This is a genomic window from Bacillus sp. V3B (assembly GCF_024494465.1).
Taxonomy (GTDB): domain Bacteria; phylum Bacillota; class Bacilli; order Bacillales; family Cytobacillaceae; genus Bacillus_BD.
This window is the reverse complement of record NZ_JAETXM010000001.1, coordinates 1-115,343: the sequence shown is the minus strand read 5'-3', so window position 1 is coordinate 115,343 and position 115,343 is coordinate 1. Positions and strand designations below refer to the sequence as shown.

Below are 115,343 nucleotides of genomic sequence, written 5' to 3'. Positions count from 1 at the left end.
TTTCGTATAAAATTGCCCCAAATAAGTCAAAATTTCTTCCTCGGGCTCATTATAGATTGGGAACATAGATACGTCACGTTCAATTAGCTTTCCTTGGCGAATAAAGAAGACTTGAACACACATCCATCCTTTATCAAAGGCATAACCAAATACATCACGGTCTGTAAAATCTGTTGTCGTCATTTTTTGCTTTTCCATTGTTGCTTCGATATGAGCAATTCGATCTCGATATTCTTTTGCTCGTTCAAAGTCAAGTTCTTCTGCTGCAGCTGACATTTTGAGCGTTAATTCTTTTTTTATTTCTTTATATCCACCATTTAAAAAACGAGTGATTCCATCAATAATGGTCCGATACTCCTCGTCTTTCACTTCCAATATACAAGGTGCCAAGCACTGTTCAAGATGGTAATAGAGACAAACTCGGTCAGGAAGTGTTGAACATTTACGTAAAGGATAGATGCGATCAAGTAGCTTTTTCGTTTCATTCGCTGAATGTACATTTGGATATGGACCGAAATACTTCCCTTTATCTTTTTTCACTTTACGTGTTGTAATAAGTCGTGGATGTCTTTCATGAGTAAGTTTGATAAAAGGATAGCTTTTATCATCTTTTAACATGACATTATATTTTGGATCATATTTTTTAATTAGATTTAACTCAAGAACCAATGCTTCTATATCTGAAGAAGTCACAATATATTCGAAGTCCTCAATTTCATTCACAAGTCTGAACGTTTTTCCATCATGCGAGCCCGTGAAATAGGACTTCACTCTATTTTTAAGGATTTTAGCTTTTCCAACATAAATAATTGTTCCTTGTCGATCTTTCATTAAATAACAACCAGGCTGTTCAGGTAAAAGGGTCAGTTTATTCTTGATCGTATCATTCATGTGACCACTCCTTTAAGATTCATCCTACTATTTTAGGTGTTGAAAGAACAATTCGGCAAGTAGAGAAGAAAATCAATTTAAAACAAAAATCCCCCTAGCTTAATGCCAAGGGGATTTTCTGTACGATTTCATTCTATCACTTAAAATTGTTTTTCTAAACGTTCAGCAAGTGCTTCTTTTGGTTGGAAGCCGATCACTTTATCTACTTCTTTACCGTCTTTTAATACGATTAGAGTTGGAATACTCATCACACCGTATTTAGATGCTGTTTCTTGGTTTTCATCTACATCTAATTTGACGATTTTTACTTTATCACCAATTTCAGAATCAAGATCTTCTAGTACGGGTGCAATCATTTTACAAGGTCCGCACCATGGTGCCCAGAAATCAACAAGCACTAAGCCAGATTCTGTTTCATTTGCAAATGTTTGATCTGTTGCATGTGTAATAGCCATTTTGTTACCTCCTAATAATTCTCACATTATAACGACAGTATACCATCGTTTCATTCAGCATGCTAATAATTTGCTTCAATGGTAATTTACCCAAAATAAAAAGAAAATATGAACCCTGCATCACACATAGTTCATACTTTCTTTTTCAAAAGCATTGGACTGAGACTAAGTATTCATTAAAAGTTTTTTAAATTCCTCTGTTAGCATGGGAACGACTTCAAAAAGATCACCGACAATTCCATAATCAGCTACATTAAAAATACTCGCCTCTGGATCTTTATTAATGGCTACAATCACTTTAGAATTTGACATTCCCGCAAGATGTTGAATCGCTCCGGAAATTCCACAAGCAATATACAAATCTGGTGTGACTACTTTCCCCGTTTGTCCAATTTGCAAAGAATAATCACAATACTCTGCATCACATGCACCCCGCGAGGCCCCAACAGCACCACCTAATACATCTGCTAATTCTGTTAGGGGTTTAAACCCTTCTTCACTTTTCACCCCACGTCCACCGGCGATAATCACTTTGGCTTCTGAAAGATCTACCCCAACACTGGCTTTCCGAACTACAGATTTAATGATCGAACGTAAATCTTTAATATTTACTTGCAGTGAGGAAACATCACCTGTCCGAGACTCATCCTTCTCAAGAGGAGAAATATTATTTGGACGAATCGTAGCAAAAGTCAAACCATCGGTGAGGATTACTTTCTCAAATGCTTTTCCTGAATAAATTGGACGGGTAAATACAATGTTTCCTGCCGCTTGTTCAATAGCTGTAACATCTGAAATTAAACCAGCGTTTAGTTTTGTACAAACTTTTGGTGCTAGATCTTTTCCAAGTGCAGTATGACCGATAATCATTCCATCAGGATTCACATTTTGAATAACCGCTAAAATGGCTTGAGCATAACCATCAGATGTATATTGGGCTAATTTTGAATGTTCCACACTGACAATACGATCCGCACCATACTGAATGAATTCATTTCCTAAAGCACTTACAGATTCACCAATTAAGACGCCAATTATTTCTCCACCTTCTGCTACGACTTTGGCAGCAGCAATGGCTTCGAAAGAGACATTACGTAAAGAACCCTCACGAACTTCACCAAGAACTACTATTTTTTTAGCCACGGATAGATCTCTCCCTACACTTTTTATTTACCTCATATTTCATTAGCTTTGTTAAACAATAGTATTGCTGCTCTATAAGTCTTTGGTATCCGCGGGCATAAGCCGCATATACCAAGCAACAATCATCATTAACACAACCATTTCATTAAATAACTTTCGCTTCTGTATGAAGAAGTTTCACTAGCTCTTTTACTTGTATATCAAGTTCACCTTCTAATATTCGACCTGCTTCCTTTTTAGGAGGAAGATATCTTTCAATTGTTTTTGTTTTAGCTTCAACCTCATTTTCATCAAGATCAAGATCTCCTAGTCCAAGCTCCTCAAAGGGTTTTCTCTTTGCCTTCATGATTCCTGGCAATGATGGATAACGCGGCTCGTTTAAACCTTGTTGTGCCGTCACTAATAATGGAAGACTTGTTTCAATTACCTCTGAGTCCCCCTCTACATCACGGACAACCGTTACTTTATTTCCATCAAGTTCAAGTTTTGTAATCGTTGTGACATAATTAATGCCAAGTAATTCAGCCACTCGAGGTCCCACCTGACCTGACCCTCCATCAATGGCCACATTACCCGCCAAAATTAAAGAGACATTCTTATCCTTTAAGTATTGAGCTATTATTTTTGCTGTTGTCAATTGGTCACTATTTTCAACCTCATCTTCCGTGTTGATCAATACCGCTTTATCTGCACCTATCGCTAATGCTGTGCGGAGTTGAGTTTCTGTCTCTTCATTGCCAACAGAAATAACCGTCACTTCCCCACCTTGTGTATCTCTCACTTGTATCGCTTCTTCTATCGCATATTCATCGTAAGGATTGATAATAAATTCCGCACCATCTTCATTAATCACTCCACCAGAAAGGCTAATTTTTTCTTCCGTATCAAACGTTCTTTTCATTAGAACATAGATATTCATCTCTTTGTCTCCTTTTATTTATCAATAAATTCCCCTAAAAAGTACATCCACTTTATGTTCCTTTAAATGTTGGTTCTCTTTTCTCAATAAACGCAGAAATTCCTTCTTTTCCATCCTCTGAAGAAAAAACTTCGCCAAAAAGCTCGGCTTCCTTCTCAACTCCATCATAAAACGTTTTTGTTTTTGCATAGTTTAATAGTTTAATGGTTGCTTTCAGAGAAACGGGACTTTTCTTAGCTATCATTTTAGCCATTGTAGTAGCTTTTTCGAACAGTTCATGTTCTGGATAGGCATGGTTGGCTAATCCATATTGAACCGCTTCAAGACCAGAAAGTGGCTGACTTGTAAAGAGCATTTCTGCTGCACGAGCGAAGCCCACATATCTTGGCAACCTCTGTGTTCCAGCAAATCCCGGGATTAAACCGAGTTGTAGTTCGGGTAATCCAAGCTTTGCATTTTCTGCTACAAGTCGAAAATGACAAGCCATCGCTAACTCTAATCCACCACCAAGTGCAGCTCCATGAATAGCAGCAATAATCGGTTTTGGAAAGGTTTCCATTCTTTCGAACAAGTTTTGACCATATCTTCCATACTGTACAAATTCAGCACCTGATTCTATGTTCATAAATTCTTTAATATCGGCACCTGCAGAAAAAAAGCGACCTTCACCGTGAATGAGTATAACTCTAATTTTATCGTTTTCAGTAATTTTATCGAATACAATGGACAACTGTTCTAATAACCCTAAAGATAAGGCATTTGCTGGTGGTTTTTCAATCGTGATTGTAGCCACTCCACCTTGATAAGACCACTTTAAACAATCCATTATACACCACCTTAAATCAGATATTTTTAATGGACTAGTTTACCTTAAGCAGTTTACTAATCACGTGATATTCCCATTTAAAGTAAATGAAAACATGATTGAATATTAAATAATTCTTTCTATATATTTACAATATTCTTTTCATTACTACTGTATGTATAAAATAATATGACCCATCTTTCTTTAATCGCTTGGACAAGCATATGTATTCAAAAAATAAGAGCCGATAAGAAATCCGGCTTCCATCATTATTCATCCTTTTTCTCTGGTTCTTCTCGTTTCTTTTTCTCTTCATCAATCAATACTCGACGTAATACTTTTCCAATAGCCGTCTTAGGCAATTCTTCACGGAATTCATAAATCCTTGGAACTTTATAAGGTGCTAAATGTTTTCTTGAAAACTCATTGAGTTCCTGACCTGTTATTTGAGAACCTTTTTTTAATACAATGTACACTTTAACCGTCTCTCCTCGATAAGGATCTGGAATACCTGCTGCGATTACTTCTTGAACGTCTGGATGTTCATATAACACTTCTTCTATCTCACGAGGGTAAATATTGAATCCTCCGGCAATAATCATATCTTTTTTCCTATCCACTACATAGAAATAGCCTTTTTCATCCATATAACCGATATCCCCTGTTAAAAGCCAACCATCTTTCAACGTATGTTCCGTTTCTTCTGGTTTATTCCAATAGCCTTTCATAATCTGTGGACCTTTCACCACAATTTCACCCATTTCACCTGGCGGAAGCTCATCTCCTGTTTCTAGTGAAAGAATCTTTGCATCCGTATCTGGCCATGGGACACCAACACTTCCCATTGGACGAGGGCGATCCCATAAGAAATGCGCATGGGTAACCGGTGACGACTCGGTTAACCCATATCCTTCAACAAGTTTTCCACCAGTCTTCTCTTCAAATTCTTGCTGTACTTCTACTGGTAATGGTGCTGATCCACTCAAACAGGAATCAATAGAAGAAAGGTCATATTTGCTTAAATTCGGATTATTAAGAAGACCAATATAAATCGTAGGAGCACCAGGAAATAAAGTTGGATGCTGTTTATGGATGGTCTTTAATGTCGTTTCAGCATCAAATTTCGGCAATAACACCATTTTATACGCTTGCATCATGGAGAAAACCATTACCGTTGTCATTCCATATACATGAAAAAAAGGAACTACGCCAAGCATAATTTCTTCTCCACGTTTGCATTTATACAGCCATGCGGAACACATCGTAACATTTGAAACAAGATTTTTATGCGTTAACATGACTCCTTTAGGAAAGCCAGTTGTTCCGCCTGTATATTGAAGCAGGGCGATATCTTCTTCAAAGTGAACGTCATATTCAATGAAGGAACTTTTTGCTTGTTTTAAAATTTTTGTAAATAAATGAGAGCATCCTTCATGTTTCACATTTACGACAAGATTGTATTGTTTTTTCTGGATAAAGGGATAGATCATATTTTTGGGGAAGGGTAAAAAATCTTTGATAGCGGTTACAATAATATGCTGTATATTTGTATTTACTTTTACTTTTGTGACTCTCGGAAATAAGATATCGAGTGTAATCATCACTTTCGCATCCGAATCCTTCATTTGATACTGTAATTCACGTTCAGTGTAGAGTGGGTTCGTTTGCACGACCACCCCGCCTGCTAACAATACACCATAGAAGCTAATAACGGCCTGCGGCGTATTTGGAAGCATAATCGCTACACGGTCACCTTTTTCAATTCCAAGGTTCTGCAAATAGCCTGCTAGCTTTTGTGCTGCTTCATAAATAGATTGAAATGTAACTTCTTTCCCCAAAAAGTGAATCGCCTTTTTCTTAGGGAATTCAGTAGCTGACTTCTTTAAATAATATTGAATTGGTTCTTCTATATAGTTTAAAGTTGCGGGAATTTCTTCAGGATACTGCTGAAGCCATGGTTTTTGACCAGACATGTACTTCCCCCCTTATGCATGGCAAACTCTTTAAGAGTATTCTGCCACATTCTAATATATTGAGTGCCTTATGAAAATTAGAACTGCGGACATAAAAAAGTGCAAGACCCCTACTCGTCTCCGAGGGACTCCTGGAGCTAGATCACTACCTCAGTTCAGAAAAGTTATAAATTCTTATAACATCACAAAAAAGAGGCTTCCTCAAAAGAAGCCTCTTACTACTATCTAAACCAAAAACACCATATAAATAATCCCAATCAGCAAAAAAACACCACAACAAACTAAAAGTATTTTTGCTAGTTTTTCCACTTTTCGCTCTCCCCTTATACGATTCCAGCTCCAATGACAAAAGATAACCCGATTGAAATGACCATTGAAATAAATCCAACTGCTCGATTACCCTTTGCAAGCTCTTCATCAATCTTAAAAGTTGGTGTTAAAAATTCAAAAATAAAATAACTAATAAGCAATAGTATGAATCCAAATACTCCCCAGCCCATCATGGTAAGTAAAGAGTCACTATGTTCAATGGAATAACGAAAAATATTGACAATTCCAAAGATCTTCCCCCCAGTTGCCATCGCAACCGCTACATTACCGTTTTTAATTTCATACCAATTGTTATATTTTGTTACAAGTTCAAATATAGACAAAAAAACAATTAAACAAAGAATAACCACGCTATAATTTGCGGCTGTTTGAACATATTCGTTCTCCCAAAACTGATTCATTAACGACTCACCGCCTGTTATTTAAACTCGACACTCGTGACATAGCTAACCCGACTACATTCATCACACTAGTCTATGACACTTTATTTAAATTCAACAATCGTAACCCCGTTACCGCCTTCACCATGATCCCCGAAACGAATATTTTTTACAGCACGATGATTACGTAAATATTCTTGAACACCTTGTCGTAACGCCCCTGTCCCTTTACCATGTATAACCGATACACGCGGATAGGAAGCTAATAATGCATCATCAATATACTTTTCAACCCTTGATAAAGCATTATCATACCTTTCACCACGCAAATCTAATTCAAGACTAACATGAAAGTCTTTTCCTTTGACAGTAGCCATCGGTTTTGTTTCAACGATCTTGGGTGCCTTAATAAATTCAAGATCCTTTTCTTTCACCTTCATTTTCAAAATCCCAATCTGGACTTGCCATGTATCAGCCGATACTTTCTCAATGAGGCTTCCTTTTTGATCAAAGCTTAACACCTTTACTTCATCACCTGGTGCGAAAACATGCTTTTTCGTTTGTCTTAATGCTGGATTTTTCGACTTCTTCTCTTTTGGAGCAGCTTCACTTAATTTTTTCTGAGCATCAATTAATTCATGTTCCTTTACTTCCGCCTGTTTTTCATGGCGCATTTTTCTTAGATCATGAATGACCCTATCGGCTTCACGTTTTGCTTTCTCGATAATATCACGTGCTTCTTCTGCCGCTTTTTCATGGAGGGTATCTTTCTCCTCATAGTATTCAATCATTTGTTTTTGCAGATCTTTTTGGAGCATTTCTGCATTTTTCAAAAGCTCATTGGCTTCCTGTAATTCTTTCTCAGCTTGACGCTTACTCTCTTCAAGCGAAGCGATCATATTCTCAACTTGTTGGCTATCGGCACTAACATAGGATCGTGCCATGTCAATAACACGGTCACTTAAACCAAGCCGTTTTGAGATTTCAAATGCGTTACTTCTTCCTGGGACCCCAATTAATAATCGATAGGTTGGACTTAATGTTTCAATATCAAATTCAACGCTTGCATTCACGACTCCTTCTCTATTATAACCATAGGCTTTCAATTCAGGGTAGTGGGTCGTCGCAATGACTCTTGCTCCCCGCTTGTACACCTCATCTAAAATAGAAATAGCGAGGGCCGCACCTTCTTGAGGATCTGTACCTGCACCAAGTTCATCAAATAAGACGAGACTTTCAAAATCAACCGTTTGTAAAATTTCTACAATATTAACCATATGAGAAGAAAACGTACTTAAACTTTGTTCAATCGATTGCTCATCACCAATATCAGCATAAACGGCACCAAAAACAGCCATTTTAGATCCATCCAAAGCAGGAATCTGCAAACCAGCCTGTGCCATTAATGTACAAAGACCTACTGTTTTTAATGTAACTGTTTTTCCACCTGTATTAGGACCTGTTATAAGAATCGTCGAGTAATCCTTTCCAAGGATGATATCATTTGCAACCACTTCATCAATTGGAATTAAGGGATGTCTCGCCTTAACTAATGAAATTCGTCCATCACGATTCATGATTGGCTTTGTTGCTTTAATTTTTCGGCTATAGCGTGCTTTGGCAAACATAAAATCGATATTAGCCAGAACCTCTGTAATGATTTCAAGCTCAAAGCTATATTCTCCAGTTTGAGCAGAGAGCATAATCAAGATCCGTTCAATTTCTTGCTGTTCTTTTACTCGGATCGTTTGTAATTCGTTGTTTAGCTGAACAATGGTTTGTGGTTCAATAAACAATGTCTGCCCAGAAGCACTCTGATCGTGAATAATTCCACCATAATGTCCTCGGTACTCCTGCTTTACCGGAATGACAAACCGATCGTTTCGAATCGTAACGATCGCATCCGAAAGCATTTTCTGGGCATTGGAGGAGCGGATCATACTTTCAAGCCGTTCTCTTACTCGCGCTTCTTTTGTACGCTGCTGATTCCGAAGAGAACGTAAGGTTTCACTAGCACTATCAAGCACTTCACCATTATCATCAATCGCATTTTTAATATTTTGCTCTAATTCAACAAGGACGATGATTTGATCAGTCTGTGCAAGTAAGCAGGGGATAGTCGGATCCTCCTCGGCGAAATCTTCAATAAATCGCTTGATTTTCCGGCTTGCATGAATAGTACTTGCTACTTGTATCAATTCTTGGGAGCTAAGCATTCCCCCAATGACAGATCGTTTCACATGTGGGCGAATATCAAAGATTCCCCCTAATGGGATATTTCCTTTCAGCCGTAATACTTTTGCCGCTTCATCTGTTTCTTCCTGTCTTTGCACGACTTCATCATAATCACTAGAAGGCAACAAGCTCTCTGCCTCCGCTCTCCCTAACGACGATGATACATGCTCAAGAAGATGCTCTTTCACTTTATTAAATTCGAGTATCTTTAAAACCTTTTCCTGCATGGAGATGTTCCCTCCCTTTTTGCTATTCTTTATTTTTTGGCTGTAAAAATCTCTCATCGTGACCATTTTTACTCTTTCTATCGATATATTCTTCCACTTCTTTCCCATCTTCTCTCACTTCAGGTGGAAGAAGCGGCAAATTAAAATGAGCATAAAATTCAGCTTCAGATGTAAATGTGATTACCTCACCCGTTTCAATGTTTTCGACACCATATTCGCTAATCTTTTCTCCTCGAGCTTTTGCAAGCTGCCGCATTCGTACATTATGTTCTTTTGATCCAGTAAAATGGTGTAGAGTAGTGGCAAATTCTTTCGGCTTCACAAGGCGAAAATCAACAGACACCTCATATTCAAGGTCGAGTACAATAGATACCTTTGTATCACCTGCTGCAATCACATCTTTTATATTAGGTATTTTTAACAATTGCTCTTTGACCATTAAAGGATTCTCAGTAGCAATAATAAAATCCAAATCTTTAATCGTTTCTCGCATTCTCCGAAGACTACCTGCCCGGGAAAATTGAATAGCATACTCCAGCTTTGCTAAGATAGCTTCTATATTCTCAGCGATCGGTAGCATAAAGGCTAGTGGTAGTCGATCAGGTCTTTCTCCAGCATTTAACAGTGCCGCAAGTATTTTCTCTTCTGTTTTTTTCCCAAATCCAGATAAGTTTTGAACCTGGTGACTCTCGCAAGCTGCTTTTAATTCAGCAGCATTTTCAATCCCTAGCTCACTATATAGCTTGGCAATTTTTTTGCCCCCTAATCCTGGTAGCTGTAAAAGCGGAACAAGTCCTTTTGGTACCTTCTCTTGTAGCTCCTTCAAAACGGTAGACTGCCCTTGGGTTCTGTATTCTTCTATGACTGCGGCAGTTCCTTTTCCAATTCCAGGAAAAATAGTGAAATCTGTTATGTCTTCCATCGTTGACTCGCTTAATTCTAAGGCTTGTGCTGCTTTTCTAAATGCCGAAACTTTAAATGTATTTTCACCTTTTAATTCCATATAGATCGCAATCGTTTCTAATAACCAGACAATATCCTTTTTAGTAAAAGTCACCTTTTTCACCTACCAGCAGTATTACTTTTTTACTATTATTCCCTTAAAAAGAAAACTTCTCTTCGAAAGAGAAGTTATTTTACCATCGATCCATTATCCACAAATCTTGAGCCAATTGTGAAAGGATTGGCGTTTGTTTTACAATAAGTTCTACTAGTATTGAACTTGTCAAAGATGTTTGTATCGATTCAATTGGCAAGAGAGCCGCTATAAATAATATAATAAACATGATAAGATAAACTTCAATAAATCCTAGCAGACCACCCGCCCATATATTTAACTGTTTCAATATTGGGATTTGGGCAATGAAATCAAGCATGCTGCCGATAATTTGCAGCAGTATTCTTACAGCAAAAAAAATCAAGACAAATGCAATAGCCCGATAATAGGCATCTTCTAAATTCACATTATCAAACAATAATGTGATGGTTGAATTTGAACTTAGGTTTGGGTATGGCACCCATAGAGTGAGAGTAGGAGCAAGCTTGTCATAATACAAATAAGCCACAATAAAGGCGATCAAAAAACCAGTAAGATGAACAAGTTGAAGGATAAACCCTCTCTTTAAACCTATTAAAAATCCAAAAGCTAATATAATAAGTACAACAAGATCTAACATGACTGTTTCAGTCCTTTACACTTTTTAATTCATTCTCAAGATGTTGGAGCCTATCTTTTATTTTTAGATAGTCATTAACAGCATTTATTGCTGTTAAGACAGCCAGCTTATTCATACCAAGTGATGGATTCTTGGAGTTTATCTCATGCATTTTTTCATCGACCAGCGAAGCAACCTGGTTAATATGGCTGACACTTTCTGTGCCTACTATGACATATTCGCTTCCGTATATATCAACAGTTATGCGGTTTTTTTCTGGTTGTGACAAACTTCATGCCTCCATTCAAAAGAATCCTACCTAATATCATAACACGAACAGAAAACGGTGAAAAGAATGAAATATAAGGGTGGCCTGCTAAAGATATGATAGGCTTAAGACGTCGAAGCCTTATTGCTCAAAGTTAGATCATTAGAAATAGAGTAGACCAGGCCTAAAGTTACATACCGTATCAATAAAAAGGAAGTGAAGCACTTGAGTAATGTAGTACTACAAAAAACGAACAATGAAATAATGAAAATGATGGAATTTTACAAATCAAGTTTGACAGGAAAAACACCACCAGGTAGCTTATTTTCTGCAAAGACTTCTTCATGTACGATAACCGCTTATAAGTCTGGTAAAGTGCTCTTTCAAGGTAGCGGATCTGAAAATGAAGCAAAAAAATGGGGAAGTTCGTCTTCCTCTACTCAAGGATCTAACAAACCTTCTACTAAACCCAAAACGAAGAAACCAACAAACCTTCCAGAAAATATTAGTCTTCTATCGATCATCGGTTCAGATGAGGTAGGAACAGGAGATTTCTTCGGACCGATTACCGTTTGCGCCGCATATGTACGTAAAGAAGATAGGGCCTTATTGAAGGAGCTTGGTGTTCAAGATTCCAAAAATCTAAATGATGAAAAAATATCTGAAATCGCTAAACAAATCATCAAAGTTGTACCATACAGTCTACTTATCCTACCTAACGTAAAATATAATAAAATGCAACAATCTGGTATGTCACAAGGGAAACTGAAAGCACTCCTTCACAATCAAGCGATTGAAAATGTACTAAATAAAATTTCTCCTGAGAAGCCAGAACTCATCCTAATCGATCAATTTGCCAAAGAGGACGTGTATTACAATTATTTAAAAGGGCAAAAAAACATCCAAAGGGAGAATGTTTACTTTAGTACAAAAGCAGAAGGCATTCATTTAGCCGTTGCTGCCGCCTCCATTATTGCAAGATATGCCTTTGTTGAACATTTTGAAAAATTAAGCACTGCCGCTGGTTTTAAGATTCCAAAAGGTGCTGGTTCTCAAGTCGATATGGCCTGTGCCCGGTTGATAAAAGAGAAAGGCCAGGAAGTTCTCCCTTCCTTTGTCAAACTGCACTTTGCGAATACGGAAAAAGCGATGAACTTGCTACGAAGGAAATAAGAAGGTCTAATAGTCTAAATACGTAAAATATAAAAAAGAACCCTTCATTGGTTAAAATGAAGGGTCCTTTTCCTATCTAGCCGCGTAAAACCGCTCCTGTTTGTTCTTTCACTGCATTCAATACTTTATCATGTGCTTTTGTTATGTCTTCATCTGTTAACGTACGTTCTGGATCAAAATATTTTAATGAATAGGCAAGTGATTTTTTGCCTTCTTCCATTCTTTCTCCTTCATACAAGTCAAAAAGATGAACTTCTTTTAATAGGGAACCGCCAGCCTCTTGGATAATATGTTCAAGTTCTCCTGCTGTTTTATCCTGGTCGACAACAAGCGCAATGTCACGTGTAATCGAAGGGAAACGCGGAATTGTTTGATAAGCAATTGGCTCTACATCAACCTCAGCAAGGGCTTTAAATGACAATTCAAAAACGTATGTTTCTTTAATATCCATGTCTTTTTGTACGGTTGGATGTACTTGACCAATAAAACCAATGACGACGCCATTCAAAAGCACTTCCGCTGTGCGTCCTGGATGCATATCTTTAATGGTTGCTTTACGGTATTCAATTTGTTTTGTGACGCCAAGCGTATCGAACAAGGCTTCTAATACACCTTTTGCTACAAAGAAATCAACCGGCTTTTTCTCACCTTGCCAAAGATTCGCTTCCCATAAACCTGTGATAGCTCCTGCCACATGTTCTCTTTCTTCTGGAAGTCCTGCATCCTCTTTCTTTAAAAATACAGACCCGATTTCATATAAAGCGACAGAATCAGTTTGACGTGCATTGTTATATTTAACAACTTCTAATAGTTGAGGCACAATGCTTAATCGAAGTTGACTGCGCTCTTCACTCATTGGCATAGCAAGGCGAATCGATTCACGTTCTTCTAAAGCAAATTGTGCTGCTTTTTCAGCACTTGTTAATGAATACGTTGTTGCTTGATAAAGTCCTGCACCTTCAAATGTGCGGCGTGCCAGACGACGTTTTTGTTGATAATCGGTTAATCTACCAGGAGTGGAAGAACCAACTGGAAGCGTAGATGGAATATTGTCATAGCCATGCAAACGGGCCACTTCTTCCACTAAATCAGCTTCAATCGTGATATCACCACGACGAGTTGGCGCTGTCACAATAAATGTTTCGCCATCCACTTGAATATCAAATTTCAAACGAGTAAAAATACCTACTACTTCATCAGTGCTGATGTTTGTTCCAAGCGCATTATTTATTTTATTTAGTGTAATTGAAACGACAGCTGGTTCCATTTTAAGATTATTGTATTCAACACTTCCTCCTAAAATGGTCCCGCCTGCATACTTAGCCATCAACTCAGCAGCACGCTCTCCTGCTTCGCGAACTCGTGCTGGATCTACACCTTTTTCAAAACGAGCACTTGCTTCACTTCGTAACCCATGATCTTTTGACGCTTTACGAATCACGGTTCCAGCAAAATAAGCTGCTTCAATAATGACAGTCGTCGTATCGTCTTTCACTTCAGAATTAGCTCCACCCATAACTCCAGCAATTGCCACTGGTTCTGTACCATTTGTGATTACAAGATGGTCAGATGTTAACGTGCGTTCCGTTTCATCAAGAGTTGTAATTTTTTCAGCATCTTTCGCTCGGCGGATGACAAGCTCTTTTGAACCAAGACGATCGTAATCGAAAGCGTGAAGCGGTTGGCCATATTCAAGTAAAATATAGTTTGTGATATCCACTATATTATTATGTGGACGTACTCCAGCGTTCATTAGACGAGTTTGCATCCATAAAGGAGACGGTTCAACTTTAACATTTTTTACCACTTTTGCGATATATAACGGATTGTCTTCTGTAGCATCTACTCTGACATCAATGGTATCAGATGCTTTTTCGACAGCCTCTTCTTTTTCAATCGTTGGCCATTTTACATCACGTCCAAGAATCGCTGCTACTTCATAAGCTACACCTAACATGCTTAAAGCATCTGAACGGTTTGGTGTTAGGCTTAGTTCCAGAATTTCATCATCTAACCCAAGAGCAACTAGAGCGTCTTCACCGACAGTTGCCTCCTGAGGAAAATTAAAAATTCCAACAGAATATTCTTTTGCCACCAATTTAGATTCAATTCCTAGTTCTTGCAGTGAGCAAATCATTCCGTTTGATACTTCTCCACGAAGTTTTGCTTTCTTAATTTTGAAGTTCCCTGGCAGAACTGCACCAACCGTTGCAACCGCCACCTTTTGACCTTTCCCTACATTCGAAGCTCCACAAATAATTTGCACAGGTTCTTCCGCACCGATATCAACTAAACATTTATTCAATTTATCAGCATCCGGGTGTTTTTCGCATTCTAATACATGACCGATCACAACACCTTTTAAGCCTTCACTTTTCTTTTCTACCCCTTCTACTTCAATCCCGCTTTTCGTAATTTTATCTGCAAGTTCAGCCGCACTGATACCAGAAAGATCTACATAATCTTGTAACCATTTATATGAAACAAACATCTTTATCCTCCTTTTTTAGCTATAAAGTTATTTTATCTTTTTCATTTATTACGCTTCATGTCGATGGAATTGCTTTAAGAAACGAAGATCATTTGTATAATAATGGCGAATGTCATCTACTCCATATTTCAGCATCGCGATTCGCTCAACACCCATCCCAAAGGCAAAACCAGAATATTTCTTCGAGTCAAATCCAGCCATTTCAAGCACGTTCGGATGGACCATACCGGCACCTAATACTTCAATCCAACCTGTCTGTTTACATACATTGCACCCATGTCCGTGACAAATTTTACAAGAGATATCTACTTCTACAGAAGGCTCAGTGAATGGGAAAAAGCTAGGGCGAAGACGGATTTCACGATCTTGACCGAATACCTTTTTCGTAAATACTTCCAGTGTTCCTTTTAAATCGCTCATTGAAATATTTTCATCAACGATTAAACCTTCAATTTGCATAAATTGATGTGAATGTGTTGCATCATCATTATCGCGGCGGTACACTTTACCAGGACAAATAATTTTAACTGGGCCTTGTCCTTTATACTTTTCCATTGTTCTCGCTTGCACGGGAGAAGTATGTGTACGCATTAAGATTTCGTCTGTAATATAGAAAGAATCTTGCATGTCACGTGCTGGATGGCTCTTCGGCAAGTTCAATGCTTCGAAATTATAATAATCGCTTTCCACTTCTGGACCTTCTGCGACTGTATACCCCATCCCGATAAATACATCTTCAATTTCTTCCACAATACGTGTTAATGGATGATGATTCCCTTTATTAACCGGCCTAGCAGGCAATGTAATATCAATTGTCTCTGCAGCTAATTGCGCATTGACAGCTTCTTCTTCTAGCACAACTTGTTTTTTCTCAATTTGAGAAGTAATGGTTTCACGAACAACATTAACAAGTGCACCCATTTTCGGGCGTTCCTCAGCAGATAACTTACCCATGCCGCGTAACACTTCCGTGATTGGTCCTTTTTTTCCTAAATAGGCTACTCGAATATCATTTAGTTCTTTTAAATCAACAGCTGCTTCAACCTTTTGCAACGCTTCTTTTTGTAATTCTTCTAAACGCTCCTGCATCATGAATTCCTCCTTTGTTTTTTAAGCACAAAAAAAACCTAATCCCATAAAGGGACGAGGTTTATGTATCGCGGTACCACCCTTATTAGTATAGATCAAAAAAGCCCACACTCACTTCATTAAAAAGCTAACGGCTCTTCACCGGAACATTTTTCGGATCGATTCGATCTTCCCAATGTCGACTCGAGAGGTGAATTCCCTTAAGCAGTGCCATTAAAATGCTTTCAGTCGCGGCATTTCTCCCTGAAAAATGGATGTCTTAAGCTACTAGTTCTCTGTCATCATCTTTATTTATTAAATTCTGTATTATTATAGTACATTTTAAAACTTGTTTCAAACTCATTTTCTCAAATAATACAGTAAAATCCCCGCAGCAATCGCGACATTCAAGGATTCGCTTTTTCCATATATCGGGATGTAAAGGTTTTTTGTTGTTACTTCTAGTAGATCTTTGGAAACCCCTTGACCTTCGTTGCCCACAAGTAGAGCAAAAGTCTCTGACTTTTCTACTTGTTCGAACGGCACACCACCTTCTAAAGCTGTACCATAAACCGGAATATCAAGCTTCTTAATAAACTCTGTCAGATTCGCCTTCATTAACGGTAAATGAAACAAACTCCCTTGGGTGGCACGAACGACTTTGGGATTATAGGGATCTGCACAACCTTCTCCTAAAATAATAGCATTGATACCTGCTGCATCAGCTGTACGAATCATCGTTCCGAGGTTTCCTGGGTCCTGAACCCGATCCAACAGTAACAGTTTTTCTAATTTGATATCATCCATACTAACTGTTTTTTGTTCACAAACTGCTGCAATACCTTGTGGTGTCTCTGTATCACAAATTGCCTTCATAACATCCTCTTTCACATAGACAACTTCTGTACCTTCTAAGTGCATATGAGGATGTTTTTCCATGTCTTGATTGACGATAATTTCCAGAACGATTTGTTCTTTTAATGCTTCTTCTACAAGATGGAAGCCTTCTATTAAGTAGGTTCCAGACTGATCACGTTCTTTTTTTGTCAAAAGCTTCTTCCATGCTTTTACCTTTGGATTTTTGACAGATTCAATATACTTCAACCTTCAAACGCTCCTTTATTTTAAAAAGTATAACTTTTTTATATAGATAACGCTCTAACATAAGGCGCCATTAGCTCCATTCATAATCTAATAAGTGGATGATTTGCACTTTTTTCACACTGATGCTATTATAACGCAATTTCCATACATAATGCATCCTGAAGTGGGAAGTCTATAATTGTTCAGATTATGTTTAGGAGGAGGAATTGTGATGAATTTAAATTTACGAAATGCGATTATTGATAACGTTACTGGCAATACACAGGACCAGTTGAAAGATACAATTGTTGATGCGATTCAAAATGGTGAAGAAAAAATGCTTCCTGGGCTAGGTGTTTTATTTGAAGTGATTTGGAAAAATTGCTCTGACCAAGATAAACAAGAGATGTTGCAAGTGTTAGAAAACGGCTTAAAATAATAGCCGTAAGGAGAACACTCTATCACAACAAAAAAGCACTCGGTACTTGAGTGCTTTTTCTATTATCTATTTAGGGTATTCTTTATTCGTATGTGATTTTATCAACGGTTTCACGATCAAGTCGTTTTATGACTTCGACCACTAACTTTACAGCATTTTCAAAGTCATCACGATGAAGCATTGCCGCATGGGAGTGAATGTATCGTGTCGCAATTCCAATTGAAAGAGCAGGAACTCCTTTTGCCGTTACGTGAATGGAACCAGCATCCGTTCCCCCACCTGGCATTGAGGCAAATTGATAAGGAATGTTTAATTCATCTGCTGTGTCTGTGACTAAATCACGTAAACCTTTATGGGACACCATGGATGCATCGTATAAAACAATTTGCGGACCATCTCCCATCTTACTTTGTGCTTCTTTCTCTGAAATTCCTGGTGTGTCACCAGCAATACCGACATCTACTGCGAATCCAATATCTGGTTGAATCTTGAAGGTTGATGTTTTTGAACCGCGGAGGCCCACTTCTTCTTGGACAGCACCAATTCCGTATACTACGTTTGGATGACCGACACCTTTCAGTTCCTTCAAAACATTGATCGCGATTGCACAACCAATTCGATTGTCCCATGCTTTTGCCAGTAACATTTTTTCATTATTCATCACAGTAAATTCAAAATAGGGTGCAACCATATCGCCTGGTCGAACGCCCCACTCTTCTGCTTCTTCCTTACTTGATGCCCCAATATCAATAAACATATCTTTGATTTCATATGGTTTTTTACGAGCCTCTGGAGATAAGATATGAGGCGGTTTAGAACCGATAATTCCTGTTATATCTCCTTTACGAGTTGTAATGGTTACACGTTGTGCCAGCATTACCTGGTTCCACCATCCACCAACCGTTTGGAATTTCAAAAATCCCCTTTTATCGATTTGTGTAATCATGAAACCAACCTCATCTAAGTGGCCCGTTACGATGATTTTTGGTCCCGTTTCATCACCTGTTTTTTTCGCAATTAAACTGCCAAGGTTATCAGATATAACCTCATCCGCGTAAGGAGCTATGTATTTTTTCATGACTTCACGTGGCTCCCTTTCATTTCCTGGGATCCCTTTCGCATCTGTTAACTCTTTTAACATCGTCAATGTTTCATCTAAATTAGCCATTCGTTCAACTCCTTTATGTAGTCTCTTATCTATTATACAGAAGGGAATTATGATTATACAAACAACATGACATTTTATCTTAAGGCTGTGTCAATAGTGATTGTTAATAAATGGCCCTTGGTATACGCGAGCCTGCGTATACCAAAGATTTATAGAGCAGTAACACGATACTCTAACAAAGCCTTTCTTAAAAAATAGACTGGAGTGAAACTTTTTCCGATTTAAATCGTATAATAAGGAAAACTACAAAGAGGGGAGGGTTTCTAATGATGTGGCTTATACGCTTTTTTCTATTCGTCCTCATTCTTTTTCTCATCTACCGCATAATCAAATTTATTTTAAACCCAAAGCGAAAGCTAGAACTCGCCCATGAACAAAAACGCTATTATTATTTAGATGATCAAAATAATGTAAGAAAAAACTTTCTTCTTACGTATAAAGGGGTTCTTTTTGAAGGTGAAAAATATTTAGGTACAACGGATGATGCTTTTGATGTGGTATCCATTTTTATTTGGCCGCATAGTGTGAATGCCTTGAAAGGATTCGTACGAGAAGACTTCCAGTTTATTGAGCATAAAATAAGCGAAAATTATCCACATGCAAAATTAGATTGGAAAAGTCCCGTAAAGGAATTTATGCAAAAACATTCTAATCCCAAAACCCCTTATCAATAAGAGAGGCTTGCATTTTGCTGCAAGCCTCTTTGTTTATTTCATATGAAGGGGTATATATACTGTCCCTCGGGGGAAAGCATTCATGCTTGACCTGCTTTGAAAAATTCCCGCCATTTAATAGTCGCCGCTTTCTCCCTAAAAAAATAGGCTAACATCATTAATAAAAGTAAGATAAAGATCATAAAGATTGGGGTGAACCGACTAATAAATTCTCCAAATACGGAGTAAACAAAAGCAAGTGGGAAATTAGATAGGAGACTATTTTTCAAGTAGGGTCTAAACTCGCGATTTTTTTCAATCAAACAGAAATTTAATAAGTGAAAATGAATTAAGGGAATTAATCGTAAAATGGCTGATTGTGCAACGGTTACATTCCGGTATTCACCAAACCATTTATTCTTCAACTTTGATAGCTTCTCATGGGTTTTCGGCATCTTTCCGATCAGTAGATAAAAACAAAGGGAGCTTAGCATTAATCCAATTAGCGAATAAATCGTTCCGAGTAAGGAACCGAAGAGAATTCCACCTGTCACACAAACAAGTGTTACTGGAATAAAGAAAAACTGTCGAAGTATATGAAAAAGAATAAAGGAAATTGGAGCTAATATCCCACCCGCACCAACGATAACCAATAACAACGACATTCCTTCATCCACTTTTCCACCCTCTCTCTGCTCATTTTCTTGTTGTCTTTAAAGCTTATCAACAAACACGTAAGGTTATGACAAATTAATTATATATATAGATACAGATAGAGCATAAACTCGATGACAGCTAATAAGGGAAAACCTATCTTAAAAGATAGATGCTTTGTTTTGTGTCGATAAGTATTCATGCTAATAGTCGAGCCAATGGCGCCACCCAATAGAGCAACTAACCAAAGTGTTCGCTCACTAATTCGATATTGATGTTTTATTGCCCTTTGTTTATCCACTTTCATAATAAAAAAACCGATTATGTTCATCATAATAAAGATAAATAGGATTACATTAGACATACGTCAACCTCCTAAATACAAAAGCCATTCTCCAATAAGAGAATGGCTTTAATGAAAATAAATTATTTAGCTATGTTTGCTTTTGCAACAGATGCTAATTCAGCGAAAGCTTTTTCATCGCTTACAGCTAATTCAGCAAGCATTTTGCGGTTTACTTCGATACCAGCAAGCTTTAATCCATGCATTAAACGGCTGTATGAAAGTCCGTTAATACGTGCAGCTGCGTTAATACGAGCAATCCAAAGCTTACGGAAGTCACGTTTCTTCTGACGACGATCCCGGTAAGCATATTGTAATGACTTCATTACTTGTTGGTTAGCAACTTTATATAATGTATGTTTTGAACCGAAATAACCTTTAGCTAATTTAAGTACCTTTTTACGACGTTTGCGCGTAACTGTACCGCCTTTTACACGTGGCATATGGTTTCCCTCCTGTTATAAGTATTACTTAATGTTGTCTAATAAATGACGAATACGTTTGAAATCACCTTTAGAAACTAAAGAACCTTTACGAAGCTTACGCTTTTGCTTTGTAGACTTATTCGCGAATAAGTGGCTTGTATATGCGTGAGAACGTTTTAATTTACCAGATCCAGTTTTTTTGAAACGCTTTGCAGCGCCACGGTGTGTTTTCATTTTTGGCATTTGGTATTCCTCCTCTTACTTGTCGTTTTTAGGTGCCAAGACCATAAACATGCTTCTACCATCCATTTTAGGATAGGATTCTACAGTCGCTACTTCTTTACATGCTTCTGCAAAACGGACTAAAACACGTTGGCCGATTTCTTTATGTGTGATCGCACGACCTTTAAAACGGATCGACGCTTTCACTTTATCGCCTTTTTCAAGGAATTTAATCCCATTACGAAGTTTAGTATTGAAATCATGCTCATCAATTGATGGGCTTAAACGAACTTCTTTGATATTGATAATCTTTTGATTTTTACGTGCTTCTTTTTCTTTTTTCTGCTGCTCGAACTTAAACTTTCCATAGTCCATAACACGAGCTACAGGCGGCTTGGCATTTGGAGCAACCAATACAAGATCAAGATTAACACGTGTAGCAATTTCAAGTGCTTCGATTTTTGATTTAATTCCTAATTGTTCACCATTTTGATCAATTAGACGAACTTCGCGGGCACGAATCCCATCGTTTAACAACATATCTTTGCTAATAGCAAAACACCTCCAAGGTTTTATCTGAATACAATGTTTAGGTCAAGAATCACCTGATCTTGTCCACAGAAACCAAACAAAAAAGTGTGGGTGTTAACACCCACACTTTACGAAACGTTAATAACTTAACTTAAAAAGATTTCGTAAACCTGTTAACAGCCTAGTGCGTCAATCAGGTGAGAAGCGGGTGCTTCTTCTTATCCTTAAAACTCGTATTCAATTTCAACTGCTTTACTATATCACAAATGATATTGGTATGTCAAAGATATAAATTACTTTCCTCGCAACGATTAATAGCTTAACAAAGATATTCAATTCGTGCAATAGTTTTTTTTACCCTATTATTACCATTCTTTTCGTATACAATTAATAAAATGTAAAAAAGATCGATCAATCACCAATTATTCTCTATATGTTTACTTTTTTACTTCTTCTTGAAGGCCGCTAAGGAAGTTCACAAATGGAACCGTTTCTGATTTTTTTTCACCATATTTACGTACATTTACTGCTTCATCGGTTACTTCTTGATCACCAACAACTAGCATATACGGGACCTTTTGCATTTGTGCTTCACGAATTTTATAACCCATTTTTTCATTACGATCATCCAATTCAACTCGGAATCCTTCAGCTTTCAGTTGTTCTTTCACTTTTTTCGCATAATCAAAATGAATATCAGGAGATACAGGGATCACTTGAACTTGGACAGGCGCCAACCAAGTTGGGAATGCTCCTTTATATTCTTCAATCAAGAAGGCAACAAAACGTTCCATTGTTGACACAACACCGCGGTGGATAACGACAGGTCGATGCTGTTTACCATCTTCTCCTACATAAGTAAGATCAAAACGCTCAGGAAGCAAGAAGTCTAGTTGAACAGTAGAAAGAGTCTCCTCTTTGCCTAAGGCTGTTTTTACTTGAACATCAAGCTTTGGTCCATAAAAGGCCGCTTCGCCGTCTGCTTCAAAGTACTCAACATCCATTTCATCCATAACTTCTTTCAGCATACTTTGTGCTTTGTTCCACATCTCGTCATCATCAAAATATTTTTCTGTATTTTCAGGATCACGATAGGACAAACGGAATGAGTAGTCTTTAAAATCAAAGTCTTTATATACATCTAAAATTAATTCAACAACACGCTTAAATTCATCTTTAATTTGATCTGGACGAACAAAAAGATGAGCATCATTTAATGTCATTCCACGGACACGTTGTAAGCCTGATAGAGCCCCTGACATTTCATAGCGATGCATCGTTCCAAGTTCAGCAATACGAATGGGTAACTCACGGTAGCTGTGAATGGCATTTCTATAGACCATCATATGATGTGGACAGTTCATTGGACGAAGAACGAGTTGTTCATTATCCATATCCATGACAGGGAACATATCTTCTTGATAGTGATCCCAGTGACCAGACGTTTTATAAAGATCAACACTTCCCATGATTGGTGTATACACATGATCATAGCCTAAGCGTAGTTCTTTATCGACAATATACCGTTCCACAATGCGACGAATGGTCGCTCCTTTAGGAAGCCACAATGGTAAGCCTTGTCCTACTTTTTGTGAAGTGGTAAACAGACTTAACTCCTTCCCGATTTTACGATGATCACGCTCTTTTGCTTCTTCCAATAAGCGTAAATGTTCTGCTAAATCTTCTTTCTTAAAGAATGCTGTTCCATAAATACGTTGTAACATTTTATTATCACTATTTCCACGCCAGTAGGCACCCGCAATGCTTAAGAGCTTAATTTCTCTTAGCTTACCTGTTGATGGTACGTGTACACCACGACATAGATCAAAGAAATCACCTTGTTCATAAATCGTTACTGTTTCATCTTCTGGAATGGCTTCAATCAGTTCAAGCTTATATTCATCATCAATTTCTTTAAAGATCTGAACTGCTTCAGAACGGCTAACCTCTTTGCGAACAACAGGAATATTTTCGTTCATGATTTTTTTCATTTCTTTTTCAATCAATGGTAAATCTTCAGGTGTTAAAGACTCAGACATATCAATATCATAATAGAATCCACCCTCTATAACAGGGCCAACACCTAACTTTACATCTTTATAAAGACGTTTAATAGCTTGTGCCATTAGATGAGCACTGCTGTGGCGTAATATTTCTAATGCCTCTGGTTTATCTTGTGTAATAATTTCAATTCCACCATCTGCTTCAATTGGGCGTTTTAAGTCATACATTTCACCGTTTAATTTTCCAGCTAAAGCCTTTTTCTTCAGACCTGAACTAATAGAACCGGCAATATCTTCTGTTGTCGTCCCCTTTGGAAACTCCTTCACAGCTCCATCTGGAAACGAAATTTTTACAACTTCTGACATGGTTATTCCTCCTAATATAATCCTATAGTGCAAAATAAAAAGCCCATCCCTAAAAAAGGGACGAGCTGTTAGACACGTGGTTCCACCCTACTTTTCATTTTTAACTCTAGTAAAAATGACTTCGTAGCAAGATAACGGTTGTGTTCCGTCTTCCGATACTAGAACGAATTTTCTTCGTTTTTTCCCGGTTGAAGTTTAGAGGTGGTAAGTAATCAATCCGTGTTAGGAAGGTTTCAGCCATGCCTTCCCTCTCTATAAACCGTAAAAGAGTACCCTTGTCCTCATCATTACATTTCATGTTAAATTCTTATGTACGTATTATAGTAATTAATGAATTAGAAATCAAGGTCTTTTATGCTTTTTCGTCAACGGAAGATAAGGACAAATTTTTATAGTCAATAAAAGAGTGGATGGATCTACTAATTAACCTTTCTTCGAAAATATTTCGAATGGTTCGGATAATTGGCTGCTCAGGGTCATCTGAATAGATATAAATCTGTTTAGGTGCAATGGAAAGCAAAGGAGCAATTGTTACAGAATCAATATAAACCGGGTGATTGATCAATAGTTTCCGATCAACCATTTTCGCAAGCTCTCCCCGTTTAATTTCCATAAAGTTTTCATCGAAAAACGTAACCACATCAGAAAACAACAAATGAAGTTGATTCATTTTTGGTTCCCTATCTAGTAAAAAATCCCTTAAAGTTTGAATAAACATTTGATATTCCTGCTCCATTTTATATTCATCCAAGGATAGTTCCACGTATTTCTTTAATTCATTCATAAAAGAACGAAGCCGAAATGTCACAAAGGAATCAAAGGAAAAAGTCGTTTTCTCTTGAAACCAATCGTTAACCCTTATGGCTAGATGTTCTTTTATGTCCATTTTTGGTAAGAATACGGTTAATTCTTCAAGCTTCCCATCTAATACAGAATGAACAATCTCAATGATTTGCTCTTGCTCATCTTCATCACGATAATGATAATGATGTGAAAGAATATGCCTTAGCCAATCATTCAGTTTGATGGTCATAATAAATTGGAAAAGAGCTTTTTTCACCCCTTTAACCCATTCATTCTCCTTTATAGAGGTAGAACCATCCTTATTGCTGCATTGAACTATATGAGAATCTTCATAATGAAGAATATTTTTGTTCAGTGACTCATAATTTAGTGATTGTTGTTGTAAAAATAAGTACATTCTCTTTGCATCTTCTTTCTGCTGGAAATGGATTTCAATCAACCAAATCCCCCCTTACCTATCTCTGCTTTATATATATGGAGGTCTCGGCCAAATTAGAATCAGGTCCTAAAAAAAAAGCATAGAATGTATAACTCTCTTAACAATTATTTTTAAAAATGGCTGTGTTAAATAATAGTATTGATGATCAAATAGACTTTGGTGTACGCGCCCATTACATTATTCATTCTGAATAAAACACATGGTTGCATACACCAAAGACCTTTTATCAAAAATACCCTTTAACACAACCTTAAAAATAAAAATCAACTGCAGATATACAGTTGATTAATTCCTTCTATTTTTTCCTGACACTCGGACAGGTTCAGATAAATATTTAATTCGCTCCATAATACGACGAGCTTTTAATTTTTCTTCTTCACCACGTTGACTATAGGTAAGGTGGTGCTCAAGACCCTCGAAATCATAATTCGAAGTAAAAAATGTTGGTAAATTATCAAGCATCCTGAATTGTAAGATAGGACCAAGAATCTCATCTCTCACCCAGCTCGACATCGTTTCAGCACCAATGTCGTCGAGCATTAATATAGGTTGTTTTTTGATTGCTTCTAATTTTTCATTCAAAGTCGAATCTCCAATTGAACTTTTTAACTCCCTGAACAATTCAGGGACATATACAATCATCGAAGGAATCTTTTTTTCTGCTAATTCGTTTGCAACTGCACCGAGAAGATACGATTTCCCAACGCCAAATTGACCATAGAAATAGAGACCTTTATTCACAGCATCTTCTTTATAATTCAATACAAAAGAAAGTGCTTTTTGAATTGCATCCGTTCTTTCTTCATCCTTTTCCATCTCATAAAAGGAGGCCCGTAAAATATCTTTTGGCACATAAAGACTCTGAATGAGCTTTTCGTTTTTCTTTTTCTCATCTTCCATTACTTTTCGTGGACATTTATCATAATGAATTTCAATCGATCCTCTTGAGATCAATAATTCTGGGTTATACCCTTGCATCAAGTTAATGCAACCACCTAGACTCGGACATTTATCACACTTCTTACTCTGGTTAGCATATTCATGCAGTTTCATTAAATTTTTCTCAATCATATCTGACGTCAATTCATCCTTATGTTCAAGAAGAAATGAATGCACTTCCTCATTCTTTAAAATTTCTTGTCTCATTTCCTCATACTTTTTCTGGAAATTTTCGTTGCCCGCTAAACGTTTTAATGTATCATTTATCCTTTCCATGTCCTACACCTCCTATGAACGTAATTTTTTTAACATCGCTTCAATTTCCTGTTTTTTGAGATCTTGCTTATCACCTTGCTTACTTGATGTAATTTTCTTGCTTGGTGTAGTTTTTTCATTTTTCTCTTTATCATCAAACCAATCTGGCAACACTTCTGTTCGAACCGGTTTCTTTTTATAATTTGACTGCTTCGTTGTCTTTTTCCCTTCAGCCCATTCAGCATATTGGCGATGTTCCATTTTAGCCAATTCCATTGCTTCTTTGACTGTTCGAATATTTTTCCTTGCCCAATGACTAGCAATTTTCTCTACGTAATTCTGAGTAAGTTTCATGTCCGTCTTTCGCATCACATTATCGATTAATACATTGACTACACCTGGATTCAGTTTTTGTTGAAATAGGACATCTTCAATAATTTTCACATCCGCCTTCGAAGGTTCTGAACCACCACCCATATCTCTTAAGTATCGTAACGGGGAAGTGGTTTCAAAATAATGAATTAGTTTATCTTCTTGTGTCTCAGGCTCTTGATTGACTGTTTGATAGATAGCTGGCTGTGTTTTTTCAATAAGAGATGGTAATTTATCATAATGTTCCAATTGATACCAGTCACGAGCTGCTTTTCTTAGTTCCTCTATATCAATTTTACCATCCTGATTTACTGCACGAAGAACAATCTTTTTCATCTGAATTGGATCATCAATTCCATATAAAAATGCTAGGCTACTCACGACTTCCTTTACTTGATTCGTAAAGGCATCTTTACTAATTAAACTTTCATGTAAACCAGCTAAAAGCAACTCAAAGTTAAAGTCACTCACTCCAGCTTTTATACCCTTAGGCTCGAGACGACCAATAAAACGTTCATTCTCTGATTCTGAAATATCTTGTTTTGTTTCTTCATCATAGGAAAACATGCTTGGATGAGCTGTAGAAAAGACATCTTGAAAAGCCTTCGTCACTTGTTTAAATTCTGAATCCTGCACAGCTTTCTCACTAAAGAAGCGCTTTACTCTCGCAAACTGTGTTTTTCCAATTTTACGATACAGATAAATATTGAGCATCCCGTCTGATAAGAATTGCTCAGGCGTGAGAGGAGGCTGCAGTTCGTATACAAATGACCGGTGCTCCTCACTTTCCTTGACAAATGTTTTTAATAGTCCCATTCCCTCAAGTTTTAAACGGGCTTCATATATTTCTTTTAAATTCATATCCATAAAATTCATTAAACTATGATGTGAATGAGTTTCTGACCAAAGACGATTTTCTTCCATCTCTGCCCACAAAGTCATATACAAACTTAAACATCTGCTACCAATAAGTGGTTGATATAAAAAAACGAGGATTTTTCGATCATAATCATGTAAAAGGCCATTGGCAGCAACGATATATTGATCAACAGGTACAAGCTTTTGCCAATGTGAAGTCATGATAATCAACCTTTCTATTCTAAAAGTACAAGCGTCTTGTTCAGCCTCGGGCATAGCACAAGACGAGCCTTACGGAAAGGTGTTCTTTACCTTTCTGGGAGGATTGATCGAAATGTATAGGCAACTGCCCAGGGACGACACTAGACAAGCTTTTGACCTCGAGGGGGTAGGCGCTGGAACTAGATAAATATCTAAATTTCAAAAATAGAGCGATACTCAATTATGTACTGACTCGTTGAAAAAAGAGCTAAAGAAAACTCCTCAGCTCATCAAGAAAAGCGAAAGCGCCTTGCTCAGCCTCGGGCATAGCACACCTTACGGAAAGGTGTGTTCTTTACCTTTCTGGAAGGATTGATCGAAATGTATAGGCGACTACCCAGGGACGACAAGCATGAGACGAGCCGGCAGGAAGATTGTTCTTTAACCTTCTTGACGGATCGACTTATGACTCGAGTCCCTAGGAGCCGACACTAGACAAGCTTTTGACCTCGAGGGGGTAGGCGCTGTAGCTAGATCACTATCTTAATAAAAAAAGGCATACTTTCTTATAATTCAAGATTACTCTTTTTTTATTAATTCTTTTAATTCTTCAATAAACACATTAATGTCTTTAAACTGGCGATAGACTGAAGCAAAACGAACATAGGCCACTTCGTCCACTTTTGCAAGTCTATCCATCACCAGTTCACCAATGTCTTCACTGTTTATTTCTGAACCCCCTTGATTGCGTAACTCCTTTTCAATATCTGAAGTGATATCTTCTAATTGTTTTAGAGCAACGGGGCGTTTTTCACATGCTTTAATTAAGCCACGCAACATTTTCTCACGACTGAACTCTTCTCTCGTTCCTTCTTTTTTCACAACAACAAGCGGGCTCTCTTCTACTTTCTCAAAGGTCGTAAAACGATAAGCGCATTTTTCGCATTCTCTTCTGCGCCGAATGGATCGTCCGTCATCAATAGGACGAGAATCGACAACACGAGAATTATTATCTTGGCATGAAGGACATTTCATACAATCAGCTCCGACTTTAATTTCCTATTTACTATCTTATTAAAAAGAACACTCTAGTACAAGTCATTAATGAAATGATTTTTCCAAATAAGCTTTTTTATATCAGAAAAGCGCAAGGTGCCTGCCTATCGGCAACAAGCACGAGGCGAGCCTCATGGAAAGGTGTTTTTTACCTTTCTGAGAGGCTGGACTTGTGACCTCGAGCCGATGTTACCTGGAGCTAGACCACTATCTTAGTTCAGAGAAGTTATAAATTTTTATATAATAAAAAGAGATGTAGCATCTCCACATCTCCAAATTTTAAACGTTTGCGATTATAAAATTTTTGCTCTTGATTGATTAACTCGAACAGGACCCATACCACGTGGAATTTCTATATTTTCTCTTGTTTCAGCATTTAATGCTTCTGCAATATAGTCAGCAGCAATATTAGGATCTAGATCACCACATGTATAGACATCAATACTCGCATATCCGTGCTCTGGAAAGCTGTGGATAGTTAAATGTGATTCTGAAATAATAACAACACCGCTAACGCCTTGTGGTGCAAATTTATGAAAAGCAACCTCGCGAATCTCCGCACCTGATTTAAGAGCAGCACCAACAAAGATTTGCTCAATTTGTACTACATCATTTAGTTTTTCAAAATCACAACCCCATAATTCAGAGATTACGTGACGACCCATTGTTTCCATATTCAAATTTCCCCCTTTAAACTTTATTATTCTCTAACTGATATAACTACCACGGGGGAAAGTTAGTCCAGAGAGGTCCTAACCCTTTAAGTAGCTACATAACGATCAGTCTTAGAAGAAGTTCACGATGACTAGTATACTTTGTTTATATTTCTTTTGCAATAAGTCTCTTACATATTTCATTTACAAAATTAGACTTTTATTTAGAAGTACACCCAGTAACAACGTTACTGACTATTATATTTATTACACACAAAAAAGGATTACCCAAAAAAGGTAATCCCTTTGTGATTATCTGGTAAACTATTAACTAGCCGGCATTTACAATAGATGATTGAAATAATTCTTGTGCAACGTATTTCGTTAAATCAACTACGCGACAAGAGTAACCCCATTCGTTATCATACCACGCTAGAACTTTTACTTTATTCGAACCAATCACCATGGTGGACAAACCGTCAATAATAGCTGAATGCTCATTTGTATTAAAATCAATGGAAACTAAAGGCTCATCCGTGATATCTAAAATCCCTTTTAATTCATTTTTAGCTGCTTCATTAAAAACATGATTGATGTCATCAATTGTTACTTTCTGCTTTAGATCAACGACTAAATCAACTAATGAAACATTTGGTGTTGGTACTCGTAGAGACATGCCATGGAGCTTTCCTTTTAACTGTGGCAGTACAAGCGATAAAGCTTTAGCCGCTCCAGTTGAAGTAGGAATAATAGACTGACCACATGCCCGAGCTCTTCTTAAATCTTTGTGAGGATTATCAATATTCTTTTGATCATTCGTATAGGCATGTACTGTTGTCATTAATCCATTTTCAATACCAAACTTCTCATCAAGTACTTTAGCAACAGGTGCTAAACAATTTGTTGTACATGAAGCATTAGAAATGACATCATGCTCCGAAATATTTAAAACCTCTTGATTAACGCCCATTACAATGGTAACGTCTTCATTCTTTCCAGGAGCAGTTAGTATCACCTTTTTCGCTCCTGCATTTAGATGCAATGCAGCTTTTTCACGAGAATTAAACTTTCCAGTTGCTTCGATGACAATATCTATTTCTAATTCTTTCCACGGTAGCTCTTCCGGATTACGGCTACTTAATAATTGAACACGTTTGCCATTTACAACGATCGCATCCTGATCGGCTTTTACCTCACCAGCAAATATCCCATGATTTGTGTCATACTTTATTAAATGAGCAAGTGTCTCTGCTGGATAGCTTGCATTAATGGCTATAATTTCAAGATTTTCCTCTAGGATTGCTTTTCTAAATACCATTCTTCCGATTCTTCCAAATCCATTAATTGCTATTTTCGCCTTCATACTCAGGCCCCTTCCACAATAATGTTATACTCATATACAACCTCATATACAATTAGTATAACACATTAGTGTTCATTTGTGATGGTCTAAAGTACAATTTCTAAAACATTTTATAACTTTCATATAGTTCAAGTCGGATTTTCATTAAAAAACAAAGAAAAAGCATCCTAAATACAAAAAGAGGCTTTTACGCCCCTTTACTGTATCCCCATTGCTTGAGAATGTTATTTAATTGTAATTCTGTTTGTTGAATAGATCCATTATTATCTATTACTGCATCCGCTAACTTTTTCTTTTCTATTAACGGCATTTGCGAATGAATTCTTGCAAATGCTTCTTCTTTCGTATAGTTATTTCTTTTCATCAACCGCCGTAATTGAACTTCCTCGTCCACATAAACGAGTAGGGTTCGATCCACTGTACTTCTTAAATTACTTTCAAACAAAAGGGGAATATCCATGACGATCATCGATTCTCCTTTACTTTGTAGTGCTACTTGTTTTTCAACCATTCTTTTTCGAACTGCGGGATGAACAATTCCATTTAAGACCGTTCTTTCCTCTTCATTATTAAATATTATCTCTCCCAACCGAGTACGATTAATGGAGCTATTTTCATAAAGAATGGATTTCCCAAAATGGTTTACGATTTGATCATATGCCTCTTCACCTTGCTCGACAGCAAGTCTTGCTTCAATATCAGCATCAATGACGGGAATTCCTAAATTTTTCAGCATCTCTGAAACTGTGCTTTTCCCGCTTGCGATACCACCTGTTAATCCTATAGTCATTTCCATATCTAAATCCCTTTCGTTAAATGAACTAAATTTTCCATATTCCAATAATAATGAGGACGATTCCTGGGATAAACGAAAACCTTTGCAGCCATGCTTTTTGTGATAAAGAAGTCCCCAACTTAATTCCTAAAAACACCAGTCCTGAACTTAATACAGCCACTGCAATAGCTAAATATATCGGTGAAAATCCGAGCATCACAGCCCCTACACCTGCTCCAAAAGCATCTAGAGAAAGTGCCAGACCCAGCATGAAGGCCTCAACCCCTGTAATAGTCCCCGATTTATCAAAATCAGCAACCATTGGCTTTTTCAGAATATTAATCACAATTCCAAGTGATTTAATTTCAAAATTGATAATGACTTTTTCGTGGGGCAGTTGACCTTTTTCTTTTTCTGGATGAAAAAATTGGTAAATGACCCAAGCTCCTAGAGCAATTAAAATGACCCCACCAATTTTTTCAGCGAATGCTGGTGACATAAATTGTTCTAGTAAATGCCCTAAAAGCATAGCAACCATCAAGGTTGCAGCTGAGCAGCAGGCAATAATGGCGATCGACTTAAAAGGAATTCGCATTTTCCTTAGTCCATATGTGAATCCCACACTAAAGCTATCCAAGCTTACAGCCAAAGCTAACAATACAAGCGAAAGTATGTTTACCATTGGATTGATTAGGCTCCTTCCCTCATAAACCACTAGAATAGTTTATGAAAGGAGCCCTTCCACTGTTAACCAATTATTTTTTTATTATCCGGCGTATGGTCTTCCCTGTTATTGTTTTTGACAACTTGGACAAAAGACTGTCCCACGCCCACCCACTACAATTTTCACTAATGAAGTTCCACAAACTTTACAATCTTCTCCTTTTCGGCCATATACATTATGCTCAAGCTGAAACATTCCCATTTGTCCTTGTGAATTAACGTAAGACCGAACCGTACTGCCTCCTTTTTTAACGGCCTCTGATAGAGTATCAACAATTTGCTCGTAGAGGGTTCGCACCTCTGGTTGTGTAAGCGACTCAGCCATTCGTTCTGGATGAATCCGAGCTTTAAATAACGCTTCATCTACATAAATATTTCCGATCCCAACAACAACGGTTTGATCAAGCAATACTGATTTTATGTTACGTCTCTTATTTGCTAGTTTGGCAGAAAACTGACCAATATCAAATGTATCATCTAGTGGCTCTGGACCGAGTAAGGATAAAGGAGGTGTGGAAAATTCATCCCCTTTTTTAAAAAGATGCATCGTTCCAAATTTACGAACATCACGGTAACGAAGTTCGGTACCATCCGTAAAATGGAAAATAACATGCGTGTGCTTATCGACCGGTTCATTGGATCCAGAAAGAGCATATTTCCCTTCCATCCTTAAGTGGGATACGAGTGCATAGATTTCCGTATAAAAAAGGAGAAATTTCCCTCTTCGCTTAATATCGAGGATTGTCTGTCCCACTAGAGCATCTGAAAATTGCTCGACTTCCAATGGCTTTTTTATTATTTTAGTCCAATAAATGGAAACTGATTGAATTTGTTTATGGAGAACGAGCTCCTTCAATGTTCGTCTAATTGTCTCTACTTCTGGAAGCTCTGGCATAAGCCCCCTCCTTTATTAAATAAATGTCCACTACCAATGGACAAAGATAAGTCTTTTGTCTTTTCATGGTGCCTGACACCGCTACTTTGCATCAAACCAAGTTGGACCGTACGAATAATCAACTTTTAGCGGTACTTTTAATTCAATGGCATTTTCCATAACATCTGGAACAATAACCTGTAGCGCCTCAATTTCCTCTGGCGGTGCTTCAAAAATCAATTCATCATGCACTTGTAACAAAAGACGAGTTTTCAATCCTTCTACTGTAAGTCGGTCTGCCATATCGATCATGGCTTTCTTTATAATATCAGCGGCACTTCCTTGTATGGGTGTATTCATCGCTGTTCGTTCTGCAAAACTACGTAAATTGAAATTACGACTTGTAATCTCAGGAAGATATCTACGACGGTGCATTAATGTTGATACGTATCCCTTTTGCTTTGCATCTGCAACGATATCATCCATATATTCCTTTACCCCGGGATAGCTTTCCAAATAACGATTAATAAAATGGCCGGCTTCCTTCCTTGTAATCCTAAGGCTTTGGCTTAGTCCATAATCACTAATTCCATACACAATACCAAAATTGACTGCTTTCGCATGGCGACGCATATTAGAGGTTACTTCTTCTTTCTTCACATGAAAGACTTCCATCGCCGTTTTTGTATGAATATCCATCCCCTCTTTAAAAGCCTCAATCAACTTTTCATCCCCAGCAATATGTGCAAGTACACGTAATTCAATTTGCGAATAATCGGCTGCAAAAATGAGCCAACCTTCTTCAGATGGAATAAATGCTTGACGAATTTTTCTTCCTTCCTCTAAACGGATCGGGATATTTTGCAAGTTTGGATCTGTTGAACTTAAACGCCCCGTTTGAGTCAGAGTCTGATTAAAGATGGTATGAACTTTATCTGACTCTGGATGAATCACCTTTAGTAAACCTTCAATATAGGTTGATTGTAATTTCCCTAGTTGACGAAAGTGAAGAATTTGTCTAATAATTTCATGGTCATTTTCTAATTTTTCCAATACATCCGCTGAAGTGGAATAACCTGTTTTTGTTTTTTTGATCGCTGGTAACCCGAGTTTTTCAAACAATATGACCCCAAGCTGTTTTGGGGAATTAATATTAAACGTTTCACCGGCTAACGTATAAATATTATCTTCAAAATCATTCAATCTAGTCTTAAGTTCTTCTCCCATTGCCCGTAAACGTTCTCGGTCCACTTTTACTCCTTGGGATTCCATATCAGCTAAAATAAAGGAAAGTGGCATTTCAAGATCATAATATAATTCAAGCTGTTGATTATCTTTTAACTCAGCTTCCAGCTTTTCTTCTATATCATGGAGGACTAACGCTTTTCGGAGGAGATGATCAGCAAGTTCTTTTTCCTCTGGTATCCTTCGTTTTGCTCCCTTTCCGTAAAAAACCTCATCTGAATGAATAGCAAAAAACCCATATCTTTTTGCTACTGAAGCCACATCCTCAATGGTTTCTGATGGATTCGCTATATAGGAAGCAATTAATACATCAAACGTAATTCCTTTTAAATGGATTCCATGATGACGAAGAGCCACTTCAGACCGCTTTGCATCATAAACTGACTTCTTCTTCTCAGCATCTTCTGCCCATGCTTTGAAAATAGGAGATTCAATTGCTTTGCTAGTAGAAATAAAGTAGTGACCTTTTTCATTCACAAGTGAAAAGCCTACAACTTCAGCATAATGGTAATTATCCTCAAGAACTTCCACATAAAAAGCATTTTGTTCAGAAAATAACTCTTCCGTTACTTCTTCCACGAGTTCAAATTTAATATCTTCTAACTCATTCGATTCTCTGTTTGCAGGATCCTCTTCGATCTTATTCAACAATGAATGAAAACCAAGATCCTTAAATAATTGATTAAGCGTTTCCTGTTCAAACCCTTCATAATAGATATCATCTAATTGAACTTCCACGGGAGCATCCCTCATGATTGTTGCAAGCTCTTTACTTAAGATTGCCTGCTCTTTATACGTTGTAAGCTTTTCTTTTAATTTATTGCCACTGACTTTATCAATTGATGCTAAAAGCTCCTCTAGCGTATGAAATTCCTTCAGAAGCTTAATAGCCGTTTTCTCTCCTACACTAGGGACACCAGGGATATTATCTGATTTGTCTCCCATTAACCCCTTCATATCAATAATTTGTTCAGGTGCTAGACCATATTTTTCTTCGATATGAACAGGAGTGTACTCTTCAATATCTGTGATACCCTTTCTAGTAATTCCAACTGTTGTTTGTAACGAGCTTAACTGTGTTAAGTCTTTATCACCTGAAATGACCTTTACCTCATATCCCTCTTTTTCAGCTTGTAAGGACATGGTACCAATGATATCGTCAGCCTCATAGTTTTCTAACTCATATCTTGAGATTCGATAAGCATCCAGCAACTCACGAATCAATGGGAATTGCTCTGACAGTTCAGGTGGTGTCTTCTGTCTACCTCCTTTATATTCACTAAAGCTTTTATGACGAAAAGTTGTTTTTCCGGCATCAAAGGCCACGAGTATATGAGTTGGTTTCTCTTCCTCAAGAATTTTCATCAACATCATCGTAAATCCATAAATTGCATTCGTATGTATCCCTTTATCGTTATGCAAGAGCGGTAAAGCAAAAAAAGCCCGATAAGCAACGCTATTTCCATCAATTAACAATAATTTTTTTGACAAATTTAACACCCCTATTTCATTAGAAGACTCTATTAATGAGTATTGCTACATCGATAGAATGATTTAACAAAGCCCATTAAAAAAGCGAAAAAAACCGTTATTTTCCTGTCCTTAGTTTATCATGATTAAACAAGGAATGGAAAATAACGGCGTTACGATCGTATTAGATTACTGTGTATTGCCCATTAAGAAACGAGCATACGGAGAATCCGACGGTAATATGAGTACCGTTTCACCATCTATCGTCTTTTTATAAGATTCTAATGTACGGAATATAGAATAAAACTCCGGATCTTTCGAATAGGACTGATTATAGACTTTCGCTGCCTCTGCTTCTCCCTCACCTCGAATGGTCTCTCCATCCGCCTGTGCTGTTGATAACATTTCCTGTACCGTTTTGTCCGTTTGGGCTGTGATCTTATTCTTTTCCGCATCCCCCATGGACAAATATTCTTGTGCTTTTGATTCCCGTTCTGAAATCATCCGTGTATAAACGGATTGCTCATTTTCTTCTGGTAGATCTGTTCTTTTCATGCGAACATCCGTCACAGTAATTCCATACTTATCATTTGCTAGATATTCATTCACTTGATTGGTGATTCTATCATTTAATGAACCCCTTGATGACTTTTCATCGTTAATGATTTCGTCATAATTCAATTGTCCAAGCTCAGCACGAACGACCGAGTAAATAAACTCTTCCATTCTACTTTCTGCATTTTCAATCGTTCTTGCATTGCTAATCATTTGCTTTGGATTAACAACTTTCCAAATCGCATAATTATCGATAATGATTCTTTTCTTATCTCTTGTATTAATTTCAGCTTCTTTTACATCATAGATCATTTGATACTTCGGTAGAGATGTCACACTTTGAATAAATGGAATTTTATAGCTTAATCCTGGTTCATCTACGATACGAACTACTTCTCCAAACTGCCTAATAACCTTATATTCCCCTTCTTTTACAATAAAAAGGTTCGCAAAGATAAACAAAATAAGAGCAAGTAATAAGACAAGAAAGATTCCTATTTTCGTATAGCCTCTCCATTTGAAACTATTTCCACCCTTGTCTTTCATGTTCACGACTTTTGAATCATCCATTGTCTTCACTTCCTTTCTTTGTATCGTCCACTTTTGTTTCAAGCGGGCGAATCGGGAAGTATTTCATTGTATTTCCATCATCGTTCATAATATACACTTCAGCATTAGGAAGAACTTGTTCAATGGTTTCAATGATCAGACGTTCTCTTGTAATGGCTGAGTTTGTACGATACTCTTCATACAGTTTATCAAACACAGCTACCTCACCACGTGCTTTTTCAATACGCTCTGCCCGATCTCCCTCTGCATTAAGAATAATCGCTGCTTTTTCACCCTCAGCTTCATTCATTCGTTGATTTTCATATTTTCTTGCTTCATTAATCTTAGTATTCATTGTCTCACGAGCATCTGTTACATTTGTAAAAGCCTTTCGTACTTCATCATTCGGAAGTTCTACATCTTGCAATTTAACTGCTAAAATGGAAATTCCAATATCATACTCTTTTATTAAGGTAGATAATAAGTCCCTTACATTTGCTTCAATATCCGCTTTTCCTGATGTTAAAGCATCATCAATCTTTGAACTTCCAATAATACTCCGTAGTGAAGAGGCTGTTGCATCATATAATATTTCCTTTGGTTCAAGTGAGTTGTACAAGTACTTTGTTGGCTCAGTAATTTTCCATTGTACAACAAGATCAGCTAAAACAATGTTCTCATCACCTGTAATCATTTTGGTTTCTGCAGGGAATTCCTTTACTTCACCTTTTTCCTCTTGAAAACCAAACTGTAAGCTAAATGTTTCTTTCGATAGCTTTTCCACACTTTGAATTGGCCATGGCAATTTAAAATGTAGACCCGGTTCAGTTGTCCCTTCCTGGGCCTTACCAAATGTGAGAATTACAGCCTGTTCTGATTCATCTACCGTATACCAGCTTGTGAATGCAATTAAGCCCAATACGATAATAAGGAAAACAGCGGCCACTATCATATAAACTCTTTTTAGACTTATCATGCCCTCATCCTTTCCTCTACTAATCTATAACTCCTAATACGATTATACCTTAAAAAGGTTTCACTATCTCGAACTAAATAAAAGAGACGATAGCAAAGTTAGCTACCGTCTCTTTTATTTGGCTCCTTTGGATGAAGGGGTATTTCATTAATCATCTTAACAACATAGTGTTAAGATAACATAAACGTGATGTTAACATCATGTAAATATTTAGCATCCGCCTATTAATTGCGAGGAAATTTTTTATGTAGTTCTATGCTGAATGTTGTACCTTCTCCTACTTTACTTTCAACGATTACCTTTCCTTTATGAGCTTCCATTAAATGCTTAACAATTGCAAGCCCTAGTCCTGTTCCACCTGAATTTCGATCTCTCGCTTTATTTACTCGATAGAACCGTTCAAATATTCGTGGGATTTCTTCTTTTTCGATTCCCATTCCTGTATCCTTTATATGAATAACTACATTTTTTGAATTTTCTTCCATTCGAATACAGATATCTCCGCCCTGAGGTGTATACGAGACCGCATTGGAAATAATATTAATAAAAACTTGCTTGATTCGATATATATCCGCTTCTACAATTAATTCATTCGAATGATTTTCAAACTGAATATTAATTTCTTTTTCCTTAGCCTTCCCTTCTAAAATTCTGATCGCATCTTCAATAGCAACAACGATATCGATCGATTGTATCGATAAACTGAACCCTTCATTCTCTATTTTAGATAGTTCAAGAAGGTCATAAATTAAAGATTGAAGACGATCGCTTTCTTTTAAAATGATATGTAAAAAAGCTTCAAGCGTTTCTCTATTTTCCATGGCTCCTTCTAAAAGAGTTTCAGAAAAACCTTTTATCGAAGTAACAGGAGTCTTTAACTCATGAGACACATTTGCAACAAAGTCTTTTCTCATTTGCTCCAATTTCTTTATCTCCGTTATATCATGAAAAACAAGTAAAATCCCTTTCCAAACATCATTTGTTCCAATAATCGGTACTCCGTATACTTCAAAATGACGTCTTTCTATTTTAAAGGGTAAAACAATTTGTTTTTTTACTTTTTGTTCAGTCATAAAAATATCTTCAATGATTTTATTAATTTCTTGATGTTGAATAACCTCATAATAAAGCTTATAAAGATACTCCGATGTTTTCACCTGAAAGATTTCCTTGTATGTACGATTAATTAAATTAATATATCCACGGCTATCAATGAGGATTAGACCGCTTCCCATATTTTCAATAAGCGTACTAAGCCGATCCTTTTGCATTTCATGTGCCTTCATCATATCTTGGAGATTACGAGCTAAAATGTTTAAAGAGGAATTCAACATCCCTATTTCCCCGATTTGATCCTCATACGTTCGAGCTTGATAATTTCCTTTTGCTAATTCGAATGCAACATTTGTCGCTCTTTCAATCGGTTTTGTGTAACGATTCATTATTTTACGACCAAGAATTAAGATAACAATAAAAGCAAAACTAAAACTAACAGCTAAAAGCCACCAGATCTGTGAATATGCTTTTTTTAATTCTGTCATTTTTGTACTTAAGAGAACAAACCCTTCTTTCTTTCCCTCAATTAAAATTGGTTCCCAATAATAATGTAAATCATTAATGAGTTTGTATTCATTTATAGATTTTATTTTATTTTCAGATATACTTTTAATAACATCTTCATAATCTTCGTTACTTATTTGGCCCATCTCTCCACTATCGTAATGAACAATTCCCTCACTATTTATAATTGAAATTCTTGCATTTAATTGCTGACTGAAGTGCATCATTCTGTCCTGACGAATCGCCTGAATTCCCCCAACATCTTCTACATAAGCAGCAACAAGAATACTCTCTTTTTCAAGACGCTCGTTAAAATTATTTAAATAATAATTTTTGAATAGCTGACCTAAAATAATACCAAGTCCAATTAAAACAATGACGAGGAGTGTAATAAGCGTAAAAAGAAGTCTCGACCGAAACTTTATCATTCTCCTTTTGGCTCCTCAAGCTTGTACCCTAATCCTCTAATGGTTTTAATATAAACTGGTTTTTTTGTATTTCGCTCAATTTTTTCACGCAAATGACTAATATGGACATCTACTATTCGAGTGTCACCAGCAAAGTCATAATTCCAGACAGCACTTAATAGTTGATCACGAGTTAATACTCGACCTTTATTCTTCGCTAAATATAGTAATAATTCAAATTCCTTAGGCGTCAATTCTAATAATGTTTCCTCAAAGTAAGCTTCATATTGTTCTGGATAAATAGTTAAATTACTTATAATTAAGTTCTCTGTACCACTTTCCTGACTTTGTTCGGATGAATCCTTCTGAATTTGTGTTCTCCGTAATATAGCCTTCACACGTGCAACTACTTCTCGAGGGCTGAACGGTTTTGTCATATAGTCATCTGCGCCCAATTCAAGACCCAGTACTTTATCAAATTCATCGTCCTTTGCCGTTAACATTAAGATTGGTATGAAATTTTTCTGCTGACGAAGTTGCTTACAAACCTCCAAGCCATCCATTTTTGGAAGCATTAAATCAAGCACAATTAAATCTGGATTCTCCAGCAACGCCATATTCTTTGCTTCTTCCCCATCCATTCCGGTAATTACTTCATAACCTGCCTGTTGCAAATTATACTGAAGTAATGTCAGAATTGACTTTTCATCATCGACGACAAGCACCTTTTTCTCCATAATAGCCTCCATTTATATAGAATACGATTAAAAAACCCCTTTTCCAATGTACCCTTAATAATAATATACACATAAAAAAGAGCTATGTACATTACATAGCTCTTTTCAAATTTGCTTATTAGGCTAAGACAGCCATTACATTTTTCACAGATTCAGCTGAACGATCAAGCGCTGCTTTTTCTGCATCTGTTAATTGAAGTTGAATAACTTTCTCAATTCCATCGCCACCAATAATGGTTGGAACACCTAAATAAATTCCGTTATATCCAAACTCACCTTCAAGATAGGCAATAGCTGGAAGAACACGACGTTGGTCCTTAAGGATCGCTTCAGTCATTTCAGTAATGGATGCTGCAGGTGCATAATAAGCACTTCCATTACCAAGTAAACTAACGATCTCTCCACCACCTTTACGTGTACGTTCAACAATCTCATCGAGACGGTCTTGAGGGATCAATGTTTCTAATGGGATTCCACCAGCATAGGAGTATCGAACAAGCGGAACCATATCATCCCCATGTCCTCCTAACACAAATCCCGTCACATCTTTAACGGATAGGTTTAATTCTTGAGCAACAAACGTACGGAAACGAGCTGAATCAAGTACCCCTGATTGACCAATTACACGATTTTTGGGAAAGCCAGACTCTTGGAATACTGTATATGTCATAGCATCCACTGGATTTGTCAACACAATAATATAACTATTAGGAGAATATTTTACAACTTCTTTTGTAACAGCCTTCATGACTTTTTGGTTTGTTTGAACCAAATCATCTCTACTCATCCCTGGTTTACGTGCAATACCTGCAGTTATAATCACAACATCAGAATCTTTGGTATCTTCATAGTTTGATGTACCAATAATAGTAGAATCAAAGCCTTGAACAGGACTTGCTTCTAGCATGTCTAAAGCCTTACCTTTAGTTGGATTTTCCATTTGCGGAATATCAACTAGCACTACATCCCCTAATTCTTTTTGTGCAACAAATAGTGCAGTAGTTGCTCCTGTAAACCCACTACCAATAATAGATATTTTTTTGCGTGTCAAAGCCATGTCTCATCTCTCCCCTTTAATTTATTATAAATAGCCATATGCGTAGACATAATTAGCTATGATAACAAACATCCCCATGCTCGTATTTCATCTATATTAATTATCAAGCTCCATTGCTTAGCCCCTCAAGGTGAAGGCATAGAGTACCTTTTTCGAGAGACCCGTTATGTGCTTGTCAGGGGTGATCAAGGCGCTTGCACGTTTATTTTATCTAGCTTAAGCAGCCTCCCCCCTCAAGATCATAAGCCAATCCAACAAGGAGGTTAAAGAACAACCTTCTTGCCTGCTCGTCTCATGCTTGTCGGAGGTAAGCATTATACTTTACAAGAACAAGTTTGCCTTGTTCCAAAGGCGCTTCCGCTTTTAAGATTACTTCATGTTCTTAATTAGTTCATCCCCGAATTCAGAACATTTCACTTCTGTTGCTCCATCCATTAAGCGGGCAAAGTCATACGTAACCACTTTAGATGCAATGGTTTCTTCGACTGACTTTACAATCATTTTAGCTGCTTCATTCCAACCAATATGTTCAAGCAGTAACACTCCTGAAAGAATAACAGATGATGGATTCACCTTATCCAAACCTGCATATTTCGGAGCCGTACCGTGTGTAGCCTCAAAAATCGCATGTCCAGATACATAGTTAATGTTGGCACCTGGAGCAATTCCGATACCACCCACCTGTGCAGCAAGTGCATCAGAAACAAAGTCTCCATTCAAATTCATTGTTGCTACAACATCGAACTCACTAGGACGTGTTAGAATTTGCTGTAAGAAAATATCTGCAATAGAATCTTTCACAATGATTTTCCCTGCTGCTTCTGCTTCTTCTTGTGCTTTGTTTGCAGCATCTACGCCTTTTTCTTCTTTAATTCGATCATATTGAGCCCATGTAAATACTTTATCGCCGTATTCTTTTTCAGCTACTTCATAGCCCCAATTTTTAAATGCTCCTTCAGTAAACTTCATAATATTGCCTTTATGTACAAGCGTTACTGATTTTCTACCCTCTTTAAGAGCATATTCAATAGCAGCACGAACTAAACGACTTGATCCCTCTTGTGATACTGGCTTAATTCCAATTCCAGATGTTTCAGGGAAACGAATCTTGTCTACTCCAAATTCACTTTGTAAGTAACTAATTAATTTCTTTACTTCGTCAGAACCCTCTGCATACTCAATTCCAGCATAGATATCCTCTGTATTCTCACGGAAAATAGCCATGTCAGTATCTTGTGGACGTTTAACTGGTGAAGGAACACCTTCAAACCAACGTACAGGACGTAAGCACACATAAAGATCTAATTCTTGGCGAAGCGCCACATTTAATGAACGAATCCCTCCACCAACAGGAGTTGTTAATGGACCTTTAATAGCAAGTAAATATTCATTAATTACTTCCAATGTTTCTTTAGGAAGCCACTCGCCAGTTGCATTATATGCTTTTTCCCCGGCAAGAACCTCTGTCCAGACGATCTTGCGCTCACCATTATAAGCTTTCTCAACAGCAGCATCTAATACTCTTGATGCAGATGCCCAAATATCAGGACCGATTCCGTCCCCTTCGATAAATGGTACGATTGGATTGTTTGGTACATTTAAAACTCCGTTTGTGACTGTGATTTTTTGACCTTGCATAATGAGAATCTCCTTCCATTTTTAAACATGGAGCATTAATTAAATTGGTAGAGACTGATGTTCAGGTATAGGATTTGATGACTCAGCCTCTATCATAGCCCCTTACTATTAATATTAACCCATTTTACATAAAAGAAAAAATGAACTTTTCCTTTATGTACTTTTTTTTTATTTACTGCGTTCTTTTATTGGTACATAAACTTGCATTCCAGGCCCAGTATACTCTGCACGAGGACGAATTAAACGATTATTTTCATATTGTTCAAGAATATGTGCTAGCCAACCTGAAACACGACTAACCGCAAAAATTGGTGTAAATAAATCATGATCAATCCCTAAGCTATGATACATAGAGGCTGAATAAAAATCTACATTTGGTGGTAAATCCTTTTCACCCGTCACAATCTTTTCAATTTGAGTAGACATTTCATACCATTGAGGTTGCCCAGTAAGATTGCTTAATTTCTCAGACATTACTTTCAAATGTTTCGCACGTGGATCACCTTTTCTATATACCCGATGTCCAAACCCCATGATTTTTTCTTTATTCTCCATTTTTTCACGGACATATGCCTCAACATTTTCTGGAGACCCAATTTCTGTGAGCATTTTCATTACCGCTTCATTCGCCCCGCCATGTAAAGGACCTTTTAAGGCACCAATCGCAGCTGTAACTCCAGAATAAACATCGGATAATGTTGCTACACAAACACGAGCTGTAAAGGTAGATGCATTTAACTCATGATCCGCATGTAGAATAAGTGCTTTATTCATAGCCTCTTCTGCAATAGCTGCAGGTTCTTCTCCTGACATCATATATAAGAAATTAGCTGCAAAACTTAAGTCTTTTCTTGGTGATACAGGGTCTAAGCCTTTGCGAATACGAGAAAAAGCTGCGACAACCGCTGGCATTTTTGCTTGCAAACGAATGGCTTTTTGCTCATTAGCTTCAAAATCCATTAAGTCTGCTTCTTCATCGTATAGAGCTAATTGCGAAACAGCTGTACGAAGAGCAGCCATTGGATGCACCTTTTCAATTGGGTACATTTTGAAATGCTCAAGAATTCCTTGTGGAAGCTCGGCATTTTCAGCAAGTTGTTTTTTTAATTCATTTAATTGTGACGTAGTAGGTAGTTTTCTATGCCATAAAAGATAGATCACTTCTTCAAAACTAGCATTCACTGTTAAATCATCAATATTGTACCCCGCATACGTAAGTGTATCATCAATGATTGAACTAACTGAGGAAGACGTTGCAACTACCCCTTCAAGACCACGTGTAACTGTCATATAAAACCCTCTCCTTTTAAATAAATTCCCCTTGCAAGTTAAAATTTCCCCAAACCTTATCTATAAAAATATATTCAAAAAAATATGAATTATCAGAAAGAATTTTCTGAATTTTTCGTGTAGGAGGAAATAATTACCTCCTACTTAAGAAAAACGGATACTTGTAAGCTGTCAGTCTAAAACTAAATAGATTAAATTTTCAGATTGAGCGAGTGTTCAATTTTAAACCAAAAAAGAAAATGCTTACAATATTGATTAAGAATAACTCGAGTAGAAAACTAAAATAAATAATACTATAAATCTTATTATAAACAATTATCTGACTTTTGTGAACGAAAAGAACTTTAAATTTCCGGAAAAATTATTTTTTGGAAATTTTTTCAAAATATTTCAAGTATTTTCATGACTAAATAGGCTATTCCTGCACCTATTAAAGGACCTACGGCTACTCCTTTAAAAAGTGAAACAGCAAGGATTGTTCCTAAAACAAGGGCAGTTGTAATATGTGGATCTTTTGCCAATAATGTTACTCCACCTTTGGCTAACAGAGCAACAGCGATTCCGGATATAAGTGCAATCCAAGCATAGGGGGATTTAAAAGCTGCGGATAAATCTTTAAATCCAATTTCACCACTTGCAATTGGGGCCAATACGGCAATTGTAATAATCGTTACACCCCAATTAATTCCTTTGGACTGTAGATAAGAAAATGACTTTGCATCAAAACCGATAAGTTTCATGATGATCAAAACAAAAACAGCAATGATCAGTGATTGGTTCTTGGCAATCAATGCAATCGCCAATAAAAGTATTAAAAAGAAGGTGGCTTGCGATATCAAGGGGGGATTCTCCCTTCAATTGATTCTATATTATTTTATCATAACTTTTAAGCTCTAAAAAGCCATATGCTATTTCTTAACTCTTAAAATTAATTTATACCTATTTTCAGAATTAATTTTATTTTTATATTTACAGCCATCCTTTAATCCTTTATGTTCGTACTAAGGAGTCAACTTAGTATCTCGCTCTTCTAGCCTATTCTATGCAAAAACCATAAAATTTTTAGAAAAAAGGTGAATGATCATGAACAGTGTTTATATAAATCGAACCTTCCGTTTCCTAGTTGTGATCGGCGGTATCCTCCTATCGTTAATCGGATTGTTTTACATCTCGAAAGTTACCTATCCATTCTTAATCGGACTAGCCATTGCCTTTTTAATGAATCCACTTGTGAACTTTTTTCAAAAGAAAGGAAGGATGCCACGAACACTCGCTGTTATCCTTGCTTTAGTCCTTGGTTTTGCTTTTTTTGCCGGGGTAATCACTTTACTTGTAGCAGAAATTGTCTCAGGAGCTGATTATTTAGCAAAGGTTGTGCCCGAACAATTAGATACATTGATCCAATATATCGAACATTTAATTGCCTCGCAAATTATCCCATTATATAATCAACTTACTAGTCTTTTTAACAGTTTAGGGAGTGACCAGCAAGATACGATTCTGAGTAATATTCAAAATGCAGGAAATACGATTGGTACGACATTAGGTAATTTCATTCAACATTTTTTTGGGTTTATTCCAACGATCATTTCTTGGTTCCCTAATGTAGCAAGCGTTCTAATTTTCTCATTACTCGCCACTTTTTTCATTAGCAAGGACTGGGCTCGTTTAACTTCAATGGGTAGTCGTTTCCTTCCAAATCGAGCTAAAATAAGTAGCCAAACAGTCCTTATTGATTTAAAAAAGGCATTGTTCGGCTTCATCAAAGCCCAGTTAACGCTTATTTCTATTACAACGGTTATTATACTAATTGGTTTACTTATTTTACGTGTGGATTATGCGATCACCATCGCTCTAGTAACCGGATTGGTCGACATACTTCCATACCTTGGAACAGGTTTGATCTTTGTTCCTTGGATTATTTACGAAGTAATCACAGGGGATATCAATATAGCGATCGGGCTTGGCGTGCTTTATATTATCGTGATTGTTCAGCGTCAAATTATGGAACCGAAAGTTCTTTCATCTAGTATCGGATTAGATCCTCTTGCCACTTTAATTGCTTTATTTGTTGGATTTAAATTAATCGGTTTTTTAGGATTAATTATCGGTCCTGTTACACTCGTTATCCTCACAACACTGCATAAAGCAAATGTATTTCGTGATATATGGACCTTTATAAAAGGAAAAGAAATCCACTAATCAGTGAATGAAAAAGGTCAGTCCTTCGATAACAGGACTGACCTTTTCTCAATAAGTGTAAGACCTTGAATAGCTAGACACTAAAGCCTAATTATTATCTAATAATAGTAATCGTATTTTTATTTATCCAATTTTGAAACAACTTGATAATCATTGGTTTAAGTAAAACTCTTGTTGGAGAGAGTAGTAAAATTAATCCAACAATATCCGTAATAAATCCCGGTGATAGTAGCAATAATCCTCCAAAAAGAATACAAACACCATCAAGGATTTCATCCCCGGGCAATCTTCCAAATTGGAGCTGTTCCTGAACTTTTCGAATCGTATTCAGACCTTGACTTTTTGCTAAATACGACCCAAGTATTCCTGTTAAAATAAGGAGCAAAATGGTTGGCCAAATACCAATTGTTTTTCCAGATAGAAGAAGAACGCCTATTTCTCCAGCCGGAATCAAAATGAACAATAAAAGAAGAATTCGCATCCTATCACTCCGTCTATTTAGTGTACGAAAGAAAAAAGGAAGGAGTTCTAACCCTTCCTTCCCTCCATTACATTATAGCACACTTGCATGTCCATTATAAATAACGCCTCTTTGAGCATCTACGGTAATTTCTTGACCTTCTTTTAATAGGGTAGTGGCATCCTTGACCCCTACTAGTACCGGAATTCCAACATTTAACCCTACAACTGCTGCGTGACTTGTTAAGCCACCTTCTTCTGTAATAAGGGCACTACATTTTTCAATCGCTGGTACCATTTCTTTATCGGAACCAACTGTAACGAGAATTGAACCTTCCTTTACTTTCTCAAGAGCTTCCTTTGCATTTTCTGCAATCACAACTTTACCATACGCTGATTTGCGACCAATCCCTTGTGCTTTTGCCAAAATATCACCAACAACATGGATTTTCATCAAGTTTGTCGTTCCAGCTTCCCCTATAGGCACACCAGCTGTAATGACAACTAAATCGCCGTGTGAAACAAATCCGCTATTCAAGCTTTCGTCAACTGCATTTTCGAGCATATCATCAGTTGAAATCGATTTCTGTCCCAATTGAGAATAAACGCCCCATACTAACGCAAGTCTTCTCAACACATGATCATTTGCTGTTACAGCAACAATTGGTGCTTTAGGACGATATTTAGAAATCATGCGAGCAGTATGACCACTTTCAGTTGCTGTAATAATCGCATTGACAGATAAATTCAAAGCTGTGTGAGCAACAGATTGTCCAATCGCATCTGTAATCGTATGTTCACTATCTTTACTGTGAGTCGATAATAATTTTTTATGATCTAATGCTGATTCTGCACGAGAAGCAATGTTATTCATTGTTTGTACAGCTTCTACCGGATAGATACCTGCAGCAGTTTCACCTGAAAGCATAATCGCATCTGTTCCATCAAAAATGGCATTCGCCACATCACTTGCTTCAGCACGTGTAGGACGTGGATTTCTTTGCATCGAATCAAGCATTTGCGTAGCGGTAATAACCGGTTTTCCGAAAGCATTACATTTCCTGATTAAGTTCTTTTGTACTAAAGGAACTTCCTCAGCAGGAATCTCAACGCCAAGATCACCACGAGCAACCATTAAACCATCAGATACTTCAAGAATTTCATCGATGTTGTCGACACCTTCTTGATTTTCAATCTTAGGAATAATATGGATATCTGTCGCATTATTTTCTTCGAGTAATTTCCTAATTTCGAGAACATCAGAGGCTCTACGAACGAAAGAGGCAGCAATGAAATCAACATTTTGTCCAATACCGAATACAATATCATCAGCATCTTTTTGTGTAATTCCAGGTAATTTGACCGATACACCAGGTACGTTTACACCTTTTTTATTTTTCAACGTTCCACTATTTAATACTTTTACATGAATTTCACCATTCGACTTATCTAACTTCTCAACTTCAAGTCCAATTAAACCATCATCAAGCAAGATTTTAGAACCGATTTCTACATCATCAATTAATCCTTCATACGTAACAGAGAACTTCTCTGTAGTCCCTTCTACTTCAGCCATAGAAATAATACTTGAACTACCTGCCGTTAATTCAACCACTCCATTCACCATATTATGAGTTCGAATTTCCGGTCCTTTTGTATCAAGGAGAATCGCAATATTTTTTCCTGTTTTTTTAGCAGCTTCCCGTATGTTTTGAATTCTTTCACCATGTTCTTCAAAATTCCCATGTGAAAAATTCAAACGAGCTACATTCATACCAGCCTCAATTAACTGTGTAAGCTTTTCAATACTTTCACTTGCCGGTCCTATTGTACAAACAATTTTTGTTTTTCTCATCTTATGTAAACCTCCTAGGTTAATGGAATCTCTTTTAAATAGAGAGTTCTTTTGATAATTTTAAAAGGTTAAAATCAATTGTATGAGCTTTAGCTAATACGTCAACAATGTCACGGTCAACCACTTGATTGTTTTCAATACCAACAGCTCTTCCACCTTGTCCTGCCATTATCAACTCGACCGCACGCGCACCAAGACGACTTGCTAATACGCGGTCAAACGCTGTAGGTGAACCACCCCGTTGCATATGTCCTAACACAGAGACACGAGTATCGAAATCGGTTAATTCTTTAATCCGCTTACCTAATTCAACACCACTTGCAACTCCTTCAGCCACGACGATAATACTATGTTTCTTCCCTCGTTCTTGTCCTCTTTTTAATCGATTACAGATTTCTTCCATATTATAATTTTCTTCAGGAATGAGTATGGTTTCTGCTCCACCAGCAAGCCCGGCCCATAGAGCAATATCTCCTGCATTACGTCCCATTACTTCAATCACAAACGTCCGCTCATGAGATGTCGCAGTGTCTCTTATTTTATCAATTGCATCAATTACTGTATTTAAAGCTGTATCAAAACCAATGGTAAATTGTGTTCCAGCAATATCATTATCAATTGTTCCAGGTACACCAACACAAGGAAATCCATGCTCTGTAAGAGCCTTTGCCCCTCGATAGGATCCATCTCCACCAATAACAACTAAGCCATCGATGCCTGCTTTCTTTAATTGCTCAACACCCTTTAGTTGGCCTTCTTTCGTCTTAAATTCATCGCATCTTGCTGAAAAAAGAACCGTACCACCACGATGAATAATATCACCAACAGAACCTAGCTCAAGCTTTTCAATATTCCCACTAATTAAACCTGCATATCCACCGATTATTCCATACACTTCAACATTATGATAAATAGCTTTTCGAACAACCGCTCTGACAGCAGCATTCATCCCAGGTGCATCTCCACCGCTTGTTAAAACACCAATTTTTTTCATACTTTTCCTCCTACACACTTTTAACGAGAAGTTATGTAAAAAATAGGAACTTATATTGTTACTACAATGATTTAAAAACTCGGGAATATTTCTAAAATATCATGAAGAATCCTTTATAACAACTGAATCTATATATTCTTACCAAAAGCCAGAATTATTTAATGAATGAAAGCGATTTCTTGTCAAAAAAAATTCACAATTATACATTTAGCTTTTAAAAATAAAAAACGCACTCATTTAAGTACGTTTTTAATTTACCCCTATATAGTCTTTTAAAAACAAAATTTCGCCAATTTGTTTATATTTATTGTATCGGTGAACAACTAACTGTTCTTTATTCATTTTAGTAAGCTCGTTCAATGACTCCAGTAGAACTTTCTCTATTTCCTTTGCCTGCTCGTTGACGTCTTTATGAGCGCCTCCCTTTACCTCTGGAATCATCTGATCGATAATTCCTAATTCCGTTAAATCAGGAGCGGTAATTTTCATTGATTCTGCAGCCTGCTTGGCTAGACTTGCATCTTTCCATAAAATTGACGCAGCACCTTCAGGAGAGATAACCGAATACGTTGAGTTTTCCAGCATATGCATATGGTTCCCAACTCCTAACGCAAGCGCTCCACCACTACCACCTTCACCAATCACAACACAAATAATCGGAACGGTAAAGCCTCCCATTTCAAATAAATTGCGAGCAATTGCCTCACTTTGTCCACGTTCTTCAGCAGCCTTTCCAGGAAAGGCACCCTTTGTATCAATAAAGCAAATGATCGGACGATTAAATTTTTCAGCCTGTTTCATTAATCGAAGTGCCTTACGATAACCTTCTGGATGAGGCATCCCGAAATTACGTCGAATATTTTCCTTCGTATCTTTCCCTCGTTGATGCCCAATAACCGTAACAGGTACACCTTGGAATTTCGCTATTCCCCCAACAATTGCTTCATCATCCCCAAATGAACGATCCCCGTGACATTCAAAGAAATCTGTAAATAATAAAGAAATATAATCCAAAGTAGTAGGTCTATTCGGGTGGCGAGCAATTTGAACTCGATCCCACGGTTTAATATTTTCGTATACTTCTTTTTCTAGTTTAATCAGTCGTGATTCTAACTTTTCAATTTCAGTTGTTAAATCCACGTCCGTACTTTTCGTAAATTCCCTTAAATCTTTAATTTTCTGTCTTAATTCCAAAATCGGTTTTTCGAATTCCCATTCTCCTACCATTCTTACACCTCCCTTGGCTGATGAATATCTAGAATATTTATCAATTGGTCTTTTAATTGTAGTCGAGGAATGACCGCATCTAATTGACCATGTTTTAACTGAAACTCCGCTGTTTGAAAATCTTCTGGTAACTCTTCACGAATCGTCTGCTCAATGACTCTCTTACCAGCAAAACCAATCAATGCTCCAGGCTCGGCAATATTATAATCTCCAAGCGACGCAAAACTCGCTGAAACTCCACCTGTTGTTGGGTGTGTCATAACAGAAATAAACAATCCACCATTATCACTGAATCGCTTTAAGGCCACGCTTGTTTTCGCCATTTGCATTAAACTCAAGACGCCTTCTTGCATTCTAGCTCCACCTGAAGCCGTAAAAATAATAAAAGGAACAGATAACTCATCTGCTTTCTCAGTAGCTTGTGTAATTTTTTCCCCCACCACTGAGCCCATACTCCCCATTCGAAAAGTTGAATCCATAACAGCAATAACCACTTTCATATTATTTACCGTTCCGATACCGGTCAAGACAGCTTCATTTAAATTTGTTTTTTTTCTATCCTTTTCCAATTTTTCTAAATAATCCGGAAATTGCAATGGATTCTTTGAGACCATCTCACTATTTAATTCTTCAAAAGAACCTTCGTCTAAAAGCGACTCAATTCGTTCATGTGAATTCATTGGATGATGATATCCACAATGCAGGCAGACCTTTAAATTTTTCATTAATTCTTTTGAATACATGATTTTTTTACACTTTGGACATTTCGTCATAATCCCTTCCGGAACATCCTGCCTCGCATTTTCTGAAGGGATGGTTGCGTATTTTTTCTTAGATTTAGTAAAAATCTCTTTGAGCAAGGTGAAACCTCCCTTATTTATTACATTCATATATGTATATGAACTCAAGTGGTTAGATCACTAAAAATTAGTTAACCTATTTCATAGGAACCTTATCCTACTTACTATATATCATCACAATCATAAACCTTGTTATAATCTGTCATCATTCGTTCGACAATCCCCTTAATGCCTCGCGAACAGAAGAGCGTCCTACGGAAAGACGCTCTGTTAGTTCACGTTCAGAGGGTAATTTATCACCCGGTTTAAGATGATCTTCTGAAATCATATTTCTTAATTCTTTCACGATCCCAATATAAACCTTTGGAGCTACTTGCGATGATTTCACGCTATTGTTATCACTCACTTTTTCCAATAACGGCAAGATTTCGTGTTTTTTCTTTTATTTCTTCAGGATCCATATTGATTCGTGCCACTCCCGTTTCCATAGCTGCTTTTGCAACAGCAGCGGCTACTTCAGGGGCAACCCGCGGATCAAATGGAGCTGGAATAACATAATCAGCATGAAGTTCTGCTTCAGCAATAAGGCTAGCAATTGCCTTAACAGCTGCAACTTTCATCTTTTCATTAATATGAGTTGCTCTAACATCTAAAGCGCCTCGAAAAATCCCCGGAAAAGCAAGAACATTGTTAACCTGATTAGGATAATCAGATCTACCCGTACCCACTACAGCCGCACCTGCACCCTTTGCTACATCAGGTGAGATTTCAGGATTAGGATTCGCCATCGCAAAGATAATCGCATCCCTGCTCATTTTTTTCACCATATCACTTGAAAGAGCTCCTTCAGCTGATACGCCAATAAAAACATCTGCATCTACGATTACTTCTTCCAAGCTACCGGATTGATTATCTCTATTTGTAAACTTAGCTACCTCATTTTTAACTTCATTCATCCCAAGCGGACGTCCTTCATAAATAGCGCCCTTCGTATCGCACATAATAATATCACGAACACCAAAGCTGTGTAGAAGTTTAATAATCGCTATTCCAGCCGCACCTGCACCGTTAGCAACCACTTTTATTTCAGACATCTTTTTATTAACGATTTTTAAAGCATTTAATAAACCTGCTACTGTTACAATCGCTGTACCATGTTGATCATCATGGAATACAGGAATATTTGTCTCTTTCTTTAATCTCTCTTCAATTTCAAAACAACGTGGAGCAGCAATATCTTCAAGATTTACACCCCCGAAAGTCGGCTCTAATAATTTAACCGTTTCAATAATTTTTTCAACATTTGTTGTATTTAAGCAAATAGGAAATGCATCAACACCAGCAAAGCTTTTAAATAAAACAGCTTTTCCTTCCATAACCGGGAGTGCCGCTTGTGGCCCAATATTACCAAGACCTAATACTGCTGTTCCGTCTGTTACAACAGCCACCATATTTCCTTTCATTGTATACTCATATACGGTTTCAGGCTTGTCATAAATTTCTTTACAAGGTTCTGCCACTCCTGGAGAGTATGCTAAACTTAGATCTTTTGCATTTAAAACCTGTACTTTTGATTTTGATTCAAGTTTACCTTTGTTTTCACGGTGCATATGCAATGCTTCTTCTCTTAACGTCAACTCTTCCACTCCTCAGTTTGATTCAAATCCACAAATTATTTATGCCCTTCTTGATGAGATTAACTTTCTCATTTGTAAAAGTAATCTCAAGGTAAAATCGCAATAGATTAAGTGTTTTTACTGGCCTGACCGTTTTACTTCTAAACAATATAACATATCATTATCACTTGTAAAGAAATAAAGTGGCAGTTATTTTAAAAATACATGTCCATTTCCAACCACCTTTTTCAACTCATCTATACATTGTTTATTAGGGTCAACACGTAGTTCCTCTAAACGTATACTTTTTTGTGTATGTTCGTAATAAATGATCACCTGATTGGTTCCTGGATACCTTTCCAATATCCCCTTTACAGTCTGTAATTTTTCTACTGTTTCTTGCTCTGCTGTAATTTTTATAAAAAGTGTTGACTTTGTCGTATTGTTTTTTCCAATTGCTTCTTCCATGTGGTGAACTGATTTAATTATGAACTGTATTTTCCCTTGTCTTTCTTCTATTTTCCCTTCTATAACAAGGACGTTCCCTTGCTGTAAAATAGAAGAGTTTTTTTTATATACATTAGGAAATACAACAGCCTCCATTTCTCCACCTTGATCACTGATCGTTAAGAAAGCCATTTGTTCACCTTTCTTTGTCCGAATCTTTTTTACTTCACCAATGTAGACCACAGCTTTTCCAAAGGACTTTTGAATCGTGAGATCATACAATGATTGAATATGTAGTGACGAAAAAAACTTTTCGTATACGCTCACAGGATGATTGGATAAATAGAAACCGAGTACTTCTTTTTCTAGACGAAGCTTATCTTCCTCTTCCATTGGATCAGCAGTCGAATATTTTGGTCTGATAGTAAATTCGACACCAGAAAATAAATCTCCTTGTTGCCCATCATTTGGTTTTACTAGCTGTGCATGATCAAGTGCTACATCCATACTAGCTAACAAAACGGCTCGATCTTCACCAAATTCATCAAAGCTTCCAGAATAAATAAGCGCTTCTAATGTTTTACGATTCACATTTTTGGGTGAAACTCGAATACAAAAGTCAAATAAATCGACAAAGCTTTTTTCTTTTCTAGCACGAAAAATCTCTTTTAATGCAGTTACTCCAACTCCCTTAATCGCACCAAGGCTATAGCGTACTCCATCCTTCTCTGGAAGAAAAGAATAGCCACTTTTACTAATGGAAGGTGGGAGGATTGAAATATTCATCAACTTTAGTTCTCTTATATATTGATCGATCTTCCCATCATTCCCCGTAACGGATGTGAGGATAGCAGCCATAAAATGGATCGGATAATGCGCCTTTAAGTAGGCTAGTTGATAAGCTATAAAACTGTATGCAACCGCATGGCTTCGATTAAATCCATAATTTGCAAACCGAACGATTAAATCATAAATGTCATCCGCTGTTTTTCTCTCATAGCCCTTCTGTTCGGCTCCTGCAATAAAGTGCTCCCTTTCGCGATCAAGCACTTCTTTTTGCTTTTTACTCACGGCTCGTCTTAATAAATCTGCTTCACCAAGAGTAAAACCAGCCATTGCGGAAGCAATTTGGATGATTTGTTCTTGGTAAACGATTACTCCATACGTATTCTCAAGAATCGAACGTAAATGCGGATGCGGATAGACTACTTTTTCATACCCATGTTTACGATCAATGAAATGAGGTATATTTTCCATTGGTCCTGGACGGTAAAGAGCGTTTACCGCTACAATATCCTCAAAGCAAGTCGGTTGAAGCCTTCTTAATACACTGCGCATCCCTTCTGATTCCAATTGGAAAACACCTGTTGTTTGCCCAAGACTAATCAATTGATAAGTGGCTTCATCATCCATAGGAATCATTTTTATATTTAATTTTTGACTAGTTTTGCGAGATATAGACTTCAAAATCGACTCAATTAGTGAAAGGTTTCTTAAACCTAGAAAGTCAATTTTAAGCAACCCTAACTCTTCTAGATGTTCCATTGAATATTGGGTTAAATAAATTTGATCATGACCTTGTTGAATGGGAATGACATCCACTAGTGGTTGTTCACTAATCACGACTCCCGCAGCATGGGTGGAAGTATGCCTCGGTAAACCTTCTAGTTTCAAAGCCGTCTCAAACAAACGTCGCTTTTGATCTGATTCTTTTACAAATACTTGTAAAGACCGAGATTCGCTATATGCCTCCTGAAGCGTTATACCAGGCTTTGTTGGAATAGTCCTTGACAATCTGTCTAATTCGATTGTGTTTAAACCAAACACTCTACCGACATCACGAAGAGCGGCTTTTGCAGCTAATGTCCCAAATGTAATAATTTGCGCAACATGAAGCTGACCATATTTATTTACAACATATTGAATCACTTCTTCTCGCCTATGATCGGGAAAATCAATATCAATATCTGGCATGGTGATCCGTTCAGGATTCAAAAAACGCTCAAAGATAAGCTGATGCTTGATCGGATCTACATCCGTAATATAGAGGGTATATGCAACTAATGAACCAGCTGCCGACCCCCTTCCCGGCCCCGTTAAGATCCCTGCTTCTCTGGCAAACCTCATAAAATCCCAAACAATAAGAAAGTAATCACTAAATTGCATTTTCTTAATAATACTTAGTTCATATTGAAGTCGATTTTTCATTGTTTCATCGTGTGTGGGATATCTTTCATAGAAACCTTGCCAGCATTTTTCCTCTAGTAAGATTTCCGCTGTCTTCCCTTCTTCTGTTGGAAATTTAGGTAGCTTTGTTTTATGAAGTTCAATCGTGACGTTACAAGCTTCTGCAATCTTCAACGTATTTTCAAGTGCATCAGGGATATGAGGAAAAAGTTCCGTCATTTCTTCTGGTGTTTTCAAATAGTATTCGTCACTTTCAAGTCGTTCTCGCTCTTCACTTTGTAATTTATCACCATTTTTTATCGCAAGAAAACATTCATGTGCAAACGCGTCTTCTTTATGCAAATAAAATACTTGGTTCGATGCAACAAGCTTAATATGATGGTTATTTGCTAACCCAAAAAGTTTGTTATTTAATGCTTCTTGAGATGAAATATGATGATTTTGTAGACTAATATAAAACGAACCTCCAAATAATTGCTGATAAAGACGTATGACCTTATTAGCCTTTTCCATTTCTTCATTCATTAATGCTTGTTCAATTTCCCCTTCAAACCCTGGCGTTAAAGCAAATAACCCTTCCGAATAATGTTTCAACCATTTGATTGGAATTCCTGTCATTGACTTTGTTTGGACACTACTTGTAATCTTCAACAAATTCTGAAAGCCCTTTTGATTCTTTGCCAAGAAAACGAGCGGAAATGACCTCTCTTCTTCTTCACTGAGTACATCAACCGTTACCCCAATAATTGGCTTTATTGAATGTTTTATACATTCTTTATAAAAATCAACTGCCCCATACATCACGTTACGGTCAGTTATAGCCAGTGCTTTATATCCTTTTTCCTTCGCAGCTATCACTAACTTTTCTACCGATGCTGTACTAGTCAATAAACTATATGCACTATATACATGAAGGTGAATAAAAGACACGAACATTCACTTCCTTACATGTCTTATTAAAAAGACTGTTTTATTTAAAATCAAGCATTGCTAGTATAGAGAAACCATTCTCTAATATTATTATAGAATTCTCATCAAAAAAAGGAAAATACGTTCTCTTTTTTACTTTCCTGTATAAACATAATTATACAACCTTGTCCATATGTTTATAGAGAGGATATTATTTATATAAGGATGGGATCATATGCAGGATCAACCCTTTTTCGCTCTCTTTCTACAAAGTTATTTTATCGCTCTTGGTGTTCTAATTGGAGGCTCCATTATTGGAGGATTCGCTGCTTTTTTAACTGGAAAACCTCCTTTAACCGAAATCTTTCGACTGTCTAATATGATTCGCATATGGGCCATTGTTACGGCTATTGGCGGAACATTTGATGCTGTCTATACTTTTGAGAGGGGTTTATTACAAGGTGAAACAAAGGATTTATTTAAACAGTTCCTGCTCATTCTTTCTGCATTAGGGGGAGCACAAACAGGTTCAATGTTTATTCATTGGCTGACACAGGAGCATACTACCTTATGAGAATCCCCCCTTACTATCGAAAACCAACATGGCAACAATTTTTTGCTGGAATGGTTATCGGCGGTGTGATCAGCTGGTTTATTTTCTTGTTTATTTTCGGCGTATGGCAGGAAGAGTACAGTAAAGAAATAAAAACACAGAAAGCTAAAATTTCCGATTTAAAAAAGGAAAAGACCATTTGGCAGGAAGAATTTAAAAAATTAAATAAAGAAAGCCAAGCTAAACTAACCATTCAGAGTATTTATGTAAAAGTTACCTACAAAGACAAATATGATCTTGATCGGCTCAGTGTGTTTGAAATCGAAGAGAAAGTGAAAGAAGACATCGGGATGATGCGAGCTAAAGATATGGATACCGTCTATAAAAGTCGCGAGTTGATCAAAAAAATGATTGAAAATCAAACCATAAAGGTAAATGATAAACGCTATAAATTAGAAGTAAAAGAAATGACAATTTATACGACTCTCTCAATCGAACTTGAAGTCATGATTGCTGATTAAAAAAAGCGGGAGCTAGAAAATGAAAAGTGCCCGGTATTAAGACCGGGCATACTCTTCACATGCTATTTCAACTTCTCGAATAACGGCCTCAGCATCACTCCATGAATAAATAGATGCTCCTGCTGCCTTTGGGTGACCGCCGCCTTTAAAATTACGGGCAATCTCATTAATAACTGGACCTTTCGAACGAAACCTTACTCTAATTTGATCCTCTTCTTCAATAAAGAAAACCCATGCCATGATTCCTTGGATGTGTCCAAGTATACCAACCAATAAAGATGCTTCTGAAGGAACCGCTTTAAACTGTTCAAGCAAATCTTTTGTCAACTTTATACTAGCCACTCCGTTTGCTCCAGTTGTATAGTTTTGAAGGATATACCCACTTAACTTAACAATATTCGGATTTAGATTGTACATGCCTTCGTATATCTCCGTACGGGAAAAATTATAGTGGATCAATTCCCCTGCATAGGCAAATGTTTTTTCACTTGTACTCGGAAATAAAAAGCGTCCTGTATCCCCGACAATACCAGCATAAATAAGTCTTGCCGCTTCATCTGATAGTTTCAGTCCTTTATCCTTTCCAAATTGATAAAATTCAAAGATCATCTCACTTGCCGAACTTGCATCTGTATTCACCCATAACAAATCACCGTATGGATCTACATTTGGATGGTGATCTATTTTAATTAATTTTTCACCCAGTTTATATCTTTGGTCATCAATACGCTCTTCGTTAGCCGTATCACAAACAATGACAAGAGCACCCTTGTATGTATCATCAGGTATTTCATCAAGACGACGCAAGTAATTAAGAGGTTCGAATTCTTTACCGACTGTATAAATTGATTTTTCAGGAAATGATGCTTTTAAAATTTCCGCAAGGCCTCCTTGTGACCCATAAGCATCTGGATCTGGACGTACATGGCGATGAATAATAATTGTTTCGTATTGTTTGATTGCTTGGAGTATTTTTTCTTTCATAAGTTTCTCCTTTTTATGGATGGAATATTTAATTAATAGCACAAAATATAGGAAATAAAAAGAAATTAAATTCATTTTTTTAGCTATTTTCCATAAAAGTCTGTAAAATTGAATAATAGTAGTTTAGCAAATGGAGGATAGAATCACATGCCTATTTTAGTTGTACTGATTATTTTTTCTTTAGCATTTTATATTTTTTACAAAGCAAAGTATTTTCGAACAAATCTACCAGCAGAAAAGAAATGGATTGCAGCAAAATCCAGCATGGCACTTGGATCATTTATTGCATTATTCGGCCTCAATCAGCTTTTCTTATTTCAATCAACGGTGACATATATTGTAGCTACTATTTTTATTATTTTAGGTTTAATTAATATTTTAGGTGGAATAAAGGCATATAAATATTTTCGTCCGCTTGCCGCAAAAGAAGTTCAGGAACTAAAGTAAGCATACTGATAAAGCGACGGTGCTGTCACCGTCGCTTTTCTAATGTCTATCGATAAGCTGGCACATCATCATTGCTTTTCCAACGAGGGTTCCACCGTTAAAAACTTCAATATCCACTTTTCCAAACTTTCGTCCAACTTCTAGTACTTTAGGATACATATCAAGCATACTGTCTAGTTGAACGGGCTTTAAAAAGTAAATCGTCATATTTTCCACGACAAGATCCCCTTTTTTATGACCTCTTAATACTCGATTAGCTGCTTCGGATACAATGGTAGTAAATACTCCATATGATATCGTTCCATGATGATTTGTCATTTGTGGGGTTACTTCGAATCGATACACATCCTCGCCCTTTGTTTTCCCCTTCACCAAACTAATTTGATTTGTAACGGTATCATCAATGGTTTCCCCGACTTGGGGTTGACGTTGAATCATCTGTAACGCTTTTAAAACATCTTGACGAGTAATAATCCCTACAAGGCGACTTGAATCATTCACAACGGGTAACACTTCAATACTTTCCCACACCATCATATGAGCAGATGAAGCAACACTCGTTTTCACTCCAACGGTCATTGGGTTTTTCGTCATTATTTTTTCAACCAAACTCCTATTGTCATGTCCAATCGTATCCTTTGAAGTAATCATTCCTTGTACCTTCAAATGTTGATCAACAACAGGAAACCGGCTATGCCCCGTCACCTGATTCAAATCATACCAATCAGAGATTGTATCTGTTGTTTTTAAATAGACCGTTTTTTCCAATGGAGTTAATATATCCTCAGCAAGAAGGATTTCCTTTTTAATTAATTGATCATCAATTGCACGATTAATCATCGTAGCCACTGTAAATGTATCATAACTACTTGAAATAACTGGCATATCTAATTCATCCGCTAATTTTTTCACATCTTCATTTGTATCAAAACCACCTGTAATTAAAACGGCAGCTCCCGCCATCAAAGCTAACTCATGAGCATCTACTCGGTTTCCAACGATCAGAAGGCTTCCTGCATCTGTGTATCGCATCATCGCATCTAATTGCATCGCGCCAATCACAAATTTATTTAAGGTTTTGTGCAATCCTGTTCTTCCGCCTAGCACCTGGCCATCAACAATATTAACTACTTCGGCAAAAGTTAACTTTTCAATATTTTCTTTTTTCTTTCGCTCAATTCGAATCGTACCGACCCGTTCGATCGTACTCACATAGCCTTTATTTTCAGCTTCCTTGATTGCCCTGTATGCAGTCCCTTCACTTACCTCTAAAGCCTTGGCAATCTGCCTCACAGAAATTTTTTCACCGATTGGCAATTCATCAATATAATGTAGTATTTGTTCATGTTTCGTAGCCAAGACAACCACCCTTTACATAAAATCCTTATTTATATTCTTATTATAAGGGTCTTGGCGTTCTGTTTCAATTTGTTATTGTATTCCGTTTTAATTATAATACCGCGATTTGATCCCTTTTTTCCTTTTATATCCGACAGGCTGTTTCTTTTTTTTATGACTTGGTGTATATAACAGTCCTGTTAAATTTCCAGCTATCACCATTAAGGCAAATGAAAGCCATACAATGGAAAAGTACCCTTCTGTCTCCATACTTGAAATGGATAAACGAGGAACAGCATAATAAAGTAGTATTCCACTGGCTAACAAACAAATGATATATCGATTTCTATTCAAGTTATCCACCCCTTCTCTACTACTATTAATCTATGCGTACAAGCTGAAAAAAAGTCGAAAAAATTAAAAATCAACTATTTCAACTAATAAGAAGGCTTTGTTGTATACAACCGTGCGTTTGATTCCACTGAATCACTTAATAGACGTGTAAACCAAAGGCCATTAGAGCACCAACACTATTGTTTAACAAAGCCAACAAGAAAAAGCGAAAACAGCTAATTGTGAATAAATTAGCTGTTTTCGCTTTTTAGAGTTCCATTCCTTCGCCAGGGTTTAGAATTTTCCCATTATGATTTTCGAGCATTTGAAGAAACACCAGTGGATCCTGTTTAATAACAGGGAACGTATTATAATGAATTGGTACAATTGTTTTTGCGCCAAGAAGTTTAGCAGCATAAGCGGCATCTCCAGGTCCCATTGTATAATTATCCCCGATTGGAAGAAATGCTAGATCAATCGGATGTCGTTCACCAATCAATTTCATATCAGAGAATAATGCTGTATCACCTGCGTGATAAATGGTTTTCCCTTCTGCCGTAAATAATATTCCGGCAGGCATACCACAGTACACAATTTGATTTTCACCCGTTTGAAGACCCGTTCCATGAAAGGCAGGCGTTAACTTCACTTTTCCAAATTCAAATTGATAAGCACCACCAATATGCATTCCATGGACTCGCACTCCCTGCCAGCTTAAATAATTAGAAAGTTCATCATTAGCAATGACTAAAGAATCATTTTCTTTTGCTAGTTGAACCGTATCACCTACATGATCATTGTGACCATGTGTTAAAATGATGACATCAGGCTTAATACCTTCAACAGTTAAATCCGTCAGTCCATTTCCAGTAATAAATGGATCAATGATAATGGTCTTGCCACCTGTCTCTATTTTCACGACTGAATGTCCGTGATATGTAACCTTCATAATACCACTCCTTTTTTCATGATTTTAGATTGTTAAATTCAAACCGTATTGAGCCAAAAGAATCGGACCATTGAACCGAGTTGAAGCCTCTTCTTCTAACTGTTCTAATTTTCCATAATGCGGAAGATGAGTTAGGACAAGTTGTTTTACATTCGCAGCATTTGCCAGCCCTCCTGCATCATAGCTTGTCATATGACCTGCATTCGTTCCATCCTGATTCCCATAGAGATTACACTCACATAATAACAAATCTGCTTCATTCGAGAAAGAAATAAATGACTCTTTAAAAGATGTATCTGCCGTATAAACAATCGATTTTCCCTCAACATCAAACCTCATCGCAAAGCAAGGAACTGGGTGCTTTGTTTCGAGAAAACGGATAGAAAACGGACCCATTTTCAATGTTTCATCAGGCTGGTAAGCTATTCCCTTCGTAATTTCTTTATAGGTTAATTTAGAGAATTCCTGTTTATTTAATGAATGACCATAAATAGGCAAACATTCCATTTTTTTGCCCAAAAACCCACCGATAAGTCTCGCATGCTGCAGTACACCAATATCAGCAATATGATCGGAGTGATAATGCGAAACCATAATACCATCAAGCATTTCTGGTTGTATAATGTTTTGAAGTTTGGATAAAACGCCACTGCCACAATCGAGCAATAAACGAAAACCTTCATGTTCTAGTAAATAGCCAGAACTCGCTTCATTTGCTTTTGGATATCCTCCCCAAGGACCAATAACTGTTAATTTCAACATAACACCTCCATAATTAATGAGTGTTTTTTTATTAAATCACGCTAATTACATTATAAACAATAATCGAATTATTTTTACATCACTTAAATTGTATTAAAACAGTTGTTGACAAAAACATAACTGTTGCATTACAATAAATTTAATAAATTAATTCATTCATAATTTTGGAGGGGACATCATGGTTAAAAGTATTGTTGAATTTTTTAGAAATTTACCTACAAAAAAATGTACAGATTGCGGAAATGCCATTGAAGAACAGGCTGACTGCTACGGTAACAAATGTAACCGTTGTCTTGGTATGCACGACCTTTAAGATGACTCATTAATGATTTAACTTCTTAATTTTCCAAATCTATTAAATTACCAAAAAACATAAACTACTTTTACAATTCTGGAGGAGACATCGTGATTAAAAATATTGTTGAATTTTTTAGAAATTTACCTACAAAAAAATGTACAGATTGCGGAAACGCTATTGAAGAACAAGCTGATTGCTACGGTAACAAATGCGATCAGTGTCTCGGCATGAATGATCTTTAAGCTGACTAATTAATTATGCAACTTCCTATTTACTAAACCTATTAAATAGTTTAATAATGTATCTATTTAACTCATTGTACCAGCCAATGTACTATTGGCTGTTTTTTTGTTTGCGTTTACATAAAAAAGGAACAGCCATGTTAGCCGTTCCTTTTGAAAACAATCTATTATCATACAACGTTCATTCATATATTTATCGCTTTTCGGTGCTTGACACTTTTAAGAAATCGAGAACTTTGGATGCAGCATCTTCTCCCTGGGTGATACAGTCTGGTATCCCAAGACCGTTGAAAGAGTGTCCTATCATAAATATTCCTGGTAGTTCTTCCGCCAGTCCTTTTGTCGCCCGTTCTAACCTTTCCTTATGACCTACTGTATATTGTGGCATTGCATGAACCCACCGAGAAATGACTGCAAGTTCAGGGTCCAGCGTAACCTTTATCGTTTTGGCTAAATCAGCCAAAACAATATTCACAATTTGATCATCAGATAAATCTACAATTGCCTCTCCACCAGATCGCCCAACATAGCAGCGAAGTAATACCTTTCCATCGGGAGCGGCGTGTGGCCATTTTTTATGAACCCACGAACAGGAGGTAATCGTATAATCGCTATTTCTCGAAATGAGAAATCCAGTGCCATCTATATCTTTTTCTATCGCTTCTTTTGGAAAACCTAACGCAACGGTTGCAACAGATGTAGAAGGTACATTCTTAAAATCTTGAAAAAACTCATATTCCGGAAAAATACTACAAATTGTCTGATGGGAAACAGCTGTGACAATACTATCTGCAGTCATAACCTCTCCACCGTTCAATTCGATATTGTATCCTTCATCCACTCTTTTAATCTTTTCAACTCTAAATCCCTTTTTTATCGATCCCGGCTCAAGCTTTGCTTCTATTGCATCAGCAAATGATTGTAATCCGGTTTTAAAACCTAAAAATCCACCTTTTTTTGCACTTTGTGATTCTTTAGGACGTGGGGGAGTTGATTTTTTCATTCCTAAAATCAGGCTTCGATATTTTTTCTCTACTTGATAGAAATGGGGAAATAAAGTCATTAAACTCATCTTATCAATATCACCTGCATAAATTCCAGAAAGAAGGGGTTCAATTAAGTTTTCTACCACTTCATCCCCCAATCTTCGGCGAAAAAATGATCCAAGAGACTGATCACTTTCTTCTTTTGAGCGAGTTAAAATTAAATCAGCTGCAGCTCGTAATTTACCAGGTATCGAAAATAATTTTGTTGTCAAAAATGGAGCTATTTCAGTTGGAATTCCCATAATAGCTCCACCTGGGACCGAATGAAGTTGATCCTTCACTAGGATAAACGTTTTTCCAGGAGTATTATTGACAAGCTCATCAGCCATACCAACTTCATTTGCTAATCGAGCTACACTGTCTTTTCGTTCTAAAAAGGAATCTGGGCCTCGTTCAATTACATACCCATCTTTCTTAAATGTTTGCATTTGACCACCGAGGCGATATGATGCTTCAATTAACTTAACAGTATAAGGTAATTGGTTTTCACGCACCTCTTTTTGCAAATAATAAGCTGCAGTTAAACCAGTAATTCCTCCCCCAATTATAGCTATCTGTTTTTTTGTATCTGACATCTTCCATCGCCTTCTTTTTTATAAAGTATCACATGATGTTCGCCAATTTTTTCAATACAATAGTTGTGAGTGCCTCGATAAACTGAGGCTGGACATTTGGCATTTCCGGACGATAATAAGCCGCTCCAATCCGATCGCATACAACCTTACATTCATAATCGTTGTCATATAAAACTTCTAAGTGATCTGATACGAACCCTGCCGGAACATATACGAACGCCCTATAGCCCATTTCTTCATACAATTGGCTCGTTAAATCTTGTACATCTGGTCCAAGCCATGGATCTGGCGTATTCCCAGCACTTTGCCAGCCAACCGCATAATGGGCTACACCTGCATTTTCTGCTATTAATTGAGCTGTTTCGTGCAATTGATCTGGATATGGATCACCCATTCTTGTAATTTTTTCAGGTAAGCTGTGCGCAGAAACAATCAGAGCAGCGCTCGCTCTCTCCTCATCTGACATTTGTTGAAGTGTTTCTTTTACTTTATCTGCCCAATACTGAATAAATTTAGGTTCATCATACCAACTTTCAATACTAAAAATTTTAGGACCACCCAGTTTCTCGGCTTCTTCCTTAGCTCTTCCATTATAGGATTGAATGCTAAAGGTTGAAAAATGTGGAGCTAGAACAATGCTAATCGCTTCCTCCATTCCATCCTCATGCATTTGCCCAATGGCATCCTCAATAAACGGCTCTATATGCTTTAATCCCACGTACATTTTAAATTCAATTTTTTCTTGACTTTTATTTAAATGCTCTTCAATTTTTTTAGCTTGTTCAAGCGTAATTTTCGCTAGTGGAGAAATCCCTCCGATTGCCTCATAACGACAACGCAAATCTTCCAACATTTCTGGAGAAGGCTTACGACCTCTTCGAATATGCGTATAATAACGCTCTATATCTTCTTCTTTATAGGGTGTCCCATAAGCCATGACTAGTAAGCCCATTTTCTTCTTCATCAAGCAATCCATCCCTTCGCTGTAGGCACCAGCACCATTTTATCTTTTCAATATCCCTGCTGAATAAGCGATTAACGAGAACGTTTTTCAGCAGAATATTCATGAACAAAGGCTGTTAGTTTTTTCAATGTTTCCGGATTAACTTGTGGAAATACTCCATGACCAAGATTAAAAATATATCCTGGCTTTTCCATTCCTTGATCAAGGATGGCTTTTGCCTTTTCTTCAATCATATCCCAAGGAGCAAGTAACAAAGCGGGGTCTAAATTACCTTGAATGGATTTCGCTATACCTAAGCTCCGTGCTTCACGAATTGGTAGGCGCCAATCTAGTCCAAGTACATCAACAGGTAAGTCATTCCATTCAAGTACTAAATGACTTGCACCGACACCGTACAGAATAAGCGGGACATTTTCTTCTTTTAATGAAGAAAAAATTCGATTCATAGTAGGTTTTATATAATAGCGATAATCTTCAACGTTCAAAGCACCTACCCACGAGTCAAAAATTTGAACCGCCTTTGCGCCAGCTTTAATTTGTGATTTTATATATGTAATCGTCACTTCTGCAAGCTTGTCCATGAGCGCAAACCATGCTTTAGGCTCAGCAAACATAAATGCTTTTGTTTTTGTATAGTTTTTTGAAGGACCTCCTTCGATCATATAGCTAGCGAGGGTAAAGGGTGCACCTGAAAATCCAATCAACGGAACGGATAATTGCTCCTCCGTAAGAAGTTTGATGGTATCTAAAACATAGGGCACATCCTTTTCAGGGTGAATTTCTCCTAATTTCTCTACATCTGCTAATGAAGTGATCGGATTAGAAATGACTGGACCAATTCCACTTTTAATTTCTACATCTACACCAATTGCAGGAAGCGGTGTCATAATGTCCTTATAAAGAATAGCAGCATCGACCCCATACTGCTCAACAGGCAACCTCGTAACATACGCGCATAGCTCAGGTTGATGTGTAATTTCAAATAAAGAATATTTTTGTTTTATTTCTCTATATTCTGGTTGAGAACGTCCCGCTTGTCTCATAAACCAGACAGGTACATGTTCTGTTTGTTCTCCCCTTGCAGCTTTTAAAAAAGTATCATTTATTTGTTTCTTCATTAATGACAATCCCCTTTCAACACACACATATTCATTAGTTTAATATATATAGTTTAAAATACGAAATATCTTAAGCACATTTTTATGACAATTTCCATCATACCCTTTTCACCTATAGCTGTATAGTTTACCTTGGTAATTGTCATTAATTTGACGATTTTACAAAGAATTTTAACAAGCTGATGAGTAGGACATTTCTAAAAACTAGAGGTATAATGGATAAAAATGGTAGAGGTGATTATAATGAAGATGTTTTTTACTAACGGCACACGCGAATATTTAAAAAAAATCGTAGAAGAGCATGAGGATGAAACGTTAGTCTTGATGCAAAATGAACATGCATCCCTTTTAATCCATGAAACAGTGGGGGATTCTCTTTTTAAAGAACCGAGAAAATATGAAGTGGTTGATGCTTCAGGTCAACTGACTGATGTTGGTTTTGCTGTCTTTAACCATATTCCTGTTACAGATGAAGGGCGCCCATTATTCGAATATCGCTTTAAAAATCGAGATGACCTCATCGAGAAACAACCTGGTTTTATCGCTATCCGCGTCTTGCGCCCGCTTTCTTCTGATACTTACATTATTTTCACTCTTTGGGAAAATGAATCATCCTTTAAAAATTGGCAAACTTCAAACTCATTTGAACAAGTTTATTCAAATAAAGACGTAAAAAAAGGAGCTAAAAAACAGCCAAAGATTTTTCCGCGCCCTTCCTTTGTTACAAAGTATTCTATTGTTATCGAGGAAGACTAAAGACGGTGTCAGGCACCACTTATGGACAGTTGTCTTTTTACAGTGCCTGACATACTTCATCCTATTTTATCTACGAACGGTGCCTGACACCTAAACGAGGGAAGCGATCATATAGCCATTCATAGAGATAAATCCATAAAATTGTCCAAATCAAACCAAATGAATAACCGCTAAGAACATCTGTTGAAAAATGAACCTGAAGGACAATCCGGCTTAAGCCAATGAGAAACACTAAAATAAAGGCAATAAACCCAATTCCCCACTTTATCTTAGCTAAACTAACTTGATACATCAAAAAATAAGCTGTAAGCATATAGAGCGTCAGTCCTACCATCGCATGACCGCTCGGAAAACTTAATGTTTCGGCGGCCTCCACATGGTCAAATAAGGGCCGTTCCCTGCCTACAAGTTCTTTTATCCATTTACTCACTTCATTGCTAAGAGCAACAGCCAAAACAAATACACCCATACCTATATAATCGCGCTTTTTGAACCACAACCAAAAAAGCATCAACAAAGCAACAATTCCAATTCCAATTTTATCACCAAGTTCTGTTACGATCTTGAAGAATGGATAGCTCGAATCTCGAAAAATACTTGTTGCCCAATCAGCCAATATTTCATCTAAAAATAAAGACTTTTTACTTCTTACCCCGATCACAAAGTAGATAGATGCTAGTAGTGCTATTCCAAAAACAATATATATACTCTTTACCTTCTTCATTTCTCCGCTCCTTTCTTAAAGATACAATAAAAATGAACAAAAAGATTATACTATAAAGTAATTAGAAATAGTTGAACCGTTAAAATATTCGTTACTTTTTCAAAATAAATGGTTTGGACAAAAAATATCCCCTATGCTCAATAGAGCTTAGGGGATATTAGTCAAATGCCGTATACGATAACTATTCTTTGCTGCTTCACCAAGTTGATCAAGAAGATTATAATTGGCATAGGCGCCGACAACTGCTCCAATCCCTGGCACCAACTGAAGCATTTTCACAAAGTCAATGTGGTCGCGATATTCTTGTTGAAACTCTTGCCAATCGAGTTCCATGAGATCAGCTTTGCGTTCTTCCCAATTCTCGATAATATCCATCGTCTCTCTTCTTTTCTCGGAACTTGAAAAAGCGAGCTGGAACACTTGAAGCATAAAAATACGTTCTTCATACTCTTTCGTATCAAATCCATAAATATTTGCTGCTTCAAATAGAAATTTCATTTTGATGGATAAAAGAAGCGGAAAATCAGCCATCCCTAACAAAATACCTCCTGCCCCTGTACCTGCTCCTTCAATGACAGCTGTTTTACGATAAGTAGATAGTTTCTCATCAAATAGCTTATCTCGTTCTTCAAGCGAAAGATCGACTACTTGATTTTTTTTTGTCGTTATTTGTGAACCTGTTAACGTTACCTTCACAAAATTTTTAATCGCATCTGTGATCATCTCATGAGCTTTAGTTGGAATTTTTTCATTTATTTTTAATTGAACTTGTTTTGAGAAACGCTGAATCATCTTTGAACGCTTCAACATTTTTCGTCTCCATGTCAATACTTCCTCATAAGCCTTTTCTTCGTACTCACCCATTCACAACCACTCCTTTTTAAGCTATACGAAAAAGGGGAAAGATTAGTTTCACGCATAAGCATGACTACCTTCCTTTAGTTGCTAATTTTTCTTTTACTATAAAAGGAGCTAAAATAAACACTGAAAGCAATACCTGCAAGTAATGAGATGAAAGCAGATATAATATCTCCTTTTAAGAGAACAACCACAGACAACATCACCGTTTGTAACAATAATAGCTTACGAAGGAACCGTAGAAAGGAAAGGTCTTTCCCTTTTGCACTTAATGGATATAATTCAAACATAGAGTGATGCTGGTGGTGCTTCCATAAGGGCAATAACTGAAACCCAGTTAAATAAACAAACAAGACAACAAGAATAATTTGACCGATCCCGAATGTAAGGAAATAAATTGCCCCTGCTCCTATGAGTGTTAAGCGGACAAATAATCCCCAGTAATCACCTGCTCTCAAAAAAGTTCTCGTAAAGAGAAAAGTAAACGATTCATCTTGACGGAAAGGAATCCGTGCTAACAGGCCGTCTAACCATTTTCTTCGCTTAACCTGGTTCTTTAACTTCGGCACATCTGTAAACAAATTAGCTAAACGATAAAAGGAAGTCATCCTCCTTTCATCCTGGTCGATTAAGTATTCCCACTTCAGCCCTTTTTCCTTCGTTTGTTGCTTATAATACACATACAATCCTAGTAAAATCACAGCAACAGCACCTAAAAAGTACATCACAGCATTAGAAAACAATAAATAAAGAAAGACAAAATTAACAATAAAACGAATCAATGAATCGATTGTATGAACGCTTACTTCTCGATAATATTGAACATACCAACGAATCAATAAATTGAGACCTTTCACAATTAACATGGCAATTAAAAAAGGGAAAAAGCTTTTAAAATCCCCTTCATTCACGACCGCATACATCGGCATTAATACAGCTAAGCCGATCACCATTAGATATACTTGTAAAGAATAACTAATCATAAGAGATTTATTAAAGTAGCCACCGAGTTTGGTTTCCAATGGAAGGAGAAAAATACGGTCTGCTTCAGACATAAAAGTAAAAATCGGGCTATAAGTTAAAAGAAACGCAAGACATACAGCCATAATAACCGCAGCTGGGAACGTATCTGGTACCGTCTTTAGCCATTCTTGATAATAGTAGACAGCTGTTCCAATGAGAAATACGAATACAATAACAAGATGTCCATTAAAGATATAGCGAAGGTAACGGGAAAGTTCTTTACTCGTCCGGCTAAATCGTTCCTTCCATAGGAGCCTCTCGTCAAACATGGTCTTCTTCCTTCGTCAGTTGAATATAAAGATCATCGAGTGTCGCTTCCGGCATCGCAAACTCTTTACGCAATTGTTCAAGTGTTCCATGTGCGCGTACTTTTCCTTCATGTAAAATAATAAAACGATCACAATAACGTTCAGCTGTTGCTAAAATATGAGTAGACATCAAGATCCCAGCACCATTTTCCTTCATGTTTTTCATTAAATCTAATAATGATTGAATTCCGAGAGGATCTAGTCCAACAAACGGCTCATCAACGATGTAAAGCGATGGTTGAACGAGAAAAGCACACATAATCATCACCTTTTGCTTCATTCCTTTAGAAAAATGAGCAGGAAACCACTTTAATCTTTTTTCCATACGAAACTCTTGTAGTAATCCAGCAATTCTTTCCTTATAAACAGATTCTTCCATTCCATAAGCCATGCTAGTCAGTTTTAAATGCTCATCAAGGGTCAACTCATCATAAAGGACAGGCGTTTCAGGTACAAACGTAAACTGTCTTCTGTAGGCCTCATGATTCTCTTCAAATGTCGTACCCTTAATCGTGATTTTTCCACTATGTGGTTCCATCAATCCGATAATATGCTTAATGGTCGTACTCTTTCCCGCTCCATTTAAACCGATTAAGCCAACAAGTTCACCTTCATTAACTGAAAAAGAAACATCCTTTAAGACAGGATTCCTTGTGTAACCGCCCGTAATATTTTTAATTTGTAACAAAGACATTTTAAAACGTCCTTCCTTTTATGGTTTATCACTATTTTATTGTAAGAAATAGGCGAGCTGCTTGTCCAGTTTAGACGAAATGACAGTTTAAAAAAAGCTTTATCTCTCTCTTGTATATAAATTTCAAAAACGGACATTCTAATTTATGTAGGGGAAACACAAATGATGATTTAAGGTCATCAAGCAATTGAAATGAGGTGTCTATCAAAGACAAGTTCATTCAATAAACGCATATGCTTTCAACGTTTCTATAAGGGGATGGTTGTAATGCACAAGTTGATTGAAAACACAGATGATCTTTTACACCGATAATTTCAAAACTATTTGAAAATGAGGTGTTTGTCAAAGACCACTCAACTAATGATTATACGTTGTAAAAAACTTATAAGAAATAGGGGATGGTTAGCTTGAACAAAGATCTGGTCTCTCCATAAACACAAACATTTTTACAAAAAAATGAGGTGTTTACCGCAGAAACTAAAGATGATCTTTTACACTGATAATTTCAAAACTATTTGAAAAATGAGGTGTTTGTCAAAGACCACTCAACTAATGATTATACGTTGTAAAAAACTTATAAGAAATAGGGGATGGTTACATTGAACAAAGATCGGTTTTCTCAATAAACATAAACATTTTCATAAAAAATGAGGTGTTTATCGCAGAAACTTACCTGTAATAGAGCGTAGTATATGATAATTCCCCTGCATTAGGGTGGGATTCCTAGCGGATCCTGCCCTTTTTTATTTCCATGTGTTACAATACTTAGAAATTAATCTATAGTGAAAGGATTGAAACCTAATGAGTGATTGTATTTTCTGTAAAATTGTAAATGGTGATATTCCATCTGCTAAAGTTTTTGAAAATGAACATGTTGTGGTCTTTCTTGATTTAAGTCAAGTAACAAAAGGGCACACATTAATTATTCCAAAAATACATAAAGAAAACCTATTTGAGTTAACGCCTGAAATCGCAAAAAATATTTTTGAAGTGGCACCGACTATTGCGAATGCATTAAAAACAACTTATAACCCAATTGGCTTAAACTTAGTTAATAACAACGGTGAAAAAGCTGGTCAGTCCGTCTTCCATTTTCACATGCACTTAATCCCTCGTTACGGTGAAGGCGATGGATTTGGAGCTGTTTGGAAAAATAACCAAAGTGATTATACTTCATTTGACTTGCAACAAATGGCCGCTGACATCAGTAGTCACTTCTAAATTCTCTTCTTCGGAGAATTTTTTCTATTTATTTTTCGAAATATTTCTATTGCTTCTGTTACTTTTCGACAAATTCTGATACTATTATATTAAAAATATTTAATTAATTTACCGCGTTAGTGTATGGATACATAAACATGACCGGTAAAAAAATGGAGGAATTCTTAATGAATCGTGCACTTAATTTTAATGCTGGTCCTGCTGCCCTGCCAGAATGGGTATTGAAAGAAGCTCAAAACGAGTTACTCAACTTCCGAAATACAGGTATGTCTGTTATGGAGCTAAGCCATAGAAGTAAGGAATATGAAGCCGTTCATAATGAAGCAAAATCATTATTACGTTCATTGCTTTCCGTTCCTGAATCACATGAAATTCTCTTTTTACAAGGTGGAGCAAGTCTTCAATTTTCTATGATTCCAATGAACTTACTTGAAGAAGGAAAAACAGCTTACTATGCTCTAACTGGTTCATGGTCTGAAAAAGCCTTAAAAGAAGCCGTTAAACTTGGAAAAGCAGAAGGATTCGTCTCAAGTAAAGAAAATAGTTATAAGAACATCCCTGCTATTGATTCTGCAGCTATTCCTAATGATGCTTCTTATTTACATATTACAAGCAATAATACTATTTATGGTACGCAATGGCACAACTTTCCTACCAATTTAAATGTTCCACTTGTGGCCGATATGTCTAGTGATATTCTCTGTAAACCATTAAACATCGAGCAATTTGATCTTATTTACGCAGGAGCACAAAAAAATCTTGGACCATCAGGTGTTACAGTCGTTATCATCAAAAAAGAGCTTTTAAGCCGTTCTAACGATAACCTGCCAACCATATTAAATTACAATACACACGAAAAAAATAATTCTCTATATAATACTCCACCGACTTTAGCCATCTATTTACTCTCTCTTGTCCTAAAATGGGTAGAGAAAGAAGGTGGCGTGGAAGCTATTGCAAAGAAAAATGACTTAAAAGCTTCTCTTCTGTATCAAGAAATTGATAATAGTGAAGGATTCTACAATGGTCATGCTGAGCTTGATAGCCGCTCTAATATGAATGTTACTTTTACATTAAATTCTGATGAAGCAACGAAAAGCTTTTTAGCACAAGCAAAAGAAGCAGGATTTGTTGGATTAAATGGACATCGATCTGTTGGTGGTTGCCGCGCTTCCATCTATAATGCTGTTCCAGTAGAACATGTGGAACGTCTTGCCCAATTTATGAGTGATTTCCGAAAAAATTATTAACAGAGGACTTTCACTTCCAACCAACTTATTATTATGATATAATAATAAGAACTTTTCGCTGTAGGCACTGAGAGCACTGCAGGAGAAGTAAAAACAAATGCTTGAGTCGAGCAGAGGAGAGATGAGAATTGAATACGAAAAAACTTGTTACTATTGCCCTTTTAGTTGGAATGGGAACTGTCTTACACGCTGTTGTTCCAGGATTTTCCCTTGGGATGAAGCCAGATATGATGCTAACGATGATGTTTTTAGGTATTATTTTATTTCCTGATACGAAGAGTGTTTTGTTACTTGGTCTTGCAACTGGAATCATTTCTGGTATAACAACTTCTTTTCCAGGAGGGTTATTCCCAAATATTATCGATAAAGCTATCACATCATTCGTATTTTTAGGATTATTTATAATCTGTGCTAAATTCCAGAAGTCCATCGTTACAGTAGGTGTCTTAACTGCACTTGGTACATTAATTTCAGGTACTGTATTTTTAGGATCTGCCTACCTACTTGTTGGATTACCAGGTCAATTCGTCGGAATGTTCGCAGTTGCCGTGTTACCAGCAGCAGTAGTGAATACAATCGTCATGATTGTGCTATACCCGGTGGCAACGTCGGTACTAAAAAAATCAAAATTACCACAACGACAAATGGTCAGTCAATAAGAGAAGTACAAACTTTGAAACCCGTCAATAGACGGGTTTTTCCTTTCCCTTTTTAATAAGCATTAATGAAATAGACTGATCAAAAAACCAATGAAAAGAAAAACAGCAGCACCAACTGCCATTGTTCCTGAGCGCTTTTTCAATATATACTTTGGTGGATAAACGCCTGGTTTTTTTGTAGCAACTAAAAATTGTATACTAGCAGAAAAAGAGAGAATACTTAATATAAAAAATAGAATGGTCATCTTTGTTTAAAAACCTCCTTTAAAAAGACAAGGCTTATTAAATTGTATGCCTATTTTTGTCCAGATATAACGAGCATTACACCATGAGTGATTCGTCACGATATTCAATTGAACGAAAACTTTTTAATTAGCAAATAAAACTGCCTATTTAAAAGGATAATATCTATTTTTATAGAAGTTCATTATACGCAATACTTTTGGGAGGTGATTTTAATGAAAGCAACATCCTTCTTATTTGGATTTTTAGTAGGTGGCGTAGTCGCAAGTATCAGCACTCTACTTACTACTCCTAAATCTGGAGAGGAGACTCGTATTAGTCTAAAAGAAACGAAAGATGTTTGGTTGAGGCAGCTTGTTGAAGCGAAAGATCATCTAAAAGAGTTAAAAGAGACGATTGCAACAACTTCTACTGAGGGCATCGAAACTATTAAAAGTTTTATTTCTGATCTAAAAATATCTGTTACCCATTGGCAAAATGAGATACAGCCTCATCAGCAAGAATTACAAAAAGAGCTTGAAGCAATTGAATTAAGCATTCAAGAACTCGAATCAGAAATCAATAAAAAATAAACTGATCGAACAAAATTAGAAATATTAAAAAAATCCTTTCTAAAAAGAAGGATTTTTTTCTTTTTTAATCGAAAATAAATATACTATAAAAATAGTGAAAAATAAGAAAATATTTAAAATGACCTCATGAAAACTAGTTTTAAACAAGAATTCTATTATTTTCTAAAAATTTAGTAAATTTTTATCTTTATTAATCTTTATTTTATTGGCATAATGTATATAAGGATATAATAAAAAGGGGACAAAGAGGATGGAAGAAAAAGAGTACTCGATAAAGGAAGCAATATTATTCAGTCAAAGAATAGGACAACTTAGTAAAGCCTTATGGAAATCAATCGAAAAAGACTGGCAACAATGGATTAAACCGTATGACCTAAATATCAATGAGCACCATATTCTATGGATCGCTTACCAATTAAACGGTGCCTCTATTTCAGATGTTGCTAAATTCGGAGTGATGCATGTTTCGACTGCCTTTAATTTTTCAAAGAAATTGGAAGAACGCGGATTTCTAGAGTTTTCCAAAAAGGAAAATGATAAGCGAAATACGTATATTCAACTAACAGAAGAAGGGAAGAAAATCTTCTTAGAATTACTAGAATCCTTTGATCCGAAAAAAAATGCCGCTTATTCAGCATCAATGCCTCTAAAGGATATCTATGGTAAATTCCCAGAAATCATGGAAGTAATGGCTATCGTTCGCAATATTTATGGTGATGACTTCATGGAAATTTTCGAAAAATCATTTAACAATATAGAGAGTGAGTTTACAGAAAGTGATGGAAAATTAACTAAGAAAAACCCATTAAAGACAGAGCTGATATAACAATTATAAGTACTTTTTCAACTCTATCATTAATGGGAGATATAGTCCTTGCGTGATGCAAGCTGCAATAACTTCCTCTGTCTGTAACCCACAATGCAGCATCATCGTAAACTTTTGAAAAAGCGGATGAAAATGAACAAACCCTTCCGCTTTCTGTTCTTCAAAATCTTTGCTCAATTCATCACAAAGTTTATAGAATTGCTTAACGTCTTCTTCCCCTAATGCTTTTTCAATGATCAATTTATAAAAAGCATCAGATGACGCTTGATTCATTTTTAACAAGAGGGATTGATGATACTCTAAACGATCTATTCTTTCTAAAATAGCTTCCAAATCCATGTTCTTTCCCCACTTTATATAGATGTTTTCTTGCATGTACACAGCCTTCAATAATCGACGTCCCACTGAATCGTTCTATGATCAAAACCATTTATTTTTGCCTATTGATTTTTTGTTATTTTCATCGTACATTATCCTAGTAAGTTTTGTGAAAATATTTCTCCTCTTGGAGGCTGATTGAATGCACTGCTGGAAGGAAATTAATCTTAATAAACATTATGGAACACAACGTGTCTTTATCCTATCTTTCTTAACCATGTTGTTCACATTTATTTTACTTTATGTACCAGCAAATTATATATTTGAGCCAACTTCATTGAATGATAAATATATCTTATTATTAATGGCTGGGTTATGGCTTATGTATCCAGTTCATAAAATAATCCATTACATGCCACTTATTTATTTAAAAAATAAGATCAAGAAATCATTTGTTGTTAAATATTGTATTTTTCCTGTTATGCAAATTCAAGTTATTGAACCCATTGCAAAATGGCTATTTCTTCTGTCATTAATTGCACCCTTTATTGTGATTAATAGTTTACTAGTTGGAGCATTTTATCTTTTTAATCAGTATGTTCATTATTTTATCATTTTACTAGCTTATCACATAGGTTTATGCGTGTCTGACCTTATTTGTGCTAAAAATGTTTTAAGAGCACCCAATCAAGCATATATTGAAGAGAATGAGGATGGCTTCGAAATATTAGTCAATCAATCGAAAATCCCAATGTAGCCATGCAATTAGTAACCTCTTATTATGTAATTCTATGAAATAAGATATAATCCTATCTTTTTTCATTATTTTTTGCTAATCTAAATATCATATACACATTTAAAATAGGTAGTATTTGTCTCCAATCAAGCAAGCACAATCTGCCTCTCAAAAGGAGGAAATCGTTGATGATCTTCATTTTTATTTTATTTGCTATCTTTATTGTATTTAATATTAATAAGATGACAAATTCTCTTTGTCTTCAAAAGGAGATACCAGAGGAAAGGCAGCCGAAGGTTTTCCATACGATTAATATTTTAGTGACCATCTTATTAATTTCTTCTTACGTTAAAATCTTATTTGCTTAATCTTTGAATACATTCACTTTAACGCAATTATGAAAGCAAATGCTGAAAAAGCGGTGAGAATCTCTCACCGCTTTTTCTGTTGTATCTAGCTACATTTCCTAGCCCTGTGACAAGCGTTTCTTAAAGCCACGCAGCGCCAACAATAATTAATAAAATGAATAGGACTACGATTAACGCAAATCCTCCACCATATGATTGACCCATTTTAACACCTCCTTTAATAAAGATGATCCATATACATGTCAGTTGAAACGAATTACTCTACCAAGTCACTATCTTACACAGACCTTAATAAAAGGAAGCCCCTACAATAACCAATAAAATGAACAAAACAACAATTAACGCAAACCCATTGCTATACTGTTCCATTATCCTACCTCCTTTCGCTTTCGTTTTATCATATGTACGATTCATCATTCCGGGATGGTCAAACACCCAATTTTTTTTAAAATTATCTCTATAGCGTGTATTAATAATTTGTTCTACCTCCAATTTATGTTATAGTAATGGTTGTTGAATGAACGACTTAATCTAATTTTAGGAGTGTTATTACGTGAAAAAATGGATGTTACCCTTTACATTAACTGCTGCAATACTTGCTTTAACGGCATGCAACGGAGACGATTCAGATACAGTTGTTGAATCAAATGCCGGTAATATAACAAAAGAAGAATTATACGATTCCATGAAGGAAAAAGTTGGCCCATCAGTATTACAAGAGCTTCTGTATACAAAGGTTCTTGCTGATAAATATGAAGTCTCAGATAAAGAATTAGATGAGAAGTTTAATTCTTATAAAGATCAATACGGTGAAAGTTTCCAGATGATGCTTGTTCAATCTGGTTTTGCAGATGAAGATGCTTTTAAAGAAGTTTTGAAAACTGAACTACTATTGGAAAAAGCAGTGATGAAAGACATTAAAGAAGAAGATATAAAAAAATATTATGATGAGGATTACAAGCCTGAGATTAAAGCTCGTCATATTCTCGTAGAAGATGAAGAAACAGCAAAAGAAGTAAAATCAAAGCTTGATGCAGGTGAAGAATTTGAAGATTTAGTGAAGGAGTATTCAACAGATGAGGCTTCTGCTGAACAAAATGGAGACCTTGGTTGGTTTGGTCCTGGTGCTATGCTTCCAGAATTTGAAGAAGCTGCGTATGCCGCAGAAATTGATGCTATAAGTGAACCTGTACAATCGCAATATGGCTTCCATATTATTCAAGTGACAGAAAAGAAAGAAAAGGAACCATATGAAGATGTAAAGGACGAAATGAAAGAACAATTAATAGCATCTAAACTAGGTGACACTGAAGCGATCCAAAGTACGATTGATCGTGAAATAAAAGAGGCAGATGTTAAAATTAAAGATAAAGACTTAGAAGTAATTTTAGGAACTACATCAGAAGAGAAATAAAAGAATCTACCATTTAGATCAGTCATAACCCCATAGAAAAACCCAGTCTCTTTTATCTAGAAACTGGGTTTTTTCTTTTTTATCTTTATAATCCTTCTAGAATGATGTCATTGACTATCAACATGGTAAAATAATTAGACTCCTAATGATTTTTGTGTTTTCTCTTTTTCTTCCCGCTCCTGCTCCAAACGTTTCATATAGATTTCTCCCTCGCGCTCAATTATTTCATCTTCCATGCGTTTTTCTTCCTTCCCTGTTCGAATAACCATATATGCGCTAAGGATAATCCCCATCACAACAAAATAAATCCAAAATGGAATATCCATATGACTCACCTCTTTTCACTGAATGGTTGTCCATACATTTTATGTAAGGTAAGAGAAGGTTATGTCTAAGAAAAACGTTCCCACTCCTTCTAAAATATTTTTCCCTACCTTGATTGTTTAGGAGTCACTGGATCACCTTTCTTTAGGTAAATCAATTCAGCCCATTGAAAATAGGTCAATAAATGCTCATGACAAGTGAAAAATAGAATTTGATGGTCTGGAAGTCCTTTCAATAATTGGGAAACCTTCTGTGTTCTAGATGCATCAAAATTCACAAAGCTATCATCAATCATAATGGGAAACTTATATTTTTCATATAAGGTCACAGCAAGAGAAAGCCGTAACGCAACATATATTTGTTCTGTCGTTGCTTGACTCAACTCATTTGCTTCAAAAAGGAGGTGGTCCTTACTTTCAATTAAAAAACCATTTCCTTCTTGTTTCGGAAGAATACGACAGTAATTACCATCTGTTAAAAAGGTCAAATACTCCTCTGCCTTCATAAGCATTTTAGGTAACCGCTCTTGTTTAAAATTATTAACGGTTTTCTGGAGGATCTCTTTTGCAGCAGAAAAACGTGCCCATTCTCTGGCTTCTTCTTCAAATTCAACCTTTAATTGCTTATAACGATGCAAAAGCTCGGCATAGGTTCCCCCATCCTCAATCATCTGAATACGATGTTTACAGGATGCCATCTCGTCCTGTAAACAGGACAAATTCTCCTCTTGTTTTTTTCTACTATCCATGATCTCCTGAATCAATGACTCCAACGATCTTTCTGAAAGCATTTCTACTTCTTCTTCACTAAAGGTAGACATGTTTAACTGTAACCGTAAACTATTTCGTTTATCCATAAGCTCCGTTTTCTGAGTAGCCTTTTTGCCAATTTCCTGAAAATGCTCTTCACTTTTGGCAGATGCAGAAAGTAAGAGGTTCGAGACTCCCTCTATCATTCTCTCGCATTCAAGCTGGTCGCCTTTTAATTCTTCTTCAAGGACTTTATATTGATGCTTTTTCTCCTTATATTGAATCTCCTTTTCCAACTCATCTCGCAATTTACGTTTTAAAAGAAGGACACCCTCTTGAAGGGGGATATTGTCGTCAGACATAAACTGTAATAACAATTCTTGTACAGGATTTAATACTTCCTCCATCGCATTCTCAGTTGAGTGAATCTGCTCAAGCATGAAGGTCCGCTCTTGATGATGCTTTTTCAGCTCATCGATTATCTGAAAAGCATCAAATAAAAATTTCAGGGCCATTTCATCAGGGATATGTAATTGCTTTCCTATCGTTAGTAACTCATTTCGAAGCTCTGCCGATTCTTCTTCCCACATCTCAAAACGATCAATTACACGATCATAATGCTCCTGTTGTCTTTCACGCTTCATGGTTAATTGAAATAATTGTTCACGGAGTAACGAATCTTTTTCATACTTTTGTTCAAGAAGCTTAACGTGTTCAGTCGGTTCTTTGTCAGCCTTCTCAAGTTCTTTCTTGTTTTTCTGTAGATTTCTCATTTCCGTTTGTAAAAGCTCATTTGCCACTGCAGAACTTATTTTCCAAAAGGAAAAAATCGCAAATAGGAAACCGATTACACCTGCAATAATTAATCCTAACGTTTCAGAAAAAAACCCCCAACCACTGAGGAAAATAAACAGAATAGCAAAAAAAAGATACTGCCGTTTATCCTGATTCCTTTTAGCCTCTGCCTGCTGAATCGACTGGGTTAAAAATGCAAGCCTCTCCTTTATTTCAGTCTGTTTCAGCAAAAGAGTTTCCTTTGTTTGTAAACAGCTTAACTTTTCTCTTAAATTCTGTCGTTCCACATCGGTTAGGACCTCGCCTTTCATGGACCTTTCTTCCGATTCTAACTGTACTAATCGTCTTTTTTCTTCTTGAAACTCGCCATCAAGTTCTCGCTTTTTTTCTATTAATCGTTTTTGTTTCGCTTGTAATGCAGCTGTTTTTTCCTTCATAAAAATACTCGTATTAGCAGAAAGGATCTCGTCAACAGATAAAGGAAGATGAATTTTATTTTGTAAAAGAAGAATATCTTCTTCTACCTTTTTTACCTTTACTTGTAATTGTATAAGATCCTGTTTCCATTTCTCCAACAATGGTAAACTCTCTACTGATGTGTTGATCTCACTTTCCTTTTCAAGAAGCGATATACTCGGTTGTAACATATCTACATCCCGTTTTAAACGTTCCATTCTCTGTTGTATTGTATTTAATTTCCGTTCAAGCTGACCTTGTTGTTGTTTTAGAGAATTCAACTGTTCAAGTCCATTTTCCGGAAATATAATATCATTAAATAGAGTTAACTCTTTCTCAATCATTTTTTCTTGTTGAAACAGAGGAAAAACCTTTTTCCATTCTTCCACTCGAGCTTGCTGCTGGAATAGAGAATCCACTTCTGATTTGATGACCTTCATCTGTTTCTCGATAGAATCCTTTTTTGCGAGTAAGCTTACATACTGATCGTTATTTTCCTCTGCTTTTCGCAACTCATTCCGCAAGCCTCTAAGCTCTTTCAGCTTAATATTGAGAGACGGGTTTCTTCCATTTGGTTTAAAGCGCGAATCTAGCTCTTTTGAAAGTTCATTTTCTACTCTTACCAATACATCAGATCCGACTGTACCTGTTGAGAATAAAAAACGACCGAGATCTTCGCCTTTCATTTGATGAACATTTTGCAGGCCATAAAGATTAAACGAAAAAATGGATTGATATAAATCTTTATCGATAGATGATAATAACTCCTTAAGAAGCACTTCTCCACCGATCCTTCCATTTTCTAACTTGACGACCACATCACCTATGGCCTTCCCTTTTACTCTCTCTATGATTACCTTTCCTTCATTCGGAAACATAATAATCAGTTGGCCACCATACTTAGCTCCCTTTTTCGGTTCATAGCGAAGTTCAGATTGCTGTTTTGTCGGAAAACCAAACAAAATGCTATGAATAAAGCTCATGATTGTCGACTTTCCCGCCTCATTTTCACCAAAGAATACTTGATGATGATGTAAATGAGAGAATTTAGTATCTTCAAATTTCCCATACCCATATATGTATATTTCAACAATTTCCATTTCTTCAGCTCCTCAATGCTGATGTAATAAGCGGATTAGAGTTTGTAAGGCATCTTTCCCTAAATCTAGTTTTTCTTTTTCAGAAAGAGATGGAAGAAATTTGGCTGCCATATGATGATCATAGAGTGGATGAAGACTATCCGTTATATATTCAAGGTTATCTGCTACTTGAAATAACTCATGGTAAAACTCGGATTGTTCTTCAAGTTTACCTTGATCCCATGCATACATTTGTTTGATGTTAATTTGTATGGGCCAGACAAAAGAATCTTCTTCCCGTTCTTCATCCTGCAATGCTTGTAAGAGCTCCCCGTTCTGCGCATTTTCCAATTCTTTACCAGAAAGGTTCATATTTTGTATAGTAAAAGACAGTAATACCCCTTTACCCTTTATCCGCTTTTTCTCCATTGTTTTATAACATAGGATAAGTAGCTCTTGAAAGCTCTTTACTTCTTTCCCATCAAGTTGAACTGTTTCCCACTGTATATCCGCTGTTTCGATAAAATCCAACTTTGTGTCCGTAGGAGTCAATGTAACGAGGTAACAGCCCTTTTCATCCTTTTCCTTTTTATGCCTTCCTTGAATATTTCCTGGATAAACAATAGGGGGGTGCTCGTGTAGAAGTCTGCGTTTATGAATATGGCCTAAAGCCCAATAATCAAACTTCTTCTCAATAAGGTCCTCTGTTCGAAAAGGGGCATACAATCCGTGCTCACTCGTTCCTTCATCATGCCCATGTAAAATCCCGATATGAAGGTCAGCTCCTTCCTTTTTGACATATTCATGTAACCGATTATCTGTAACATGTCGTGTTTCATAGCTAAATCCGTACAAATAGGTCACCACATTAGGTTTTGTATAGGTTTTGATTTCAACCTTTTCACTGAACACATGAACGTTTTCTGGCATGTCCAAATGGACCCATGTTCCATTTAAATGATCATGGTTCCCATGAATAACATAGACAGGAATTTCTCTTTCTTCTAACCTTTTCATTTCTTTTCGTAGCCTTGTTTGGGCACGCACACTACGATCATCTTCATCAAATAAATCACCTGCTAAAATGACGAAATCAACTTGATGTTGAATAGCTGCGTCTGTTAACTTTTTTAAAGCAACAAACGTGCTCTCTTTCAATCGTTCAAAAATTTCTTTTGGTAAATGTGAGAGACCTATCATTGGACTATCTAAATGCAGATCTGCTGCATGGATAAATGTAATTTGTTTCATCATAAATTTCTCCACTTCTTCTTTCCTCTCTAGAGAAGAGATATTCTATTTCAATTTTACCACCTTTAAAAATCGAATGCACGTTCTTATACTGGTTTTTGAAAATGGTTAAACAATATATTCATTTTCTTAAAATCTTTCGTACATGCGGGCTTTAAGTTCTTTAATCGAGAAAGCCACATATCCGTATACACCGAAGTCAATTTTTAAAATGAACAATGTCTATAAAAAAAGACCCTTTTTTACTCTTATACCGCAGGATTAAAATGGAATTGAGTGAAAAAAAGGGGTCTCTATTAAAAATTATTTAGACTATTCGTCTTTCGTTAATTGTAATGCCTTTTTAATATCTTTAAACGAACTTGATTTTCCATACATTAATACACCTCCTTTGTATACTCTCGCACCAAAGATAGCAAGAATGATGATCGAAAGTAACAGGATTGAAATACCGAGAATCGGCTCCCATAGGGGTAAACTGAGCATTCCGACACGCATAAACATGAGCATTGGCGTAAAAAATGGAATATATGAACAAATAGTAATAAACGTTGTATCTGGTTGATTTAGACCGAACATAGCAAGCATGAAACCTGCTACCACGAGCAATGTCATCGGTGTAATCATTTGCTGAACATCTTCTATTCTGCTGACAAGTGAACCAAGGAAAGCCGCAAGAGTCGCGTACAGTAAATATCCGAGAATAAAGAAAACAACAGCATAAATAATCGTCGAAATAGGAATATTTTGAAATCCTAAAAATTCAAAAAATCCTCCTTGCATGGATTCAAGGTTTTGTTTGACAAAATAGTAACCAGTGGCTAAGAGAACCGCCATTTGTGTCAAACTTAACAAGGCAATTCCAAGAATTTTGCCAAACATTTGCTTGATTGGTGAGACAGTTGAAATTAAAATTTCCATAACACGAGAAGACTTTTCTGTAGCAACTTCCATCGCAATCATATTGGCATACAGAATGACGGCAAAATAAATCACAAACAATAGGACATACACAAGACCTCGTGCTTGACTTAATTCTTCTTGTGTTTTTGCATTCTCCTTCAAAGCAATCCGTTCAAAAGGAACCGGTTCTGATAACTTTCCAAGCTGTTCTGGTGTTAACTGCAGTTGAGAAGCTGCGAGTTGTGATTTTATTTGTTGAAGCGTAAACTGTAAATCGCTTGGAATTGCATAATCAGCCACACCTAAAGATTTGTAGGTTGCACTCGGAAGACGCTCTTCATCATAGTCTAGAAGTAACAAACCTACATAATTTTCATTTTCTACTTCAATCTCTGCTTCTTCTGGTGTCCCAGTAAACTTTTCAACTAGAAGTTCCTCATTAACGGTTTTCAATTGAGCATCTAATAAAGAGTATAATTCTCCTGTTTCATCAATCACAATGATTTTTTCCGTTTCATTTCCTTTATTAAAATAATCAATAATATTCGTCATATTCGTTAATCCAATTACGATAAGCGCTGTAATCAAGGTGGTAATAATAAAAGATTTTGTTTTTAATTTGCTTATATATGTATGAAAAAGAATAATCCAAAATTTATTCATAGGAGGCACCTACCTTTTCAATAAAGATGTCGTTTAATGACGGCTCTTCAAGAACGAATTTTGATATAAACCCCTTTTCGACAATACTTTTTAAGATCTGTGAAGAAACTTCTTCTTCCTTGATTTGTAAAGTGACTCCCTCGGCTGTCTTCTTCCCATTCGTAACACCTGGAAAATCTTTTAGTTCATCTAGTTCAAAATCGGCATGAATGACTAAATTCTTTTTCCCATATGCACGTTTGATATCTTTAAGTGCGCCTTGCACGACTGGCTTTCCTCGATGCATAATGCATAGATGTTCACACATTTCCTCGACATGTTCCATTCGATGACTTGAAAACACAATCGTTGTCCCATTTTCTTTTAACTCTAGAACCGCTTCCTTTAACAATTCAACATTTAATGGATCCAATCCACTGAATGGTTCATCAAGAATTAATAGCTTTGGTTTATGGATAATAGCGGCAATAAATTGAATTTTTTGTTGGTTTCCCTTTGATAGCTCTTCTACTTTCTTATCTACATACTCAGGCACATTAAATCGTGAAAGCCAATAATCCAATTCTTTTAATACTTCTTTTTTGGGCATCCCTCTTAGTCTTGCTAAATAAACCATTTGATCCTTTACCTTCAACTTTGGATATAAACCTCTTTCTTCTGGAAGATAGCCAATGATCGGACTTGTTGAATAATTAATTTCTCTTCCATCCCATGTAATCGATCCTCCACTAGGATTTAATATCCCTAGAATCATACGGAAGGTTGTTGTTTTCCCCGCTCCATTTGCACCAAGAAACCCGAAGATTTCTTTTTCTGGAATCGAAATCGATAATTGATCAACAGCGGTAAATTTTCCAAATTTTTTTGTAACTTGATTAAGTTCCAACACCATCCATCGCCTCCTTTTGCAATCATTACTACGGTTAAAGACTGTAAATAGTTTCAAGTTCTCATAATTTGATTTTGAGCACAACAAAAAGGACCTGTATATACAGATCCCTTTTAGTATTCTATTCTCCCACAAAATTGGGTTTTCTTTTTTCCATAGCGGCCTGGCAGCATTCTTGATGATCTTTTGTTTGCCTCATTTTATATTGTGCGAATTTTTCAAGTTCGAGTATTTTTAATAGATGCGGACGATTTTTTTCTGCTAATATTTTTTTGGATTTAATCATTGCTTGGATAGGAGTTTGGAGCCACTGTTGAACTTTTTCTCCAATAGCTTGTTGAACAGAACCTTCAGCAATTTCATTGATAAGACTATGCTGTATAGCTTCTTCTGCAGACATAGTCTTTCCAGCCCAGATCAAATGCTTCGCTCGATCTTCACCCAGACGTCTTTCGAGGAAAAAGTGAAGTCCACCCACTGGAATTAATCCCATTTCGATGGAATTCATAACGAATATACTATGTTTACTTGCTAAAATATGATCAGTTGCTAATGCCAAACTAATTCCGAGACCCGATACCCTACCACTAATCGCTGAAATAGTAATTTTCGGCATGCTGTAAAGAACAGAAATAAGTTCATTAATCAAATTCATTGTATAATAGAAATCGCTTTCATTTTTTAACTGACTCAACACCTGGGTGTCTACACTAGCTGAGAACGCTCCCTCTTTCCCAGTCAGAACAACGATCTTAATCTCATCGGAAATACTTATTTCCTTTAATATGTGAATCAGTTCCTTTATATTGTCTTTATTCAGTCTATTTAACGCATCTGATTGGTTCATTTCTATCATCGCCACACGATTTTCAATCGTTACTTTTATCGCATCATTCAAAAAGTCGACCGCCATCCTATCCCCTCCGCAAATCATCTACTATCCTCTATATGATAACATGTTCACACACTCTCTTTCAGTATCTTTTTGAAAAGTTTAAAAAATTAATTTACTTTTAAAATGTCAAAAAGGCTTGGAATCTCTCCCAAGCCTTTTCAACACCCACTATTTTATCGCCGTTTAACAGGTACTAAGTCTCCCTACTGACGGAAGATTCACTTTATAATATTCATTTTTCGTAAAAACTCGATTGGTTGCTGTTTACGGAAATGTTCTTTCACCATGTAAGCAACACCTTGTTGATTTTGTGAACGAGTAATCCAATCTGCTGCTCTTTTCACTTCAAAGGGAGCATTTCCCATAGCAACCCCAAGCCCCGCGGATTCAATCACTTCAATATCATCCAATCCATCACCAATATACACGATTTCGCTTCTTGAGATACCTAATCTCTCTGCTAAATAAAGGGTTCCATTTTGCTTTGAAACACCTGTTGGAACGATGTCAAGCCGTAATTCATTCAACCCCAGACATTCTACTTCAGAGAACATATTTCCAATGGCTTCCTGTACATCTTTTAAATCATTCTTAAACTCAAAGTATACTTCAATACTAGAAGGATTTGCTGGTTCATCTATGATCGTATCTCCAATTGAATCAACAAATTGTTGTGAATAAAATGCAGGATCACCTGAAGTAAATACGGTTTTTGCAAGCATATTATGGCTTAGCTTATATTTATTGGCAAGTGAATAATGTTCATGAACAAGCCTGATTTGACATGGGAATCCTTCAAGTAAACGAACCAAATCATACGTAATATTATTTTGAATTCTCGCAGCATGAATAGGCTTCCCAATTTCCTTTGCGATATAAGCCCCTCTGTGCGTAATAAGAATAGTGTCTAGTTTTAACGCTTTTGCTACTTTTTTGGCAGAGGGAAAACTACGTGATGTCACAAGGGTTACATAAATCCCTTTTTGTTGAACATAATCAATCGCTTCCTTCGTTGATTTATGAATTTTTCCATTTGTTTGAAGTAATGTTCCATCAATATTGATAGCAAGCATTCTATATATCATGATAGAGCCCCCTATTCATGGTGTAAAATTCCCTTTACTTAATAATTATGAAAAAAAAGGAAGAATTAGAACAAAGCTCGACCAAATCAAAAGAGCGCAAGTATCTTGACCACCCTTGGCAAGGAAGTGATTTAAGATTTACGCTATGTTCATTATTTTTATTAAAAAACATATTGCCACATACATCAAAGCCTTTTTTGACATCAACAACATTATTTAACAAAGCTCAAGTTCAAAAACACCATTTTTAACCATCATCATTATCAAAAAAAGAAGACCTATAATCAGGTCTTCTTTTTTTGTATTCATCTGCTATTACTTTATTGTCCCATTGATCCGTAAAGCTCTTCAAGCGGTTTTAAGACAATTTGATTTAATTCCGTCACAATTGTACTCATTCGTTGTTCTGCTTCCATCAATTTAGAAATTTTCTCATTCTTCTGTACATCTGCAACAAGAATTTGTGCCTGCGCGACCTCACCTTGCTCAATTTCCTGTCCACTCATTTGTTTTTGTTGAAGTTCTATTTGCATATTACGGAACTTTTCAAACATTTCCTTTGCCGATGCATCTGCATTCACTTCATCATATAGCTTTCTTAATGTTGTATACTCATCACTATTTCGAATTGCATTTTCAAGTTCATGAGCACTATCGTGTAAATTAACAGTCATTTTTCCACTCCTTTAAATTCTGACAGTTACTTAACTATAACAAACTATGTGTTAAATCACCACAATGATACCCTAATAAATTAAAAACCACTTCATATTTCAAAAAACTCACACATTTAACAAAAGGCAATTCAACTGAATCCTCTCCCCATTAAAATAGGGAGATTCTAAAAACCGAAGTCTTTAGGCCTTCTTCCACTTCTTTGTCGTAAAATAAACCAAATCATATCGTAATCTATGTCCTAAAAAAGAATAGCAATAATCCCTTGGACTATTCCAATCAATCCACCGAGAAGAGCACCTAACACAGTAATTAACCTCAACTCCTTCGAGATGATTGAAAGAAGCATTTCTTCCACCCTCTCGATTGGAAATCGTTCAACTTGTTCACGAACGACTTCAGCTAAACGCAACCTTTCCATAACCACTTCTACCCGATCTGACAACCACTTGCAAATCTGATCAACCCCCTTTGGGATAGCTTTAAGGATAGGTTCTTCATAGGATGCCGTAAATTGAGAAATAGGTGTATTCATAAGTTGGTCCACTTTTATAATCCTATTTACATACTTTTTCAGCATATTTACTATATTCTGTTTTTCAAATTGCTCTTCTAATTTTTCTGCTTCCCAAGCTAATATTTTTTCCCATTCCTTTTGCAATAGTGCTGTAACTAATTCCTCAGTTCCTTTATTAGCTAAGAATTTGATAATTTCAGGTTGGATTTTATCAGCAAGATTAACATTTCCTAGAAACATTTGCAGCATACTTCCAAGCTTACCACTTCTATTTTTGATAAAATCATCAACCATTTTCTCGATTCGGTTTTTTCCCTCATCACTAGCAAAATAAGCAATACCTTTTTGCAGAATATACGAACTGATCACTGGCAATTGATCATTGACCTTTACCATGATTTCGGGTGATAGAACTTCCTTCAATGGTTGATCACGATATCTCCCCATCAGTTCCTCATACTTCATTTCAATTAAATCATTCATTTTTGCTTGCACTTTTTCTTGACTATTCTCTATTCCCCAACCTTGTAGAATTTCCACGAACGTTCTCTCTGTCATTAATACATCTTGAAACTCTTTTTGAATAAAGCCTGTCATATCCTTTTGAAACCCATCACTTAGTAACTTTTTTTTAAAACTTTCTGGCGTTAATAAGTGGTTAACAACCAATCGTCCCATTTGTATAGCTAAATCATTTCTTCGTCTTGGAATCAAACCAGGTGTAAACGGTAATCGCCATTTTTTCATATAAATGGGTTTATACGGACGAAATAACATCTTAATAGCTAATGAATTTGTAACCCCACCAATTATTGCACCAATTGCGACCATAAAAAGAATGGTTAAAAATGCTTCCATTATAATCTACCTTCCATTATTAAATATAAATTACAAAAGACTAATTTAATTATAAAGAAGCAAACGTGCTCTAGCAAATTTATGTGAAGGAATATATATAATTGATCTTTTTTCATACAGGATTTTTTAAATTCACATCTTGTATGACCTCGAATCGTTTCAGGTAAGCTAATCATATGTTTGAAAAAAGGAGGGATCTCTCATGAACAAGAAACAAAAGGTAAATGATGTAAAAGCTGAAGGAAAAGACAAACTATATCTTGATATTGACCGAATAATCAACGAAGGCCTATCCGGTGGATCTGTTCATATGCGTGAAGACAGTACAAATATTGAAGAAGCTCGAGATTTAGATCAAGAATTACCACCAAACGACAGCCACTCTTAAATCTATGCTAAAGCCTGACACATTCACGGTGTCAGGCTTTATATTTGTCACTTCATAATCACTGTTATTCTTTTATCAAATAGGCTGCTTCATATCCACACTGTAAACACGAGACTAAGTGTGGGCATTTTCTTGTTTTAAAATCATCATATTGACCATCCTCTAGTTTCATTTGATCAATCGGCATGTAAGCGCTATAATCATCATAGTAATCCATGACTCGTCCTTTATCCAACATTTCTCCCCCACAAGTTGGACATTGCGCCTTGAGTTCTTTAAATCCATTACATACTGAGCAAATCCCCATCGATTACCCCTCCAAATTTGTTGGTTTTATCCATTTCAAAAGTAGGACCTGCACTTTAGTTTATGAGTGTTTTCTCTCGGTATTCACACCCCTCATCAACGCTAAAAACAGGTAATAATTACCTTATGGTATAGCCGCATAACATTAAATTTTTTAACCATAATAGATATTACAAAGTAACAAAGAGCAATAAAAAACAACTCATTTCAATAGCTTTACCAAACAAAAGATTATTTATGAAAGAACTTTTTAACCTATACGGACTATGCGTGGTTGCTTGACACACATCAATTTGGTTCAACTCCAAAATAGTCCACCAATAAAAAATTACTGAAGGAGAGTGCACATCGTGGCTAACAACAATTCTTCAAACCAATTACTAGTACCAGGGGTAGAACAAGCTTTAGAGCAAATGAAGTATGAAATTGCAAGTGAGTTTGGTGTAAACCTAGGGGCAGAAACAACTTCTCGCGCTAACGGATCTGTTGGGGGAGAAATTACAAAACGTCTAGTTCAAATGGCTGAACAACAATTAGGCGGTACTCAATAATTAAGAACGTTTTTTCATAAAGAAAACTTTATAAAATATGGCATAAGGCCCCCTTCCTTCCGAAGGGGGCCTACTACATACTAAAAAGTCTAGTTGCCTCATTTTTGTCTTTTTCAAAAGAACAAAATAAAGATTTGTGGTACAAACACTAATACGCTACCAACACCCGCGACAATTCCATCAATAATTAAATCATGTACAAATGCAGAAACACCTAAAAGTAATAATACCGATTCAATTCCAACTTTGGTCGCTGGATTCGAGCATCAATGGGCCACCAAACGGCATAATTCCTTTAACACATACTTCTGTCCCTTCTATTATACCAAGATCAAGCAATCGTCTTCTTACTAATCGATCTGCTTGAGATAAATCAATTATTTTTCCTTTTTCACCTATTTTTAATTTCCCTAGCATCTTAATCACCTATTTTCCTAGCACCTTAATAATCTACATCTATTTTATCGTATTTAATTGAGAATGATTATCTCTATTGTTACATCTTTTTTACAATTCCACTTGATGGACATTTTGGTAGAAACAGTGGATTCAATCATTCATATTTCCTTCAGGAAACTTTTTTTCGTTTAATCAATAGATGTGCATATCTGCGATAATGTTTCTGTAGACCCACTACTACTTTATTTGATAAGGTTTTATTAAGAAAGTTCTTTGGAGGATTAAAAAAATGGATACAAATACCCAATTAAAGCTAGGAGAAAAAGGTGCCTGGATTAGTATTTTTACATATATTATTCTAGCAGCTATAAAACTCTTTATTGGTAACACGGGACAATCCGAAGGACTAACAGCAGATGGTTTAAATAATGCTACTGATGTTATCTCATCCATCGCTGTCTTAATTGGTCTTAAAATTTCACAAAAGCCTCCAGATGAAGATCATTCCTATGGACATTACCGTGCTGAATCCATTGCCTCGCTTATTGCAGCCTTTATTATGCTTACAATCGGCTTACAAGTGATGACAGGTGGCATACAAAATTTCTTTGCTGAAGAGTCGCAAAAACCTGACTGGTTAACTGCATGGACTGCTTTAGTCAGTAGCATCATCATGTATGCTGTCTATTTATATAACCTTAAACTAAGTAAAAAAATTAACAGCCCTTCCATTAAAGCAGTTGCATACGATAATCGATCAGATGCATTTGTCAGTATTGGGGCCTTTATCGGCATTGTCGGTACCCATTTTGGAATCCTTTTCCTTGATGTATTCACGGCTATTATTGTAGGATTAATCATCTGTAGAACAGCATGGGAAATTTTTCGTGATACGGCACATGCATTAACAGATGGCTTTGATACAAATCTACTGTGCCAAATCGAAGAGTCCATTATTGAGACAGCTGGTGTACGTAAGGTCATTGCGGTAAAAGCTAGGACACAAGGAAATCAAATACTTGTCGATGCAACTATTTGTGTTGATCCTCATCTTAATGTTATTGAAAGTCACCAAATTACAGAAAAAATCGAAGAACATCTCTACACAAAGCATCATGTAACAAGATCATTAATTCACATTGAACCCTATCAACAAGATATCGATAAAAAATTAATGTAATGGATGGGGGATAAAATGTTTACTTTAAAAGTAGATCATGAAATAGAACTACATCTACTCCAAATTCACGACAGTTCACAATTATTCCAACTGGTTGATCGTAATAGAGAGCATTTACGAAAATGGCTTCCGTGGGTTGACAGCATTACCTCGTCTCTTCAATATCATTCACTAATTCCTACATGGTTACAGCAGTTTTCTGACAATAATGGCTTTCAAACAGGAATTCGTTATCATAACAAATTAGTGGGAGTTATTGGTCTTCATTCAATTGATTGGTACAATAAACAAACCAGTATCGGCTATTATTTAGCAGCAGGGTATGAAGGAAAAGGGATCATGACACGTACTGTAACCGCTTTACTTCATTATATCTTCACCCACCTTCACTTGCATCGTGTTGAGATTCGCTGCGGAAAAGAGAATAAGAAGAGCCGTGCCGTCCCTGAACGCCTCGATTTCAGAAAAGAAGGATTAATTCGAGATGGGGAATTTCTTTATGACCACTATCATGATTTAATTGTATACGGATTGCTATCACATGAATGGTTTAATAAGCATTATAAATATTGACATGTAGTTAACCCTTTTCTAAAAATCAAAAAAGCTGCCTCTGCAGCTTTTTTCACGACTTTACTAAAGGAAGTTGAATCGTGAACGTAGTCCCTTCCCCACTAGCCGTTTTAACGACCATTTCTCCACCATGTTCAGAAATGATTTTTTGACAAATCATTAGTCCAAGCCCGTTTCCTGTCTCTTTTGTAGAGAAAAATGGCTTCCCAATTTGATCTAAATATTCATCCGGAATTCCACAACCTTGGTCGGTTACAGAAACTTGAGCATCATTTTCGTATGCTGACACTTGAATCGTAATAACCCCAGATTTTTCCATTGATTCGATTGCATTTTTCACAATATTGATCAGTACTTGTTTTACTTTATGCATGTCGCACAAAATCAACAGATCCTCTTCGTCTACTATACTTACAATTTGAATACTTTTTTTCATTGCCTCTGCTTCTAATAAAAAAATAACTTCTTCTACAATCCTTGTTAAATTGTCCACATCTACTCTATTTTTATGCGGTTTAGCAAGAACCAGCAGTTCATTTGATATCACATCAAGCCGATGAATTTCATCTTCCATAATCTCTAAATACTTTTTCGTGGGGATATCCTCAGCTTTCATTAATTGAATAAATCCTTTTAAACTTGTTAGTGGATTTTTAATTTCGTGAGCAATACCGGCTGCCAATTGTCCAGCAACCTTTAATTTTTCACTTTCAACTATGATATTTTCTGCTTCAACACGATCTGATACATATATGATACAAATGATTTCTTTTTCTACATGATCATGAGAATCATTCATAAATGTAGTAGTATTTTCTACCCAAAGATTATTTCCGTCCTTTTTTTTCATTCGATATGAAAATTTTCTTATCTCTTCTTTATAATTGTTATATTCATTTTCTATCCTTTTATAATCATCTTGATGCATGATTTCTCTTATGTGGGTTCCGATTAACTCTTCAGGCTCATAACCAATTATCACTTCTGCGTTACGTGTTATGTAAGTAATGAGGCCATCTAAAGATAGTTTAATAATGAAAGGTAACGGGCTACTATCTACCTTATTTTGTCTTCTATCTTCTTCGACGAAATGGTCTATCTTGCCTGTATCCGATACTCCCAACCATCACCCCTCCTTATTTCACCATGCTTAACTAAATTTTACAGAATATTTCTATAAATTACAATCCTATTTAGATTATTTTCACAGGGAATACATTAATAAAAAACCTCATTTTACTTCCAATTTCTTCGGTATACCAAGAATTATTCATGTAAATTCGTTTCCCTTCATATAGTGTTAATAAACTCATTAAACTGTAACGTTTGACTGTATAGTTTGGATTGCCTTATAATTATAAAAAATAGTAAAGAATTGAGGTGGTATAATGGGGCATTTTATCGTATTGGGGAATTAGCAAGTTTAGCAAGCATTTCAAAAAGAACAATCGACTATTATACTAGCTTAGGTCTGCTACATGCAAAACGATCGAAAAGCAATTACAGAATATACCCTGAGGAAACATTAAATGATTTAAAGATAATTGAAGAATACAAGAAAATGCATCTACCTCTTCATGAAATTAAAGAGAAATTAGAGTTTAAAAAGCATGTCTATCTAAAAGACAGGGATGTAGAAAAACAAATGGAAACCATTACAAATCAAATAAAACAGCTTAAAAATGATCTTAGCGTACTTTTACCAGTCATTAGTCAACATAAACAAGACTCTATGTCAAAAAAGCTAAATGAAGAAGGAACGGCTCTCATTGAATCCTTGTTGAGAATTACAAGTTAAACCTATTTTTGAGTTATCAGGAGGTGACTCCTTTCCTGTTTATTACAGGATAAGGAAATCTATTTGGACATATTAAACTTGGTTATTATAGCCATTTTGATTGCTTTAACGGCATTTTTTGTAACTTCTGAGTTTGCTATTGTTAAAGTAAGAAGTTCTAGAATTGATCAGTTAATTGAGGAAGGAAATAAAAATGCTATTGCAGCGAAAAAATTGACTTCAAATTTGGATGAATACTTATCTGCCTGTCAGTTAGGGATTACTGTAACTGCTCTCGGTATAGGTGCCTTAGGAGAACCAACTTTTGAGCATATCCTGCACCCGCTATTGGTACTATTCAATATTCCAGAATCATTAACTACTTTTCTCTCAATCGCTTTTGCCTTTGCGATTATGACCTTCTTACATGTGGTGGTTGGAGAACTTGCTCCTAAAACCGTTGCAATACAAAAAGCAGAATGGGTTACCTTAGTAACCGCACGACCGCTTATAATGTTCTATAAGCTCATGTACCCTTTTATCTGGGTTTTAAATGGTTCTGCTCGATTAATCACAGGACTTTTTGGATTAAAGAGTGTTTCTGAACATGAACTAGCTCACTCAGAAGAAGAACTTCGCATTCTATTGTCAGAAAGCTATAAAAATGGTGAAATCAACCAATCTGAGTTTAAGTATGTAAATAAAATTTTTGAATTTGATGATCGGATTGCAAAAGAGATTATGGTTCCTAGAACAGAAATTGTTTCACTATCAAAGGATCAAACGCTAGAAGAATTTCTTTCGATCATACATGTTGAAAAATTCACACGCTACCCGATTATTGATGGCGATAAAGACCATATTATTGGGATGATCAATTTAAAAGAGCTTATGACCGATATCTTGGAATATCAAGATTTAAATACGAAGACCATTGAAGCTTACATTCGACCTATTATTAAGGTAATCGATTCAGCTCCCATCCATGATCTCCTTGTTAAAATGCAAAAAGAGCGTATCCATATGGCCATCTTAATGGATGAATATGGCGGGACATCGGGATTGGTTACAGTGGAAGATATTATAGAGGAAATTGTCGGAGAAATTCGTGATGAATTCGATATGGATGAAGTTTCAGAAATACGAAAAATAGAAGACGATCACTACATTATCGACTCAAAAGTTCTTGTAAGTGAAGTAAACGACCTTCTTGGACTTGACATTAATGATGAGGATATTGATACAATTGGTGGTTGGATTTTAACAGAAAACTATGAAGCGAAGCAGGGTGACATCATCCAATTTGGTTCATATTCTTTTAAAATCGTTGATATGGAAGAGCATCATATCAGATATGTGGAAGTAACAGGAATACAAGTTAATGAAGAAAATCAAGAAAGTCAAGTAGAAGAAAAGCTGGATGAAAAAGAACTTTCTACCACTGTTCCGTTGACAAAATCAGAAGTATACTAAGAAAACGACAGTCCATTTAACAGGTTATTCATGCTTTCAATAACAAAGAACTCCCCCTGGTTCAGCCATTTGGGGAGTTTTTTGTGTTCTTTATATATACCCCATAATGCTTGTCAATAATGATCATCACTTTCTCTACGAGTTGCTAAAACCGTAACAATATATTTGTATAATGTTCATAAATTCACAATTCCCTTTTGCTATAGTAAGGATAAATATGAAACTACAACGGTTAAAATACTTTGTTTAAACAATACTTACCTTTCATTGTATCTACCAGATCAAGATCATATTATGATATAATATATAATTAAAAAGGTTTATCTATATAAATCCAACTTGATAAGAAATGGTTGGTCAACCTGCTTGAGCAAGCCTTTATGTACGTAGTAATAACAGCGAAGTGAAAGGAGGTTGGCCGACTGGTTCTATTCTATGTCGAAAAATAAAGCTGGACTTATATACTATACAGCATTTTTATTAAATAACGATATCTATCTACTTATTACATCCATTTTGACAAAATAAAGAATACCCACTTTCAGGAGGTGTACGCCTTACACATGTAAGGCCTACTATTGATCACCATTAACTTAATTTTAGTCGTCATTCTCATCGTATTAACTGCCTTTTTCGTTGCAACTGAATTTGCGATTGTAAAGGTAAGAAGTTCAAGAATTAATCAATTAATTGAAGAAGATAAAGCTGGATCTAGAGCAGCAAAACATGTTATCACTCATTTAGATGATTATTTATCCGCATGTCAGCTAGGAATTACCATAACCGCTCTTGGTTTAGGTTGGCTTGGTGAACCAGCCGTTGCAAAAATCTTGCATCCTCTTTTTATTCAAATGGAATTAAATGAATCCTTATCCCATATTTTATCATTTGTCATTGCATTTAGCTTTATTACCTTTATCCATGTTGTAGTAGGAGAGCTTGCACCCAAAACGGTTGCCATTCAAAAAGCAGAGGCTGTTACCTTAACCTTTGCAAAACCAATTATTTGGTTTTACAAAATAATGTTTCCAGTTATTTGGATACTAAATGGTTCAGCAAGACTTCTTACAGGGGTATTTGGTCTAAAGCCTGTCTCTGAGAATGAATTAGCCCACACCGAGGAAGAATTGCGCATTATTTTATCAGAAAGCTATAAAAGTGGAGAAATCAACAAATCAGAACTAACCTACGTCAATAATATTTTTGAATTTGATAATCGAATTGCTAAGGAAATCATGGTACCTCGTACAGAAATCGTCAGTATATCCCTTGATTCATCAATGGAAGAAGTTCTTTCTATTATAAAAGAGGAAAAATATACTCGCTACCCTGTCATAAATGGAGATAAAGATAATATTGAAGGCGTTGTAAATATTAAAGAAATTCTGACAACGACCATTTCTAATTCTTCTATCAACCGAGAAACCTCTTTCCTAACATATATCAAACCAGTTATTCGAGTAATTGAAACCATTCCAATCCATGACCTTTTGCTTAAAATGCAAAAAGAACGCTCACATATAGCCATTTTACATGATGAGTATGGAGGAACTGCTGGCCTTGTTACCGTTGAAGATATTATCGAAGAAATTGTAGGGGAAATCCGCGATGAGTTTGATACAGATGAAGTAGCCGATATACGAAAGATTGATCAAGATCATTACATTCTAAGTGGTAAAGTATTAATGGAGGATGTCAATGATCTACTCGGTACAACGCTATCAGAAGAGGACATTGATACATTTGCAGGATGGATCTTATCCCAACAATTTGATGTACAATTGGGAGATACAATCACGAAAGAAGGCTACACATTTACAGTAAAAGAAATTGAAGGTCATCACATTCTTTACATTGAAGTCAAAAAAGAAAAAATAGATGATTCTCAGAAATACGAAGAGGCTGACTCCCATTAAGGAGTTAGCCCCTTTCCAATACCAAAATGATCTATCTATATAGTCGTCTAAAAGCAAGAATCATTAGACTACAGAAATTTACGTTGAATATTTTTACCATCGCAGGTAAATAAAATATTTCGATCTTCACTAATCGTTTCAATATGGATCGCTCTACCCCATAGCTGATGAATGTATGGCATAACCTTTTCTAAATAGCGCAAATCTAATTCTATTCCTTCATACCAATGCTTTAAATAAAGCTCCCCACTTTTCATATAATCTCCATCATTGACAGTGATATATGGAAATCCACCATTCACACGCATACTTACAAGTTGATCACGTACCTGCTCCCATTCTTTTCCGACAATCTTATATTCCTTTCCTTGTTTTTGGAAGAGATACATATCTTCACGCATAACTAAATCTTTTGTTAAATAGTTACGCAAAAAAGAAATATCAGATTCAATTTCACGAACCTCAAACATTTTCTCTCTACCTGATCCAGGCACTACGCCTCTTTTCTTCATTTCATCATCCGGATTGTTAAAACGTTCTTCAATATCTTCAAAAATCTTTAATCCTAAATAATAAGGATTTATACTTGTACGTGATGGTTGAACAACCCCTGCATTTAACTTAGCAAACTCAAGCGCATCGGAACTTGTTAAATCCATCTCGCGCAATATCCTTTGATGCCAATAGGAAGCCCAGCCTTCATTCATAATTTTCGTTTCTAATTGGGGCCAAAAATATAACATCTCTTCTCGCATCATTGTTAAAATATCACGTTGCCATTCCATCAGGTCTCGACTATAGGTTTCAATAAACAATAAGATATCTTTTTCAGGCTGAGGTGGAAATTTCTTCTGTTTTAATTTATCTTCTCGTTTAGGCTGATCCGCTTTATCAAGGTTCCATAAATCATCATAGGGTGAAGCTCTCGTTACCTCCTCTTCAAAATCAACATCGTTCATATCCCATGATAATTTGGGCCGCATTAAGGATGGATCAATATGTTCCTCGATGGCTAGAACAGCATCTAGAAATACTTCCACTTCTCTTTTACCATATAGAATTTCGTATTTTCTAATCCTTTCAGCTGTTGCTGCCATACTCTCAACCATTTCGCGCTTCGTATTTTGAAAACGGACGTTATTTTTAAAGAAATCACAGTGGGCTAGTACATGAGCAACAATCAGTTTATTTTGAATAAGTGAGTTTGAATCAAGTAAAAATGCATAACATGGATCTGAATTGATCACAAGTTCATATATTTTTGATAAACCAAGATCATAATGAAGCTTCATTTTATGAAATTGCTTCCCAAAACTCCAATGAGAAAAACGTGTTGGCATTCCGTATGCTCCAAAAGTATAAATAATATCTGCTGGGCAAACTTCATAGCGCATTGGATAGAAATCAAGTCCGAAACCAGTAGCGATCTCGGTTATTTCTTTTATGGCATATTCAAGGTCTTTACGTTCCACTCCATTCATCCATTTCGCTCCCTTCATGCTTCCATATATCTCAATGTATGAGAAAACAAGCAGAAAAATGAGTGTTTGGTTTCAAGCTTGACAAAAAACGTTTTTTATACAAATCGTTTCAGATACTAGCATAGACACCAAATAGATGAAATTAATTTGTGTTTATTATTTGTCTCTTTACTTTATTTAGTATAATAAATGATGGAAATAGCATAAGAATCATACGTCCAACATTTACACTGCAATATTTCTGCTTTCTTTCATACACTAATACCACTCCTTAAAAAAGAAGGAGGAGAGGATATTATGATAAAAATGGATTATGACCGAGCGTTGTATTATACACATCGTTCAGAATGGGATAATTTACTAATCCTAATGGTCCGAACAACCGATAATTTTTTAGCAAAAAAAATTGAGCATTTTCTACATGCCTATAATTTTGAAAAAGATTACTCGATCATCGAGAAACATTTATATTCTTTACTACGATACATCGACCATGCCATTGAATTAAATGCCGATGAAATGTTGGACGAATCACAATATGTACTGCCATAAAAAGATTAAAGAACACGGTTCCTTTAGGTTCCGTGTTTTTTAATCTTTTCTTATTTTGATAATCCGTTGATTTTTTGATCGACTAGGTCCATAAATTGTTGTTCAATCTTTGCAAGTTTTTGTTTACTTTCTTCTAAACTTGAGCTACATACACTAAAGTAAAATTTAACTTTGGGCTCAGTTCCTGATGGCCTTAAAGCAATCCATGTATCATCTTCAAAATGATATTTAATGACATTTGATTTTGGCAATTTGATCACTTTTTCTGTTCCGTCAGCTGCAGTTCGGATACTTGATAAATAATCCTCGACAGCAATCACTTTCAAGCCATCCAACTTTTCCAGTGGATGAGAACGGAAAGATGCAAGTGTTTTTTCAATGAGTTCAGCCCCCTCTTTTCCTTTTAAGGTTAAAGAACGAAGACCTTCTTGGAAATAGCCATATTGTTCGAAAATCGAACGTAACGCATCGTAGAGACTTTTCCCTTTTTTCTTATAATAAGCACTTACTTCTGTCCCTAACAAAGCAGCTTGTACAGCGTCTTTATCACGAACAAATTCACCAATTAAATAGCCATAGCTTTCTTCATAGCCGAATAAAAATTTATATTCGCCTGTTGTTTCAAATTCTTTTATTTTTTCACCAATAAATTTAAAACCGGTCAACACGTCAATTGTTGTTATACGAAAGGAATCAGCAATTTTTCTCCCTAATTCACTGGTGACAATTGTTTTTAACATAACACCATTTTTTGGCAACGTACCTTTCGCTTGTTTTTCGGATAAAATATAATGAAGAAGGATCGCACCTGTTTGATTTCCCGTTAAAATCACATACTCACCTTTATCATTCTTTACAGCTATCCCTAAACGATCGGCATCCGGGTCTGTCGCAATCAGAAGGTCTGCTCCAATTTTGTTCCCTTCTTGAATGGCCAAAGTAAAGGCAGCCTGTTCTTCGGGATTTGGGCTGGTTACTGTTGAAAATTCAGGATCTGGTAATTCTTGCTCTTTTACAACCGTTACATGTTGATATTTCAACGATTTTAACGCATTACGTATAGGAATATTTCCTGTACCGTGAAGGGGTGTAAATACGACCTTCACATCTATCTCATCTGCGATATTCCGGTTTTCTGAAATCGTCATTAACTTTTCGTTATATGCCTGATCAACCTCATGTCCGATCATTTTAATTAATCCTTTTTTCATTAAAGAAGATTGATCTTCCACTGCAATTAATAGCTCATTTTCAATTTCATTTACTTTATCAATAATCACATCTGCTGCTTCTGGTGGTAATTGACCACCATCTGAACCATATACTTTATATCCATTATATTCTGGTGGATTATGGCTAGCCGTCACCACAATACCAGAAAATGCTTGTAAGTAACGAACAGCAAATGAAAGCTCTGGTGTCGGGCGCAAGGCATCAAATACATATGCCTGAATACCTCTTGTTGCCAATGTTTTTGCTGCTTCCATAGCAAATTCTGGAGAAAAGTGACGCGAATCATAGGCAATGACTACACCTCGTCTTTTTGCTTCTGATCCATTCCCTTCAATATAAGCTGCAAGTCCAGCAGATGCCTTTCGAATAGTATATAGATTCATTCTATTCGTTCCAGCACCTATCTCGCCCCTCATCCCACCTGTTCCAAATTCCAAATCTTTGTAAAAGGCCTCTTCTAAATCTTTATCATCTGCTTTAATTCGATTCAATTGTTCTTGTACCACTGTATCTAAAGATTCGTACTGAATCCATCTCTCAGCCTTTTGTTTCCAATTCATTATGTAACCCTCCTGAATTATTCAATCCTATCCCTATAAAGAAGTCTTGAGGTAGGGCCTAACTGCCCGTTACGATGGGATAAATCATATTATGTTAACATTTAAGACTTTATTATAAAATATACCATGAAAATGAATGATTAATAAAGAAGTGTTCCTATCTATTATTGGAAAAAACCTTACAATATTCTCTAGAATCGACAAGAATAAATTACTACTTTCAATAAAAGGCAATCGTGTTTCGAGTAACCAAAATGAATGATCCTTAAAACAAGCAACTTTGTTTACAACTTTTCTCCTCCCAATATATAATTCAAGAGGATAACCAAACGAATCGACAATGAATTATTAAAAAGGCTGTGTTAATGATTATTATTGATAAATGGCCTTTGGAGCATCAACACGATTGTTTAACACAATCATTAAAAAAAGGAGTCGAGTATGAATAACGTTCAAAAAGATAAACGGGAGTACCTGCTTTTCATGGCTTGGGGTGCATCTGTCATCGCCATGTTTGGTAGCTTATATTTTTCAGAAATCCGTCAGTACGAGCCTTGTGAACTATGTTGGTACCAACGTATCGTCATGTATCCTTTTGTTATCATACTAGGGATTGCTAACGTAAAAAAAGATTATAACATTTCCCTTTATTCAACGGTTTTATCCGCTATTGGTGGGTGTATTTCTCTTTATCACTATTCATTGCAAAAGATTAGCTTATTGTCCGATGTAGCACCAGCATGTGGAAGAGTTCCTTGTACAGGCCAGTATATCAATTGGTTGGGATTCATCACGATTCCATTTTTATCCCTTACAGCATTCATCATCATTTTTGTTTGTAGTTTTCTTATTTGGAAAAAATCAAAGGAGGTATAAAATGAAAAAGGTTTTGGTTTTTTTAGCTATTATTATTGTATTATTTAGCGGGGTTGCGGTATTAACCAATATGCAAAATAGTAAAAAAGCAGAAGGTAATCCATACGGAAAAGACAACCTCCATCCAGATACAATCTCACTTCTAGAGGATGAAAATTATCAAAATTTAATCTTACCGGATGAACTTGATCTTAAATTAGAAAACAAAGAGGACGTGACCGTTTATTATTTTCAATCATCTTGTGAATATTGCGAATTAGCAACACCCATTCTCACCCCATTAGCAGAGGATATGGGAATAAACCTCGTACAATATAATCTTCAAGAATTTAAACAAGGTTGGAACAAATATGGGATCAAAGGAACCCCAACCATTGTGCAATTTAAAGATGGAAAAGAAGTAGCACGAATCGCTGATTTAAGAGATGAAACTGAATACAGACAATGGTTCGCAGAAAATAGTCAGAATATAGAAAAATAAAAAGGCTGTGCAGTATCAGCCTTTTTATTTTTTATATTAACAACTCATTAGCTGCTTTTGTATAAATACTTAACCCACTACTCTTTGTCTCTTTTGATTCTGAGAAATGATGATACTCAAAGGGGAAATTCAATCCATAATCATTTAGAATGGAACTGTTTTTATAAAAAGTTTCCATATATTGATCTTCTAAATTTTCACTTTCAAGAATTGAAATGATTGTTTGTAAGCTTGCAATTACTTTGTAAGCTTCCTTTAATGTACCTAATTGCTCAAAATGGCTAGCTGATAAGAATAATACTTTTTGCTTTTCACACTCATGAATCTCATCATCTGTAAAATACATTGGAAATACATTGGAATATAACTGATTAATTAACTCCTTAATCTCTTCTGCCTGACAAGGAGTTGAAGCAAATACTACCTTCACGAAAAAACCACCTTTAATCACTCTAATAGATGATAATAGAATAACATATTTCCCTATGCTATTATGGTGGTAATTCACACCACAACCTAGAGAAAATGGATAATAGTACAAAAAATTGTTAGTTGTAACGAATATCCATCCTAAAAAGGAGTTTTTTTATGATACAGACGCACCGAAAAGGAGACTGGTTTGAAATCATTGTCCCTGATAAGTGGGCAAACTTCTCTGTTGAGGAATTATTTCGAAATATTTGGCATGCCCCCAAAAAACAAACTCATTCCTTAAGAATGGAAAAAAGAGTGAAAGTAAATGGCCAAATAGCCGTTTGGACAGTACCACTTAAAAGAAAAGATCGACTCGAAATTCAATTTTTCACAGAGGAAGAATTGACTATTAAACCGACCTTCTATGACCTATCCATCCTATATGAGGATGACCATCTTCTTGTCGTTAATAAGCCAGCAAATATGGATACGCATCCAAATTCATCAGAACAAACTGACACTCTCGCCAACGCTGTAGCCTTCCATTTACAAGCAAAAGGGGAATATCGCCAAGTAAAGCATATTCATCGTCTTGATAAGGATACAACTGGAGCGGTTCTATTTGCTAAGCATCCTTTCATTGGTTCGATACTTGATCAGTTACTTGAAAAGCGCGAAATCAAACGTACCTATCTCGCCATTGTTCATGGAATCCTGTCGACCAAAAAAGGAACGATCAAAGAATCAATTGGACGGGACCGCCATCATGCGACTAGAAGAAGAGTATCCCCTGGTGGACAGAAGGCTATTACTCATTATGAAGTGATTGATACTAATCATCAGGAAAGTATTTCTATTGTCAAATGTTCTCTTGAGACAGGTAGAACACATCAAATTCGTGTGCATTTCAGCTATATTGGACATCCACTTGCAGGCGACCAATTATATGGAGGAAATCCAATTTTTCCACGCCAAGCCTTACATGCAGTAAAGCTTGAATTGATTCATCCTTTTACTGAAGAAATGATCCAATGCCATGCTCCATTTTTAGATAAAAAAGAGATTTTCACTAGAATTGACCCGTATCGAATATAATTTAGTTGGTTCTGGTGCAAAAATTTCAAACCACTTGTAAGTAATCTTTGAATCTTGGACATACTGATACTAGTACTCTAAAAAAAGACGTGATCAGTATGGAAAAGCAAAATCTATTCAAATGGAAGCATGATCAAAAAAGGACAGACTCTCCACAGGGAGAAGTCTGTCCAAAATCAAAAAGAATTCATCCATCAACTGTTTGGACTCGTTGTATAGGACCAGGGGTCACTAGAAATCTTTCGATTTTTTATATTTTCTTCAAGTATTTCGGATTTTTGGGGGTTCTGGTGCAAATCAGGACTTTTGACTCCTTCTTTTGTGGCCTCCGTAGCCCAGTCTGTCAGTTCATGGTTTGTTCCAGTCGAACTATAATAAATAATGGCAAGATTTACATTCGACATTAAAACATCTCCAACTTTTAATTAATAATTTTATGGCAATTTAAGCGATCTTCAATTACATTTAAGGGTAATTCGATGATCTCCTTCTCTCCCTACAACCCCTAGTCCGGTACTAATTCTGCCTGGAAACCTAGTTTTCGGATCAAAAGTGAATTGACTTCATCAGCTAGAATGGTAATAGTTGCAATTTGTATATTTTCACTAAAATGAATACTCTTCTTTTTTATCCTTCTTCCTTCCTGATTTTGAGTGCAATACTTTGGCTGAGCGTTGAATATGCTCTCGAAAAAAGGACCCAAGCATTATCTTCGTGGCTCAATAAACCCCCCAACTACTAATGACTTCATATAGTGAATTAAGCAATATACCAAATGCAAAAACGAGCAGAATGATATGTGTAAGATTTATTGTACCCTTTCGTTTATTTTGAAGAAAAAGCCATACCCAAAGAATAGCTAAAACTATATGAAGAAAGTCCAATACAAGTTCATTTTCTGCCAATATTCTCATCTCCCATAATCTTCATGTAAATGTAGTTATTAAGCCTTCCTTATCTTTGGAAGAATCTTCAAGTTGCATCATCATATACTGCTGTTATTGGATTTAGTAGCGCTTAATTTCAGGGATTGTTTGTTTTTTACAACAAAAAAGGACAGAAGAAGGCATTGTTTCTACCCTCTCTGTCCTTTTACCTGAAAGTTTGTCCTGCAAAAAAGCAGATCCCCTTTGGTGGCATATAAAGAAATATGCACTCTCCAGAGCTACGTCATGTAATGGTTCTTTTTACCTGAGAGATTTATTCCAAGGATTTTATGGAATTTGCTCCTTCGGTGGCGATATTTATCACTCTCTCCCAATACAATCAACCGTAAAATATTCAATTGTTTGATAAACTCACCTTACACAATTTTAATTACTTATAGAAGCGCTTACATTTATTATATTCTAAGTTTTTTTAAAAATATATATATTTTATATAACAGAATGTATTTATTATGAGAAAGAAAAACTAAATGTAGCAATTTTTCTATCGAATAACATTTTAAAATGTGTTTTAATTTCTCTGTATTTTCTTTCTTCGCAGAGTGAAATTGACAATATAGTTAAGAAGGCTATCGATCCATTGTTGAATTTGACCTTTGATTAATTATAGATCACTAATCGAGTAGGAAGCACGTTACCGTGCCAACCTCTCACACCACCGTACGTACGGTTCCGTATACGGCGGTTCGAAAGTTTATGAAATCACATGGCTTAATTGCTTTAATCCTTGATCTACCCAATATTGATTGTTCATAGCTTTATGCAAGATAGGATTATTCGAATTTCTCCAGTATCCTTTGCGAGAGTTCGCACATTTCCAAGCGTCATTTGGGCGGATACCGAGACTCTTCAAGTTTCGGTATTTCGTTTTTGTTTTCTTCCACTCTTTCCATCGACAGGCTCTCAATCGTCTTCTAATATGTGCGTCTATTTCACGTGCATATCTCTTAATGTCTCCGATTTTGAAATAGTTTCCCCATCCTTGAATGAACTGGTTTAACTTTAGGATACGATATTCCATCGATACTCGCCAATTACGGTTCGTTATCTTCTTTATTTTCTCTTTAACCCTCTGTTTCGATTTCGTGGGCACGTATATTCTGATTTCCTTTTGCCTTCGGTAAAAACTCATCCCTAAGAATATACGTGCACTCGGCTTTCCCACAGCACTTTTCTCCTTGTTCACTTTCAGTTTTCATTTTCTTTCAATAAAGATCGTCATTCCTTGCTTCACTCGTTCTCCAGCTTTTAGACTCTTTACATAGATGTTACAGTCGTCCGTATAGCGGACAAACTTGTGCCCCCGTTTTTCTAACTCCTTATCCAATTCATTTAAAATGATATTGCTAAGTAATGGACTAAGCGGTCCACCCTGTGGTGTTCCTTCTTTATTCACTGTAATGATTCCATTTTCCATAATTCCTACTTGTAGAAAACGACGAATTAACTTTAGTGTTGATTTATCCGTTATGGTTTTGGCGACAAGAGACATCAGCTTATCGTGCTGTACTTTATCGAAGAATTTCTCTAAATCTATATCTACAACATACTCATATCCATCTTCGATATATTGCTTTGCTTGTTCAATCGCTTGATGAGCACTTTTATTTGGTCTAAATCCATAACTGTATGAACTAAATTGTTTCTCGAAGATCGGTGTGATGATTGGGACAACTGCTTGTTGAATGATTCGGTCTGTAACTCTGGGTATTCCTAACTTACGTTTTCCACCATTCGGTTTTGGTATTTCTACCCTTCTAACAGCTTGGGGTTTATATTTTCCGTCTTGTAAAAGCTGAATCATTTCTTGTCCATGCTCTTTCAAATAAAGGCGGGTAGCTACTATATCTTTCTCATCGAATCCTGCTGACCCTTTATTTCTTTTAACCTTCAGAAAGGCTTGGTTCATATTGTCTTGACTTGTGATTTTCTCAATTAAGTTCTTAGTAAATTCCATATTGTTTCCATGTCTTCAAGTTTGCACAAAGAGAACTCCACTCTACAATAGAATTTTATGGTTTCCGACCCTTTCTCTCTCTTGTAGCCATTGATTGGCTGTGTCTTTGTTCCTTTGTAAATGACTCTAACATTGTCACTCCTTTCGTTCTGTCCTTCTCAACCTTTAAAGTTGATACTATGACTTCGGCTGACTTCTCTTGATTCAGCTACTTATCACTAAGTAGGTTCCTATATTAGGGTATCAAGAGATCTCCCAGGGTAAGTTCATTCACTTTCTCCTCATATATCTGCCACATTTATTCCCGTCCCATCTGGAGATATTTTGGACTTTGTTTTGTTTTGCAAACTCATCCTAGAACGAGAACCTCAAATGTGATTCGTGTACCTCAGACCGAGGATTTGCCTAGAGCTCTTCCTTCAGATTCCGCGTCACCACGGACACCCTTGCTTTTGGCTAATGGTTCGCATATCCCAACGCCCATAGCGGACTTGCACCGCCAAGTTAATGAACATGCCTGGCACACAAAAAGAGCAAACCTAAAAGATTTGCTCCCGATTAATATTTTTATTAAAGGTAAGAGTAGCGACCCATGTTTTACCTAAGTACTATAAAAATATGAATTTGATATTGAAAATTAATCCTTACTATAATTATTACTATATGTAACTAGAGCTTACTAATGATATTCAAGATCACGCATGTTGATTATCTAGTTTCTTCCAATTAAATTTCATAAAAAATGAGAGATTCTCATGTGAAATGTAAGTTACCACACAAACATTTACGAAACGAGGAATCTCTCTTGAACAAAAATAACACGATTTTTACACTCATTCAAAACTTTCTTTCAGAAGCCGAACTACAAATGATTTTATCTGAGTTCAACTATGTCGATACAGTGCGCAAATGCACGGTTTCAACACTCATTTCGTATTTAATTAGCGCTGCAACAAACGGATGGAAAAGCTTACGTCACGCAGCTGATGTTGGTCCTAGCTCGGACTTGTTCCGGTCGATCATTCTTCATTATCCAGGTACATGAAGGTAATGGATTATGCCATTATGAAGCGTATTTTTGAGACCATTAATGGTAAGTTACATCGTGCTACACGACGCACATTAAACATGCCAAAAACACTTCTTTCTATTGATTCGACAATGATTACAGTCGAAAAAACTCGCTTACCATGGGCTGTGTATCATGGCGAACGTTCTGGCATCAAACTACATGTGGGTTTCACAAATGAAACAGCCATGCCTCTTAAATGAGATGTATAAATCACGTTGGGCAATTGAATCATGCTTTCGCTGGATCAAGCAAAATTTGAATGTCCCTGTGCTATTTGGTACGACCAAAAACGCAGTGTTCAATCAACTGTTCGCAGCACTACTTGCGTATGTTTTACTAAATTTTTTGCATGTACAAGGCAGTAAGAAAAGTATCCGAAAACAGTTATCATTCGCAGGTTTTACACGCCTGCTTCTTTGTAATGATCTGCCAGTTGAATGGCGAATTGGCGTGAAAGAAATACTGATATTCCATCAGTAACTGAATCACTTGAATACTGTATAATTTTGGCTAATCAACACGCGTGATTCAAGATACTGGTTTTAAAACCATAAAGAATATCTTTGAAATAAACTATTGATTTAATTTAAACTACCAACAATAAGCGAATCTATGACAAATACTAGAAGTCGATTATTTTTCAATCCTTATGACCTATTTCATAGGATACTTGATTTTTCTTAATGGAACAATAAGGTAATTTCCAGTTATAAAGAACAGTTAAAATCCTCAGAACGACAATTAGCATGAACAATAGATATAATTCCCAGGGTTGATTTACGAGTCCTATTCCTATTACTAGACCTCCTAGTATGGCCCAAACACCATAAATATCTGTATGTAATAGTAACGGTTTTCTTCCAGCTAACACATCACGAACAATTCCGCCACCACTTCCAGTTAAAAGAGCAGCGACGATAACGGCAATGACTGGATGGTTCATTTCGGTAGCATAAAGAGCACCTTGAACCGCAAATGCAGCCAACCCAATGGCATCCGTATAGAGTTCCCATTTTCCCCACTGCTTTAAGATGCGGTTTGGAAAAATGAACACAATGGTCATGACAATAACAGCCGTTAAAAATAGTGGTCCTTGTTCCCATAAGGCGGATATAGGTACGCCTATTAAAAGATTACGAATCGCCCCTCCACCAAAGGCTGTGGCTAACCCTAAAATATAAACTCCTAAAATATCATATTCTTCTTCCATAGCTACGATGGTGCCACTTATCGCAAACGCAATCGTTCCGATAATATTTAAAATGTCCCACATCAATCCTATATCATCCTTCCTAATATTCCAGATAGAGCTAGTTATTGTCAAAACCAAAATAAGCAGTGAAAGTTAACCTTCTCTTTTCTTTTCACTATTCATGACCTCTTGAAATGTTTCCTATGCATAGGCTAATATTTCTAAATTGACTTTGATTTCTGTCGTAAGGGCTTATTGGCTACTTTCTCTATATCTCTAGACATATAATTCTATTGTCTTTTTATTTTTCTTAATTTACCAAATACTATAATATATATAACAAACAATCAATGTGGGATGACACACCATTTTTTGTAATAAATTGTGGATTTCAACATAAGGGAAAGAATATTGAAAGACGAAACCCTAAATAAATGATGCAGAATTGCGTTTAACTTTATTTAAAACTAACGGTAAAAGCCAACACGATATTTCATTAGTGTTGGCTCTATATTTTTTATAGAAATCTATTGTTTTAAAATTACGGTTTTTCAAGTAGGGAACTCTTAATGTTGTAAATCCACATGTAACTGACGCTACCCCATCAACAAAGTTAATTTGTTTTAATCTATTTCGTAATAGCCACAAACAACTTGACCGACTGCTTTTGCGGCTACTAAAAGGGCATCTTCATCAATATCAAATTTTGGATTATGATTAAAGTACGGTTTCTCTACCCCTTTTGGTGTGCAGCAAATATAGAAGAAACATGCTGGGAATTTTTTTGCATAGTGTGCGAAGTCTTCTGATGGTGCCATTTTAGGGAATTCCTTTACATCTGTAATGTCTTTATCATTCGCATTTCGTAAACATGTTGCAACCACGTCTGTCACTTCAGGATCATTATATAGTGGCGGATAGTCTGGTGTATAAGTAAACTTACATGTTACATCAAATTCTACTTCAATCCCTTTCGCAATGCGGCGAATTTCTTGTTCAATTAATTCACGTGTTTCTTCTGTCATCGCGCGGACATCCCCTTCAATTTCCACGCTGTCTTTAATCACATTGAATGTACCATTTCCGTTAAACGAACCGATTGTAATAACACCCATATCGAATGGGTTTAATCGACGGCTGACAATTGTTTGAATAGCAGTTACAAAGTATGAACCTGCTACGATGGCATCATTTGCTAAGTGAGGAGAAGAACCATGTCCCCCAACACCTTGAATCTTCAATTTAAAGTATGCACGTCCTGGGAATACATATCCACTGTTATATCCTACAACACCTGATGGCCCTAGCGGCAGTAAGTGAATACCGAAAATATGATCTAAATCATCAAGTAAGCCAGATTTAATGATCCCGATTGCTCCTCCAGGCGGTACTTCTTCAGCAGGTTGATGAATAATTTTAATCGTACCAGGAACTTCATCCTTAAGCTGGATTAAGCAGTCAGCAAGCACCAGTAGGTAAGCGGTATGTCCATCATGACCACATGCATGCATGACACCGGGATTTTTTGATTTGAACGGCACATCCGTTTCTTCAAAAATAGGGAGAGCATCGAAATCAGCACGTAATCCCATTGTTTTTCCAGGTTTTCCTCCTGTAATGGTAACGATTACACCATATCCTCCACCAACATTTGTCTCAACTTTGACATCTTTACCTTTATAAAACTCTTCAATATATTTACTTGTGTTTTCTTCTTCAAATGACAATTCAGGATGTTCATGAAGATATCTTCTAATTTCAATGATTTCTTCTTTACGATCCTTTAACATTTTCATTAGTTTGTCTTTCATATTCAACTGCCTCCATTCATCTATTAACTGAACCATTTATAAATGATTTAGTCACACATTAACCTACTTTACTGTGATCCGCTGGCTGTTTATTCTCTTTTCCAACATTACGTGCAATTTTCACATCTTTTCCTTCATAAAAGTCTGCTCGAAGTGCAACTGCTTTTCCAGGTCTTCCTCCCCGTAATAAGGCCGTAACCCCCCGGCCCCCTACTTTTGAAGAAATTTTAATAAAGTAATTTTCTTAATTTACTAAATATTATAAAATATATAATAAATAATCAATGTTGGATTACACAATGTTTTTCCAAATAAATTGTTGAATTCAACATAGGAGAGGTAAAAGAATATTGAAAGACGAAATCGAGCTTCATCATTTAGATCCAGATTCGTTAAAGGTACAGCATGACATGGAAATCCCCTTATGGAAAGCTTCCGTGTCATCACCTCGACTCTTGAATTAGATGACGTACTTAAGAAAATCATGCATTACGCTATTGCGATCTTCAGATCCACAGATGCGGGGTTCATCAGATGCGGGGTTCATCCAACTTTTTGATGAGCACTCGAAGAAGTCATACGTCGGATTTAATGACCAAATCAGGTCCTTTCAGGTAAGTATCGGTGAGTCTATTGTCGGAAAGGTCTTTAGAGACGGTTCTGTTCGATTGATTGGAACCACAAAGGAAATTTATGACAGTATGGAAGATTTAAGTGAAGACAATTTCAATATCTTACACGCTGCAGGTGCCTCCAAAAGAACCATTAAATCTCTTTTGTCTGTACCTATTATGTTTGGCGATAAGAGAATTGGTGTCATGACCCTTCATCGCTTTGATCGGGAAGAGTTACCTAGCGAAAGGGATCTTCTACTTCTTCAAGGCTTTGCCTCCCACTTTGCAGTAGCCATTCACAATGCCCAGCTTCATGAAGAAGTTCAGAAAAATTTAGATGAAGTCACTCATTTATTAACAAAGCTTGAAGAGACAAATGAGCAATTGCTACAGAGAACCGAAATACGTAACCATCTAACACGGTTATCCATAGAAAACAGAGGATTGAAATCTATCATTATAGAAATGAATCATTTAATGAAAAAAACGATTACTTATGCAGATTATCTCGAGGGAAAATGTTATCCAGCTGACAATCTATCTTTCGAAAAAGTTCTTGCGGATCTTTTTCTCCTTTTTCTCAATAAAACAAAACCAGCCTATGTATCTATTTCGGATCATATTGATTTATCCTGTCATGTGCATCCTATCAGATCAAGATCCGTTTTTTAGGCTGCCTGATCATAGTCCCTTATCTATCAGAGATCGCTTAATTGTTGAACAGGGCGCTCCTATCCTCACCCTAGAAATTATGAAAATCAGATCAAGAACCGATATTTTATATAGGAAAACCTTTGAACAATATCATGAATTCTTGAAAATTAAAAATCCTCTTCAAGTTGAAATGGCAGCAAAGGAGTTAGGCATTGATACTCAAAGCTTTATACAAACCATTATCATTGAATTATCGGGAAATGCTGATCCACACGCTCTTGAAAATGACACTCGATCGATGATATTTAATATAGCTGTACAGTGCTTTATCATCAATAAATTCAATATACATGATGTCTGTGTAATTATAGATAGATGAAAATATACGTTCGATCGAATATTTTAGCTCTTTATAAAATAAAGTAGATGTATCTATTTGAAACTGTTCTACCAACAATTCATAGCGCATTTTATTTTTTAAAGCTATCACTTTATTCTCCTCTCTTATAAATAAAAAATGATTACTAGATGAATGTTTTTTAACTTCTCCCATAAAGTACTTTCTTAAAATCAAAAAAATTCACTCAAGCATGATCATCGGAACCAATATTTGGTAAATATTAATCTATGAGTTTTGGTTTTCCTAAATAATACCCCTGGCCAAAAGGAACACTTAAACCCTTTGCTGTTTGTAAGTCTATTTTGAACTCAAACCTTCTAAAATCATAGTGGTATCATTGTTGGATTACTGCTTGTTTTTCGATGAGTTAGACAAATTCTTAGCAAAGTAACGGTCAATTTTTACAATATTAGGTTCAATTTCTATAATGGATTTGATTGTTGATTCGCCTTTTCCAAAGTTATCAAGATCAATTAAAAATCCTTGTTTTTTAAAATTCGAGATATTTTTTTGAGGATAGATAAATTTGTTCCTCTTTCAGCTTCACTTATTTCTAACACAATAGAGCTGGGTTTTATGTTTGAAAGACATAGTAGCTTTTCTAAACTATTTTGAAAAGTCGGATCTATCAATGTTGGTGGAAATATATTAATAAATAAATTGAAACCATCTAGATTTGTTGATGCCTGTTTAATCGTATCTAGTATTTTAAATATCGATTTCGTATCTAACTCAACGAGTGTAATGTTCAGGGGAAAGAAGTCTATTTTTTCCCCTGGATATCATTTATAAAAACTATTATAAAGGTAA

General features: G+C 36.2%; 113 protein-coding genes, 5 pseudogenes, 1 riboswitch and 3 other annotated features (1 of these 122 running past the window's edge). Of the genes and pseudogenes, 34 read left to right on the top strand and 84 right to left on the bottom strand.

What is annotated here, in order from left to right:
- The 11 genes and pseudogenes from uvrC to zapA form a co-directional block, all read right to left on the bottom strand.
- A protein-coding gene (gene uvrC, locus JMM81_RS00585) for an excinuclease ABC subunit UvrC (protein ID WP_256239567.1) crosses the window boundary here: on the bottom strand, window positions 1–891 show its 5' portion. The gene continues 882 nt to the left of window position 1, outside the view; 891 of the gene's 1,773 nt are visible here — the first part of the coding sequence; it begins with the start codon at window positions 889–891; the stop codon falls past the left edge of the window.
- Between the two features lie 140 nt (window positions 892–1,031).
- Window positions 1,032–1,346, bottom strand: coding sequence for a thioredoxin (gene trxA, locus JMM81_RS00580; RefSeq protein ID WP_256239566.1), 315 nt, complete (start codon window positions 1,344–1,346; stop codon window positions 1,032–1,034).
- Window positions 1,347–1,511: 165 nt separating this feature from the next.
- The gene (locus tag JMM81_RS00575; RefSeq protein WP_256239565.1) at window positions 1,512–2,489 is read right to left on the bottom strand and encodes an electron transfer flavoprotein subunit alpha/FixB family protein; all 978 of its coding nucleotides are present in this window, start codon (window positions 2,487–2,489) and stop codon (window positions 1,512–1,514) included.
- A 145-nt stretch (window positions 2,490–2,634) separates the two neighbouring features.
- Window positions 2,635–3,408 (bottom strand): electron transfer flavoprotein subunit beta/FixA family protein, encoded by a 774-nt coding sequence (locus JMM81_RS00570; RefSeq protein ID WP_256239564.1) that lies wholly within the window; start codon window positions 3,406–3,408, stop codon window positions 2,635–2,637.
- A gap of 52 nt (window positions 3,409–3,460) precedes the next feature.
- Window positions 3,461–4,234, bottom strand: coding sequence for an enoyl-CoA hydratase (locus JMM81_RS00565; protein ID WP_256239563.1), 774 nt, complete (start codon window positions 4,232–4,234; stop codon window positions 3,461–3,463).
- 248 nt (window positions 4,235–4,482) lie between these two features.
- Window positions 4,483–6,186, bottom strand: coding sequence for an AMP-binding protein (locus JMM81_RS00560; protein WP_256239562.1), 1,704 nt, complete (start codon window positions 6,184–6,186; stop codon window positions 4,483–4,485).
- Window positions 6,187–6,509: 323 nt separating this feature from the next.
- The gene (locus JMM81_RS00555) at window positions 6,510–6,917 is read right to left on the bottom strand and encodes a DUF350 domain-containing protein (protein WP_256239561.1); all 408 of its coding nucleotides are present in this window, start codon (window positions 6,915–6,917) and stop codon (window positions 6,510–6,512) included.
- A gap of 83 nt (window positions 6,918–7,000) precedes the next feature.
- A complete protein-coding gene (locus tag JMM81_RS00550; protein WP_256239560.1) occupies window positions 7,001–9,358 on the bottom strand; it encodes an endonuclease MutS2 in 2,358 nt (785 codons plus the stop codon).
- Window positions 9,359–9,443: 85 nt separating this feature from the next.
- Window positions 9,444–10,415: pseudogene (gene polX / locus JMM81_RS00545) on the bottom strand (DNA polymerase/3'-5' exonuclease PolX); the annotation flags it as partial.
- A gap of 79 nt (window positions 10,416–10,494) precedes the next feature.
- Window positions 10,495–11,034 carry a CvpA family protein gene (locus JMM81_RS00540; RefSeq protein ID WP_256239559.1) on the bottom strand — a complete coding sequence of 180 codons (540 nt, stop codon included), beginning with the start codon at window positions 11,032–11,034 and terminating at the stop codon, window positions 10,495–10,497.
- Between the two features lie 7 nt (window positions 11,035–11,041).
- Window positions 11,042–11,302: a cell division protein ZapA gene (zapA, locus tag JMM81_RS00535; RefSeq protein WP_256239558.1), complete on the bottom strand. Its 261-nt coding sequence runs from the start codon at window positions 11,300–11,302 to the stop codon at window positions 11,042–11,044.
- A gap of 204 nt (window positions 11,303–11,506) precedes the next feature.
- Here zapA and rnhC point away from each other — a divergent pair, with 204 nt between their 5' ends.
- On the top strand, window positions 11,507–12,454 hold the full coding sequence (gene rnhC / locus JMM81_RS00530) for a ribonuclease HIII (protein ID WP_256239557.1): 948 nt from the start codon (window positions 11,507–11,509) through the stop codon (window positions 12,452–12,454).
- Window positions 12,455–12,530: 76 nt separating this feature from the next.
- Here the strand turns inward: rnhC and pheT are convergent, their stop codons facing one another.
- The 3 genes from pheT to JMM81_RS00515 form a co-directional block, all read right to left on the bottom strand.
- Window positions 12,531–14,945 (bottom strand): phenylalanine--tRNA ligase subunit beta, encoded by a 2,415-nt coding sequence (pheT, locus tag JMM81_RS00525; protein ID WP_256239556.1) that lies wholly within the window; start codon window positions 14,943–14,945, stop codon window positions 12,531–12,533.
- Between the two features lie 48 nt (window positions 14,946–14,993).
- Entirely contained in the window at window positions 14,994–16,034 is a 1,041-nt protein-coding gene (pheS, locus tag JMM81_RS00520) for a phenylalanine--tRNA ligase subunit alpha (RefSeq protein ID WP_256240278.1), read from the bottom strand.
- A gap of 47 nt (window positions 16,035–16,081) precedes the next feature.
- Window positions 16,082–16,325: a binding site (T-box leader), on the bottom strand.
- Window positions 16,326–16,373: 48 nt separating this feature from the next.
- Window positions 16,374–17,117 (bottom strand): TrmH family RNA methyltransferase, encoded by a 744-nt coding sequence (locus JMM81_RS00515; RefSeq protein ID WP_256239555.1) that lies wholly within the window; start codon window positions 17,115–17,117, stop codon window positions 16,374–16,376.
- 211 nt (window positions 17,118–17,328) lie between these two features.
- Here JMM81_RS00515 and sspI point away from each other — a divergent pair, with 211 nt between their 5' ends.
- Entirely contained in the window at window positions 17,329–17,535 is a 207-nt protein-coding gene (gene sspI, locus JMM81_RS00510; RefSeq protein WP_256239554.1) for a small acid-soluble spore protein SspI, read from the top strand.
- Window positions 17,536–17,617: 82 nt separating this feature from the next.
- Here the strand turns inward: sspI and JMM81_RS00505 are convergent, their stop codons facing one another.
- Window positions 17,618–18,703, bottom strand: coding sequence for a M42 family metallopeptidase (locus JMM81_RS00505; protein WP_256239553.1), 1,086 nt, complete (start codon window positions 18,701–18,703; stop codon window positions 17,618–17,620).
- Between the two features lie 266 nt (window positions 18,704–18,969).
- Here JMM81_RS00505 and JMM81_RS00500 point away from each other — a divergent pair, with 266 nt between their 5' ends.
- A complete protein-coding gene (locus JMM81_RS00500) occupies window positions 18,970–19,377 on the top strand; it encodes a sigma-w pathway protein ysdB (RefSeq protein WP_256239552.1) in 408 nt (135 codons plus the stop codon).
- An 80-nt stretch (window positions 19,378–19,457) separates the two neighbouring features.
- Here the strand turns inward: JMM81_RS00500 and JMM81_RS00495 are convergent, their stop codons facing one another.
- The 24 genes from JMM81_RS00495 to JMM81_RS00380 form a co-directional block, all read right to left on the bottom strand.
- On the bottom strand, window positions 19,458–20,033 hold the full coding sequence (locus tag JMM81_RS00495) for a TVP38/TMEM64 family protein (RefSeq protein ID WP_256239551.1): 576 nt from the start codon (window positions 20,031–20,033) through the stop codon (window positions 19,458–19,460).
- A gap of 77 nt (window positions 20,034–20,110) precedes the next feature.
- Window positions 20,111–20,374 (bottom strand): DUF1294 domain-containing protein, encoded by a 264-nt coding sequence (locus JMM81_RS00490; protein WP_256239550.1) that lies wholly within the window; start codon window positions 20,372–20,374, stop codon window positions 20,111–20,113.
- Window positions 20,375–20,436: 62 nt separating this feature from the next.
- Complete coding sequence (gene rplT, locus JMM81_RS00485) at window positions 20,437–20,796, bottom strand: 50S ribosomal protein L20 (protein ID WP_256239549.1); 360 nt, start codon at window positions 20,794–20,796, stop codon at window positions 20,437–20,439.
- Window positions 20,797–20,820: 24 nt separating this feature from the next.
- Window positions 20,821–21,021: a 50S ribosomal protein L35 gene (gene rpmI, locus JMM81_RS00480; protein ID WP_256239548.1), complete on the bottom strand. Its 201-nt coding sequence runs from the start codon at window positions 21,019–21,021 to the stop codon at window positions 20,821–20,823.
- 15 nt (window positions 21,022–21,036) lie between these two features.
- Window positions 21,037–21,540: a translation initiation factor IF-3 gene (infC, locus tag JMM81_RS00475; protein WP_256239547.1), complete on the bottom strand. Its 504-nt coding sequence runs from the start codon at window positions 21,538–21,540 to the stop codon at window positions 21,037–21,039.
- Window positions 21,541–21,624: 84 nt separating this feature from the next.
- Window positions 21,625–21,757: a sequence feature (ribosomal protein L20 leader region), on the bottom strand.
- A gap of 211 nt (window positions 21,758–21,968) precedes the next feature.
- A complete protein-coding gene (gene thrS / locus JMM81_RS00470; RefSeq protein ID WP_256239546.1) occupies window positions 21,969–23,900 on the bottom strand; it encodes a threonine--tRNA ligase in 1,932 nt (643 codons plus the stop codon).
- A gap of 53 nt (window positions 23,901–23,953) precedes the next feature.
- Window positions 23,954–24,197, bottom strand: a binding site (T-box leader).
- Between the two features lie 55 nt (window positions 24,198–24,252).
- Window positions 24,253–25,143: a putative sporulation protein YtxC gene (gene ytxC / locus JMM81_RS00465; protein ID WP_256239545.1), complete on the bottom strand. Its 891-nt coding sequence runs from the start codon at window positions 25,141–25,143 to the stop codon at window positions 24,253–24,255.
- A gap of 285 nt (window positions 25,144–25,428) precedes the next feature.
- On the bottom strand, window positions 25,429–26,358 hold the full coding sequence (dnaI, locus tag JMM81_RS00460) for a primosomal protein DnaI (RefSeq protein WP_256239544.1): 930 nt from the start codon (window positions 26,356–26,358) through the stop codon (window positions 25,429–25,431).
- Window positions 26,359–26,370: 12 nt separating this feature from the next.
- Window positions 26,371–27,789, bottom strand: coding sequence for a replication initiation and membrane attachment family protein (locus tag JMM81_RS00455; protein ID WP_256239543.1), 1,419 nt, complete (start codon window positions 27,787–27,789; stop codon window positions 26,371–26,373).
- Window positions 27,790–28,347: 558 nt separating this feature from the next.
- The gene (gene nrdR, locus JMM81_RS00450) at window positions 28,348–28,803 is read right to left on the bottom strand and encodes a transcriptional regulator NrdR (RefSeq protein ID WP_256239542.1); all 456 of its coding nucleotides are present in this window, start codon (window positions 28,801–28,803) and stop codon (window positions 28,348–28,350) included.
- Between the two features lie 314 nt (window positions 28,804–29,117).
- The gene (gene speD / locus JMM81_RS00445; RefSeq protein ID WP_256239541.1) at window positions 29,118–29,498 is read right to left on the bottom strand and encodes an adenosylmethionine decarboxylase; all 381 of its coding nucleotides are present in this window, start codon (window positions 29,496–29,498) and stop codon (window positions 29,118–29,120) included.
- Between the two features lie 310 nt (window positions 29,499–29,808).
- Window positions 29,809–30,840 carry a glyceraldehyde-3-phosphate dehydrogenase gene (locus JMM81_RS00440; RefSeq protein ID WP_256239540.1) on the bottom strand — a complete coding sequence of 344 codons (1,032 nt, stop codon included), beginning with the start codon at window positions 30,838–30,840 and terminating at the stop codon, window positions 29,809–29,811.
- A 187-nt stretch (window positions 30,841–31,027) separates the two neighbouring features.
- On the bottom strand, window positions 31,028–31,636 hold the full coding sequence (gene coaE / locus JMM81_RS00435; protein WP_256239539.1) for a dephospho-CoA kinase: 609 nt from the start codon (window positions 31,634–31,636) through the stop codon (window positions 31,028–31,030).
- Window positions 31,637–31,661: 25 nt separating this feature from the next.
- Entirely contained in the window at window positions 31,662–32,297 is a 636-nt protein-coding gene (ytaF, locus tag JMM81_RS00430; RefSeq protein ID WP_256239538.1) for a sporulation membrane protein YtaF, read from the bottom strand.
- 108 nt (window positions 32,298–32,405) lie between these two features.
- Window positions 32,406–33,233 (bottom strand): DNA-formamidopyrimidine glycosylase, encoded by an 828-nt coding sequence (gene mutM, locus JMM81_RS00425; RefSeq protein WP_256239537.1) that lies wholly within the window; start codon window positions 33,231–33,233, stop codon window positions 32,406–32,408.
- An 81-nt stretch (window positions 33,234–33,314) separates the two neighbouring features.
- Window positions 33,315–35,948, bottom strand: a complete 2,634-nt coding sequence (gene polA, locus JMM81_RS00420; RefSeq protein WP_256239536.1) for a DNA polymerase I — start codon at window positions 35,946–35,948, stop codon at window positions 33,315–33,317.
- 168 nt (window positions 35,949–36,116) lie between these two features.
- Window positions 36,117–37,052, bottom strand: a complete 936-nt coding sequence (hflC, locus tag JMM81_RS00415; RefSeq protein ID WP_256239535.1) for a protease modulator HflC — start codon at window positions 37,050–37,052, stop codon at window positions 36,117–36,119.
- Window positions 37,045–38,007, bottom strand: a complete 963-nt coding sequence (hflK, locus tag JMM81_RS00410; RefSeq protein ID WP_256239534.1) for an FtsH protease activity modulator HflK — start codon at window positions 38,005–38,007, stop codon at window positions 37,045–37,047. The genes hflC and hflK overlap by 8 nt, the downstream gene beginning before the upstream one ends.
- Window positions 38,008–38,231: 224 nt before the next feature.
- On the bottom strand, window positions 38,232–39,995 hold the full coding sequence (gene pnpS, locus JMM81_RS00405; RefSeq protein ID WP_256239533.1) for a two-component system histidine kinase PnpS: 1,764 nt from the start codon (window positions 39,993–39,995) through the stop codon (window positions 38,232–38,234).
- Entirely contained in the window at window positions 39,992–40,711 is a 720-nt protein-coding gene (locus JMM81_RS00400) for a response regulator transcription factor (RefSeq protein WP_256239532.1), read from the bottom strand. Before JMM81_RS00400 ends, pnpS begins: the two co-directional genes overlap by 4 nt.
- Before the next feature lie 118 nt (window positions 40,712–40,829).
- The gene (mdh, locus tag JMM81_RS00395) at window positions 40,830–41,768 is read right to left on the bottom strand and encodes a malate dehydrogenase (protein ID WP_256239531.1); all 939 of its coding nucleotides are present in this window, start codon (window positions 41,766–41,768) and stop codon (window positions 40,830–40,832) included.
- A 369-nt stretch (window positions 41,769–42,137) separates the two neighbouring features.
- Window positions 42,138–43,409, bottom strand: coding sequence for an NADP-dependent isocitrate dehydrogenase (gene icd / locus JMM81_RS00390; protein ID WP_256240277.1), 1,272 nt, complete (start codon window positions 43,407–43,409; stop codon window positions 42,138–42,140).
- A gap of 165 nt (window positions 43,410–43,574) precedes the next feature.
- Entirely contained in the window at window positions 43,575–44,696 is a 1,122-nt protein-coding gene (citZ, locus tag JMM81_RS00385) for a citrate synthase (RefSeq protein ID WP_256239530.1), read from the bottom strand.
- Window positions 44,697–45,076: 380 nt separating this feature from the next.
- A complete protein-coding gene (locus tag JMM81_RS00380; RefSeq protein ID WP_256239529.1) occupies window positions 45,077–45,535 on the bottom strand; it encodes a DUF441 domain-containing protein in 459 nt (152 codons plus the stop codon).
- A gap of 244 nt (window positions 45,536–45,779) precedes the next feature.
- Between JMM81_RS00380 and ytvI the strand changes: the two genes are divergently transcribed.
- Window positions 45,780–46,898, top strand: coding sequence for a sporulation integral membrane protein YtvI (gene ytvI, locus JMM81_RS00375; protein ID WP_256239528.1), 1,119 nt, complete (start codon window positions 45,780–45,782; stop codon window positions 46,896–46,898).
- 94 nt (window positions 46,899–46,992) lie between these two features.
- Here ytvI and JMM81_RS00370 read toward each other — a convergent pair whose 3' ends face one another.
- The 8 genes and pseudogenes from JMM81_RS00370 to dnaE form a co-directional block, all read right to left on the bottom strand.
- The gene (locus JMM81_RS00370; protein ID WP_256239527.1) at window positions 46,993–47,379 is read right to left on the bottom strand and encodes an FxsA family protein; all 387 of its coding nucleotides are present in this window, start codon (window positions 47,377–47,379) and stop codon (window positions 46,993–46,995) included.
- A gap of 72 nt (window positions 47,380–47,451) precedes the next feature.
- Window positions 47,452–49,212 carry a pyruvate kinase gene (gene pyk / locus JMM81_RS00365; protein WP_256239526.1) on the bottom strand — a complete coding sequence of 587 codons (1,761 nt, stop codon included), beginning with the start codon at window positions 49,210–49,212 and terminating at the stop codon, window positions 47,452–47,454.
- Window positions 49,213–49,246: 34 nt separating this feature from the next.
- Window positions 49,247–50,206 (bottom strand): 6-phosphofructokinase, encoded by a 960-nt coding sequence (gene pfkA, locus JMM81_RS00360; protein WP_256239525.1) that lies wholly within the window; start codon window positions 50,204–50,206, stop codon window positions 49,247–49,249.
- 249 nt (window positions 50,207–50,455) lie between these two features.
- On the bottom strand, window positions 50,456–51,433 hold the full coding sequence (accA, locus tag JMM81_RS00355; RefSeq protein ID WP_256239524.1) for an acetyl-CoA carboxylase carboxyl transferase subunit alpha: 978 nt from the start codon (window positions 51,431–51,433) through the stop codon (window positions 50,456–50,458).
- A gap of 2 nt (window positions 51,434–51,435) precedes the next feature.
- Window positions 51,436–52,293: an acetyl-CoA carboxylase, carboxyltransferase subunit beta gene (accD, locus tag JMM81_RS00350; RefSeq protein ID WP_256239523.1), complete on the bottom strand. Its 858-nt coding sequence runs from the start codon at window positions 52,291–52,293 to the stop codon at window positions 51,436–51,438.
- Window positions 52,294–52,450: 157 nt separating this feature from the next.
- A pseudogene (locus JMM81_RS00345) lies at window positions 52,451–52,621 on the bottom strand (FadR/GntR family transcriptional regulator); the annotation flags it as partial.
- Window positions 52,622–52,631: 10 nt separating this feature from the next.
- On the bottom strand, window positions 52,632–53,870 hold the full coding sequence (ystJ, locus tag JMM81_RS00340; protein WP_256239522.1) for an NADP-dependent malic enzyme: 1,239 nt from the start codon (window positions 53,868–53,870) through the stop codon (window positions 52,632–52,634).
- 189 nt (window positions 53,871–54,059) lie between these two features.
- Entirely contained in the window at window positions 54,060–57,413 is a 3,354-nt protein-coding gene (gene dnaE, locus JMM81_RS00335) for a DNA polymerase III subunit alpha (protein WP_256239521.1), read from the bottom strand.
- Window positions 57,414–57,627: 214 nt separating this feature from the next.
- Between dnaE and ytrH the strand changes: the two genes are divergently transcribed.
- Together ytrH and ytrI are read left to right on the top strand one after the other, a co-directional pair.
- Window positions 57,628–57,966, top strand: coding sequence for a sporulation membrane protein YtrH (gene ytrH / locus JMM81_RS00330; protein ID WP_256239520.1), 339 nt, complete (start codon window positions 57,628–57,630; stop codon window positions 57,964–57,966).
- Window positions 57,963–58,466 carry a sporulation membrane protein YtrI gene (gene ytrI, locus JMM81_RS00325; RefSeq protein ID WP_256239519.1) on the top strand — a complete coding sequence of 168 codons (504 nt, stop codon included), beginning with the start codon at window positions 57,963–57,965 and terminating at the stop codon, window positions 58,464–58,466. Before ytrH ends, ytrI begins: the two co-directional genes overlap by 4 nt.
- 36 nt (window positions 58,467–58,502) lie before the next feature.
- Here the strand turns inward: ytrI and JMM81_RS00320 are convergent, their stop codons facing one another.
- The gene (locus JMM81_RS00320; RefSeq protein WP_256239518.1) at window positions 58,503–59,450 is read right to left on the bottom strand and encodes a DHH family phosphoesterase; all 948 of its coding nucleotides are present in this window, start codon (window positions 59,448–59,450) and stop codon (window positions 58,503–58,505) included.
- A gap of 147 nt (window positions 59,451–59,597) precedes the next feature.
- On the opposite strand from JMM81_RS00320, the gene JMM81_RS00315 reads away from it, so the two are divergent.
- On the top strand, window positions 59,598–59,897 hold the full coding sequence (locus JMM81_RS00315; protein WP_256239517.1) for a YtpI family protein: 300 nt from the start codon (window positions 59,598–59,600) through the stop codon (window positions 59,895–59,897).
- Window positions 59,898–59,936: 39 nt separating this feature from the next.
- Here the strand turns inward: JMM81_RS00315 and JMM81_RS00310 are convergent, their stop codons facing one another.
- The 4 genes from JMM81_RS00310 to JMM81_RS00295 all read right to left on the bottom strand — a co-directional run bounded on the left by JMM81_RS00310 (window position 59,937) and on the right by JMM81_RS00295 (window position 63,276).
- Window positions 59,937–61,256 carry a CBS domain-containing protein gene (locus JMM81_RS00310; protein WP_256239516.1) on the bottom strand — a complete coding sequence of 440 codons (1,320 nt, stop codon included), beginning with the start codon at window positions 61,254–61,256 and terminating at the stop codon, window positions 59,937–59,939.
- 87 nt (window positions 61,257–61,343) lie between these two features.
- Window positions 61,344–61,589 (bottom strand): hypothetical protein, encoded by a 246-nt coding sequence (locus tag JMM81_RS00305; protein WP_256239515.1) that lies wholly within the window; start codon window positions 61,587–61,589, stop codon window positions 61,344–61,346.
- A gap of 247 nt (window positions 61,590–61,836) precedes the next feature.
- Window positions 61,837–62,517: a metal-dependent hydrolase gene (locus JMM81_RS00300; protein WP_256239514.1), complete on the bottom strand. Its 681-nt coding sequence runs from the start codon at window positions 62,515–62,517 to the stop codon at window positions 61,837–61,839.
- Between the two features lie 24 nt (window positions 62,518–62,541).
- Complete coding sequence (locus JMM81_RS00295; protein WP_256240276.1) at window positions 62,542–63,276, bottom strand: MBL fold metallo-hydrolase; 735 nt, start codon at window positions 63,274–63,276, stop codon at window positions 62,542–62,544.
- A 181-nt stretch (window positions 63,277–63,457) separates the two neighbouring features.
- Here JMM81_RS00295 and yhfH (JMM81_RS00290) point away from each other — a divergent pair, with 181 nt between their 5' ends.
- Together yhfH (JMM81_RS00290) and yhfH (JMM81_RS00285) are read left to right on the top strand one after the other, a co-directional pair.
- The gene (yhfH, locus tag JMM81_RS00290) at window positions 63,458–63,592 is read left to right on the top strand and encodes a protein YhfH (protein ID WP_256239513.1); all 135 of its coding nucleotides are present in this window, start codon (window positions 63,458–63,460) and stop codon (window positions 63,590–63,592) included.
- Between the two features lie 92 nt (window positions 63,593–63,684).
- Entirely contained in the window at window positions 63,685–63,819 is a 135-nt protein-coding gene (yhfH, locus tag JMM81_RS00285) for a protein YhfH (RefSeq protein ID WP_256239512.1), read from the top strand.
- A gap of 193 nt (window positions 63,820–64,012) precedes the next feature.
- Here yhfH (JMM81_RS00285) and hemY read toward each other — a convergent pair whose 3' ends face one another.
- The 3 genes from hemY to hemE all read right to left on the bottom strand — a co-directional run bounded on the left by hemY (window position 64,013) and on the right by hemE (window position 67,522).
- Window positions 64,013–65,440, bottom strand: coding sequence for a protoporphyrinogen oxidase (hemY, locus tag JMM81_RS00280; RefSeq protein ID WP_256239511.1), 1,428 nt, complete (start codon window positions 65,438–65,440; stop codon window positions 64,013–64,015).
- A gap of 28 nt (window positions 65,441–65,468) precedes the next feature.
- Entirely contained in the window at window positions 65,469–66,407 is a 939-nt protein-coding gene (gene hemH, locus JMM81_RS00275; protein WP_256239510.1) for a ferrochelatase, read from the bottom strand.
- Between the two features lie 68 nt (window positions 66,408–66,475).
- On the bottom strand, window positions 66,476–67,522 hold the full coding sequence (gene hemE, locus JMM81_RS00270; protein WP_256239509.1) for a uroporphyrinogen decarboxylase: 1,047 nt from the start codon (window positions 67,520–67,522) through the stop codon (window positions 66,476–66,478).
- Between the two features lie 243 nt (window positions 67,523–67,765).
- Here hemE and JMM81_RS00265 point away from each other — a divergent pair, with 243 nt between their 5' ends.
- On the top strand, window positions 67,766–68,278 hold the full coding sequence (locus JMM81_RS00265) for an antibiotic biosynthesis monooxygenase family protein (RefSeq protein WP_256239508.1): 513 nt from the start codon (window positions 67,766–67,768) through the stop codon (window positions 68,276–68,278).
- Between the two features lie 70 nt (window positions 68,279–68,348).
- Here the strand turns inward: JMM81_RS00265 and JMM81_RS00260 are convergent, their stop codons facing one another.
- The 4 genes from JMM81_RS00260 to JMM81_RS00245 form a co-directional block, all read right to left on the bottom strand.
- Complete coding sequence (locus JMM81_RS00260; protein WP_256239507.1) at window positions 68,349–69,002, bottom strand: phosphatase PAP2 family protein; 654 nt, start codon at window positions 69,000–69,002, stop codon at window positions 68,349–68,351.
- Between the two features lie 147 nt (window positions 69,003–69,149).
- Window positions 69,150–69,866: an EcsC family protein gene (locus tag JMM81_RS00255; RefSeq protein WP_256239506.1), complete on the bottom strand. Its 717-nt coding sequence runs from the start codon at window positions 69,864–69,866 to the stop codon at window positions 69,150–69,152.
- A gap of 74 nt (window positions 69,867–69,940) precedes the next feature.
- Window positions 69,941–71,152 carry an ABC transporter permease gene (locus JMM81_RS00250; RefSeq protein WP_256239505.1) on the bottom strand — a complete coding sequence of 404 codons (1,212 nt, stop codon included), beginning with the start codon at window positions 71,150–71,152 and terminating at the stop codon, window positions 69,941–69,943.
- The gene (locus tag JMM81_RS00245; protein WP_256239504.1) at window positions 71,145–71,885 is read right to left on the bottom strand and encodes an ABC transporter ATP-binding protein; all 741 of its coding nucleotides are present in this window, start codon (window positions 71,883–71,885) and stop codon (window positions 71,145–71,147) included. The genes JMM81_RS00250 and JMM81_RS00245 overlap by 8 nt, the downstream gene beginning before the upstream one ends.
- Window positions 71,886–72,686: 801 nt before the next feature.
- Between JMM81_RS00245 and JMM81_RS00240 the strand changes: the two genes are divergently transcribed.
- The 3 genes from JMM81_RS00240 to JMM81_RS00230 all read left to right on the top strand — a co-directional run bounded on the left by JMM81_RS00240 (window position 72,687) and on the right by JMM81_RS00230 (window position 75,015).
- A complete protein-coding gene (locus JMM81_RS00240) occupies window positions 72,687–73,106 on the top strand; it encodes an HIT family protein (protein ID WP_256239503.1) in 420 nt (139 codons plus the stop codon).
- Between the two features lie 167 nt (window positions 73,107–73,273).
- Window positions 73,274–74,356: a 3-phosphoserine/phosphohydroxythreonine transaminase gene (gene serC / locus JMM81_RS00235; protein ID WP_256239502.1), complete on the top strand. Its 1,083-nt coding sequence runs from the start codon at window positions 73,274–73,276 to the stop codon at window positions 74,354–74,356.
- A 128-nt stretch (window positions 74,357–74,484) separates the two neighbouring features.
- Entirely contained in the window at window positions 74,485–75,015 is a 531-nt protein-coding gene (locus tag JMM81_RS00230; protein WP_256239501.1) for a tryptophan transporter, read from the top strand.
- A gap of 62 nt (window positions 75,016–75,077) precedes the next feature.
- Here JMM81_RS00230 and yhzF read toward each other — a convergent pair whose 3' ends face one another.
- A complete protein-coding gene (gene yhzF / locus JMM81_RS00225; RefSeq protein ID WP_256239500.1) occupies window positions 75,078–75,260 on the bottom strand; it encodes a membrane protein YhzF in 183 nt (60 codons plus the stop codon).
- Between the two features lie 213 nt (window positions 75,261–75,473).
- Here yhzF and JMM81_RS00220 point away from each other — a divergent pair, with 213 nt between their 5' ends.
- Window positions 75,474–75,830, top strand: coding sequence for a YtxH domain-containing protein (locus JMM81_RS00220; protein ID WP_256239499.1), 357 nt, complete (start codon window positions 75,474–75,476; stop codon window positions 75,828–75,830).
- Between the two features lie 250 nt (window positions 75,831–76,080).
- Entirely contained in the window at window positions 76,081–76,656 is a 576-nt protein-coding gene (locus JMM81_RS00215) for an HTH-type transcriptional regulator Hpr (protein ID WP_256239498.1), read from the top strand.
- Window positions 76,657–76,659: 3 nt separating this feature from the next.
- On the opposite strand, the gene JMM81_RS00210 is transcribed toward JMM81_RS00215, so the two are convergent.
- Window positions 76,660–77,031: a DUF1878 family protein gene (locus tag JMM81_RS00210; protein WP_256239497.1), complete on the bottom strand. Its 372-nt coding sequence runs from the start codon at window positions 77,029–77,031 to the stop codon at window positions 76,660–76,662.
- A gap of 145 nt (window positions 77,032–77,176) precedes the next feature.
- On the opposite strand from JMM81_RS00210, the gene JMM81_RS00205 reads away from it, so the two are divergent.
- Window positions 77,177–77,731, top strand: a complete 555-nt coding sequence (locus JMM81_RS00205; RefSeq protein ID WP_256239496.1) for a DUF3267 domain-containing protein — start codon at window positions 77,177–77,179, stop codon at window positions 77,729–77,731.
- A gap of 167 nt (window positions 77,732–77,898) precedes the next feature.
- A complete protein-coding gene (locus tag JMM81_RS00200) occupies window positions 77,899–78,078 on the top strand; it encodes a hypothetical protein (RefSeq protein ID WP_256239495.1) in 180 nt (59 codons plus the stop codon).
- Window positions 78,079–78,198: 120 nt separating this feature from the next.
- On the opposite strand, the gene JMM81_RS00195 is transcribed toward JMM81_RS00200, so the two are convergent.
- Window positions 78,199–78,282 (bottom strand): YjcZ family sporulation protein, encoded by an 84-nt coding sequence (locus JMM81_RS00195; RefSeq protein WP_256240275.1) that lies wholly within the window; start codon window positions 78,280–78,282, stop codon window positions 78,199–78,201.
- An 84-nt stretch (window positions 78,283–78,366) separates the two neighbouring features.
- Window positions 78,367–78,447 carry a YjcZ family sporulation protein gene (locus JMM81_RS00190; protein ID WP_256240274.1) on the bottom strand — a complete coding sequence of 27 codons (81 nt, stop codon included), beginning with the start codon at window positions 78,445–78,447 and terminating at the stop codon, window positions 78,367–78,369.
- A 184-nt stretch (window positions 78,448–78,631) separates the two neighbouring features.
- On the opposite strand from JMM81_RS00190, the gene JMM81_RS00185 reads away from it, so the two are divergent.
- A complete protein-coding gene (locus JMM81_RS00185; protein ID WP_256239494.1) occupies window positions 78,632–79,492 on the top strand; it encodes a peptidylprolyl isomerase in 861 nt (286 codons plus the stop codon).
- Between the two features lie 134 nt (window positions 79,493–79,626).
- On the opposite strand, the gene JMM81_RS00180 is transcribed toward JMM81_RS00185, so the two are convergent.
- The 9 genes from JMM81_RS00180 to JMM81_RS00140 form a co-directional block, all read right to left on the bottom strand.
- Entirely contained in the window at window positions 79,627–79,818 is a 192-nt protein-coding gene (locus tag JMM81_RS00180; RefSeq protein ID WP_256239493.1) for a sporulation YhaL family protein, read from the bottom strand.
- A gap of 104 nt (window positions 79,819–79,922) precedes the next feature.
- Window positions 79,923–82,916, bottom strand: a complete 2,994-nt coding sequence (locus JMM81_RS00175) for an ATP-binding protein (protein ID WP_256239492.1) — start codon at window positions 82,914–82,916, stop codon at window positions 79,923–79,925.
- A gap of 12 nt (window positions 82,917–82,928) precedes the next feature.
- Entirely contained in the window at window positions 82,929–84,149 is a 1,221-nt protein-coding gene (locus JMM81_RS00170; RefSeq protein WP_309143466.1) for a metallophosphoesterase family protein, read from the bottom strand.
- 309 nt (window positions 84,150–84,458) lie between these two features.
- Window positions 84,459–85,712, bottom strand: a complete 1,254-nt coding sequence (locus JMM81_RS00165) for an ABC transporter permease (RefSeq protein WP_256239491.1) — start codon at window positions 85,710–85,712, stop codon at window positions 84,459–84,461.
- Window positions 85,705–86,604: an ABC transporter ATP-binding protein gene (locus tag JMM81_RS00160; protein WP_256239490.1), complete on the bottom strand. Its 900-nt coding sequence runs from the start codon at window positions 86,602–86,604 to the stop codon at window positions 85,705–85,707. Before JMM81_RS00160 ends, JMM81_RS00165 begins: the two co-directional genes overlap by 8 nt.
- A gap of 118 nt (window positions 86,605–86,722) precedes the next feature.
- Window positions 86,723–87,514 (bottom strand): enoyl-CoA hydratase-related protein, encoded by a 792-nt coding sequence (locus JMM81_RS00155; protein WP_256239489.1) that lies wholly within the window; start codon window positions 87,512–87,514, stop codon window positions 86,723–86,725.
- A gap of 200 nt (window positions 87,515–87,714) precedes the next feature.
- Window positions 87,715–88,581, bottom strand: a complete 867-nt coding sequence (locus tag JMM81_RS00150) for a Cof-type HAD-IIB family hydrolase (RefSeq protein ID WP_256239488.1) — start codon at window positions 88,579–88,581, stop codon at window positions 87,715–87,717.
- A gap of 320 nt (window positions 88,582–88,901) precedes the next feature.
- The gene (locus JMM81_RS00145; protein ID WP_256239487.1) at window positions 88,902–89,255 is read right to left on the bottom strand and encodes a YlbF/YmcA family competence regulator; all 354 of its coding nucleotides are present in this window, start codon (window positions 89,253–89,255) and stop codon (window positions 88,902–88,904) included.
- 242 nt (window positions 89,256–89,497) lie between these two features.
- A complete protein-coding gene (locus JMM81_RS00140) occupies window positions 89,498–90,631 on the bottom strand; it encodes a DUF445 domain-containing protein (RefSeq protein WP_256239486.1) in 1,134 nt (377 codons plus the stop codon).
- A 202-nt stretch (window positions 90,632–90,833) separates the two neighbouring features.
- Here JMM81_RS00140 and JMM81_RS00135 point away from each other — a divergent pair, with 202 nt between their 5' ends.
- The gene (locus JMM81_RS00135) at window positions 90,834–91,019 is read left to right on the top strand and encodes a hypothetical protein (RefSeq protein WP_256239485.1); all 186 of its coding nucleotides are present in this window, start codon (window positions 90,834–90,836) and stop codon (window positions 91,017–91,019) included.
- Window positions 91,020–91,083: 64 nt separating this feature from the next.
- Here the strand turns inward: JMM81_RS00135 and JMM81_RS00130 are convergent, their stop codons facing one another.
- A complete protein-coding gene (locus tag JMM81_RS00130) occupies window positions 91,084–91,326 on the bottom strand; it encodes a hypothetical protein (protein ID WP_256239484.1) in 243 nt (80 codons plus the stop codon).
- Window positions 91,327–91,675: 349 nt separating this feature from the next.
- On the opposite strand from JMM81_RS00130, the gene JMM81_RS00125 reads away from it, so the two are divergent.
- Window positions 91,676–91,876 carry an alpha/beta-type small acid-soluble spore protein gene (locus tag JMM81_RS00125; RefSeq protein WP_256239483.1) on the top strand — a complete coding sequence of 67 codons (201 nt, stop codon included), beginning with the start codon at window positions 91,676–91,678 and terminating at the stop codon, window positions 91,874–91,876.
- A gap of 234 nt (window positions 91,877–92,110) precedes the next feature.
- Here JMM81_RS00125 and JMM81_RS00120 read toward each other — a convergent pair whose 3' ends face one another.
- Window positions 92,111–92,293, bottom strand: a complete 183-nt coding sequence (locus tag JMM81_RS00120; protein WP_256239482.1) for a FeoA domain-containing protein — start codon at window positions 92,291–92,293, stop codon at window positions 92,111–92,113.
- Window positions 92,294–92,564: 271 nt separating this feature from the next.
- Here JMM81_RS00120 and JMM81_RS00115 point away from each other — a divergent pair, with 271 nt between their 5' ends.
- Together JMM81_RS00115 and JMM81_RS00110 are read left to right on the top strand one after the other, a co-directional pair.
- Window positions 92,565–93,455 (top strand): cation diffusion facilitator family transporter, encoded by an 891-nt coding sequence (locus JMM81_RS00115; protein WP_256239481.1) that lies wholly within the window; start codon window positions 92,565–92,567, stop codon window positions 93,453–93,455.
- A 15-nt stretch (window positions 93,456–93,470) separates the two neighbouring features.
- Entirely contained in the window at window positions 93,471–94,028 is a 558-nt protein-coding gene (locus tag JMM81_RS00110; RefSeq protein WP_256239480.1) for a GNAT family N-acetyltransferase, read from the top strand.
- Between the two features lie 52 nt (window positions 94,029–94,080).
- Here JMM81_RS00110 and JMM81_RS00105 read toward each other — a convergent pair whose 3' ends face one another.
- Complete coding sequence (locus tag JMM81_RS00105; protein ID WP_256239479.1) at window positions 94,081–95,151, bottom strand: ATP-binding protein; 1,071 nt, start codon at window positions 95,149–95,151, stop codon at window positions 94,081–94,083.
- A gap of 252 nt (window positions 95,152–95,403) precedes the next feature.
- On the opposite strand from JMM81_RS00105, the gene JMM81_RS00100 reads away from it, so the two are divergent.
- The 3 genes from JMM81_RS00100 (at window position 95,404) to JMM81_RS00090 (ending at window position 99,194) form a co-directional block, all read left to right on the top strand.
- Complete coding sequence (locus JMM81_RS00100; RefSeq protein WP_256239478.1) at window positions 95,404–95,826, top strand: MerR family transcriptional regulator; 423 nt, start codon at window positions 95,404–95,406, stop codon at window positions 95,824–95,826.
- 63 nt (window positions 95,827–95,889) lie between these two features.
- Window positions 95,890–97,278, top strand: coding sequence for a hemolysin family protein (locus JMM81_RS00095; protein ID WP_256239477.1), 1,389 nt, complete (start codon window positions 95,890–95,892; stop codon window positions 97,276–97,278).
- A 578-nt stretch (window positions 97,279–97,856) separates the two neighbouring features.
- The gene (locus JMM81_RS00090; protein ID WP_256239476.1) at window positions 97,857–99,194 is read left to right on the top strand and encodes a hemolysin family protein; all 1,338 of its coding nucleotides are present in this window, start codon (window positions 97,857–97,859) and stop codon (window positions 99,192–99,194) included.
- Window positions 99,195–99,262: 68 nt separating this feature from the next.
- Here the strand turns inward: JMM81_RS00090 and JMM81_RS00085 are convergent, their stop codons facing one another.
- Entirely contained in the window at window positions 99,263–100,675 is a 1,413-nt protein-coding gene (locus JMM81_RS00085; RefSeq protein WP_256239475.1) for a SpoVR family protein, read from the bottom strand.
- A gap of 297 nt (window positions 100,676–100,972) precedes the next feature.
- On the opposite strand from JMM81_RS00085, the gene JMM81_RS00080 reads away from it, so the two are divergent.
- Window positions 100,973–101,227, top strand: a complete 255-nt coding sequence (locus JMM81_RS00080) for a YhdB family protein (protein ID WP_256239474.1) — start codon at window positions 100,973–100,975, stop codon at window positions 101,225–101,227.
- A gap of 50 nt (window positions 101,228–101,277) precedes the next feature.
- Here JMM81_RS00080 and JMM81_RS00075 read toward each other — a convergent pair whose 3' ends face one another.
- On the bottom strand, window positions 101,278–103,020 hold the full coding sequence (locus tag JMM81_RS00075) for a phospho-sugar mutase (RefSeq protein ID WP_256239473.1): 1,743 nt from the start codon (window positions 103,018–103,020) through the stop codon (window positions 101,278–101,280).
- 441 nt (window positions 103,021–103,461) lie between these two features.
- Here JMM81_RS00075 and JMM81_RS00070 point away from each other — a divergent pair, with 441 nt between their 5' ends.
- Window positions 103,462–103,896, top strand: a complete 435-nt coding sequence (locus tag JMM81_RS00070) for a disulfide formation protein C (protein WP_256239472.1) — start codon at window positions 103,462–103,464, stop codon at window positions 103,894–103,896.
- 1 nt (window position 103,897) lies between these two features.
- Window positions 103,898–104,377 (top strand): thioredoxin family protein, encoded by a 480-nt coding sequence (locus JMM81_RS00065; protein ID WP_256239471.1) that lies wholly within the window; start codon window positions 103,898–103,900, stop codon window positions 104,375–104,377.
- Window positions 104,378–104,408: 31 nt separating this feature from the next.
- Here the strand turns inward: JMM81_RS00065 and JMM81_RS00060 are convergent, their stop codons facing one another.
- Window positions 104,409–104,807 (bottom strand): DUF5365 family protein, encoded by a 399-nt coding sequence (locus JMM81_RS00060; protein WP_256239470.1) that lies wholly within the window; start codon window positions 104,805–104,807, stop codon window positions 104,409–104,411.
- 158 nt (window positions 104,808–104,965) lie between these two features.
- On the opposite strand from JMM81_RS00060, the gene JMM81_RS00055 reads away from it, so the two are divergent.
- Window positions 104,966–105,886: an RluA family pseudouridine synthase gene (locus tag JMM81_RS00055; RefSeq protein WP_256239469.1), complete on the top strand. Its 921-nt coding sequence runs from the start codon at window positions 104,966–104,968 to the stop codon at window positions 105,884–105,886.
- A gap of 129 nt (window positions 105,887–106,015) precedes the next feature.
- Window positions 106,016–106,105, top strand: a pseudogene (locus JMM81_RS00050) (IS6 family transposase); the annotation flags it as partial.
- A 95-nt stretch (window positions 106,106–106,200) separates the two neighbouring features.
- Here the strand turns inward: JMM81_RS00050 and JMM81_RS00045 are convergent.
- A pseudogene (locus tag JMM81_RS00045) lies at window positions 106,201–106,290 on the bottom strand (NAD(P)H:quinone oxidoreductase, type IV); the annotation flags it as partial.
- A 764-nt stretch (window positions 106,291–107,054) separates the two neighbouring features.
- A riboswitch (glycine riboswitch) is annotated at window positions 107,055–107,156 on the bottom strand.
- Window positions 107,157–107,527: 371 nt separating this feature from the next.
- Window positions 107,528–108,790, bottom strand: a pseudogene (gene ltrA / locus JMM81_RS00040) (group II intron reverse transcriptase/maturase).
- Window positions 108,791–109,595: 805 nt separating this feature from the next.
- Here ltrA and JMM81_RS00035 point away from each other — a divergent pair.
- Genes JMM81_RS00035 through JMM81_RS00025 form a run of 3 tightly spaced genes read left to right on the top strand, consistent with a single transcriptional unit; the run spans window position 109,596 to window position 110,342 of the window.
- Window positions 109,596–109,835, top strand: a complete 240-nt coding sequence (locus JMM81_RS00035; protein ID WP_256239468.1) for a hypothetical protein — start codon at window positions 109,596–109,598, stop codon at window positions 109,833–109,835.
- A 20-nt stretch (window positions 109,836–109,855) separates the two neighbouring features.
- Entirely contained in the window at window positions 109,856–110,062 is a 207-nt protein-coding gene (locus JMM81_RS00030; protein ID WP_256239467.1) for a hypothetical protein, read from the top strand.
- Window positions 109,995–110,342, top strand: a complete 348-nt coding sequence (locus tag JMM81_RS00025; RefSeq protein ID WP_309143465.1) for a transposase — start codon at window positions 109,995–109,997, stop codon at window positions 110,340–110,342. Before JMM81_RS00030 ends, JMM81_RS00025 begins: the two co-directional genes overlap by 68 nt.
- Before the next feature lie 160 nt (window positions 110,343–110,502).
- Here JMM81_RS00025 and JMM81_RS00020 read toward each other — a convergent pair whose 3' ends face one another.
- Both JMM81_RS00020 and JMM81_RS00015 read right to left on the bottom strand, forming a co-directional pair.
- Window positions 110,503–111,138: a trimeric intracellular cation channel family protein gene (locus JMM81_RS00020; RefSeq protein WP_256239466.1), complete on the bottom strand. Its 636-nt coding sequence runs from the start codon at window positions 111,136–111,138 to the stop codon at window positions 110,503–110,505.
- A gap of 539 nt (window positions 111,139–111,677) precedes the next feature.
- Complete coding sequence (locus tag JMM81_RS00015; protein ID WP_256239465.1) at window positions 111,678–112,865, bottom strand: amidohydrolase; 1,188 nt, start codon at window positions 112,863–112,865, stop codon at window positions 111,678–111,680.
- A 518-nt stretch (window positions 112,866–113,383) separates the two neighbouring features.
- Here JMM81_RS00015 and JMM81_RS00010 point away from each other — a divergent pair.
- Window positions 113,384–114,151, top strand: a complete 768-nt coding sequence (locus JMM81_RS00010; RefSeq protein ID WP_256239464.1) for a GAF domain-containing protein — start codon at window positions 113,384–113,386, stop codon at window positions 114,149–114,151.
- Window positions 114,152–114,383: 232 nt separating this feature from the next.
- On the opposite strand, the gene JMM81_RS00005 is transcribed toward JMM81_RS00010, so the two are convergent.
- On the bottom strand, window positions 114,384–114,623 hold the full coding sequence (locus JMM81_RS00005; RefSeq protein WP_256239463.1) for a hypothetical protein: 240 nt from the start codon (window positions 114,621–114,623) through the stop codon (window positions 114,384–114,386).
- A gap of 255 nt (window positions 114,624–114,878) precedes the next feature.
- The gene (locus tag JMM81_RS22980; protein ID WP_375162345.1) at window positions 114,879–115,037 is read right to left on the bottom strand and encodes an EAL domain-containing protein; all 159 of its coding nucleotides are present in this window, start codon (window positions 115,035–115,037) and stop codon (window positions 114,879–114,881) included.
- Between the last annotated feature and the right edge of the window lie 306 nt (window positions 115,038–115,343).

Excerpts from the sequence above, each read along its gene's own strand:
- trxA (WP_256239566.1), bottom strand. The coding sequence starts at position 1,346 with ATGGCTATTACACATGCAACAGATCAAACATTTGCAAATGAAACAGAA.
- JMM81_RS00570 (WP_256239564.1), bottom strand. The coding sequence starts at position 3,408 with ATGAATATCTATGTTCTAATGAAAAGAACGTTTGATACGGAAGAAAAA.
- JMM81_RS00565 (WP_256239563.1), bottom strand. The coding sequence starts at position 4,234 with ATGGATTGTTTAAAGTGGTCTTATCAAGGTGGAGTGGCTACAATCACG.
- JMM81_RS00560 (WP_256239562.1), bottom strand. The coding sequence starts at position 6,186 with ATGTCTGGTCAAAAACCATGGCTTCAGCAGTATCCTGAAGAAATTCCC.
- JMM81_RS00555 (WP_256239561.1), bottom strand. The coding sequence starts at position 6,917 with ATGAATCAGTTTTGGGAGAACGAATATGTTCAAACAGCCGCAAATTAT.
- JMM81_RS00550 (WP_256239560.1), bottom strand. The coding sequence starts at position 9,358 with ATGCAGGAAAAGGTTTTAAAGATACTCGAATTTAATAAAGTGAAAGAG.
- JMM81_RS00540 (WP_256239559.1), bottom strand. The coding sequence starts at position 11,034 with ATGTTAGATCTTGTTGTACTTATTATATTAGCTTTTGGATTTTTAATA.
- pheT (WP_256239556.1), bottom strand. The coding sequence starts at position 14,945 with ATGTTTGTTTCATATAAATGGTTACAAGATTATGTAGATCTTTCTGGT.
- pheS (WP_256240278.1), bottom strand. The coding sequence starts at position 16,034 with ATGCAGGAGCGTTTAGAAGAATTACAAAAAGAAGCGTTGCAAAAGGTT.
- sspI (WP_256239554.1), top strand. The coding sequence starts at position 17,329 with ATGAATTTAAATTTACGAAATGCGATTATTGATAACGTTACTGGCAAT.
- JMM81_RS00505 (WP_256239553.1), bottom strand. The coding sequence starts at position 18,703 with ATGGCTAATTTAGATGAAACATTGACGATGTTAAAAGAGTTAACAGAT.
- JMM81_RS00500 (WP_256239552.1), top strand. The coding sequence starts at position 18,970 with ATGATGTGGCTTATACGCTTTTTTCTATTCGTCCTCATTCTTTTTCTC.
- JMM81_RS00490 (WP_256239550.1), bottom strand. The coding sequence starts at position 20,374 with ATGTCTAATGTAATCCTATTTATCTTTATTATGATGAACATAATCGGT.
- rplT (WP_256239549.1), bottom strand. The coding sequence starts at position 20,796 with ATGCCACGTGTAAAAGGCGGTACAGTTACGCGCAAACGTCGTAAAAAG.
- rpmI (WP_256239548.1), bottom strand. The coding sequence starts at position 21,021 with ATGCCAAAAATGAAAACACACCGTGGCGCTGCAAAGCGTTTCAAAAAA.
- infC (WP_256239547.1), bottom strand. The coding sequence starts at position 21,540 with ATGTTGTTAAACGATGGGATTCGTGCCCGCGAAGTTCGTCTAATTGAT.
- thrS (WP_256239546.1), bottom strand. The coding sequence starts at position 23,900 with ATGTCAGAAGTTGTAAAAATTTCGTTTCCAGATGGAGCTGTGAAGGAG.
- dnaI (WP_256239544.1), bottom strand. The coding sequence starts at position 26,358 with ATGGAAAGGATAAATGATACATTAAAACGTTTAGCGGGCAACGAAAAT.
- JMM81_RS00455 (WP_256239543.1), bottom strand. The coding sequence starts at position 27,789 with ATGACTTCACATTGGCAAAAGCTTGTACCTGTTGATCAATATATCGTT.
- nrdR (WP_256239542.1), bottom strand. The coding sequence starts at position 28,803 with ATGAAATGTCCTTCATGCCAAGATAATAATTCTCGTGTTGTCGATTCT.
- speD (WP_256239541.1), bottom strand. The coding sequence starts at position 29,498 with ATGGAAACAATGGGTCGTCACGTAATCTCTGAATTATGGGGTTGTGAT.
- JMM81_RS00440 (WP_256239540.1), bottom strand. The coding sequence starts at position 30,840 with ATGAAGGCGAAAATAGCAATTAATGGATTTGGAAGAATCGGAAGAATG.
- coaE (WP_256239539.1), bottom strand. The coding sequence starts at position 31,636 with ATGGAAATGACTATAGGATTAACAGGTGGTATCGCAAGCGGGAAAAGC.
- ytaF (WP_256239538.1), bottom strand. The coding sequence starts at position 32,297 with ATGGTAAACATACTTTCGCTTGTATTGTTAGCTTTGGCTGTAAGCTTG.
- mutM (WP_256239537.1), bottom strand. The coding sequence starts at position 33,233 with ATGCCAGAGCTTCCAGAAGTAGAGACAATTAGACGAACATTGAAGGAG.
- hflC (WP_256239535.1), bottom strand. The coding sequence starts at position 37,052 with ATGGATGATTCAAAAGTCGTGAACATGAAAGACAAGGGTGGAAATAGT.
- hflK (WP_256239534.1), bottom strand. The coding sequence starts at position 38,007 with ATGATAAGTCTAAAAAGAGTTTATATGATAGTGGCCGCTGTTTTCCTT.
- pnpS (WP_256239533.1), bottom strand. The coding sequence starts at position 39,995 with ATGATAAAGTTTCGGTCGAGACTTCTTTTTACGCTTATTACACTCCTC.
- JMM81_RS00400 (WP_256239532.1), bottom strand. The coding sequence starts at position 40,711 with ATGGAGAAAAAGGTGCTTGTCGTCGATGATGAAAAGTCAATTCTGACA.
- mdh (WP_256239531.1), bottom strand. The coding sequence starts at position 41,768 with ATGGCTTTGACACGCAAAAAAATATCTATTATTGGTAGTGGGTTTACA.
- citZ (WP_256239530.1), bottom strand. The coding sequence starts at position 44,696 with ATGACAGTTACACGTGGTCTTGAAGGGGTAGTTGCAACGTCTTCCTCA.
- ytvI (WP_256239528.1), top strand. The coding sequence starts at position 45,780 with ATGAACAGTGTTTATATAAATCGAACCTTCCGTTTCCTAGTTGTGATC.
- JMM81_RS00370 (WP_256239527.1), bottom strand. The coding sequence starts at position 47,379 with ATGCGAATTCTTCTTTTATTGTTCATTTTGATTCCGGCTGGAGAAATA.
- pyk (WP_256239526.1), bottom strand. The coding sequence starts at position 49,212 with ATGAGAAAAACAAAAATTGTTTGTACAATAGGACCGGCAAGTGAAAGT.
- pfkA (WP_256239525.1), bottom strand. The coding sequence starts at position 50,206 with ATGAAAAAAATTGGTGTTTTAACAAGCGGTGGAGATGCACCTGGGATG.
- accA (WP_256239524.1), bottom strand. The coding sequence starts at position 51,433 with ATGGTAGGAGAATGGGAATTCGAAAAACCGATTTTGGAATTAAGACAG.
- ytrH (WP_256239520.1), top strand. The coding sequence starts at position 57,628 with ATGCAGGATCAACCCTTTTTCGCTCTCTTTCTACAAAGTTATTTTATC.
- ytrI (WP_256239519.1), top strand. The coding sequence starts at position 57,963 with ATGAGAATCCCCCCTTACTATCGAAAACCAACATGGCAACAATTTTTT.
- JMM81_RS00320 (WP_256239518.1), bottom strand. The coding sequence starts at position 59,450 with ATGAAAGAAAAAATACTCCAAGCAATCAAACAATACGAAACAATTATT.
- JMM81_RS00315 (WP_256239517.1), top strand. The coding sequence starts at position 59,598 with ATGCCTATTTTAGTTGTACTGATTATTTTTTCTTTAGCATTTTATATT.
- JMM81_RS00300 (WP_256239514.1), bottom strand. The coding sequence starts at position 62,517 with ATGAAGGTTACATATCACGGACATTCAGTCGTGAAAATAGAGACAGGT.
- yhfH (WP_256239513.1), top strand. The coding sequence starts at position 63,458 with ATGGTTAAAAGTATTGTTGAATTTTTTAGAAATTTACCTACAAAAAAA.
- hemY (WP_256239511.1), bottom strand. The coding sequence starts at position 65,440 with ATGTCAGATACAAAAAAACAGATAGCTATAATTGGGGGAGGAATTACT.
- hemE (WP_256239509.1), bottom strand. The coding sequence starts at position 67,522 with ATGAAGAAACAAATAAATGATACTTTTTTAAAAGCTGCAAGGGGAGAA.
- JMM81_RS00265 (WP_256239508.1), top strand. The coding sequence starts at position 67,766 with ATGAAGATGTTTTTTACTAACGGCACACGCGAATATTTAAAAAAAATC.
- JMM81_RS00260 (WP_256239507.1), bottom strand. The coding sequence starts at position 69,002 with ATGAAGAAGGTAAAGAGTATATATATTGTTTTTGGAATAGCACTACTA.
- JMM81_RS00255 (WP_256239506.1), bottom strand. The coding sequence starts at position 69,866 with ATGGGTGAGTACGAAGAAAAGGCTTATGAGGAAGTATTGACATGGAGA.
- JMM81_RS00250 (WP_256239505.1), bottom strand. The coding sequence starts at position 71,152 with ATGTTTGACGAGAGGCTCCTATGGAAGGAACGATTTAGCCGGACGAGT.
- JMM81_RS00245 (WP_256239504.1), bottom strand. The coding sequence starts at position 71,885 with ATGTCTTTGTTACAAATTAAAAATATTACGGGCGGTTACACAAGGAAT.
- JMM81_RS00240 (WP_256239503.1), top strand. The coding sequence starts at position 72,687 with ATGAGTGATTGTATTTTCTGTAAAATTGTAAATGGTGATATTCCATCT.
- serC (WP_256239502.1), top strand. The coding sequence starts at position 73,274 with ATGAATCGTGCACTTAATTTTAATGCTGGTCCTGCTGCCCTGCCAGAA.
- yhzF (WP_256239500.1), bottom strand. The coding sequence starts at position 75,260 with ATGACCATTCTATTTTTTATATTAAGTATTCTCTCTTTTTCTGCTAGT.
- JMM81_RS00220 (WP_256239499.1), top strand. The coding sequence starts at position 75,474 with ATGAAAGCAACATCCTTCTTATTTGGATTTTTAGTAGGTGGCGTAGTC.
- JMM81_RS00215 (WP_256239498.1), top strand. The coding sequence starts at position 76,081 with ATGGAAGAAAAAGAGTACTCGATAAAGGAAGCAATATTATTCAGTCAA.
- JMM81_RS00210 (WP_256239497.1), bottom strand. The coding sequence starts at position 77,031 with ATGCAAGAAAACATCTATATAAAGTGGGGAAAGAACATGGATTTGGAA.
- JMM81_RS00205 (WP_256239496.1), top strand. The coding sequence starts at position 77,177 with ATGCACTGCTGGAAGGAAATTAATCTTAATAAACATTATGGAACACAA.
- JMM81_RS00200 (WP_256239495.1), top strand. The coding sequence starts at position 77,899 with ATGATCTTCATTTTTATTTTATTTGCTATCTTTATTGTATTTAATATT.
- JMM81_RS00195 (WP_256240275.1), bottom strand. The coding sequence starts at position 78,282 with ATGGGTCAATCATATGGTGGAGGATTTGCGTTAATCGTAGTCCTATTC.
- JMM81_RS00190 (WP_256240274.1), bottom strand. The coding sequence starts at position 78,447 with ATGGAACAGTATAGCAATGGGTTTGCGTTAATTGTTGTTTTGTTCATT.
- JMM81_RS00180 (WP_256239493.1), bottom strand. The coding sequence starts at position 79,818 with ATGGATATTCCATTTTGGATTTATTTTGTTGTGATGGGGATTATCCTT.
- JMM81_RS00175 (WP_256239492.1), bottom strand. The coding sequence starts at position 82,916 with ATGGAAATTGTTGAAATATACATATATGGGTATGGGAAATTTGAAGAT.
- JMM81_RS00170 (WP_309143466.1), bottom strand. The coding sequence starts at position 84,149 with ATGATGAAACAAATTACATTTATCCATGCAGCAGATCTGCATTTAGAT.
- JMM81_RS00165 (WP_256239491.1), bottom strand. The coding sequence starts at position 85,712 with ATGAATAAATTTTGGATTATTCTTTTTCATACATATATAAGCAAATTA.
- JMM81_RS00160 (WP_256239490.1), bottom strand. The coding sequence starts at position 86,604 with ATGGTGTTGGAACTTAATCAAGTTACAAAAAAATTTGGAAAATTTACC.
- JMM81_RS00155 (WP_256239489.1), bottom strand. The coding sequence starts at position 87,514 with ATGGCGGTCGACTTTTTGAATGATGCGATAAAAGTAACGATTGAAAAT.
- JMM81_RS00150 (WP_256239488.1), bottom strand. The coding sequence starts at position 88,581 with ATGATATATAGAATGCTTGCTATCAATATTGATGGAACATTACTTCAA.
- JMM81_RS00145 (WP_256239487.1), bottom strand. The coding sequence starts at position 89,255 with ATGACTGTTAATTTACACGATAGTGCTCATGAACTTGAAAATGCAATT.
- JMM81_RS00140 (WP_256239486.1), bottom strand. The coding sequence starts at position 90,631 with ATGGAAGCATTTTTAACCATTCTTTTTATGGTCGCAATTGGTGCAATA.
- JMM81_RS00135 (WP_256239485.1), top strand. The coding sequence starts at position 90,834 with ATGAACAAGAAACAAAAGGTAAATGATGTAAAAGCTGAAGGAAAAGAC.
- JMM81_RS00130 (WP_256239484.1), bottom strand. The coding sequence starts at position 91,326 with ATGGGGATTTGCTCAGTATGTAATGGATTTAAAGAACTCAAGGCGCAA.
- JMM81_RS00120 (WP_256239482.1), bottom strand. The coding sequence starts at position 92,293 with ATGCTAGGGAAATTAAAAATAGGTGAAAAAGGAAAAATAATTGATTTA.
- JMM81_RS00115 (WP_256239481.1), top strand. The coding sequence starts at position 92,565 with ATGGATACAAATACCCAATTAAAGCTAGGAGAAAAAGGTGCCTGGATT.
- JMM81_RS00110 (WP_256239480.1), top strand. The coding sequence starts at position 93,471 with ATGTTTACTTTAAAAGTAGATCATGAAATAGAACTACATCTACTCCAA.
- JMM81_RS00085 (WP_256239475.1), bottom strand. The coding sequence starts at position 100,675 with ATGAATGGAGTGGAACGTAAAGACCTTGAATATGCCATAAAAGAAATA.
- JMM81_RS00080 (WP_256239474.1), top strand. The coding sequence starts at position 100,973 with ATGATAAAAATGGATTATGACCGAGCGTTGTATTATACACATCGTTCA.
- JMM81_RS00075 (WP_256239473.1), bottom strand. The coding sequence starts at position 103,020 with ATGAATTGGAAACAAAAGGCTGAGAGATGGATTCAGTACGAATCTTTA.
- JMM81_RS00070 (WP_256239472.1), top strand. The coding sequence starts at position 103,462 with ATGAATAACGTTCAAAAAGATAAACGGGAGTACCTGCTTTTCATGGCT.
- JMM81_RS00065 (WP_256239471.1), top strand. The coding sequence starts at position 103,898 with ATGAAAAAGGTTTTGGTTTTTTTAGCTATTATTATTGTATTATTTAGC.
- JMM81_RS00055 (WP_256239469.1), top strand. The coding sequence starts at position 104,966 with ATGATACAGACGCACCGAAAAGGAGACTGGTTTGAAATCATTGTCCCT.
- JMM81_RS00030 (WP_256239467.1), top strand. The coding sequence starts at position 109,856 with ATGAAGCGTATTTTTGAGACCATTAATGGTAAGTTACATCGTGCTACA.
- JMM81_RS00025 (WP_309143465.1), top strand. The coding sequence starts at position 109,995 with ATGGCGAACGTTCTGGCATCAAACTACATGTGGGTTTCACAAATGAAA.
- JMM81_RS00015 (WP_256239465.1), bottom strand. The coding sequence starts at position 112,865 with ATGAAAGACAAACTAATGAAAATGTTAAAGGATCGTAAAGAAGAAATC.
- JMM81_RS00010 (WP_256239464.1), top strand. The coding sequence starts at position 113,384 with ATGCGGGGTTCATCAGATGCGGGGTTCATCCAACTTTTTGATGAGCAC.